This is a genomic window from Cellulomonas sp. P4_H4 (assembly GCF_056400865.1).
In genome coordinates this window covers 569,498-682,599 of sequence record NZ_JBFUKL010000002.1, presented here as the reverse complement: position 1 = coordinate 682,599, position 113,102 = coordinate 569,498, and the positions used below count along the sequence as shown (strand labels likewise).

Here is a 113,102-nt window from a genome sequence, read left to right as displayed (position 1 = left end):
TCGAGCATGCGACCGCGTGCGGGTGCCGCGCGGTCCCGGCGACCGTCGTCGCGGAGCTGGAGCGTCGGGGAGAGCCCGTCCCGGAACGCCGCAGTGACGCCTGACGACGAGGTCACGCTGCCGGGCGGGAACGTCGGCGGTGCGGTGCGCGTCGGTGACACCGTCCGGCGCCCGACCGGTCCATGGACCCCCGCGGTGCACGAGCTGCTCGAGTTCCTGGCGACCGCCGGCGTCGAGAACATCCCCCGTGTGCTCGGCATCGACGAGCGGGGTCGCGAGATCCTCACGTTCCTGCCGGGCCACGTGCTCGACATCGGCACCGAGCGCCCGAGCGCCGCCCAGACGGGGTCGGCGATGCGCTGGCTGCGCGCGTTCCACACCGCGGTGGCGGGGTTCGGCCGCGAGAGCCGGCGGTGGAGGTTCGTCGAGCGCGCGCTGGAGCCCGGCGAGATCGTCTGCCACCACGACACGGCGATCTACAACATGGTCTTCGACGGCGACGAGCTGGCGGGCGTCTTCGACTGGGACGTGGCCGGGCCCGGCGTCCCGCTGGACGACGTGGCGATGTACGCGTGGAACAGCGCTGTGCTGCATCCCGACGGGGACGGGCCCGAGATGGCCGACGACCTACGCGCGATTGCCCGCGGCTACGGGGGCATCGACCCGCACGACCTGCTCGACCACGTCCCCGTCCGGATCACGTCGGCGACCGACCGCATCCTGGCCGGCCAGCGTGCGGGCGACCCCGGGATGCTCCGGCTGGGGATGGTCGGGGAGCCTGCGTCGACCCTCGATCGGCTCGACACCCTGAGTGCCCGCCTGCAGGAGCTCCACGACCTCCTGGGCTAGCGTCGAAAATCCCCCGGAGAGGCACCGATCTGCTGGCCGGCCCAGTCGACGGTCCCGACTTACCGGGTCGCCGCCTTCTTGTCCACGTAGGGCGGGTCTGCCGTCCACGCGGACACGAGGAGCACGATGCGCGCGAGCAGGTTGATCCAGATGAGCAGCGTGACGAGCACGACCACGGACGTGAAGAGCGGGTTCTTGGACGCGCTGCCCGCGACGACGGCCGTGCCGAGCTGGCGCACCACCCCGAGTGCGAGTCCGGCGAGCGTCGCGCCCAGCAGCAGGTCCTTGCGCGGCGGGTGCTGGGCCGCGAGGACGGTCACGATGAGGACGAACACCGCGGAGTCGACCAGGAAGGCGACCAGGATCCCGACCGCCGTCAGCACCATCGTCGTCGCTCCGCTCCAGCCGAGCGCCGCAAGCAGCCACTGTGTGGCGCTCGTGACGGCGATCGTGATGATCGCCGACAGCACGAACGCGAGCGCGAAGCCGGCGAGCCCGCCGAGCTCGCGCGCCTTGCCGAGCATGCCGTTGCCGAGCACGTCGTCGTCGGCGAACATCGCGCGCACCGCCCTGCGCAGGGCCGAGACGGCCGCCATGGCGCTGAGCAGGAGGACGACGGTCGCGACGATGCTCGTCAGCGTGAGCTGAGTGTTCAGGACGAGCTGCTCAGGTTTGACCAGGCCACCGTCGCCCGTGTCGACCAGACCCGGCAGAGCGGAGTCGATGGCGTCGAGCATCTGAGCGCGAAGTCGCTCGTTGTCGCCCAGCACGGCCATGAAGATCGTGTAGCCGATGGTGAGTGCGGCGAACACCGAGAACAGGGTCGCGTACGCGATCCCACCGGTCAGCACGCCCCCGTTGCGCGCACCGAACCGGGCGTTCGCTCGCATGGGCCGTGTGTGCTTGACCCAGTCCCAGCGCTCCTTGCCACGGGCGACCAGCGACGGCTTCTCGGGTGGCGTCTCGGTCGCCAACGCATGCGCCTGCGCGGCCCCTGAACCGGCAGCCGGGTGCGCTTCCTCGGTCGTCATGCCCTGCACCCTAGGTCGAGCTCACGACCCCGGCATCTGCGGCGGCACCGGTCAGCGTGAAGTCGCGCACAGGCCGCCACACGCCGTCGTCGCCGTGTGCGTAGCTGTGGAAGCTGTCGACGAGGAATGTGGCGTCGAACTCGGCCAGGTCAGCAGTCGCTGCGTCGAGCTGCTCGTCCGCCACCTCGTGCGCGACGGTCACGTGCGGGTGGTAGTCGAACCGCACCTCCTGGTGCAGCACGCCCGACCGCACACCTCGCTCGAGGGCCGTGCAACCGGGCACCCCGTCAGCCAGGCGCACGAACACCACGGGCGACACGGGCCGGAACGTCGACGTGCCGGACAGGTGCACGACGAACGGGACATGGGTCGCGGCGACGGCCGCGAGGTGCTCGTCGACGGCACCGATCGTGTCGTGGTCGACGACGGTCGGACCCAGCAGCGTGATGTGCGGCGGGATGAACTGCGCCCACGGGTCGCCGAAGCGCGCGCGAGCCGTCTGCAGCACGGAGCCGTGGGGCTCGGGGACCGTGATCGCGACGCCGATGCGGAGCTGGTCCCCCGAGCGCTCCGGCAGCTTCACGCGCGGACCCGTGCGCGGCGCGGCAGCAGACCGGAACGGTCGTAGAGCCGCTCCAACGTCCCGGCCGCGAGCTCGCTGGCGCGGTCGGCACCGTCGGCCAGCACGTCGTCGAGCGACGCCGGGTCGTCGAGGTAGCCGTGCACCCGGGCCTGGAACGGGCGCAGGAAGTCGACGACGACCTCCGCGAGGTCCACCTTGAGGTGGCCGTAGCCCTTGCCCACGTACTCGGCCTCGAGCGACGGGATCGACCGGTCGGTGAGCGCCGAGAAGATCGTCAGCAGGTTCGAGATCCCGGGCTTGTTCTCGGGGTCGAACCGGATCTCGTTCCCGGCGTCCGTGACTGCGCTCTTGATGCGCTTGGCCACGACCTTCGGGTCGTCCAGCAGCTCGATCAGGCCGTTCGGGCTCTCCGCCGACTTGCTCATCTTGGCGGTCGGGTCCTGCAGGTCGTAGATCTTGGCGGTGGCCTTGACGATGTGCGCGTCCGGCACGACGACCGTGTCCGGGCCGAACCGCGAGTTGAGACGGTTCGCCAGGTCACGCGTCAGCTCGAGGTGCTGGCGCTGGTCCTCGCCCACCGGGACGAGCGTCGTGTCGTAGAGCAGGATGTCCGCGGCCATGAGCACCGGGTAGGTGAACAGTCCGACCGTCGTGCCCTCGGACCCGTGCTTGCCGGACTTGTCCTTGAACTGCGTCATCCGGTTGGCCTCGCCGAACGCGGTGTGGCAGGACAGCAGCCACGCCAGCTCGGCGTGCTCGGGCACGTGCGACTGCACGAACAGGATCGACCGCGCCGGGTCGACACCGGCGGCCAGGTACTGCGCCGCCGTGCGCCGGGTGCGGTCCCGCAGGACGGCCGGATCAGGGCTGACCGTCAGCGCGTGCAGGTCGACGACGCAGTAGAGGGCGTCGTGCTCCTCCTGCAGTGCGACCCACTGGGTCAGCGCCCCGAGGTAGTTGCCGAGCTGGAGGGAGTCGGACGTGGGCTGCATCCCCGAGAAGATGCGCGACGACTGCGGCGCCAAGTGCATCCGTCCATTCTGACAGGTCGACGGGGGTCGGACGGCCGCGTCGCTCAGGTGGCCTCGTCGTCGAAGGGGGGCGGCCCGACGACGGCTGCGGTCGCGGCGACCGTTCCTCCACGGACGCCGCTCACCGACGGGCTCGAGGCAGGCACGGCGCCCGGCTTGGTCACCTGCCGGACCGTGGGTGGCGGGGTGTCCGTCAGCGCCTCACGGACGATCCGACGCGGGTCGTACTGGCGGGGATCGAGCGCTGCCCAGTCCACGTCCTTGGCCTCTTCGCCCAGTTCCTCGTCGACGCGCGCCTTCGCGTCCCGCAGGAACTCGCGGCCCCGGCGGACCCAGCGGCCGAGCTGCTCGGCGTAGACCGGGATCCTCTTCGGCCCGATCACGAGGGCAGCAACGACGAAGAGGATGAGCCACTCTCCGCCGTTGATGTCGAACAACACCGAGTCAGACTACCTTTCGCGACGCAGCCGTCAGGGGGCGTCGGACTCGTCGAGCTTGACGCGCACGTCGCGCTCGGCGGAACCGGTGCGGATCCGCAGCAGGACGGTGTCCCCCGGCGTCAGCGCACGGATGGCGACGATCAGCTCGTCGGGCTGGGTGACGGGGCGGCCGTCGATCGCCAGGATGATGTCGCCGGGGTGGATGCCTGCGCGGTCGGCCGGACCGTCCGTGTTCACCGGCTCCTGCCCGTTCTGGTTCTCGCTCGAGACCTGCACGCCCTCGCCGGTGTAGCTCTGGTCCAGGAGCACGCCGATGATCGGGAACGTCGCGTGCCCGGTCTCGATGAGCTGGTCCGCCGTACGGCGCACCTGGTTGGACGGGATGGCGAACCCGAGGCCGATGCTGCCCCCGACGGTCGAGGTCGAGCCCGGAGGCTGCGCGATCGCGGAGTTGATGCCGATGACCTCGCCCGCGGCGTTGACCAGCGGACCTCCGGAGTTGCCGGGGTTGATGGCCGCATCGGTCTGGATCGCGTTGATGAACGCGGTGCTGCTCGCATCCCCGGCCGTGACAGGACGGTTGAGCGCGCTCACGATCCCGGTCGTCACCGTCCCCGCGAGCCCGAGCGGTGCGCCGATCGCGACCACGGGGTCACCCACGACGACCTCGCCGGAGTCGCCGAGCAGCAGGGGCGTGAGGCCGTCGACGTCGACCTTGAGCACCGCCAGGTCGTAGTCGGACGTGCTGCCGACGATCGACGCCGGCTTCTCGCTGCCGTCGACGAAGGTCACCGTGATGGTGGTCGACGCGGCCTCGTCGGCCTGCGCGATCACGTGGTGGTTGGTGACGAGGTAGCCATCCTGGCGGAGCACGAAGCCGGACCCGGTGGCGCTGCCCTGCGCGCCGTCCACCTGGATCGAGACGACGCTCGGCAGGACGACGCCGGCGATACCGGCGACGGAGTCGGGCGCCCGCTCGATGGTCGCCGTGCCCGTGCCCGCCGCGGGCAGCCCGGCGTCCTCGAGGTGGTCGTCGGCGGAGAGACGCCCCCCGACGACCCCGCCTGCGACGCCGGCCAGCAGCGCGAGAATCACGATCGGGACCACCCAGGCGACCGACAACGTCCTACGGTTCTTCGTCTTGGTCGTGACCGAGGGGTGCGGCGTCTGCCCCGGTGCCGGCGCGGGGTTCGGGTAGGTCGTGGCACCCCACGGCGCGGCCGGTTCGGGCTGGGTCTGCGGCGGGGACGGAGCACCCCACGGGCCCTGCGCGGACGAGGCCTGGGCGCCCCACGGGGCCGGAGCCGGCGCGGCCTGCGTACCCCACGGTGCCGGGGCCGGCGCGGGCGCCTGGGTTCCCCAGGGGTTCGCGACCTGCGGCGAGGGCGGCGCGTACGGGCTGGGCTGCGTCGACGACTGTGCCGAGGGCTGGGTGGGTGGCACGGGCCCCGGCCCCGACGGCTGCGGCGTGGCCGGGAGCGGGCGCTGACCCGACGGCGGAGCGAAGGGGCTGGCGGGTTCCGGGGCGGCCGCGCGCGTGGGGACCTCGGACGAGGGGACGTTCGGGGTACCCGGGACCGGTGTGTGGTCGTCAGGTGTGCTCATGGTCGTTCGAGAGCTCCTGTCACGGTGTCCCAGCCACGCGTGATCTGCGCGGGCACGCCGTCGTCGTAGGCGCCGCCCGGAAAGGCTCCCACAAGCTGCTCCGCGGAGCCGCTCGACTCCGAGGCGACGACCTGCACGACCGTCGAGTCGGCCTGCCACACGATGTGCCACGGCTCGTAGGACAGGACGTAGACCTCACGCCCGCCGATGTGGCTGGTCGGCGCTCCCGCGAGAGCGTCGGTGTCGAGGCGTCCCTGCTGCTCGGTCACGACGAGCGACCCCTCGGGACCCAGCACGTCGACCTCGAGGACCTGTCCGTCGTCGCCCGACCAGCGGACCGCGCTCACGGCCCAGCCGTCCGGCAGCTGCGACGGGAACGACCACTGGTGCGCCTGGAGCCAGGCGGCCGAGTCGGTACCGCCGACGACCTTGCCGGCGGACAGCGCGTCGACGTCGAACGAGGCGGGCTCACGCTCCGTGACCGCACCGCCGAGGAGCCCGAGGTCCGCGCCGGGGTGGCTCGTCGGCACGACGGCCGGCTGCTCCCCGAGGACGAAGAGCATCGTCGCGACCACACCGAGCCCGGCCATGGAGCCCGCCGCGAGCCGCACGCTCGAGCGCTTCTGCCGAAGGTCGCCGCGCACGGACGAGCGTCCGAGCCACCCACCGGGTGACGTCACGCCGTACGACGCGAGCTCGGACCGCGACCCGGGCACGGGCGGCGCGAAGGGGTCGACCGGGCACTGCGCGGCTGGCGCGCTCCCCGCGAGCGACAGCAGCCGGGCGGTCAGGTCGGGCGTCGGGCACGGCTCGTCGACGGACGTCAGTGCCGCGCGTGCGGCCCGCGCGGAGCTCAGCCCGGCGGCGCACTCGGAGCAGACCGCCACGTGCGCGAGCGCGCGCTCCGTCGCGGCGACGCTGAGCTGGCCGTCGACCAGGGCGCTGATGCGCGAACCGAGGTGGGTCATCGCTGGGCCGCCGCGGCCGTCGTCGTGGAGTCGTCCTCGTCGGCGAAGACGCTCAGGGCCTCCGGCGCACGGTGCTCGAGCGAGACGCGCAGGCGGGCCCGCGCGCGGTGGATCCGGGAACGGACCGTGCCGAGCTTGATGCCGAGCGTGACCGCGATCTCCTCGTAGGAGAGGCCCTCGATGTCGCACAGGACGACCGCGGCGCGGTACTCGGGCGGCAGCTCGTCGAGCGCACGCTGCACGTCGAGGTCGAGGTTTCCGTGCTCGAACGCCCGCTCGGGCGCACCCAGCTGGTCCCCGGAGGCGTAGCGCTCCGCGTCCTCACCCATCGCGTCCATCCGGATGCGCTGACGTCGGCGTGCCTGGTCCAGGAAGAGGTTCGTGGTGATGCGGTGCAGCCAGCCCTCGAACGTCCCGGGCTGGAAGGAGTGCAGGGACCGGAACACGCGGACGAACGTCTCCTGCGTGAGGTCCTCGGCGTCGAACCGGTTCCCGGTGAGGCGGTAGGCCAGCCGGTAGACGCGCGCCGAGTGGTCGCGGACGATCTCTTCCCACGACGGTGCCTGCCAGGTGGCGGGCTCGGTGCTCATCGTGTGCGTCTCCTCGCGCTCGACATGTCCGTCACAGTCTCCCAGGCAAACCTGTGGAGCCCGAACTCAGGGAACGCTCCGGGAGGGCGAAAGGTTTCCGCCGTGAGCGGAGGACGTGTCCCGCGACGCCTGGCGAGCGCCGTTCACCCCACGTCCCACCCTGCGCTCGGGTCCCGCACTACGCTGGCGGACGATCACCGAAGACGCCGAGGAGGCAGCCATCTCCACCGACAAGGCCCAGAGCTGGGTCTACTGCGAGGAGTTCGTCCCGGAGGACGACATCCTGCTGCGCGCACGTGAACGTGCCGGTCAGCTGGGGTGCACCCCGGTGCTGCCGGGCTCGGGTGCGGCGCTGACCGTCCTGGCCGCGACGGTCTCGGCGCGCGCGGTCGTGGAGATCGGCACCGGCGCCGGCGTCGGCTCGCTCTACCTGCTGCGCGGCATGCCCGCCGACGGCGTGCTGACGACGATCGACCTCGAGGTCGAGCACCAGCGGGCCGCCAAGGAGGCGTTCGTCGAGGAGGGCGTCAAGCCCACCCGGACGCGCACGATCCCGGGCCGCGCGCTCGACGTGCTCCCCCGCCTCACCGACGGCGCCTACGACCTCGTGTTCGTCGACGCCGACAAGGAGAGCTACCCGCAGTACGTCGAGCAGGCGGTGCGGATGCTGCGCCCCGGCGGCGTCCTGGCGGTGGACAACGCGCTCTGGCACGACCGGGTGGCCGACCCGGCGCGTCGCGACGAGACGACGACGATCATCCGTGAGGTCGGGCGCACGGTCCGCGCCGACGAGCGGCTCGTGAGCGCGCTGCTGCCCTCCGGGGACGGGCTCCTGGTCGCGGTCAAGCGATGAGCGTCGAGGCGCGCCAGGCGTCGACCGCGGGAGCGGTGATCCTCACGCTGGGCGCCGGGCAGTTCCTCATGACGCTCGACAGCTCGGTCATGAACGTCGCCATCGCGACGGTCGCCGAGGACGTCGGCACCACGATCGAGGGCATCCAGACCGCGATCACCCTGTACACGCTCGTCATGGCGATGCTCATGATCCCGGGCGGCAAGGTCGGCACGCTCATCGGCCGCAAGCGGGCGTTCGCGATCGGCTGCGTCGTCTACGGCGCCGGCTCGCTCACCACGGCGCTCGCCCCGAACCTGCCGGTGCTCCTTCTCGGCTGGTCACTGCTCGAGGGCATCGGCGCGGCGCTCATCCTGCCGGCGATCGTGGCGCTCGTGGCCAGCAACGTCCCGACGGCGGGCCGACCGCGGGCCTACGGCCTGGTCATGGCGGCCGGCGCGGTCGCCGTGGCGCTCGGACCGCTCATCGGCGGCTTCGCGACGACCTACTTCTCGTGGCGCTGGGTCTTCGCCGGTGAGGTCGTCGTCGTGCTGTTCATCCTGGCTCGGACCCGCAAGATCTCGGATCCCGTGGCCGAGAAGGGACCTCGGCTCGACGTGATCGGCGCCGTGCTGTCGGCGACGGGCCTCGGCCTGGCCGTGTTCGGGGTGCTGCGCTCGAGCTCGTGGGGCTGGGTGCTGTCCAAGACGGGCAGCCCGTCGATCCTCGGCCTCTCGCTGACCCTGGTGCTCGTGATCGTCGGGGTGCTCGTGCTCTGGGGCTTCACGCTCTGGGAGCAGCGCATGGTGCGCCGCGGGCAGGAGCCGCTCGTCCGGCTCGAGATGTTCGGCAACCGCCAGTTCACCGGCGGCCTGCTCATGTTCTTCTTCCAGTTCCTGGTCCAGGCCGGTCTGTTCTTCACGATCCCGCTCTACCTGTCGGTGGCGCTGGGCCTATCCGCGATCGACACCGGGCTGCGCATCATGCCCCTGTCGATCACGCTCCTGCTCGCGGCCGCCGGCATCCCCCGCTTCTTCCCGAACGCCTCTCCGCGGCGCGTGGTCCGCGGTGGGTTGGTCGCGATGTGCGCCGGGATCATCTCCCTCTTCATGGCGATGGACACCTCCGCCGGGCCCGAGATCGTCACCGTGCCGCTCCTGCTGGCGGGTCTGGGGATCGGCGCTCTCGCGTCGCAGCTGGGCAGCGTGACCGTCTCGGCCGTCCCCGACGACGAGAGCGACGAGGTGGGCGGCCTGCAGAACACCGCCACCAACCTGGGCGCGTCGCTCGGCACCGCGCTCGCCGGGTCGATCCTCATCGCGATGCTCACCGCGTCGTTCCTCTCCGGCATCGCCGGCAACAGCGACATCCCGACCGAGGTGTCCGACCAGGCGAGCGTGGAGCTCGCCACGGGCATCCCGTTCATCTCGGACGCGGCCCTGGAGTCGGCGCTCGAGGACGCCGGGGTCAGCGACGAGGTTGCCGCTGCCGCGATCGACGAGAACACGCAAGCCCGCCTGGACGGTCTGCGCACCGCGCTCGCCGTGCTCGCCCTCATCGCGATCGCCGGCCTGTTCTTCACCGGGCGCATCCCGAGCGAGCAGCCGGGCTCGACGAAGGCCACGGTTCAAGCAGCGGCCTAGGCAGGCAGGCTCAGCGCAGGTCGTCCAGGTAGCGCAGCAGCAGCCGCGCGCCGAAGCCGGTCGCACCCTCGCTGACCTCGTGCCTGTCCGAGGTCGAGCGCGCCGGGCCGGCGATGTCGAGGTGCGCCCACGTCCGCGACCCGACGAAGTGCCGCAGGAACAGCGCCGCCGTGATCGAGCCGCCACCGATCCGCTTGTCCAGCGGGACGTGGCGCAGGTCCGCGACGTCCGAGTGGACCGCTTCCTCGTACTCGTCGACGAGCGGCATGTGCCAGGCTCGTTCGCCCGTGGCGAGCCCGGCAGCCACGAGAGCCCCCGTGAGCACCTGGTCGGACGAGTACAGGGCCGCGTGCTGCTTGCCGAGGCCGACCGTCGCGGCGCCGGTCAGCGTCGCGACGTCGATCAGCACGTCGGGGTCGAGCGTCTCGTCCGCCCAGGCAAGGGCGTCGGCGAGCACCAGGCGTCCCTCCGCGTCGGTGTTGGCGACCTCGACGGTGGCGCCGCCGAACATCGTCAGGACGTCCCCGGGCCGGTAAGACGAGGCGCCGACGTGGTTCTCGGCCAGCGGCAGGACGGCCGTCACCCGGTGGGCGACCCCGTCCGCGGCGGCACCGAGCACGACGGCCAGAGCGACAGCCGCCCCGGTCATGTCGGTCTTCATGGGAACCATGGCGTCGCTCGGCTTGATGGACAGTCCGCCGGTGTCGTAGGTGATCCCCTTGCCGACGACGACGACGTGCTTGCCGGAACCCGGCGTGCTCGTCGCGGGGGTGTACGCGACCGTGACGAGCCGGGGAGTCGATGCGGAGCCCGCGCCGACGGCCAGGATGCCGCCGAACTCGGAGAGCTCTCGCGGGCCCCGGACGACGACCTCCAGGCCGGCGTCCTCACCGAGCCGGCGTGCCTGCTCGGCCATCCACTGCGGGTTCTTGGTGTTCGAGGGCGTCGTCGCCAGGTCGCGGACCAGCCATGTCGCGGTCGCAGCCGTGCGGGCGGCAGCGATCACGGCGGCCGCGCGGGTCCCGTCGCGCCCGAGCAGGACGAGCTCCGCTGGTGCGCTGGTCTCGTCCTTCGACGTGACCCGCAGCGGTGCGTACGCGGCCAGCAGGTAGCCCTCGGCCACCGCGCGTGCGGCCGTCGCGGCTTCTGACGCGGTCTGCTGCGCCTGCGATCCCACGGTCGTCACCACGCGGCCCAGACCGCGCGACGCCCGGGCGAGCGCCGCACCGGCCCGGCGCAGGTCGTCGGGACGCCCGGCGCCCACGCCGACCAGGACGAGCCGGGGTGGCAGGTCGGTCCACGGCAGGGCGACGGAGGAGCCGACCGGGCGCGGGAGCTGCAGGACGTAGACCTCGCCCGGGGTGCCCGCGAGGCGTGCGCGCTCGCAGATCTCGGCCAGGTCGATCCCGTAGCGGGCCGCGGCGTCGGCAGCGCCCTCGCCGGGGACGAGCGAGTCGTCCCCGGCGCGCGCGGGCGAGACGGGGATCGCGACCGCGTCGGTCGAGCCGTCACTCAGCAGCGTCGACGCGGCGATGGTTCCGCCCGCGAGCGTGACCGCCGGGGGTGTTCGCCCGATCGTCGGTCCTGCCGTGTGACCGCTGGTACGTGCCATCGTCAGCTGACGACGGACGTCAGGGCCTCACCCAGCTCAGCGGCCTCGGTCGCGTTGAGCTCGACCACCAGCCGTCCCCCGCCCTCGAGCGGCACGCGCATGACGATGCCGCGGCCTTCCTTCGTGACCTCGAGCGGGCCGTCACCGGTCCTCGGCTTCATCGCGGCCATGCGGTGTGTCTCCTTCGCTCGTGCGTCCGGGCTGCTGCGAGGCCATGTCGCGGGCACGCTCGCGCGCACCACACGAATGCCTCAGCTGCCGGTTGTCCGGGATCCATCCTAGTTGCACAGCCATGGCAGGTTGGTCACTCTGGCGACGAGCCCCACCTACGGCGGAACCGCCGGCCCGCGTGAACCGGGCGATTGCGGCACATTGCTCCGCCTCAGCCCTCGTCACACCGCCGCTCGAGCGGCCCGACGTCACGGCGGCCAGTCGGGTCCCGCGTTCGCCTGCCACATCTGGCGCACCCAGAGGATCTGGAGCGCGAGCATCAGCACGAGGACGCACGCGAACCACCAGCGTCGGCCCGCCGCCGGGCGGGTCACCACGCCGGCCGTGACCGCACCCAGCGGGTACGCCAGGAGCAGGAACCGGGCGATGCTGCTGCCGGGCTCGACGACCGCAGCGATGTAGAGGAGGTAGGCCGCCGACCAGGTGTGCAGCTCGTTGCCCAGCCGCCAGGCCGCAGGCACGACGAGCACGGCGATCACCAGGGTGAAGCCTGCGACCAGCACCGGGAGCGCGAGGTCGCCGAACCAGAAGGACGGCACGTAGGTCCACCCGTAGAACGGGGTCACGTCCGCCACGCCGCGCCATGCCTCCTGCGTCCGCACGTAGGCGTCGGGCATCCCTGTGGCCCAGCCGCTGACGGCCGGCCAGACGAGCCCGGACGCGGCGCACCAGCCCGCGAGCGCGACCAGGCCGACACCGGCACGCCACGTGAGCCCGTCTCGTCCGCCCCCTGCCTGGCGTGCCGACCTCCAGCGCACCAGGGTGTGCACCAGTACGACGGCTGCCATGGGCATGGCGACGGCACGCGTGAACCCGAGGGCCAGGACCACGGCCGCCATCCAGGCGTACTGCCGACGGATCAGCGTCAGCAGTGCGGCGGCGATCAGCGCGAGCGCGAACGCCTCGGTGTAGGCGGTCTGCAGGACGGCAGCGGTCGGGAACACGCTGACGAGCGCGACCGTGGCGAGGGGGAGCCCGGGTCGCGCGCGCACCGCGCGCGGGGCTCCTTCGGCGACCGTCCGGTAGATCAGCAGCATCGCCACCGCACCGGCCACGAGAGCGAGCGTCGGCGCGACGACCTCCCAGGGGAGCCTGGTGACCTCCATGAGCCCGCGGGCCGTCATCGGGAACAGCGGGAAGAACGCCCACGCGTTCTGCTGCACCTTCCCGTCGGCGCCCACGGGAAGTTCGGCGGGATAGCCGTTCTCGGCGATCTGGCGGTACCAGGAGCCGTCGAACATGAAGCCGACGTACGGGAAGTAGGACGGGTGCGGCCCGGTCCACGCGTTCTCGCCCTGGATCGCCGCGACCGACAGGAAGACGATCGTGGTGAACAGCCGCGCTGCGACGTAGACCGCCAGCACCTGCACCCACCACGGCCGGGTGCGCGACCAGTCCCACAGACGCGTCGCGCCGGCCTGCTCGACCACGCGCACGTCGCTCAAGCCAGTCCCCTCAACGTCCTGGCGGGTGCCCGGTCCCCGCGGATCGTGGCGACCATGTCGAGTGTGCGCCGGGTGGCGCGCACGTCGTGCGCCCGAAAGACGCGGGCACCCAACCAGGCAGCCACCGAGGTCGCGGCCAGCGTGCCCTCGAGGCGTTCCTCGGCAGGCAGGGCCAGGCTCTCGCCGACGAAGTCCTTGCGCGACAGCGCCATGAGGACGGGGTGGCCGAGCGCGACGAGCGCCTCCGTGCGCCGGACCAGGTGGAGGCTGTGCCAGGTGTTCTTGCCGAAGTCGTGCGTCGGGTCGACCAGGATGCTCGCCGGGTCGATGCCGAGCGACACGGCGCGCTGGGCCGCGGCCGAGACGGTGCGCACGACGTCGTCGAGCACGCCGTCCATCGGGTCCGAACCCGCCGCCGCCGGGTACTCGACGCGGTACGGGTCGGTACGCGGCCGCGCCCCGCCGGTGTGCGAGCAGACGATCCCGAGCCCCCGCTCGGCAGCGACCTCGACCAGCGCCGGGTCGTGGCCCGCCCACGTGTCGTTGACCAGGTCGGCTCCGGCGTCGGCCGCGGCACGGGCCACGTCGGCACGCCAGGTGTCGACGCTGACCAGGAGCTCAGGGTGTCGTCGTCGGACCCGCTCGACCAGCGGGATCACGCGCGCGATCTCCTCGTCCGCCTCGACGCGCGGTCCGCGGCCCGCACGCACGCCGCCGAGGTCGACGATGTCCGCGCCCTCGTCGACCGCCCGGGCGACGGCATCGTCGGCGGTCGCGTCGTCGTACCGCGCCGCCGCGTAGAACGAGTCGGGCGTGCGGTTCACGACGGCCATCACGACGGGGCGGTCCGGCCCGATCACGCGGCCACGCAGCCGCAGGGGCGCCCCGGCGGGGGGAACAACGCTCACTGGCGCTCCGCCGCCTGCTGGGCACGCGCCGTCTCGGCGGCAGCAGCCCGTTCCTGCTCGCGCAGCTCCTCGCCACGCCTCAGCACGGCCGCCACGGCGTCCTCGGCCGTGTCGACCAGGGTGATGAGGTTCAGGTCGGCCGGGGCGACCATGCCGCGCTCCTGCACCGAGCTGGTGACCCAGTCGAGCAGCCCCTGCCAGTACGAGCGTCCGACCAGCACGATCGGGAAGCTGACCACCTTGTGCGTCTGCACGAGGGTCAAGGCCTCGAACAGCTCGTCGAACGTGCCGAAGCCTCCCGGCAGCACGATGAAGCCCTCGGAGTACTTCACGAACATCGTCTTGCGCACGAAGAAGTACCGGAAGCTGACGCCCAGGTCGACGAACTGGTTCATGCCCTGCTCGAAGGGCAGCTCGATGCCGAGCCCGACCGACAGACCGCCGGCCTTCTTGGCCCCGCAGTTGGCGGCCTCCATGATGCCCGGGCCGCCGCCAGTGATGACCGCGTAGCCGGACTCGACGAGCAACCGCCCCACGTCGACGCCGAGCGCGAAGTCGGGGTGGTCCGTCGGAACGCGGGCCGAGCCGAACACGCTGACCGCCGGACCGACGTCGGCGAGCGCCCCGAACCCCTCGACGAACTCGCTCTGGATGCGCAGGACGCGCCAGGGGTCGGTCTGGAGCCAGTCCGTGTCGTTCGACCCGCTCAGCAGCCGCTGGTCGGAGGTCGTCGTCGGGATCTGCTGGCCGCGCAGCAGGACCGGGCCCCTGCGGTAGCCGTGGTCGGGCGCGGGCTGACCGTCGTCGCTCATGCCCACGACTCTAGGTGCGTCGACGCGAGCCGGAGGTCACGTCGCGTCTCTCACGTCGTGAGCCACTGCCGCAGCGCCGAGTGCACCAGCGTGATCTGGCCGACCGTCACGTGCTCGTCCTGCTTGTGCGCGAGCAGCGGGTCCCCTGGGCCGAAGTTCACCGCGGGAACGCCCAGCTCCGAGAACCGCGCGACGTCGGTCCAGCCGTACTTCGCCTCGGCGTGCCCGCCCGTCACGGCGAGCACCGCGGCGGCGAACTGCTGCGTCGCAGGCGCGTCCAGGCCGGGGCGCGCGCCCGAGGCCGCGTCGACGGTGACGACGTCGTAGCCGTCGAAGAGCTCGCGGACGTGCGCCTCGGCCTGCGCCACGGACGCCGACGGCGCGAACCGGTAGTTGACCGTCACGACACAAGCGTCGGGGATCACGTTCGTCGCGGTCCCTCCCGAGACGAGCACCGCGTTCAGGCTCTCGCGGTAGACGAGACCGTCGACCTCGACCGACGCGGGCTCGTAGGCCTCGAGCCTGCGCAGCACCTCGCCGGCGGCGTGCACCGCGTTCACCCCCATCCAGGCGCGCGCGGAGTGCGCGGCCACGCCGGTGAGCCGGACCTCGACGCGCAGCGTGCCGTTGCACCCGCCCTCGAGCCCGCCGTTCGTCGGCTCGCACAGGACCGCGAAGTCGCCGCGCACCCAGTCCGGGTGGTTGCGCACGAGACGCCCCAATCCGTTCAGGTCGGCCGCGACCTCCTCGTGGTCGTAGAAGACCCACGTGACGTCGTGCGTCGGCTGCGTGAGCTCCGCCGCGAGCGAGAGCTGCACGGCGACGCCGCCCAGCATGTCGACCGTCCCCCGGCCCCACAGCTCCGCCAGCGCGCCCTCGCCGACGAGCCGCGTGGGCAGGTTGTCCGCGACCGGCACGGTGTCCAGGTGCCCCGCGACCACGGCTCGCGTGGGGCGGCCGAGGTGCGTGCGCGCCACGACCGCGTCGCCGTCCCGGAGGACCTCGAGGTGCGGGTAGGCGCGCAGCGCGGTCTCGACGGCGTCGGCGATCGCGCGCTCCTCGCCACTGACCGACCCGATGTCGCACAGCACCTGCGTGAGCGCGACAGGATCTCTCGACAGGTCGAGCATGACGGGTGTCTCGGAGGTCACGACGCGACCCTAGTCGCACCCGTTGACCTAGGGTTGTCGCCATGACTTCCCGGACGGCCTGGGGCTACGGCCTGGCGACTGTGACCGATGACGGCACCACCCTCGACGTCTGGTACCCCTCCCCCGCGCTGGGCGTGCCCTCCACGGACACCACCGCACCGGCCGAGCTGATCGCGGCCGAGGGCAAGGACGACGCCCGCGCCGTGCGCATCCAGCTCGTCCGCACAGTCGTCGACCTGGACACCCCACCCGCGGACACCGCCGACGCGTACCTGCGCCTGCACCTTCTCTCGCACCGGCTCGTCGCCCCGCACGGGCAGAACCTCGACGGCATCTTCGGCGTCCTGCCGAACGTGGTGTGGACCGACCGCGGCCCGTGCGCGGTGGACGGCTTCGAGGTCACCCGCGGACGTCTGCGCGCGACCCACGGCGTCCCGGTCACGGTCCTCGGCGTCGACAAGTTCCCGCGCATGGTCGACTACGTGGTCCCCACCGGCGTCCGGGTCGCCGACGCCGACCGCGTGCGCCTCGGGGCCCACCTCGCCGCCGGGACGACCGTCATGCACGAGGGCTTCGTGAACTTCAACGCCGGGACGCTCGGCACGTCGATGGTCGAGGGACGCATCTCGGCCGGGGTCGTCGTCGGCGACGGTTCCGACATCGGCGGCGGCGCCTCGATCATGGGGACGCTGTCCGGCGGTGGCCGCGAGGTCGTCTCGATCGGCAGCCGTACCCTGCTCGGCGCGAACGCGGGCGTCGGCATCCCGCTCGGGGACGACTGCGTCGTGGAGGCCGGCCTGTACGTCACCGCGGGCACGAAGGTCACCGTGCTGGGCGCGGGCGAGCCCGTCGTCGTCAAGGCCCGCGAGCTCGCCGGCCGCAACAACATCCTGTTCCGTCGGAACTCGCTCACCGGCGGGGTCGAGGCGGTCGCACGTGCGGGTACGGGCGTCGAGCTGAACGCGTCCCTGCACGCCAACGCGTGAGCGCTCGACGTCGTCCGCGACGGCGGGCCCGGCGCGGCGGCTGCGCCGTGGTCGTCGCCCTCGTCCTCCTCGCGGCAGCTGTCGCCGGCGTGGTCTGGGTGCTCAACCGGACGCACCCGGCGGCACCGGTCGCCGAGAGGTGCGTCGTCACGGTCGACGGGACCACCTGGGCGCTGTCGACCGGTCAGGCCGAGAACGCTGCGCTCATCGCGGGCATGGGCGTCGACCGGGAGCTGCCCGCCCGCGCAGTGACGATCGCCCTGGCGACCGCGATGCAGGAGTCGAAGCTCATCAACGTCGAGCACGGCGACCGCGACTCGCTCGGCCTGTTCCAGCAGCGCCCGTCGCAGGGCTGGGGCACACCCGAGCAGGTGCAGGACCCCGTGTACGCGACGGGGACGTTCTACGACCACCTGGTCAAGGTCCCCGACTACCGCGACCTGCCGATCACCGAGGCCGCCCAGGCCGTGCAGCGGTCGGGGTTCCCCGATGCCTACGCGCAGCACGAGGGCACCTCGCGCGCGTGGGCCTCCGCCCTCACGGGCCACTCGCCCGCGGCGCTCACCTGCACCCTGCACGACGCGGCGGTCGGGTCTCCCGACGCAGTCGTCGCGCGCGTGCAGCGCGACCTCGGCGACGTGCCTGTCCAGGTCACCCCGACCGAGGAGGGCACCACGCTGACGTTCCCCACGGCCGCGGTGTCCGCGGTCGACGACGCCGGGCAGCGGGACTGGGCGCTCGCGCAGTGGGCCGTCGCCGTCGCGCAGCCCCTCGGGCTGACGTCCGTGAGCGTCGGCGACCAGACGTGGAACCGGGAGTCCGGCAGGTGGGAGCCCTCCACCACACCCGTCGCTCCCGGGACGATCAGCCTCACGATCTCTGCCTACCTGTCGCACCCGGCGAGCACACTAGGCCCATGACCCGATTCGGCATCGACGCAGCCACGGCGCTCCGGCTAGCGCGCGAGAACATCACGGTCGCCGACGAGCACCAGCTGGTCGCGCCCACCCTCCTGCGCTCCGACGTGCTGTCGATGCTGTACCGCGACGTCCGCCGCGGCGAGCTCGACCCCCGCGAGGCGCGCGTCCTGCTCGACCGCGTCACGACGACACGGATGCGCCTGCTCGGTGACCGGGTGTCGCGCGCGACGGCCTGGCGGATCGCGGAGCAGCTCGACCAGGACGACACGACGCAGGCCGAGTACGTCGCCGTCGCCCAGCTGCAGGCCGACGTCTTCGTCACCGCTGACGGCGAGCTGGCGGACGCCGTCGCGGGGATCGTCGCGATCGCGCCGTTCGACGCGCTGACCGCTCCGTCGAGGGGCGACAGCTAGCGCGTCGGCTAGCGCGCGTCGGCGCCCGTGTAGTCGCGCTCGACCGCACCGGTGTAGATCTGCCGCGGGCGGCCGATCTTCGTCTGCGGGTCCGTCATCATCTCGCGCCACTGGGCGATCCAGCCGGGCATCCGGCCGAGCGCGAACAGCGGTGTGAACATCTCCTCGGAGAAGCCCATCGCCTTGTAGATGAGGCCCGTGTAGAAGTCGACGTTGGGGTAGAGCTTGCGCGAGATGAAGTAGTCGTCGGAGAGCGCGATCTCCTCGAGGCCCATGGCCAGGTCGAGCAGCTGGTCGTGGGCGCCCAGGGCGGACAGGACCGAGTCGGCGCTCTTCTTCACGATCGCCGCGCGGGGGTCGTAGTTCTTGTAGACGCGGTGACCGAAGCCCATGAGGCGGACGCCGGGCTCCTTGTTCTTCACGCGCTTCATGAACTCGGACGCGTCGCCGCCGTTGGCCTGGATCTCCGTGAGCATCTTGAGCACGGCCTCGTTGGCGCCACCGTGCAGCGGGCCGGACAGGGCGTTGATCCCGGCCGCGACCGACGCGTACAGGTTCGCGTGGCTCGAGCCGACGATGCGGACGGTCGACGTCGAGCAGTTCTGCTCGTGGTCCGCGTGCAGGATCAGCAGCTTGTCCATCGCCGCGACGACGGTGGGGTCCGCCTCGTACTGCTGGTACGGGACCGCGAACGTCATGCGCAGGAAGTCCTCGACGTAGCCGCGCGAGTAGTCGGGGTACAGCAGCGGCTCACCCTTGCTCGCACGGTGCACGTACGACGTGATCGTGCGCGTCTTCGCGAGGATCAGGACGGTGGCCAGCTCGACGGTCTCCGGGTCGAACGGGTCGAGCGACTCGGGGTAGAACGTCGACAACGCATTGATCGCCGACGACATCACGGCCATGGGGTGCGCGTGGCGCGGGAACGTCCCCATGAACGTGCGGAAGTCCTCGTGCACGAGCGTGTGCCGGTTGACGCGCTCGACGAACGCGTCGAGCTCGGACGGCGTAGGCAGCTCGCCGTGGATCAGCAGGTACGCGACCTCGAGGAACGTCGACTTCTCGGCCAGCTGCTCGATGGGGTACCCGCGGTATCGCAGGATGCCCTCGTCACCGTCGATGTAGGTGACCTTCGACTCGCACGAGGCGGTGTTCATGAAGCCCGGGTCCACGGTCACCAGGCCGGTGTCGCGCAGGAGCGAGGAGACGACGATCCCGTCGTTGCCCTCGGTCGCGGTCACGATGGGCAGGTCCTTCGACTTGCCCTCGACGATCAGCTGGACCGGAGCGGTGACGACGTCCGACATGGTGTTCCTCTCCTGCGACGGCTCGGTGGCGAGGATGTCCGCGCGGTCGGCCGTCGTGTTGTGCAGCCGGTTCGGCCTGCCGTTGTGGCCCTCGTTGGCCTGATCGACGGTACCTGCGCGAGACGTTCCGTGACCAATCCTCGATGTGACGTTGGTCCTGTGACGACGATCACAGGAGGCTTCGGTGGTACTCGGTCAGGCTCCGGCAAGCCGCGCGGCAGCCTCGGCGATGCGCTCGTCCGGCGCCGTCAGGGCCACCCGCACGTGCCCGGGTGCACCGTAGAACGCACCGGGCGCGACGAGGATTCCGAGCGACGCCAGGTCGCCGACGGTCGCCCAGCTGTCCTGGCCGCCCGCCTCGGGGCGAACCCAGAGGTACAGCCCGGCGTGCGAGGCGTCGACGGCGTAGCCCGCCTGCTCGAGCGCCGAGCGCAGCACCGTGCGCCGGCGCCGGTACCGCGCGCGCTGCTCGACCACGTGCTCGTCGTCGGCCAGCGCCGCCGCGGTCGCGGCCTGGACCGGGCCGGGGACGATCATCCCGGCGTGCTTGCGCACCTCGAGCAAGGTCCCGACGAGCGCCGGGTCCCCGACGACGAACGCCGCGCGGTAACCGGCGAGGTTGGACTGCTTGGACAGCGAGTACACGGCGAGCAGCCCGGTCAGGTCGCCGCCGGTGACGCGCGGGTCCAGCACGCTCGGCACGCCCTGGGAGGCCCAAGGCTCGTCCCAGGCGAGCTCCGCGTAGCACTCGTCGGACGCGACCACGACGGGCCGACCGTCGCGCGCGGATGCCGCCCGGGCGGCGTCGACGACCCGCGCGAGCTCGTCGACGCCCAGGACCGACCCCGTGGGGTTGCCGGGCGAGTTCAGCCAGACGAGCCGCACGTCACCCGGACCCGACTCCAGACGTGTCGCGGGATCGTCGGTCGGCTCGGGCGTCGCACCGGCGAGCCGGGCACCCACGTCGTACGTCGGGTAGGCCGCGGACGGGTGCAGCACCACGTCGCCCGCGCCGAGTCCCAGCAGCGAGGGCAGGAACGCGACGAGCTCCTTGGAGCCGACGGTCGGCAGCACGCCGGCGGGATCGAGCCCGCGCACGCCTCGCCGACGCGCGAACCAGTCGACGACGGCCTGCCGCAGCTCGGGCGTGCCGTGCGTCGTCGGATAGCCGGGCGAGTCCGAGGCGGACGCGAGCGCCTCCCGGACCACCGAGGGCGTCGGGTCGACGGGCGTGCCCACCGACAGGTCGACGATCCCGCCGGGGTACGCGCGGGCGCGCTCCTTGAAGGGTGTGAGCGTGTCCCAGGGAAAGTCCGGCAGGGCGCCGGTCAGCAGGCCCATCGAGCAGGCGTCACTCGCCGTGCACGCGCAACGGCAGGACCGCGATGATCGGGTGGTCCTTGTCGATCTCACCCATCTTCGCGGCACCCCCGGGCGAACCCAGGTCGTCGAAGAACTCGACGTTGGCCTTGTAGTACTCGGTCCACTGCTCCGGGACGTCGTCCTCGTAGTAGATGGCCTCGACCGGGCAGACCGGCTCGCACGCACCGCAGTCCACGCACTCGTCCGGGTGAATGTACAGCGACCGCTTGCCCTCGTAGATGCAGTCCACGGGACATTCTTCGATGCACGCCTTGTCCTTGACGTCAACGCAAGGTTCGGCGATCACATACGTCACGGTCGGTCCTCCACAGTGCCGGGGGTCACCCCTAGTATCGCGCACATGCACCAGCTCGTGACCGCTTGTCCACGGAACGTGCCGTGACCCAGGCGACATGGCGCGACTGGTCGCCGGGCATCCGCGTCGTCGTGCGCAGACTCCGCGACGACCTGCCGGCGGACCCGGCGCCCGACGAGCCGCGGCACACCGACGTCCTCGGCGAGGTGCTCGCCGTGGACGAGGACGGCGTCCTCGTGCGCACGCGGCGCGGCGACGTCCAGGTGCCCGCCGCCGACATCGTCCTGACCAAGCTGGTGCCGCCGCCACCCGCGCCGCGGCACCGTCGCCCGGTCGACTAGGGCGTCGGCGCCGGTCCGCAGACGATCTTGTTCTGCGGCTTGTAGCGCCACTTGTTCGACTCGGTGTTGACCAGGACGCCGTTGAGCGACGTCTTGCGCGTCACCGTCACCGAGAACCCGGGGTTGCCGGCCGACTGCGCCCCGCAGGTGGGCGACTGCGAGTAGACGGTCGTCGGCTGGACGACGCCCGAGCGCGGGCTGGTGATCGACTCCACGGTGTAGTACTTGGTGCTCCACACCCGCACGTACACCCGGTTGTCCGCCACCCACGCCTGGACGAGAGCGCCATACGGCGTGTTGTTCTTCCACCGCATGTCGAGCGTCCCGGTGAAGATCGTCGCCTCGCGCCCCTCGGGGTAGCGCGCGAACCACTCGCTGTGGGGGCGGTGCTCGACGTCCTCGTAGCCCGCCAGGAACGCCGCGTTGTACGTCGTGGTCGAGATCTGGCTCAGGCCGCCACCCCACGCGTCGGTGTGCTCGCCGTTGATGATCGCGCCCGCCTCGACGAACCCGTGCGCCGCGTCGATCGGTCCGAGCGCGGCGGTCAGGCTGAACGTCTCGTCGGGCTTGATGAGCGTGCCGCTGATCTTGCTGGCGCCGTTGGCGATGTTCACCGTGCGACGCGGTTCGCTGGTCAGCGGCGTGGAGAACTCCGAGACGATCTCCTTGACGCCGAGCGCCTCGAGAGCCGCGGTCGACTGCGCCGGGTCGGCCGTCACCAGCTCGACCTCGGCAGTCCGGTCGTTCGACACGGCCGCCGCGCTGACGGCGGTCGCCACCGCAGCGGGGTCCAGCGTCGTCCCCGGGGTGCCCGGGACGATCACCGGAGCACCGTTCTGGAACTCGAAGTGCGCGTCCGCGGAGGCCGTCAGCAGGTCGGGCAGCTGCGCCAGGACGGCCGCGGTCAGACCGTCGCCGTTCATCTGCAGGAGCAGGTCGCCGTCGATGGGCATGTAGGCCGTGTTCTGCGCGAGCGTCTTCGCGTCGAGCAGCGCCACCTGCCCCGACACCGCGACCGAGACGGGCGCCGACGTCACCGTGGTCGCCTCGGCGAGGGCGGCCTCGGTCTTCTCCTGCGTGATCGTCGGCGGGACGGTCGTGGTGGGCAGAGCGAGCGGTCGGGGCGCGACGAGCCAGTCGCTCGCGATGACCTTCGCCGACTCGGCGGCGTCCAGCTTCCAGCCGTCGACCGCGTCCGTCGACTGTGCGGTCGCGTCGACGTAGACGATCGTGCCGTCCACGGGCACGAGCGCCAGGGCGGTCCCGAGGCCGTCGACGGACGCCGAGAGCTCCTTGATGTCGACCGCCGTCACGGGCGGCTGCTCGCCGATGCCGATGATGTGGCCCCACAGCTGCGACGGGTCGGCCAGATCGACGCCCGTCAGCTGGTCGACCGTGGCCTGCGCGTCGAACGTCAGGCCCGACGTCGTCGGGTCGAGCGTCGCCTGCTCGTCGTTGGCCTCCACCTGGATCGGCTGCGTCGTCGCGTCCGCCAGCTCGGTCTCGAGCTCGGTGACCGCGGCCTCGGACGTCATGCCGCCGATGTCCACACCGGCGACGCTCGCGCCCCGCGGCACCTTGTCGGCCACGGCGTACGACGCGACCACGTAGGCCGCAGCCAGGACGAGCACGATGCCGAGGATGATCAGCAGCCGGCGCGGCCAGCGACGGCGGCGGGCCTCGGGCTCGAACACGTCGAACGGCGAGGGCGCGCGCTCGCTGGACGGCACCCGCCCGGACTGGAGGGTGCCCGTGGCTGCGGCCGCGGCTGCCGTGACCGGGACGAACCCGCCGGGGGCTGCCGGCGCGGCGGCACGCGCCACGACGGGAGGCAGTACCGCTGTCGGCGCGGGATTCGGGCTCGGTGCAGCGGGAGCCGCCAGCGGGGCGGCGGGAGGAAGCACGGCCGTCGGGGCCGGATCCGGCACCGACGCAGCGGGAGCGGCCGCCGGGGCAGCGACCGGTGCGGCTGGAGTGGTTGCCGGCGGAGTGGCGATTGCCTGCGGACCCGACGCGGGGACCGGCTGGGCCGCGGACGCCGCGACCGACGCTGCTGCGGCTGCCACGACAGGCGGCAGAACCTCCGTGGCGTCGTCGGTGGGCGCCTCGACGGTCTCGGACGTCGAGGCGGGCGGGGGTTCGACCGACGTGGTCTCGACGGCTGGAGCAGGCTCCGGCTCCGGCGTGGACTCCGGCGCGAGGGCCTCGTCGCCGACCTGCTTCTCAGCGGCAGTCGACGCGTCGGCGGCTTCGGGCTCCGGCTCGTCGTGCGGGAGCGGCGACGCCGCGTCGGCGACCTCGGAGTCCTCGGCCACATCGGCCTCGTCGGCGACATCAGCGTCTTCAGCGTCTTCAGCGTCTTCAGCGTCTTCAGCGTCTTCAGCGTCTTCAGCGTCTTCAGCGTCTTCAGCGATGTCCGCCTCGTCGGCGACATCGGCGTCTTCAGAGACGTCCGCTTCGTCGGCGACATCGGCGTCTTCAGAGACGTCCGCCTCGACGGCTGCGACCGCGGCGGCGGCGGGCTCGGCTGCCTCGTCCGGCTCACCGGTGCCCTCCGCACCCTCGTCCGTGGCAACGCCCTGGTCGACGGCGTCGGCTCCGGGGGCGACCTCGGGAGACGACCCGGACGCGTCGGCCGGCTCGACCTCGTCGGGCACCGCGTCCGCCGGGTCACCGTCAGCCACCTCGTCCGCGGAGACAGCATCGGCGTCCGCGTCTGCTTCGGGGGCGACCTCGGGCGTCGGCTCGGAATCGGCGACCGGTTCGACCTCGGCCACCGGATCGACCTCGGCCACCGGATCGACCTCGTCGGCCGGCTCGACATCGGGCTCGACCTGCAACTCGGCAGGCGCCTTCGGCGTATCGCCCCAGACCGGCCAGACCGGATCCGTCGAAGCACCCACGACCGACTTCACACCTTCCCCGGACTGTGCCGCCTGGTCGCGCCCCGTGTCGTTGCTCATCCCGCTCCCCTGCTGTTCCTGCGCATACAACGCGCCCGCGCGAGTCTACGGGGCGCGTGGCGCGGTCCAGGCCCCGTGGACATGCGCCCGAGGTGATTCACAGGGGTTCGGTCAGCGAACCGGCCGCACGCGTCCGCGAAGGTGCACCAGTCCCCCGGCGGCGGCGTGCCCCTGCTCGACGGCGAGCACGTCGCCGACGACGATGTCGTGGTCGCCCGCGCGGTGGATCTGCGACGTGCGGCAGTCGAACCACGCTGCGGCGCCGTCCAGCCAGACACCGCCGGAGAGCGGTGCCGGGCGGTGCGGCACGCGCGCGAGCTGGTCGAAGGCGGGCCGACCCGGTGAGGCGAGCCAGTCGGCCGTGTGCGCCTGGTCGTCGGCGAGGATGCTGACGGACCAGGTCTCCACGTCGTCGAGCGCGTCACGGAACCGTGCGTCGACATGCACGCAGAACAGGAGCATCGCGGGCTCGAGCGACACCGACGCGACGGCGCTGGCGGTCATCGCGTGCACGGTTCCGCGCCAACGCAGGGTAATCACCGCGACGCCCGCGGGCAGGCGACCGATCGCGGACCGGAAGTCGTCGGTGGAGAGCTCGGGACTCACTGCGGGACGTCCGGCTCCCCGCCGACGTCAGCGGCCAGTGCGGGCTCGCGGGGTCGGGCCGGCAGTGGCGCGTCCGAGAACCACGTACGCGGAAGCAGCATCGCGATGATCGCGACGACACCCGCTCCGACCAGCCACACGAGCCCGATCCGCTGTTCCGCCGGCACGAGGACGTCTCCGCCCGGACCGGTCTGCGACAGGGTCAGGACGGCCGTTCCCAGGCCGAGCACGAATCCGATCCAGGCGACGAGACCACCGAACGCCCTCGCGGTGACCGCCGCCGTGAGCACGAGCAACAGGCACAGGACGAGACCCCAGGGCCGGAGGCTGCGATGCATGACCGTGCCCATCCCGCCGACGACGGCGCCGAGCACGAGGGTCAGGAATGCCTTGCCGATCGTCGACCAGGAGAGCGCAGAGGCGGAGTGCACGCGGTCAGGCTATCGGGCGCATGCCGGGCGGCCACGCGACGGGCGCGCCGTCGCCGGGCCGCACGGCGTGCTCGAACCGGTAGGACTCGACCGGGAGCACCGGTGCGAGGAGCTGGTTGCTCAAGGCGTAGCACCCGACGACGGCCTCGTCGCCGTCGATCTCCTCGACGGCCTGCACCTGGGTCGCGTGGGCCCGCAGCGCCGCGAGGACCTGGTCGCGGACGGGTAGCACGTCGACCTCGAGGTCCCTCTGGTCGTCGGCTACCGCGACCGACGGCAGTTGGCCGTCGACGTCGGGGACGACCAGCCCGGAGCCGTGCAGCTCGTGCACCGCGAGCGACGCGTACGCGCGCCGGAGCGCCCGCGCACCCTGGACTGCCAGCAGCAGGACCGGGCGCGGCTCGACCAGGTCGACAGCTCGCCGGGTGACCTCGTGCGAGCGCACGTGGTCCGGGTGCCCGTAGCCACCGCCGGGCTCGTAGGTCGCGACGACGTCCGCCCGGCGATCGCGCAGGATCCGGGCGAGCCGCTGCGCGGCGTCGTCGACGTCCACGCCGACGAACGCACGCGGTGGGACGTCGTCGGACAGCCCGGCCTGCTGCGCGTCCACCCAGGCCATGCCCGAGTCCTCGAACACGTCGACCGAGCCCTCCGGCACGTCGTCGAGGAACACCTGATCGGTGACCCCCAGAGCGGCCAGGGCCCTGCCCAGCTCTCCGACCCGGTGGGCGGCGAGGGCGGGGCCGTCGCCTTCGAGGTGCGCCATCGGCGCTCCGATGACCTCGCCGCGCTCACCACGCGTGCAGGTCACCACCGTCGTCGGACCTCCGGCGCGGGCCCAGGTGGCCAGGAGCGCGCCGGTGGTCAGCGACTCGTCGTCAGGGTGCGCGTGCACCACGACGAGGCGGTTCATCGGGTGGTCGAGGAGAGGAACGTCAGGCGCGCTTGGAGCGGGCTGTGATGCGCGCACGCTCGGTCTGGTCGAGCACGACCTTGCGGATGCGCACGATCTCCGGCGTCACCTCGACGCACTCGTCCTCGCGGGCGAACTCGAGGGACTCCTCCAGCGTGAGGTTGCGCGGCGGGATGAGGTTCTCGAAGTTGTCCGCGGTGGCCGACCGCATGTTGGTGAGCTTCTTCTCCTTGGTGATGTTGACGTCCATGTCCTCGTTGCGCGAGTTCTCACCGACGATCTGGCCCTCGTAGACCTCCTGCGTCGGCTGGACGAAGAAGGAGCCACGCTCCTGCAGGTTGATCATGGCGAACGGGGTGACGGGACCGGAGCGGTCGGCGACGAGCGAGCCGTTGATGCGCGTGTCGATCGCGCCGGCCCACGCCTCGTAGCCCTCGGCGATCGACGACGCGATGCCGGTGCCGCGGGTGTCGGTGAGGAACCGCGTGCGGAAGCCGATGAGGCCACGGGCGGGAACCAGGAACTCCATGCGGACCCAGCCGGTGCCGTGGTTCGACATGGTCTCCATGCGGCCCTTGCGCTGCGCGAGCAGCTGCGTCACAGCGCCGAGGTACTCCTCGGGGACGTCGATCGTCATGCGCTCGACGGGCTCGTGCACCTTGCCGTCGACCTTCTTGGTGACGACCTGCGGCTTGCCGACGGTGAGCTCGAAGCCCTCGCGACGCATCTGCTCGACCAGGATGGCCAGCGCGAGCTCACCACGGCCCTGGACCTCCCAGGCGTCGGGACGCTCGGTGGGCAGGACGCGGAGCGAGACGTTGCCGACGAGCTCCTTGTCGAGGCGGTCCTTGACCTGGCGGGCGGTGACCTTGTGGCCCTTGCCGCCGCGGCCGGCCAGCGGCGACGTGTTGATCCCGATGGTCATGGAGATCGCCGGGTCGTCGACCGTGATCATCGGCAGCGGGCGCGGGTCGTCGGGGTCGGTCAGCGTCTCCCCGATGGTGATGTTCTCGATGCCGGCGACGGCGACGATGTCGCCAGGACCCGCCGAGTCCGTGCTGACGCGCTCGAGCGCCTTGGTCTCGAGCAGCTCGGTGATCTTCACGTTCGCCAGGGTGCCGTCGGCCTTGGCCCACGCGACGGTCTGACCCTTGCGGATCGTGCCGTTGAAGACGCGGAGCAGGGCGAGGCGGCCGAGGAAGGGCGACGCGTCGAGGTTGGTGACGTGTGCCTGCAGCGGGGCACCCTCGGTGTAGGTGGGCGCCGGGATCCGCTCGAGGATCGTCTTGAACAGCGGCTCGAGGTTCTCCGCGTCCGGCAGGCCGCCGTCGGCCGGCTGGTTCATCGACGCGCGGCCGGCCTTGGCGGCGGCGTACACGACGGGCACGTCGAGGATCGCGTCGAGGTCCAGGTCCGGGACGTCCTCGTGCAGGTCGGACGCGAGGCCGAGCAGCAGGTCGGTCGCCTCGTGCACGACGTCGGTGATGCGCGCGTCGGGACGGTCGGTCTTGTTGACGACCAGGATCACGGGCAGCTTGGCGACGAGCGCCTTGCGGAGCACGAAGCGCGTCTGCGGCAGCGGGCCCTCGGAGGCGTCGACGAGCAGGACGACGCCGTCGACCATGGACAGGCCGCGCTCGACCTCACCGCCGAAGTCGGCGTGGCCGGGGGTGTCGATGACGTTGATGGTGATGCCGTCGGGCTGGCCGATCTCCGCCGCCGCGGGACCCGTGTACCGGATCGCGGTGTTCTTGGCGAGGATCGTGATGCCCTTCTCGCGCTCCAGGTCGCCGGAGTCCATCGCCCGCTCGTCCACGTGGGCGTGGGAGCCGAAGGAGCCGGACTGCCACAGCATGGCGTCGACGAGCGTGGTCTTGCCGTGGTCGACGTGCGCGACGATGGCAACGTTGCGCAGGTCGGCGCGCACGCTGGTGCCGGCAGCCAGCGTCGGCACGGTCGCAGACGAGGTCGGCGCAGACGTGGGCTCAGACATGGGGGAACTCATCTCAGAAGGTGGGGAGCGCGCCGGGTCGTCGGCTGCGCCGGTCAATCCTACCCGTCCGTACGACTGTCCGGCAGGGAAGGTGACCAGACCCACTTCCGTCGCGGCTACGTGCGCGCCCAGGCCCACCAGGAGGTCAGGTCGGCCCGGCCGAGCGCCAGCGGCTCGATCTCGGGCAGCGCCGTCCCGTCGGGGAGCGGGCGCTGGGCGACGACGACGGGCTGCTGCACGATCGAGACGACCGCGCCGCCGTCCACCAGGCTCGTCGCCACCGGTGTGAGAGCAGCGCCGACGGCAGCCGGGTCGAGCGTCGCATCGAGCTTCTTGGTCGCCGCGTCCGTCGCCGGGTCCGACCAGCTCGTGAGGTTGGCGATGCCCTTGGTCTGCCAGCGCATCACGATCGCGTCGACGGGGAGGTCGGACTGCGACACGGGCACGAGTGCCACGTCCCAGGCCTCGGGCTCGTCGCGCAGGTCGGTCGCCCACGCCTCGACCGGCGTGTAGGGCTCCACCTGGAAGCCTGCCGCGGCCGCGGAGTCCGCGATCTGGTCGAGCATCGCCTCGCGCAAGGGGTCGGTCGTGTTGGTGAGGACCCGGACGACCACCGGGTCCGTGATCTCCGCATCCTCGAGTGCCGAGGTCGCTGCGTCGATGTCGGCGGCACCGTCCGGTGCGGCAGCGCCCCCTGCGTCGGGACTGACCCGAGGCAGCACTCCTGTGGCCACCTCGGCATCCGGCCACAGGGGCACGACGAGGTCGTCGACGATCGTGTCGCGCGGGACCGTGAGCAGGAACGCCGTGCGGACGGCGGTCGCCTTCGCCGCATCGTCTCCGTACGTCGCCGGGTCGAACACCCCGCCTCCGGCCACCTGCAGCTCGAGCTGCAGCGTGCTGTCACCCCCGGTGCGAACCGTCGCGTCCTCGACGCCGCCCAGTGCGTCGAGCACGTCGGCGGTGTCGGCGGGCGCGATCACGTCGACGGTGCCGTCGGACAACGCGTCGACAGCGTCCAGGGGGCTGAGGTCGCTCCGCAGCACGACCCGGTCGTACGCGGCGGGCTCGTCGCCCGTGTACTCGTCGTTGCGGACCAGCTCCACACGCTCGCCGGGCACGATCAGGTCGATCGCGTACGGTCCGTCGCTCACGGCGAGGTCGATGTGCTGCGCGAGGGCGTCGGCGTCGAACTGCGTGCGCCACGTCTCCGAGATCGAGCTGAGCGCCTTCTTGTCCTCACCGGTGATCGCCGCGGTCACCGCTGCGGCCGCGTCCTCGGGGTCCTCGACGCCCAGCGCCACCTGTCCGACGACGTGGGCGGGGACGCCGACGTCGAGAGCGACCTGCCAGTCGGCCACGGGCTTCGTGTACGTCACTGTCACGCTCGTGCCGTCCACGACGGGCACCTGCTCGGCGTAGATCAGCGCCGGGGACGCGGCGGCGAAGGCAACCCCCGCGGCGAGCGCGTCGTCGTTGGTGACCTCACCGGCCGCGTCGAGCTCCGGCGCGACGTCGTCGAGCTGGCCGCTGCGCGCGGCCCACTCGAGGATGAGGTCGTCGGTCGTGACCGGTACGCCGTCGGACCAGGTCGCGTCCTCGGCGAGCGTGTACGTGACCGTGAGGGGCGCGTCCTTCACCTTCTCGATCGTGCCGAACGACGTGTCGAGCACGGCTCCCCCGGCCTCGTCGAGGCTCACGAAACCGGACTGCGCCAGACCACGGACCAGTGTGCTGCCCGGAGCGCGTCCCTGCGCCGTCCCCCCGTTCAGCGACGTGAAGGCCGACGAGACGGCGACAACCACGGTGCCCGGGCGGCCAGGCTGCGGCTCAGGGTCGGTGCAGCCCGCGAGAGTCGCCACCACCGCCAGCGACACCGTCGCGACGACCGTCAGACGTGTCCCTCTGTGCACCGCATGCCTCCGACAACCCTCGTACGGGACGAGCCGCCCCATGCGGAGGTATCGGTCACCACCCGCCGAACCTCAACCTTGCCGTACGAATCGGTCGAAACTCGGCAGAAGTGCGACGAGTCCCGAGAGCGGGCCGTGCTCAGAAGCCTCGGCCGGTGGTCTGCCCCGGACCCTGGTCGACGATGTCGTGCGCGTCCAGCTCGGCGTTCTCCGACGCGTCCGCGAGGCCGGCGGCACGAGCGATCTCGGCGCGCTCGAGCTCGTCGCGCTGAGCGTCGAGCAGCGCGTCGCGGGTCAGGCGACGCTCCTGCTGGGCCACCGGGTCGGGCACCGGCACGGCCGCGAGGAGCCGCTGCGTGTAGGCGTCCTTCGGGTGGTTGACGACCTGCGCCGTCTCGCCGATCTCGACCAGGCGGCCGTTGTGCATGACCGCGATCCGGTCGGAGAGCATCTCGACGACGGCGAGGTCGTGGCTGATGAACAGGCACGCAAAGCCGTGCTCGCGCTGCAGGTCCTGGAACAGCTCCAGGACGGTGGCCTGCACGGACACGTCGAGCGCGGACGTCGGCTCGTCCGCGACGAGCAGCTGCGGCTCGAGCGCGAGCGAGCGGGCGATGCCCACGCGCTGACGCTGACCACCCGAGAGCTCGTGCGGGTAGCGGTTGCGCATGGCCCGCGGGAGCTGCACCTGGTCGAGCAGGCGCTCGACCGCCCTGGACATCTCGGCGCCCTTGACGCCGCGGTGCAGGAGCAGCGGCTCGCCGATCGACTCACCGATGGGCAGGCGCGGGTTGAGCGACGAACCCGGGTCCTGGAAGACGATGCCGACCTTGCTGCGCAACGGCCTGAGGTCCTTGAGCGTCGCGCCGACCATGTTCTGGCCGACGATGTTGAGCTCACCGGACGTCACGGGAAGGAGCCCGACGACCGCGCGGCCGATGGTCGTTTTGCCGGACCCCGACTCACCGACGAGACCGACGACCTCGCCACGCCTGATCGTCAGGCTCACGCCGTCGACGGCCCGGAACGCCGGCTGGCGACGACGACCCGGGTACTCGATGACCATGTCCTTGGCCTCGAGCACCACGTCGGTGGCGGTCTCGGCGACCGGCTCGGTGGGTCGGGCGTCGGCCGTGGTCGTCGACGTCTCGGTGCCCTCGGCGGCGAGCGCGTCGGCACTGCGGCCCAGGTGGGGCACGGCGTCGAGCAGCTTGATCGTGTACGGGTGCGTCGGCGCGTTGAAGATGTCGATCGACGAGCCCTCCTCGACGACCCGCCCGTCCTTCATCACGATGATCTTGTCGGCCAGGTCGGCGACGACGCCCATGTCGTGGGTGATCAGCACGATGCCGGAGTCGATGCGCGTGCGCAGGTCGCGCATGAGCTTGAGGATCTCGGCCTGCACCGTGACGTCGAGGGCCGTCGTCGGCTCGTCGGCGATCAGCAGCTTCGGGTCGCACGCCAGCGCCTGCGCGATCATGGCGCGCTGACGCTGACCGCCCGACAGCTGGTGCGGGTACGCGTCGATCCGGCGGTCCGGGTCCGGGATCTCGACCAGGCGCAGCAGCTCGAGGGCGCGCGCGCGGGCCTCCTTGGGGCCGATGTCGAAGTGCGTGCGCAGGGTCTCGATGATCTGGAACCCGACCGTGTAGACCGGGTTGAGCGCCGTCATGGGCTCCTGGAAGATCACCGCGATCTCACGGCCGCGGACGTGCCGGAGCTTCTGAGCGGACATGCCGATCAGCTCACGGTCACCCAGCTTGGCGCTGCCGTTGGCACGCCCGTTGGGCGGGAGCAGGCCGAGCAGGGACATCGAGGACTGCGTCTTGCCCGAACCGGACTCGCCCACGATGGCGAGCACCTCGCCCGGGAAGACGTCGTAGCTCACGCCGGTCGCGGCCGGGTACCACTGTCCGTCGACGTAGAAGTCGACGCCGAGGTCACGCACGGTGAGCACCGGCGTCCGCGTCGGCGATGCTGCGGGGACGGCGTCGGAGGTGTCGATTGCCACGCTGGTTCCTTACTGGCCGAGGACGAGGTGCGCGGTGGACGGGGTCGCCGTCGTCGAGCACCGGTCTGGGAGCATGGCCGAATGGGTGCCACGCAGGAGTTCAGTTCGTCGTACGGCCGCTGGTTGACGGGCGCCGCAGCCGTTGCTGCCGTGATCGCCCTGGTCAGCGTGCTCGTCGCGGACGGTGTGAGCGAGGCCCTGGCTCTGGTTCCGCTGATGGGCCTCATCGTGCTGCTGATCTGGGCGCTCTTCTGGCGCCCGTCCGTCGAGGTGTCCGACGGCGAGGTCGTGGTCCGCAACGTGCTGGCGACCGTGCGCATCCCGTGGCCCGCCTACCGCGGCGTGACCGTGAAGTACTCGCTCGTCGTGCACAGCACCGGCCCGGACGTGACCGCCTGGGCGGCACCGCGTTCCAGCGGCACGGTGCAGCGGATGCGGCGCCGCCGTCCGCCCGAGGGTCCCCTCGGGCCTGGACGACACAACGCGAACGCCGAACGAGTCGCCGACGCGATCGTCGAGCGGCAGGCCGCTCTCAAGGACGCCGGCTTCCTCAAGGGCGCCGAGGCTGCCGTCGCAGCGGGTGTCACACCGCAGCGCCGCTGGCACTGGCTGCTGATCGGCGGGGTGCTGGTGCTCGCCGCCGCGTCGGCCGTCCTGCTCTGACCCGAGGATCACGAGGCCTCCGCCGACGCGCTCGCCGACATCGGCCGGCCGGTCGCGGGGTCCACCCGCAGGGCCTTGGCCATCTTGCGCTCCGACGGGATCCGCTTCTGGCGAGGGTCGAACGCGTCGCGCAGACCGTCGCCGATGAAGTTGATGGCCAGCGCGATGACCACGATGAACAGACCGGGCCACCAGAAGAGCCACGGACGCGTCGAGAACGCCTCCTGGTACTGGCTGATCAGCAGTCCGAGCGACGTGGCCGGCGCCTTGATGCCGACGCCCAGGTAGGACAGGGCGGTCTCCAGCAGGATCGCGGAGCTCATCAGCAGCGTCGTGTTGACGATGATCACGCCGATGGCGTTGGGCAGCATGTGCTTGAACATGATGCGGCTGTTGCTCGCGCCGGCCACCCGCGCGGCGTCGACGAACTCGCGCTCGCGCAGCGTCAGGAAGTCGCCTCGCACCAGCCGCGCGAGCGTGGTCCAGGTGATCAGCCCGAGGAACGTCCCGAAGATCAGCGGGTTGTTGCCACCGGCGAGCTGACCGAGGACGGCACCGATGACGATCACGGGCATCGTGATGACGAGGTCGGTGAGCCGCATCAGCAGGTTGTCGGTGCGACCGCGCATGAAGCCCGCGAGGGCCCCGACGATGATCCCGGTGATCGTGGCCACGAGACCGACGGTGACCGTGATGATCAGCGAGGTCTGCGTGCCCTGCATGACGCGCGCGAACACGTCGCGCCCGATCTCGTCCTGCCCGAACGGGTGCAGGCCCCAGTGGAACCAGAGGCCCGCGTCTCCGCCGAGCCACACCGGCAGCTCCATGGTCGGGTGGCCGCCGTTGATGATGACGCTGTTGGTCTGGTTGGGTCCCCAGATCCACCAACCGTCCCAGCCGAACACGCCCACCGAGGTGAAGGCGAGCAGGACGACGAACGCCAGGACGAAGATCGCGACCATGGCACCGCGGTGGCGCAGGAAGCGACGGCGGACGATCTGGCTCTGCGAGAGTCCGGCGACCTCCCGCAGCTCGATCGCGTTCTCGGTGGAGTCCTCCGGGGGGAGTTGCTCGACGGTGCTCATGCGTTCACCCGGATCCTGGGGTCGAGGCCTGCGTAGATGAGGTCGGCGACGATGTTCGCGATGATCGCGAGGGCCGCGACGATCAGCAGGTACGCCATGACCGGGTCGATCTCGGCGTGCGTCAGCGAGTAGAGGAACAGCGTGCCCATGCCCGGCCGGGCGAACACGCGCTCCGTGATGATCGCGCCACCCAGCAGGGTGATGACGTCGATCGGGACGACTGTCGCCAGCGGGATCAGCGAGTTGCGGAAGCCGTGCCGCATGATCACCGTCCGCTCGGGGAGGCCCTTGGACCTCGCCGTGCGGATGTAGTCCTGGCTCATCACCTCGAGCATGCTCGAGCGCGAGTAGCGGGTGTACGCCGCGAAGCCGATGAGCAGCAGCGCGAGCGTCGGCAGGAGCAGGTGCGTGAACGTGTCGAGCGTCTGCACCCAGAAGTTGCCGCCGAGGTTCGGCGTCTGGTTGCCGATGGTCGGGATCGGCCGCCCGCTGATGGCCGGCGCGTTGTAGTACGCGGGCCACACGCGCATGACCTGGTTGACGAAGATCATCGACGCGACGACGACCGCGGTGATCGCGGCCGTGCGTGCGGACACCGCCCGGTCAGGGCCACCCCAGGCGTAGCCCACACCGACGCCGACCGCGATCGTGACGAGCGCCAGGCCGAGGATGAGCAGCCAGCTCTCCTCGACCGACTTGAAGAAGACGTTGAGCGGCAGGAACAGGACCAGGCCGATCACCACGGTCGTCAGCGAGGCGCCCAGCGCCCGCCGGTTCTTCAGGCCGGTCGACAAGGTCGTGATGGCGAACGCGCTCGCCGTGCCGAGGAACGCCAGCAACAGCGGGTTGATGCTGGGCGTCGTCCACCAGTCGGTGATCTGCAGGAACGCGAACATCCCGAAGGTCGCGGCGAATCCGAGACCGAACGTGACCGCCCGACGCTGGACGTCGCCGCCTATCGCGAGGCTCCACAGCAGACCGGCGAGCAACCCGATGACGGTTATCGCCACCCAGGAGATCACCGGGTCCGCGAGGAAGTCGTTGAAGCCGATCGCACCCCACTGCTTGAGCAGCACCGCGACCCAGAAGGCCGGCAGCGAGTACAGGAGGAACGAGACGAAGATGATGAGGTAGTCGAACGAGCTGTACTGCCGCAGCGCGCTCACGATGCCGACGGCGACGCCGAAGACGATCGCGAGGAACGTCGCCGCGGTGACGAGCTGGATTGTCGACGCGATCGCGCCCTGCAGCAGGTTCGACACCGGCTGGCCGCTCACCCACGCGACACCGAGGTCGCCGTGCAGCACGTCACCCAGCCACTTGAAGTAGCGGATGACGACGCCCGTGTTCAGGTCGAGCAGCTGGATCCGCTCGGAGATGAGCTGCGCCTTGTTCGGCGCGTTCGACTGCCGCAGATCGTAGAACGGGTCCATCGACGCATAGACCAGGAGGTACATGACGAACGTCGAGACGAAAAGTGTCGCCAGTCCGGCAAGCAGGCGTCGCCACAGGAACGAGAGCATGAAGAGTGGTACCTCACGGTTGAGGGACGTTTACGCACCAGCCGCCAAAGTCTACGCGGCATGAGCGCAAGGGGCGGTCGAACGCCCTGGTGGGGCATCCGACCGAGTGTTCCGCTCGAGCCGTCGGCAGCTCCCGGGGTGGGACGCGGGGCATCGTTGCCCAGGCGTCAGAGCTGCTGACGGGGTTCGCGCGAGTCGTGCGGGTGTGCCGACCGGACGACCACCCGCCCGGATCATCTCCGGTGCGGGTGGTCCCGTAGTCGTGCACACACGGTGAGGGCGGCGGAACCCGTGGGTTCCCCCGCCCTCACGCTGTGCGTCAGGTCAGACGGTAACGACGGTTGTCAGCTCGTGGCCTCGGCCGAGGGCTCCGTCGCGGTGGCCTTCCAGTCCCAGAACCCGTAGAAGATCGTCGGGTTGATGGAGATCGGCGCAGGACCCTCGAGCTTGCCGCTGTTCCAGGCGTGGATGCCGGGGAACTGGAAGATCGTGGTTCCGAACGCGTCGGCCCAGAGCTGCTTCTCGACGTCCAGCTGGAGCTGCGCCTGCTCCTTCGGGTCGATGGACACGGCCAGCTGGTCGAACAGACCGTCGACCGTGGTGTTGGAGTAGTGGCCGTAGTTGTTGATGCCACCGGTCCGGTAGTTGGCCTCCGACTCCGTCACAGCGGTGGACTCGGACTGCCAGCCGAAGAGCGATGCGTCGTACTCGCTCTGCTGGCTCGACAGCTTGGTGCCCCACTCGGTGGCGGGCGCCGAGGCGTCGATCATCTGGAAGCCGGCCTGCGTGGCCGGGTCGCTGATCAGCGCGAACTCGTTGACACGGCGCGGGTTGTCACCGTTGAAGGCGAACCGGACCGGGATCGGCGTCGTGATGCCGGCGTCAGCAAGGATCTGCTTGGCCTTGGCGACGTCCGCGTCCAGCGGGTAGGCGTCCGAACCGTTGTTGGCGACCATGTCGTCGTAGTTCGGGGAGCCCGGCAGGTCGATGAACGAGTTACGAACCTCGGCGTCCGGGTTCAGCGGGACGATCAGGTTGTCGACAATCGTCTGACGCGGGATCGCGGTGAGGAACGCCGTGCGGACCGCGAGGGCCTTCGCAGCGTCGCCACCGTAGGTCGCCGGGTCGAACGGACCCTTGTTGTCGAACACGAGGTCGACGTGCTCGTAGGTGCCCTCGATCGCGTTGTCGACGGTCACGCCGTCGAGCGCCTGGAGCGCGGTCAGGACGTCAGCCGAGGCCTGCGGGCCGATGAGGTCGACCTCACCGTTCTGCAGCGCCTGGACCTGGCCCATCGGGTCGTCGATGTAGCGGACGGTGATGGTGTCCGGGCCGCCCGCGTGGTCACCCTTGTACTTCGGGTTGCGCTCGAGCGTCAGGTACTGGTTCTCGACGAACTCCGAGATGACGTACGGGCCGTTGGCGACCAGCAGCGACTTGTCGTCGGGGAGCTTGGTGAACTCGGTGCCGCTGTTCCACCACTTGGCGAGGGGCTTGAGCTTCTCGACGTCGTCGTCCTGGATCGCCTTCACGAGGGCGTCCGTGGCCTCGGTCGCGTCGGTCAACTCGAACGCGTGCATCGCGGCGACGTGCGCCGGGACGGTCGCGGCGATGAAGTTGAGCTCCCAGTCACCGAACGGCTTGTCGTAGACGTAGGTGATCGACTTGTTGTCGTCCGAGATCTCGGGGGTCTTGGTGACGAAGGCCGCGCCGGGGGTCACACCGTCGAAGTAGACACCGGTCGTGTAGTCGGTGGTGTCGTTGCCCTCTTCGTCCGTCGTGCCCTCGATCGTGTTGAGCGCACCGGAGGTGCCGGCCCAGCCGAGCAGGAGGTCCGCGGCGGTGACGGGCGTGCCGTCCGACCATGCGGCGTCGTCGTTGAGGGTGTACTTGACCGTCAGCGGGTCGTCCGACGTCTTCTCGTACGTGCCGAAGCCCTCGTTCTTCTGGAGCTTGAGGTCCGGGTCGTAGAAGTTGAACGTCTCGTTCGTGAGGTACGTGATGACAGCGTTCTGCGTCGCGTTGCCGTTGGACGAGTCGGTGTTCGTCTCGAACAGCGGCGACTCCCAGGCAACGTTGACCGCGGTCTCCTGGTTGATACCGGAGTCGTCGGTGCTGTCGTCGCTGCTACCGCTGCTGCACGCAGCAAGGGCGAGAAGGCTCAGCGAGGCGACCGCAGCGGTCGCGGCCTTCCGTGTGATCTTCAATGTTCCTCCTGAAACGGTGGTGGGCCTGCTGGATCGCTCGGGCGTCGATGGTCACGACGCACAGGGGTGCAGAGCCCTCCGGGGGTTGCGGACACGTTAGTGAAGCAACAATGGACAATTCGGACACCGGGCGGCAGAACCGATGATCGTTACGCTATTGATACTGACTGGTACGTCCACGATGTGAGATCGTCACCCCGCAGAAACACCACGGTTACCTGTCCGATGCAGAGCGGACGAGTGGCACCCGGGCAAAATCCCTGCCGATCGACCGCGCATCTGCTATGGACCTACGACAGCCGCTGGGCCCCGCTGAGAGCGCCCTGTGAGGCCGGAGTCCACTTTCACCGTACTCCCGGCAATTCGGAAACGCCCGCTGAGCAGGGACAATCGCGCCATGAGCGTCATCTCGGTACTGCATCGGCTCGGTCACAGCCGCTGGTTCGCGCGAGCAGGGCGGGCGACGTCCGCCCTCGACCGGCGGCTGCAGAAAGCCACCAGCGGGCGGCTCAGCATCCTGGGCAAGCCCACGCTCCCCCAGCTGATCCTCACCACGACGGGCCGCAAGTCCGGTGAGCCGCGCGAGGCCCTCCTGCTGTACGCCGTGGACGGCGACGGGTGGGTCCTCATCGGTTCCAACTGGGGACAGGACCACCACCCGGCCTGGTCCGGCAACCTGCTGGCCGAGCCGCGCGCGACCGTGACGATCGCCGGTGTGAGCACGCCCGTCACGGCGTCGCTGGCCACGGCCGACGAACGGGCTCGCCTGCTCCCGGCTCTCCTGGCCGTGTGGCCCGCCTATGAGACGTACGCCTCCCGCGCGTCCGACCGCGAGCTCCGCGTCTTCCGACTCGCGCCGGCTACCACCTGACCCCAGCTCTGGCTGACCCCGGTCGGACGGGACGGAGACGTCGCCGGAGCACCCGCGGGATGGAGCAAACACGAGCAGCGCTCACTTTCGCGGCGAGCTCGTCCGGGCGCGTTGGCGGTAGGCGCGGGCCTTCATCACCTCGCCGCACTCGTTCATCGAGCACCAGCGACCCGATCGGTTGCGCGAGCTGTCGTAATAGATCCACTGGCAGTCGGGGTTTGCGCAGGCTTTGAGGCGGAGCCAGTCCCCCGACGCGTGCGCGCGGTAGACGTCGGCGATCAGGGACGCCACGGTCGGGTCCGATCCAGCCGGCGCCAGCGACGCTCCGGCGCCGTCGAAAGTGACGGCGAGCGGGCTTGTCGCAGCGATACGAGCCAGCCCGTCCAGGTCGCCGCTCGTCACGTACGCGCGCAGGGCGTCGCGCAGAGCGATCAGAGGCCCCGGCCCTCCGACCATTCGTTCGACGCCATGGAACCGGTCGTCGGTGTTCAGCAGGGCGCGCACGCGCTCCAGTCCTTCGGGAGCCACGCCCGGCTCGGAGCCGAGGGCGACCCACTCCAGAAGCTCGTCGGTGTGAACGGTTCACCCCTCGTCTCGTCGAGAACGCCCTTGACGCCGGGCGCCGCTCGCCACAATAGTCATCACCAGCGTACCTCGTTTACTGGTGACGCTGCGACACCTTGGACCGACGGGACGAGAGAACTGATGACTGCCACCGCGACTGAGAAGCTGGGCTGCGACACCTCCGACATGCTGCACATCCACGCACTGTTCCGCCGCGCGTTCACTGACCTGCCCGGCCTCGTCCGGGGCGTGCCGGACGGCAATCGGGCCCGCATGCATCCCGTCGCCGGCCACGTCCGCGAGGTCGCCGCCGCGCTCCACCACCACCACGAGGGCGAGGACCTCCTCCTGTGGGACACCCTCGAGCACCGAGCGCCTGCCTGCGCGCTGCACGTCGGACTGATGAAGAGTCAGCACGCCGCGACGGCAGGACAGCTCGAGCGCCTCGACGACCTGATGCCGACGTGGGAGGTGGCGGCCGACGGAGTGGCCCGCGACCACGTCGCGGACCTGCTCAGCGAGATGCGAACCACCCTCCTCGCACACCTGGGCCAGGAGGAGGCACAGATCCTGCCGACCGCGGCGACCGTCATGTCACAGCGCGAGTGGAGCCTCCTGCACGAGCACGGGATGGCGTCGATCCCCAAGGACAAGCTGCTCCTCCAGCTCGGCTGGATCCTGGAGATAGTTCCTGCCGACGAGCGCACCGCGTGGCTGCGCACGAACCTGCCCGCCCCCGCGCGACTGCTGTGGAGGACGGTGGGCAAGCGGCAGTTCGCGGCGCACCGCGCCCGCGTCTACGGCAGCTAGCACCCGTCCAGGTACCGTCCGAAGCGTGGAGATCCTGCACCTCACCCACCGCGCGGACTGGGACGCGGCTCTGGCCGAAGGCAGCTACCGCTGGTCGACACGCGGCCGCACCTACGAGGACGTCGGGTTCATCCACGCCTCGTCCAGGGCTCAGCTGCCCGGCGTCGCTCAGCTCGTCTTCGCGGACGACCCCGCCGAGCTGTGCATCCTGCTGCTCGAGACCGACACCATCACGGCCTCCGGCACCCAGGTGATCTACGAGGACGGCGGCAACGGCGAGATCTACCCGCACGTCTACGGCCCGATCGACCCCGCCTGGGTGGTCGACGTGGTCGCCGCGCACTTCGGTCCGGACGGCGCCTTCGCGTGGGGTCCCGCGCGCTGACCAGCCCCCGGACGGGCGCCGAGCTACGGACCGCCGCGCCAGTGGTCGATCCGGTGGTGGTCGGGGACGAAGCCGTGCCCGACGCCCCACAGCACCGCCTGGGTCCGGCTCTCCGCGCCGATCTTCGCGTAGGCCGACCGGATGTACGACTTCACCGTGTTCGGGCTGAGGTAGGTGAGCGCGGCGACGTCGGCGTTGCTCAGTCCTTGCGTGATGAGCGCCAGGATCTCCGACTCGCGGTCGGTCAGACCTTCGCCGCGCCCGGGCCAGTCCAGGCCGTTGGCCGGTCGGGCGCGCCCGGGCACCTGGCTGATGACGACGTCGCCGGCGTGGACGGCCTCCAGAGCGGCGACGAACTCGCGCGCCGGCAGCGCCTTGGACAGGTAGCCCCTCACACCCTGTGCGCGAGCACTGGCGACGAGGTCCGGGTGGAAGTTCCAGGTGTAGACGACCACCCGACGCGCGTTCGGGTTCCGCACCAGGACGCCGATCTCGTGCTGGTCGGACTCCGGCTGCGCGAACGAGTCGTACAGGACGATGTCGACGACGTCGTCGACCGGCTTGTTCGTGTCGATCTCGGCCACGACGACGCGGTCGCGGTACTGGTCGAGGATCTTGGCGACGCCCAGGACCACGACGTCGTAGTCGTCGACGAGCGCAACCGTGATCGGTCCTCCAGACTGGGGCACACGTCGACCGTAGACCCCCCTAGGGGTGTACTGCACCAGCCCTAGGGGTGGTGAGGTCGAGGGAAGTACCTCCCCTCAGAAAGGCACCACCATGCTGGGACTCATCATCACCGTCATCATCGTCGGGCTCATCGCCGGGCTGCTCGCGCGCCTGCTCGTCCCCGGCAAGCAGAACCTCTCGATCCCCATGACCATCGTCATCGGGATCATCGGATCGTTCGTCGGCGGGTTCCTCGGCTACCTGCTGTTCCACAAGGACGCCGACGACGGCTTCCTGCAGCCAGCCGGCCTCATCGGGTCGATCATCGGCGCGATCATCGTGCTGCTGATCTGGATCCGCGTCGGCGGTCGCCGCTCGATCACCAACTGACCGGCCGGCCGGTCCCGATCCTCCACGACCGGGACCGGCCGCCGTCCGTCGCGTTCAAGCAGCGTCGGCGTACGCGAGCCGGGCGCCACAGTGGCGGCACCGGAACAGGTACGCGGTGTGGTCACCGAACGCGTCGAGCGACGGCAGGGCATCCTCGGCCCACCCGTCCGCGAGCAGGGCCGCGACGACGTCCGGGAGGGTCGACACCTCCGCCCAACCTGCCTTGCCCACGAACTCCGCGGCGTCGCCACAGTGGAACAGCCAACGCTCCTGCTGCCACCCGACGAAGCCAGGGGTCCGTCGGACGATCTCGTCGAGGACGTCGTCCGGGATGCCTTCGGGCGCGTCGTCCACCGTGGTGAACTCGGCATCGAACTCCTCGGCAGCAGTCCCGTCCGCGATGCACCACGGACAGATCGACTCGATCTCGTGCAGCGCGTACGTCGGGCCCGCGTACACGTAGCCCCGAGCCGACCCGCACCGCTCGCACTCGTCGGCGGACGCACGGACCGAGCCCGTACGGAGGGGATCGGGGTGGTAGCGGAAGCTCGGCAGGGCGTCGGTCACGGGAACGAGTCTGCCCGAGCCCCTCAGGCGGAGGACCTCACGCCGCGCCCACGGCGAGCCCCGCGACCTGTGAGCCGCCGACGCCGGCGCAGAGGGGGATGTCCGCGCACGGTGGGTCGGAGTAGCGTTCGGATCGCGCCGTGAGACGCCGATGTGTGGATGTCGAAGTCGATGTCGATGGTCGGGTGGAGGACGGGATGGCCAAGCGACTGCCGCCCCCTGGGCCGCTGCCCGAGGGCCAGAACCCCGGCTGCGACACGTCGGGGTTGATCCTGGTCCACCGGATCTTCCGCTGGCTGTATCGGGAGCTCCCCGAGCTGGTTCGCGAGGTCGGGCCCGGTGACACCACCCGCGCGGCCGTCGTCGGCCGCTACGCCCACCTCGACTTCTTCGCCCTGCACATGCACCACGAGACCGAGGACATGGTGCTGTGGGACAGGCTGGTCGCGCGCGCACCCGGGKGCGCGCTGCACGTCGGTCAGATGCGAGCGCAGCACGCCGAGGTCGCGGCGCGGCTCGCGACGATCGAGCCGCAGCTCGAGCCCTGGGTGGTCACTGCCGATCCCCGGCTTCGCGACGCCTTCGCCACCGACATCGAGGGTCTCCGCGACCTGCTGTCGACGCATCTCGGGCAGGAGGAGGACGACATCCTCCCTGTCGCGGGAGAGGTGATGTCCCAGCAGGAGTGGGACTTCATGGAGGAGCACACGCGCGCCACGCTCATGGCGCACCGCAAGGAGCTCGGCAAGGACGTCATGTCGCTGCAGCTCGGCCTGCTGATCGCGAGCGTCCCCGAGGCCGACCGGGAGGACTGGGTCCGCGCCAACGTGCCCGCCCCGATCCGCGTCCTGTACCTCCTCCTCATGAAGCGGAAGTACGACAGCGCGATGCGGGAGCTCTATCCGGATCGGCCCGTACCCACGATGGTGTGACGCGGCGACCCTGAGGCGGAGGAACCCATGTGGCGACGCGTGACGCTCGACGTCCACCTCGAGCACCCGCCGTCACGCGTCTACCCATACCTCGCCGATCCGGGTCGGTGGCCCGAGTTCGCGCCTGCGGTCGACTCCCGCCGCCCGTTGGACCGCGGTCCCCTGGAGGTCGGGCACCGGTGGGCCGCGGTCGACCGCATCGGGCCGTTCCGTGTCCGGTTCACCGACGTGCTCGAGGTCGTCGAGCCCGACCGGCGCGTCGTGTGGCACTCGACGTCGCCATGGAACTCCCGCGTCGAGTACGTGTGCACCCCCGACGCCGGGGGCACGCGCGTCCATGCCGACTACGGCGGCGACGTCGCCTCCTGGCTCCGGCTCTTGGCGCTCCTGCCGACATTCGTGCTGGCCCGGATCCTGCTGCGCGACTTCACCGGCCTGCGCCGGGTGCTCGAGGCGGAGGACCGGGCTCGAACCCCCCGCGCGTGACGTTCGCCTCAGCACAGATGGGGCTTCGCCCCATCCGCATCCACGCACAGATCAACCCCTGCCCCACCATCCAGGTCGTCCACCCCGGGACCGCCGAGCAGCAGGTCCTTCCCCTCGTCGCCGTCCAGCTCGTCATTCCCGAGCCCCCCGATCAACAGGTCCTTGCCATCCCCACCGATCAGGTGGTCCGCACCGGACCCGCCGATGAGCACGTCCGGACCGCCGAGGCCGCAGAGCACGTCATCCCCATGTCCACCGATCAGCACGTCCTTCCCGGGAGTTCCGGTCTGGGTGCACGCCTCCGCAACGGGTTCGGCGATCTCGACCGAGCCCGCTTCACAGTCGATCCCTCCCGGTCGGGCGACGCCGCGCTGGTCGACCGTGAAGACCGTGCACGAGGCGGCGGGAACCGCGCCCGCGGCGGGGCTGGTGCCGAGAGGCAGCAGGGTCTGGGTCGGGCCGCCGTTGTCGGTCAACGGCCCGAGCTGCGGGTCTCCGACGTTCGTCTGGTCGCCGGGACCTGCCACGAACGCGCACGAAGCATCGCCGCCGACGTTGAATCCCGACGAGATCGTCGTGCCGGCGATCGCGCAGTCGGTACCCCCGCCCGCAGCCGTCGCGACGATCGAGCCGAAGCTGTCGAGGTCCTCTCCGGTGCCGAGGTTCGCTCCGGTCGGTGCGCTGTTGCCGACCAGGGTCGCGTGCTGCAGGAAGACGTCCCCGGTGCTGGTGTAGACCCCGCCGCCGGTGACAGCCGCGGTGTTGCCCGAGAACGTGGAGTTGCCGACGTGCACCTCCCCGGTGGCGGCGTAGATCCCGCCGCCACGTCCTTCGGCGCCGGTCGCCGAGTTCGCGCTGAAGGTCGAACCCGTGAGGACGATCTGCGCCGGAGGCGGATCGTCGGACAGCTCGATGATCGAGACGACCAGTCCACCGCCCGGGCCAGTGCGCGTGTTGCCGGCGATGGTGGAGTCGGTGATCGTGGCGGTCCGCTCGTCGGTCGGCTGGTCCTGGTCGACGCTCCACTGGATGCCGCCGCCGAGGGTCGCGCCGGACGGGACGTTCCCGGTGATCGTGGAGCCCGTGACCACGAGGTCGCCGCACGCGGAGCAGACCACCCCCGGTCCGCCGTTGCCGACGGCCGCGGAGTTGAGGAACGTGAGCTCCCCATCGCCCTGGCCGGTCGTCGAGACGCCTCCCTGGCCGTTCTCGCTGATCGTCGAGTCCGCGATGCCGACCGCTCCGTCGATCGCACCGATCCCTCGGCCGGTGTTCTGTGTGATGGTCGACCCGTCGACCGAGATGCCACCGAACGAGACCCTGATGCCGGTGCCGGTGTTGGGTCCGACCATCGAGTCGACGAGCCCGATGCTCGACCCGCTGCCGAGCTCGCCGCTGTTCAGCACGGGACCGGTCGCGGCGTCGTTGCCCGACACCGTCACGCCGGTCAGGTCGACGTCGCCGTTGAAGCGCAGCGCAGCACCGTCGATGCTGTCGCCGCCGGTGATCGTGAGGTCGCCGAGGACGACCTGCGCGGCGCTGTCGAGCTGGTCGAGCACCCGTTCGTCCGGGCAGGTCTGATCGATCGTGGAGCCGTTCCCGTTCACCGTGAGCGCCAGCATCCCGGTGTAGTCGAGGTCGCCCCCGAGATTCGCGTCCTCGTCGCCGCCGCACGAGGTCAACGGGTACGTGCTCGATGCGGCGAGGTCGATGACGGTGGCCTCAGCGGCCGCGTTGGCCGTGTCGACCGCCTCGCGCAGCGAGACGAGGCCGTCGGCGCCGTCGACCACGTCGGTCGTCGTGGTCACGGTGACGGTCGCGGCCATCGCGGGAGTCGCGACGATCGCCACCGATACCGGAGCTGCGACGAGGGCGAAGAGGCTGACGACTGCGATGCGCTTCATCATTGAAGTGATCCCCCCGAGCGGGTCGGGCCGGCGGATTCGTCGGAGCTCACCCGATCACGGCTCACCCCAGCCAGGATCCACCTATGGCGTCGCGTTCGCCATCCCCTGGTGCTCTTCGCGAAGGGGTGCCCCGGGATCGGTTCGTGCCGGCCCGCCCGATGGTCGGGTCCATTGCCACCCCCAGATGACGCCGGCCTCGGGATCCTCGTGGTTGTCGGTGTGCGCGAAGCCGAGCGACTCGAGCACACCCGTCGACGGGTTTGGGCCTGGCAGCGTGTGAGCAAGGACGTGATCGACCTCGCCGCTGGAGACAGCACGATCGACCAGTGCCCAGGCAGCGGCCGTGCCGAAGCCATGACCCCGAAACTCCGGGGCGATCTCGTAGCCGATCTCGACGGTGCGCTCCGCAGGCGGGGCCACGAATCCACCGGAGCCGACGAGCCGTCCGGTAGCCCCGTCCACAAAGAACTGCATCGACCACGAGCGGTCAGCTTCGGACGAGGTCGCCAGACGCTCCAGAGTGAAGCCGATGGCCTCGGGGAACTCGGGCCATCCGTCGGGGACAGATGAGCCGATCAGCTCGCCGAACTGCGTCCGTCCTTCGTTCAGCGCGTGCAGCAACGTCTCGGTTGCCACGAGGAGGCGGACCTGCGGTCGAGACGACATGCGGCCCGCGTCACGGCCTCGGCACCGGCGCGAAGTCGGACCGGGTCAGCCAGTGCGGCAGGTTGCGGCGCACGGCTGTCGGCCCGTCGACCGTGAGCTCGCCCGATCGGAACGCGTCGTTCCACTGCACGTCCCCGCGCCACACCCGGACGAACAGCGTGAGGGGAGTGTCGATCCGTCCCGTGACCGGATGTCCCGGGTCGAAGTCGCAGAGGTCCACCTCGGCCTGGGTGCACACGAGCCACCAGTCCCGCTGGCCCGAGGGCTGGTCACGGAAGCTGAACTGCAGCACGGTCCGCCCGGGCGGAAGCGTCTCGACGTCGACGTTGCGCTGCACGTCCCACATGAGCAGGTGCGGGTCGAAGTCTTCCTCGCCGAGCTCGGGCATCCACCGGATCCCCCACTGGCCGATCGCCTCCACGACGGACTGGAGCTCGCGCCCCGCTTGGGTGAGCGTGTAGTAGACACGCTTGCCCTGCTCGTGCCGGTCGACGACGCCGGCGCGGGCCAGGCTGCGCAGCCGCGTGGACAGCAGCGTCGGCGACATCTTGGGCACACCGCGTTGCACGTCACCGAAGGTGCGGCTGCCGGCGATCAGCTCGCGGACGATCAGCATGGTCCATCGCTCGTCGAGCAGCTCCATCGCCTTCGCGACGGGACAGAACTGGCCGTACTGCGTCATGTCCCTCCCCCGGTGCTCCAGATCTTGTAGTGGATCACTACAGATGTAGCACTGACCAGGGTGGTAGGTGCGCGATGAACCTGGGTGACACGAGCCGGAACACTCCGGCACCTCACCAAGGAGTCATCATGACCACCACCGCCACCGTTGACCTCGGCGCCCTCAAGAACATCCAGCAGCAGACCTGGAGCAGCGGCGACTACGGCAGCATCGCCTGGATCACCGTGCCCCTGGCCGACGAGCTGATCGCAGCCGTCGACCTGGTCCCGGGCAGACGGGTGCTCGACGTCGCCACCGGCACCGGCCATGTCGCCATCGCCGCAGCGCGGGCGTTCTGCCCGACCGCAGCCATCGACTACGTGCCCGAGCTGATCGACACCGCGCGGCGACGGGCAGGAGCCGAGGGCCTCGACATCGACTTCGAGGTCGGGGACGCCGAGGCGCTGCCCTACGCCGACGGGCAGTTCGACTACGTCCTCTCCGCGATCGGCACCATGTTCACCGCCGACCACCAGCGGACCGCCGACGAGACCGTACGGGTGACCCGCCCCGGTGGTCGGATCGGTCTGGCCAGCTGGACGCCGACGGGATTCGTCGGCCGGATGCTCAAGACCGTCGGCAAGTACGTCGCTCCGCCGGCAGGTGCCCTGCCTCCGACGCGCTGGGGTGACCGGCAGGTGATCGTCGAGCTGTTCGGGGACAAGGTCGACGACCTGCGCACCTGGACGACCACGGTCCGCCCGCGGTTCCTCAGCACCGAGCACTACGCCGACTTCTTCCTCACCAACTACGGGCCGACGTTCAAGGCGGCGAGCAGGCTCGACACGGCCGACCGTGCCGCATTCCGCGCGGACCTCGTCGCCCTGGCGGAGGAGTTCAACCTGGCCACCGACGGCACGTTCGTCTCCGAGTGGGAGTACCTCCTGGTCTCCGCTCGGAAGCGATGACCACACCTCCGAGCCGCAGATGACCGCGCGTTCCGCGTGCACCAGCCGGCCGGGTGGAGGACGCACGGACAGAGGCCGGAGTCGCTGACGCGACTCCGGCCTCTGCGCGCGTCACCGCGTCGTGCGCTCAGACGTTGAAGCGGAACTCCACCACGTCGCCGTCGGCCATGACGTAGTCCTTGCCCTCGATGCGGGCCTTGCCGGCGGCGCGGGCGGCGGCGACGGAGCCGGCGGCCACGAGGTCGTCGAACGAGATGACCTCGGCCTTGATGAAGCCCTTCTGGAAGTCCGTGTGGATCACGCCGGCGGCCTGCGGGGCGGTCCAGCCCTGGTGGATGGTCCAGGCGCGGGACTCCTTGGGGCCGGCCGTCAGGTAGGACTGCAGGCCGAGCGTGTGGAAGCCGACGCGGGCGAGCTGGTCCAGCCCGGCCTCCTCCTGGCCGTTGTCGACGAGCATCTCGCGGGCCTCGTCGGGGTCGAGCTCGACCAGCTCGGACTCGAACTGCGCGTCGAGGAAGATGGCGTCGGCGGGGGCGACCAGGGCACGCATCTCGTCCTGGAAGGCGGTGTCGGCCAGGCCGGCGTCGTCGGTGTTGAAGACGTAGATGAACGGCTTGCTCGTCATCAGCTGGAGCTCGTCGAGGTGCTCGATCTTCTTGCCGGACTGGGCGAGGGTCTGGCCCCGCTCGAGGATCGCCTGCGCCTCCTGGGCGGCGGCGAGCAGACCGGCGTCGGCCTTCTTCGCGCGGACCTCCTTCTCGAGACGCGGGATCGCCTTCTCGAGGGTCTGCAGATCGGCGAGGATCAGCTCGGTGTTGATGACCTCGATGTCGTCCTTGGGGTCCACGACGCCCGACACGTGCACGACGTCGGGGTCCGCGAAGGCGCGGGTGACCTGGCAGATCGCGTCGGCCTCGCGGATGTTGGCCAGGAACTTGTTGCCCAGGCCCTCGCCTTCGCTCGCGCCCTTGACGATCCCGGCGATGTCCACGAACGACACCGTCGCGGGCAGGATGCGCTCGGAGCCGAACACCTCGGCGAGCGTCTGCAGACGAGGGTCGGGCAGCGGGACCACACCGACGTTCGGCTCGATCGTCGCGAACGGGTAGTTCGCAGCGAGCACCGACGCCCGGGTCAGCGCGTTGAACAGGGTGGACTTGCCGACGTTGGGCAGGCCGACGATGCCGATGGTGAGTGCCACGTCGGACGAGTCTACGGTGCCGACGAAAGCGCCTAGGCGAACGACATGATCCTGCGCAGCAGGTCGGTGCCGTTGCGGTCCAGCAGGCGCCCGCCGATGCGCACACCGAGCACCAGGAGGAGTCCTCCGAACAGCAGCCCGACGGCGAGGGTCAACCAGCCGAGGGCCGACGAGTGCTGGGTGATCGCCAGGACCGCGAGGACGGCCTCGGGCGCGCTCAGCACCACCACCGCCGCCCAGCCGAGCAGCTGCGAGGTCACCGCCGTCAACGACGCGCCCTGCCGGGTCTGGAACGGGTTCTCCCCGGGCTTCTGCACCGGGTACACGACGAGGGCCGACACGATGCTCGCCCCGCCGTACGCCGTGCAGAGCACTCCGTACGAGACACCGAGCAGCGCGGGGATCGTCCCTGTGCGGTCGGTGAGGACGGCCGACCCGACCACGTAGACCGCCACGACCGGGACCGCGAGCGCCGAGGCGCCGAGGACGCGCCCCAGCCGGTCGGTGAGTCCGGGCAGCGGTGCGGCGAGGTGGGTCCAGAAGGCCGAGCCGTCGTAGGCGACGTCCGCCGAGATCCCCCAGCCCATGAGGAACGCGGCGGTCGGACCGAGGAAGAGAAGCGAGCTGCCACCGGGGTTGAACATCCACAGGAGCACGGGCAGGAGCGGCACGATCGCGATGGCCAGCGCGTACCGCGGGTCGCGCACCCAGTAGGTGAGGCTCCGGGCCGTCACCGCTCCGAGCGGCGACGACGGCAGCCGACCGAACCAGCCGAGCCCGCGTGACCGCGTGGAAGCCGCCTCGTGGACCGGGTTCACGAGCGCCCGCGCGAGCGAGCGGTCCCAGACGACGACAGCGACCAGGAGCGTCCCTACCGCGATCGCGAACCGCGCGGCGGCGCCCGCCCAGTGACCCTCGGCGACCTCCCACGGCACGACCCACACGGCGCCGATCGGGGTCCATCCCAGGACGTCGGCAACGCGCTCCAGCGAGTCCTTCGTGAGGCTGTCGCTCGACATCGTGGCGCGGCTGATCAACGGGCCGAGGAGCAGCAGCGGGAGCAGTGCCGACGCCGCCATGAGCTCCCGGACACGCCGCTTGCTCATCAGGTGCGAGGACGCCGACGTGGTCGCCCGGCCTCCGACGATGCACGTCGCGAGCCCGACGGTCGCGCACACGACGCCCGCGAGCAGCGCCAGCGGCGTCCTCCACCACACCCCCGCCATGGACAGGGCCGTGACCGCGGTGACGATGCCGGGGATCCCGATCACCGCCCCGATCGCGAGCCCCGTGAGCATGCTCCGGCGTGGGATGGCGAACGTGACGAACCGCGCCGGGTCGACCGTCGCGTCGATCCCGAACGAGATGAGCGGGACGACCCACCAGCCGAGCACCAGGACGGATCCGACGAGGACCGAGACGAGGCCGCGGCGGTCGGGCTCCTGCACGCTGAGCACCGCCATGGACCCCACGACGACCGCGAGCGCCATCAGCCCGTACAGCGCGGCGACGACGAGGCCGACCACCTGCCACACGCTGCGGCGCAGGCCGTTGCGCAGCAGGGTCAGCTTCAGCCGGACGAGGTGCGCAACCACGCGAGTCCCTCACCACTGACCCGGCCGCCGACGAGCTGCACGAACCGGTCCTCGAGGCTCTGGTCACCGCGCACGTCGTCGACGGTCCCCGCTGCCAGGACGTGTCCCGCGGCGATCACGGCGACGTGGTCGCACATCCGCTGGACCAGGTCCATGACGTGCGAGGAGACGATGACGGTGCCCCCCGAGGCCACGTACGAGGCGAGGATGTCGCGGATGTTCGCGGCGGAGACCGGATCGACCGCCTCGAACGGCTCGTCCAGCACGAGCAGCCGCGGGGCGTGCACCATCGCGCACGCCAGCGCAACCTTCTTCGTCATGCCGGCGGAGTACTCGACGACCAGGGTCCGTGCGTCGCGCGCCAGGTCGAACGCCTGCAGCAGGTCGTACGTCCGGGCCGCGACCGTGTCCCGGTCCAGGCCGTGCAGCAACCCCGCGTACGTCACGAGCTGCTCGCCCGTGAGCCTGTCGAAGAGGCTGACGCCGTCGGGCAGGACGCCCAGCATCTTCTTGACCTCGACGGGGTTGGCCCACAGGTCCTGGCCGTGCACCAGCACGGTCCCGAAGTCGGGCTTCAGCAGCCCCGTCGCCATCGACAGCGACGTCGTCTTGCCCGCGCCGTTGGGGCCGACGAGCCCGTAGAACGACCCGGCCGGGACGACGAGGTCGATCCCCGCGACCGCGATCTTCTGGCCGAACCTGCGCCAGAGCCCGCGCAGCTCGAGCGCGGGGACGGGAGGAGCGGGCATCGCACCACCCTAGGTCCCGACCGTGTCGAAAGCCCTCCGCCGTCAGGGGGATGTCGGTGGCGGCTGGGAGGGTCCTGCTCATGGACATCTCGCTGCTCGTGGGACTGCTGGTCGGATGTGCCCTGGGTGCGGTCGTGGGAGGTGTCGTCGCGTCCCGCAAGGGTGCGGTCGAGGCTGCGCAGGCCCGCGCGTCGCTGGACGCCGAGCGCCGCATCGCCGGGGAGCGCCTGGCCGATGTCGACCGTCAGGCGGACCAGTTCCGGGCGCTCGCTGCCGACGCCCTGGCAGCGAGCACCGACCAGTTCCTCGCACTCGCGCACCAGCAGTTCGCGGCCGACCACCAGACGCAGTCGGGCGAGCTGGCCCAGCGCGAGGCCGCGGTGCGCGCGATGGTCGAGCCGCTGTCCTCGACGCTCGACGCGGTCCGGGCGCAGCTCTCGTCGGCGGAGCAGGCCCGGGCGTCCGGGCAGGCCGCCCTCGGCGAGCAGGTCCGGGCCATGCACCTGGCGTCCGAGCACCTTCGCGACGAGACGTCGCGGCTGGTCACGGCGCTGCGCTCGTCGCAGGTGCGCGGGCGGTGGGGGGAGGTCCAGCTCCGACGTGTCGTCGAGGCGGCAGGGATGCTGCCGCACGTCGACTTCGTCGAGCAGGCCCAGGTCCGCACCGACGACGGGCTCCTGCGGCCGGACATGGTGGTGCGTCTGGCGGGCGGCAAGAACATCGTGGTCGATGCCAAGGTCGCGTTCCTCGGCTTCCTCGACGCCGCGCAGGCGACCGACGACACCGTGCGCGCCGACCGGATCGCCGCACACGCCAGGCACGTACGCGCGCACGTGGACGACCTGGCGAGCAAGCGGTACTGGGACCAGTTCGCGCCTGCGCCCGAGTTCGTCGTGATGTTCGTCCCCGCCGAGTCGTTCCTCGGCGCCGCCGCCGAGCAGGACCCGGCGCTCATGGAGTACGCGTTCGAACGCAACGTCGTCATCGCCACGCCCATGACGCTGCTCGCCCTCCTGCGCACCGTCGCGTACGCCTGGCGCCAGGACGCGCTGGCCTCCAACGCGCAGGCGGTGCTCACCTTGGGCAAGGAGCTGCACGGCAGGCTCGCGACGATGGGCTCGCACCTCGCCAGGCTCGGCCGCGCGATCGACTCCGCCGCCGGCGCCTACAACCAGACCGTGTCCTCGCTCGAGACCCGCGTCCTGGTCAGCGCCCGCCGGTTCGCGGACCTCAACGTGGTGGACGGCGACCTGCCGACGCCCGAGCCTGCCAACCCGCGCCTGTCGAGCGTGAGCGCACCCGAGCTGGTCGCCTCCGTCGACGACCTCGTGGTCCTCTTCGACGGGCGGGCCGAGCGCGACGAACGAGCACTGCAGGAGGAGCGGGTCCTGCTCGCGGAACGCGCGCTCCGGGCCGAGCGAGCGACGCGCGACGACGCGCCCGGGGGGGCAGCCGAGGCTTCGAGCGCCTGAGGAGTCAGGCGGGCTGGACGTCCAGGCGACGCCGACCGTTCGGGCGGGTCGGGGACTCGCCTGCTGCCTTGAGGTCGGCGCGGAGCTCACGCGGGAGGGAGAACATCAGGTCCTCTGTCGCGGTACGGACCTCCTCGACGTCGCCAAAGCCGTGCTCGGCCAGCAGGGCCAGCACGTCACGGACCAGGATCTCGGGGACGGAGGCGCCGGAGGTGACCCCGACGGTCGTCGCCCCGTCGAGCCAGGCGGTGTCGATCTCGGCCGCGGTGTCGACGCGGTAGGAGGTGCGGGCGCCTGCGTCGAGAGCGACCTCGACCAGGCGCACCGAGTTCGACGAGTTCGCCGAGCCGACCGTGATCACGACGTCGCACTCCGGAGCCAGCTTCTTCACGGCCACCTGGCGGTTCTGCGTGGCGTAGCAGATGTCGTCGCTGGGAGGGTCCTGCAGGTTGGGGAAACGCTCACGAAGCCGTCGGACGGTCTCCATGGTCTCGTCCACCGAGAGGGTCGTCTGCGAGATCCAGATGAGCCGCTCGGGGTCGCGCACCTGGAGCGCCGCCACGGCGTCGGGCGAGTCGACGACCTGGATGTGGTCGGGAGCCTCGCCGAGCGTCCCCTCGACCTCCTCGTGGCCGTCGTGGCCGATCAGCAGGATGTCGTAGTCCTCGGCCGCGAAACGCACGGCCTCCTTGTGCACCTTGGTGACCAGCGGGCAGGTCGCGTCGATCGTCTGCAGCGACCTCGCCGCAGCCGCTGCGTGCACCGCCGGGGACACTCCGTGCGCCGAGAACACGAGGCGTGCACCCTCGGGCACCTCGTCGGTCTCGTTCACGAAGACAGCGCCGCGCGCCGCGAGCGTCTCGACCACGTGCTTGTTGTGGACGATCTCCTTGCGCACGTACACCGGGGCGCCGTAGTGCTCGAGTGCCTTCTCGACGGCCACGACCGCTCGGTCGACGCCCGCGCAATAGCCGCGAGGGGCGGCGAGGAGCACGCGCTTGCCGGTGGCGGACGTGGAGGTGGTCACCGGGCGAGTCTAGTTCGGGCGCCACGCCCGGCCTCCCGACGGCCCACGCGAGCGGCAGATCCCCACGTGACATCCATCGCACCCACACGGAGGACGCGTGCGTGGCGAGGGTGTGGGCGGGATGAGGCAGGCTGAGGCCGTGAGCATCGAGCCCGCGTCGCGCGCGCAACCCGGACCGATCGTCGCGCCCGCGAGCGCCGGTCCGCGGCCGCTGAAGGCCGCCGACACCACCCCTGAGCGCCCTTGGCCCGTGCGACACCTGGCACCCAAGATCGCGGACTACATCGCCAAGATGCCGCCCGTCTGGGTGGAGGGGCAGGTGCTCAACCTCAAGCGGTGGAACACCCTCTACTTCCTCACGCTGCGCGACACGGACCTGGACATGTCGCTGTCGGTCACGGTGCCTGCGGCATCGATGCGCCCGCTGGCCGACAAGATCGCGGACGGCGCGCACCTCGTGGTGCATGCGCGGCCGCAGTTCCACGCCAAGAAGGGGACCTTGACGTTCGCCGCGGACGACGTCCGGCTGGTCGGCCTCGGCGAGCTGCTGGCGCGGATCGAGCACCTCAAGGGCATCCTCGGCGCGGAGGGGCTGTTCGAGCCGAGCCGCAAGCGTGCTCTCCCGTTCCTGCCGACGACGGTCGGCCTGATCGTGGCGCAGCAGGGCGACGCGGAGCACGACGTCGTGTCGAACGCACGGGCCCGGTGGGCGGCGGTCGACTTCGAGATCCGACGAGTGACGGTGCAGGGTCCGCGTGCGGTGCCGGAGGTCAGCGCGGCCATCGTCGAGCTCGACGCCAACCCCACGGTCGACGTCATCGTCGTCGCGCGCGGTGGCGGTTCGTTCGAGGACCTTCTCCCGTTCAGCAACGAGGCCCTGGTCCGTGTGGCCGCCGCCTGCCGAACCCCGTTGGTGAGCGCGATCGGGCACCACATGGACACGCCCCTGCTCGACCTGGTCGCGGACTTCCGTGCCTCCACGCCGACCGACGCCGCCAAGCGGATCGTGCCGGACGTGAGCGAGGAGCGGTCGAGGATCACCCAAGCCCGGCTGCGGTCCCGGGGTGCCCTGGTGGCTCGGCTCCAACGCGAGCAGGCGGGACTCGACCAGCTGCGCAGCCGCCCTGTCCTCAGGACGCCGACCACGCTCGTCGACCAGCACGAGCACCGCCTCGACGCACTACGGGACAGCGGCCGGCGAGCCCTGAACACCGGTCTCGTGCACGGCCTCGCCGAGGTGGCCGGCCTGGCCGCCCAGGTGCGCGCCCTGTCCCCCGCGGCAACCCTGGACCGCGGATACGCCGTCGTCCAGAGGACGGACGGGCATGTCGTGCGGGACCCTGCCGAGGTGACCACCGGCGACGACCTGAGGGTCCGCGTCGCCCGCGGCGAGCTCACGGCGAGCGTCACCTCGGACTGAGTCCCGAGCACGGCGCGCTCCACGCGACGACGCAGCGCCTGCACGCGAGCGGCCCGGGTCCCACCCAGGACCCGGGCCGCACTCGTCGAGGTCGTCAGACGTCAGCCGTCACACGGTGGTGCACCTCGTACTCGCGCTCGGCGGCCTCCTCGCCCTCCTCGATCGCGGCACGCGAGGCGGCTCCCGTGTTCCGGAAGTGCCCGAGTGTCGACAGCACCAGCCCGAGGACGGCCCACGACGCGAGAGCCAGCCAGAGCTGTGTGGTGTCCGCGCGGGGGAAGTACGACTCGTCGCGGAGCAGCGCGGCGGCGGCACCAGGCGGCATCCACTGCCCGATCGCACCCCACGGCGCGGCAAGCATCTGCCACGGCTGGGCGGCTGCCGCGATCGGGTTGGCGATCAGCAGGAACAGCACCGGGCCGACGGCGATGCCACGACGACCGACCAGGGAGACGAAGCCGACGATGGTCGACGCGATGCCGAAGATCGCGAGGCCGACGATCCCGGCGTTGACGAGGTAGCTGCCCTCGATCGCACCGAACATGCCCTGCAGCACCCCGGCGACGGCGAGCCCACCGAAGACGGCGGTCGCGGCGACGGCCGTGACACGGCGCCAGACGCCGACCACGAGGATCGAGACGAGGATGCCGCCGATCATCCCGCCCATGACGAGCGGGAGGGTGATCAGGCCCAAGATCGCTCCACGAGGGTCGCCCGAACCGAGCGGCACGACGTCGGTGACGGGCACCGGCGCGCCGACCTGCTCCGCGAGGACCGGCGAGAGGGCGGCGAGCTGCTGCGCGACGAGCGCGCTGCCTGCGGTCGTGGTGAGGATCTCGGGCGAGTCGCCCAGGACGACGGCGCCGTAGACCTCACGGGTCTCGATGAGGTCGACCGCGGCGGCGCGGTCCATGACGGTCGCGACGTCGAAGACGCCCGGCGCCCGCTCGTCGAGGCCCTGCTCGAACGGAGCGGTCGCCGCGGCAGGACCGGCGACGGCGATCGGCAGGTTCTTCGCCTCGGAGGTGACGGTCGGCCAGGTGAACGCGAGCGTGATGAGCGTGACGGCGACGGCGAGACCTGCCCCGATGCCGATCAGGCGGCGCCACGGGGTGTGCGGCGGAAGGTTGTGGGGGGCAGCCATGACGAGATCCTCTCTAAACCGAATGTTCGTTCTTTTAAAGGATCGCCACTCTCGCCCGACTTGTCAAGAACGATCGTTCGTTTTTATGCTGCGCTGTGCCCAAGGTCACCGAGGAGTACCGAGAAGCCCGTCGCGACGAGATTGCGGACGCCGCCCTGCGCGCGTTCCGCCGCAAGGGCTTCCAGGCCACGTCGATGGCCGAGATCATCACCGAGTCGGGGCTCTCCGCCGGCGCGATCTACGGACACTTCCCGAGCAAGAGCGCGATCGTCGTGGACGTCGCGACCCGGATCATCGACGCGCGCATCCACGACATCGAGCGCGTCGCCGAGCTGACGCCGATGCCTCCGCCCCCCGCCCTGCCACGGACCTTGATCCGGGGGATGCTCGCGTCGATCGGCAGCCCCCGAATCATGCTGCAGCTGTGGGGTGAGGGCATGACCGACCCCGAGGTCGGGGAGCTGGCCTCCGGCGTCGTGCAGCGGTTACGCGCCGCCCTGCAGGGGTACGTCTCGCGCTGGCACCAGACCGCGCACGGCACCCCGGCCGACGAGGCCGGCGAGCTCGCGGTCGAGCAGGTGCCCCTCCTCATCGCCGCCGTGCAGGGCTACGTCATCCAGCTGTGCCTTCTCGACGACTTCGACGGCGAGGCCTACCTGGCAGCCGTCGAGAAGTACCTGCCGCAGTAGTCGCCTCGCCCAGCGCGCCCGGTTCGGGGACTGTCGTCCGGGGCTGATTGACTGTTCCCGTGCCCAAGGCCTCCCCCACTCCCCGCTCCGAAGCGACAGCAGATGTGAACGCAGACGTGAGCGCACTCGGCTACGAGCAGGCGCGCGACGAGCTCGTCTCGGTCGTCGCGCGGCTCGAGGCGGGCGCGCAGTCCCTCGAGGAGTCGCTCGCGCTCTGGGAGCGCGGCGAGGCGCTGGCCGCGCGCTGCCAGGAGTGGCTCGACGGGGCGCGGCAGCGGCTGAGCGCGGTGCGGGACAAGGCGGGCGCAGCCGAGACGCCGGCCGCGACGCAGACCGACGACGCAGACGACGTCGATGACGAGATCGCACCGGACGACATTGAGGAGCAGGGATGACCGCCGCAGCACAGGACCGCGCACTTGTCGTCGGGGAGGCCCTGATCGACGAGGTCGTGCGTCCCGACGGGAGCCGCGAGCGGCACCCCGGTGGCAGCCCGGCCAACGTCGCGATCGGTCTCGGCCGCCTGGGACGCTCGGTCGACCTTCTGACGTGGCTGGGCGACGACGCGGACGGCGACCTGGTGCGCCGGCACCTCAACGGCTCGCACGTGCACGTGCTGACCGGCGACCGTCGCGCGAGCCGCACCCCCGTCGCCACCGCGAACATCGACGCCGCGGGCGTCGCCAGCTACCAGTTCGACCTCGAGTGGGACCTCCCGAGCACGTGGGACGACGCCGAGGGCGACCCGATCGTCGTGCACACGGGCTCGATCGCCACGGTCCTGCAGCCCGGCGGCACCGCGGTCGAGCAGCTGATCGCGCGGAGCCGGCCGGCGTCGACCATCACCTACGACCCCAACCTGCGACCGGTCCTCATGGGCTCCCCCGCGAACGCCCTGCCCGTGGTGGACGCGCTCGTGCGACTGGCCGACGTGGTCAAGGTCTCCGACGAGGACCTCGCCTGGCTGCACCCGGGCGTCGCCCCGGCCGAGATCGCCGAGGAGTGGAGCCGCTCCGGTCCGTCGCTCGTCGTCGTCACGCACGGCGGCGAGGGCGCGTTCGCCAGCACGTCCGCGGGCGCCCGACTCCAGGTCGTCGCGCCGAAGGTGCAGGTCGCGGACACGGTCGGTGCGGGCGACTCGTTCATGGGCGGACTCATCGACGGCCTGTGGTCGGCCGGCCTGCTCGGTGCCGCCAACCGGCAAGCGCTCGCCGACGCCGACTCCGACGTGATCCAGCGCGTGCTCGAGCGCTGCGTGCAGATCGCCGCCATCACCGTCTCGCGCGCGGGCGCGAACCCGCCGCGCTCGGACGAGCTGGACTAGAGGTCCAGTTCGCGGGCGCGCGTCGGGGTCAGGCAGTCGCGGCCTCGCGGGCGTGCGCGCGCTCGAGCGACGCCTTCCGGTCTGCCTCGTTCTCCTGGTCGATCGTGAGGGCGGCGTCCTCGTTGAAGGTGAGGTTCTCGCCCGACTCCGGGTCGAAGATCATGGCGCGTGCAGGATCGAACCAGAGGGCCGCCTCGACGCCGTCGCGAATCTTGCTCTCGGAGTCGAGCGCGACGATGAGCTGCGTGCGCAGGCCCTCGCCGTCGAGATCGCGGTCGAGCTCCTCGAGCTTGCCCGCGACGTCGGGGTTGGTGTCGAACGGGATGTAGGCGTAGAGCTCGGACCCCAGCCACTCGGTGACATCCACCGGCGCCGTGAACTCGACACCCTGGCTGCGCTTGCTCGTCTCGAGCAGCGACGCGTCCTCGAAGTGCTCGGGGCGCAGGCCGACGATCACCAGGTTCTTGCCGCGCAGCTTGCCGGACACCTCGGGCGACAGCGGGACGTCGGCGAACGGCAACCGCAGGGCTCGTCCGTCGCCCACCACCTCGCCCGGCAGGAAGTTCATGGGAGGCGATCCGATGAAGCCGGCGACGAACAGGTTCTTCGGCTGCTCGTACAGCCCGCGCGGGCTCGCCACCTGCTGCAGCTCACCCTTGCGCAGGACTGCCACCCGGTCGCCGAGCGTCATGGCTTCGGTCTGGTCGTGGGTGACGTAGACGGTGGTCGTGCCCAGGCGACGCTGCATGCGGGCGATCTCGGTGCGCATCTGCCCGCGCAGCTTGGCATCGAGGTTGGACAGGGGCTCGTCGAACAGGAACGCCTGAGCCTCACGGACGATCGCGCGCCCCATCGCGACGCGCTGCCTCTGGCCACCGGAGAGGTTGGCGGGCTTGCGCTCCAGATGGTCCTGGAGCTCGAGCGTCTTGGCCGCGAACTCCACCTTCTCCTTGATCTGCGCCTCGGTGAACTTGCCCTTCTGCAGTCGCAGCGGGAACGCGATGTTCTCGAAGACGGTCAGGTGCGGGTAGAGGGCATAGTTCTGGAACACCATGGCCAGGTGCCGGTCGCGGGGCGCACGGTCGTTGACGCGCTTGCCGCCGATCGTCAGGTCGCCCGACGTGATGTCCTCCAGGCCGACGATCATGCGCAGCAAGGTCGACTTCCCGCAGCCGGACGGCCCGACGAGGATGACGAACTCACCGTCGGCGATGTCCAGGCTCACGCCCTTCACGGCCAGGTAGCCGTCGCCGTACTGCTTGACGATGTTGTTCAGGGTGATGGCGGCCATCGGAGCTCCTTCGTAGGACTAGCTGGGCGGGGGCTTCAGCCCTTGACGGCACCCTGGGTGAGGCCGGACACGATCTGGCGCTGGAACAGCAGGACGAGGACCACGACAGGGATGGTCACGACGATGGCCGCGGCGGAGATTGCCCCGGTCGGCTCCTCGAACTGCGAGGCGCCCGTGAAGAAAGCGAGAGCGGCGGGCACGGGCCGTGCCGCGCTCGTCGACGTGAGCGAGATGCCGTAGACGAAGTCGTTCCACGCGATGAAGAACGCGATCAGTGCGGTGGTGAAGACGCCGGGCGCGGCCAGCGGGACGATCGCCTTGCGGAAGGCCTGCCAGGTGGTCGCGCCGTCGACCTGGGCGGCCTGCTCGAGCTCCCAGGGGATCTGCCGGAAGAACGCGGCCAGGGTCCAGATCGAGATCGGCAGCGTCAGCGACAGGTACGGGATGATCAGGCCGAGCCAGGTGTCGTACAGGCCGATGTTCCGCCAGAGGTTGAACAGCGGCGTGACGATCGAGATGACCGGGAAGATCGAGACGCCGAGCGCCGTGAGCAGGACCAGGCGCTTGCCGGGAAAGTCGAGCCGGGCGATGGCGTACGCGGCCAGGGTCGCCAGGACGACGGCGATGCTGGTCGCGATGAGGCAGATGCCGATCGAGTTGCGCAGCGCCGACAGGAACAGCTCCTGCGCCGGTCCCCCGTCGGTGAGGATCTCCTGGTAGTTGGTCCACGACCACGTCTGGGGGAAGAACGTCCCCGCGTTGAGCTGGCTCGGCAGCTTGAAGGAGGTCGCGAAGATCGAGAGCACCGGCAGCATCGCGTAGACGATCACGACGACGGCGATGACCCCCCAGCCCCACTTGGCCCGCGTGGAGAGCTGCTTCATCACGAGCCCCCTCTCGAGCCGGCGAGGTCGACTTTGAACAGCTTCACCGCGACCCAGCAGATCCCGAGCACGCACAGGAACAGCAGCACGGAGATGGCCGAGCCGAGGCCGATCTCGAGGCGTCCGATCGACGTCCGGTAGGTCAGCAGCGACAGCACCTCGGTGCCGTTCGCACCGTTGGTCATGATGAACACGTTGTCGAAGATGCGGAACGCGTCCAGGGCCCGGAACAGGACGGCGACCATGATCGCGGCCTTCATGTTCGGGATCAGCACCTTCGTCAGCCGCTGCCACCAGGTCGCGCCGTCGACCTCGGCGGCCTCCTCCAGCTCGGTCGGCACCTGAGACAGGCCCGCGAGAAGCAGGAGCGAGATGAACGGCGTCGTCTTCCAGATCTCGGACGCGATGATCACGAACAGCGACGTGCCGCGCTCCGCGAACCAGTTGGTGTCCTCGGTGATGTACGGCAGCCAGCTGAACCAGTTGTTGACGTACCCGGACGTGATGTCGAACGCGTAGAACCACGCGAACGCCGAGACGACCGTGATGATGCCGTAGGGCACCAGGATCGCCGTGCGCAGCACCCCACGAAGCGACTTGATGGCGCGGTGCATCACGAGTGCGAGCGCGAACCCGAGGAGCAGCTCGATGACCACCGTGATCACGGTGATCTCGATCGTCGTCAGCATCGCCTGCCAGAAGATCGGGTCGGTGAGCACGACCGCGTAGTTGCTGAGCCCGGCGAACGACTTGTCGTCCGGCGCGGTCAGTCGGTAGTGGAACAGGGAGTCGTAGACCGCCTGCAGGATCGGGTAGAGCGTGACGGCGAGCATCACGACGAACGCCGGTCCGGCGAGCAGCCAGCCGAGCCGGGCCTCGGACTTGGCCCGGTCGCTGCGCCCCGCCTTGGCCGCCGCGTCTCGCAGGTCAGGCTTTTTGCCAGCCACCTCAGTGGTCATAGCAGCTGCTCCCCTCGAAGCACGGCGGTGATCAGGTCGGTGGACTTCTCCGGGGTCGTCTTCGGATCGACCGAGCTCGGCGGGTGCCAGGTCTGCTGCAGACCGGTCGACACCTCGTTGTAGTACGGCGTCTGCGGTCGCGGCACTGCCTGCTCGAGCGACTGACGGATGACGTCGGCCATCGGGAAGGCCGCCTTCACCGCCGGGTCGTCGTAGGCCTCGGTGTTGGACGGCGGGTTGCCGTTCGTCGCGAAGTACTGCGCCTGGTGCTCGGGCGTCACGATGCACTCGGCCGCCTGGTACGCCAGGTCGACATGGTTGCTGAATGCTCCGATGCCGAGGTTGATCCCTCCGTACGGTGGCGCCGTCTTCTGGTCCGCACTGACCTGCGGGTAGAGGGACCATCCGATGTCGTCGACGAGGGACTGCGGAAGCGTGCCGTCCTTCACGCCGGCGTTCGTGGCCGACCAGACGAACGGCCAGTTGACCATGAACGAGCCCTTGTCCCCCTGGAAGATCGTGAGCGAGACACCCTCGTCCTCCGTCGGAAGCGCGGGACCGGCGAGGTTCTCCTTGCCGATGGTGCCCATGATCGTCGCGGCCGCTTCACCGGCGGGCGTCTCGAGGCCGAGCTTGATCTCGTCGGCGGGCGCGTCCGGGTTCTCGATGATCTGGCCACCGGCGGAGGCCACGAGGGCGTTGATCCACACGGTGAGCGACTCGGCCTTGGTGCCCTGGACGGATAGGTACTTGTCCTGGTCCTTGGCCGCCTTCATGATCTGGTCCCACGTCACCGGAGCCTTCGCCGGATCGAGCCCAGCGGCCTGCGCGACCGACTTGCGGTACCAGAGCAGCTGCGTGTTCGCCCAGAACGGGACGGTGACGAGCTTGTCCTTCCACGTGGCACCGGCGAGCGCACCGGCCACGACGTTCTCGGTGACCGTCGACTCGACGTCAGCCGGCACCGGAGCCAGGAAGCCGGGCTCGGCCAGCTCCGGGATGAAGGGCGGGTCCAGGCTCATGATGTCGATCGACGAGTCCTTCGCCGCGAGGCGTCGGGCGAGCTGCTCGCGCTGAGCGCTGGCGTCGCGCGGCAGGAGCGTCGTCTCGATCGTGTACGCGCCATTCGCGGACTCGGTGCACTGCGCGGCGATCTCTGTCTGCCCGCCGTCGTCCGGGTTGATGTACCACATGAGCTTCGGCGGCCCCGATCCCTCGCTCGCGCACGCAGCGAGCGGGGCCGCAACCGCCAGACCCACGACCAGGGCGAGTGCCCGTGAACGTCGTCGCACGAGAGTCCTCCGACCCGAGGCTTCGTCGCCTCATTACCTTGGGTACTCCTTTGAGGACGGCCCCGCCACCCGAGATGTCTGATTTTTTTTCGCGTCTCGCCACCCGGACCTGCGACGATGACGCCGTGACCCGACCCACCACCCCGGCCGAAGCCTGGTCCGCACTACGCGAGGGCAACGAGCGTTTCGTCCACGGCGAGATGCTGCATCCGTCGCAGGGCGTGGACCATCGTGCAGAGCTGAGCGCCGCCCAGCATCCGTTCGCCGTGATCTTCGGCTGCTCCGACTCGCGCGTGGCCGCCGAGATCATCTTCGACCAGGGGCTCGGCGACGTGTTCGTCGTCCGGACCGCCGGCCACGTGCTCGACACCACCGTGATCGGGTCGATCGAGTACGGCGTCGACGTGCTCGGCGCCTCGCTCGTCGTGGTGCTGGGCCACGACAGCTGCGGCGCCGTCGCGGCCGCGACGACCGCCCTGACGACCGGCGAGCTGCCCACCGGATTCGTGCGAGCAATCGTCGATCGCGTCATCCCGAGCATCGTCAACCTCGCCGGCGGCGGGCCCGGAGCGCTCGGTTCGCTCGATCCTGCGGTGCTCGGGCACGAGCACGTCAAGCACACCGTCCGGATGCTGCAGGGCTACTCCCGCTCGCTCGCCGAGTCCGTCGTCGCAGGGCGGGTCGCGATCATCGGCCTGGAGTACACCCTGGCCGACGGCACGGTCCACCTCTCGGAGGCCGTCGGAGCCGTGTAGTCCGCTACGGCCACCACACGTCGTCTGGCCGAGGCAGCGCGCCCGGCTCGTCGTCGTGCGATGTCTGGCGCTCACGCCAGTAGGTCGAGCCGTCCGCGCGACGACCCAGCAGCCCGGCCTCGACAAGGTCTCGCCTGAGTCGCACCGGATCGTCGGTGAGCTCGGCGATCCGCGCGGTCACCTCGGCCTCGGTCAGCCACTCTCCCGGCGCGAGGGCTCGGGCGGCAAGGTGCTCCAGGACCAGGTCCCGGTCGGCGCTGCGCCGCGGCGAGCGCACCCAGCGGCCGTGGTGGAGGAAGCGCTCGGCGCGGCACTCGTCGTCCATACGACGATCGTGCCAAGCGACCGGCGCGCGCGCCGCCCTCGTCGTTCGTCACACCGTGCAGAGGGGGACCTGCGGGTGCGGCAGGATGGTCCGCATGACTTCCGAGTACCGCATCGAGCACGACACCATGGGTGAGGTCCGCGTCCCCGTCGACGCCCTCTACCGAGCGCAGACGCAGCGCGCCGTCGAGAACTTCCCGATCTCCGGCAACCGGATCGAGCGAGGCCACATCGAGGCCCTCGCCCGCATCAAGAAGGCTGCCGCCCGCGCCAACGCGGAGCTCGGAGTCCTCGAGCAGGACATCGCCGACGCCATCGTGGCCGCTGCGGACGACGTCGCCGGCGGTGCGTACGACGGCGACTTCCCGATCGACGTCTACCAGACCGGGTCGGGCACGAGCTCGAACATGAACACCAACGAGGTGCTCGCCACGCTGGCCACCCGCCGCCTGGGCCGCGACGTGCACCCCAACGACCACGTCAACGCGTCGCAGTCGTCCAATGACGTGTTCCCCACGTCGGTGCACGTCGCCGCGACCGCCGGCGTCGTCCGCGACCTGATCCCCGCGCTCGCGCACCTCGCGGTCGCGCTGGAGGAGAAGGCGCTCGAGTGGTCGCAGGTGGTCAAGTCCGGCCGCACGCACCTCATGGACGCGACGCCCGTGACGCTCGGGCAGGAGTTCGGCGGGTACGCGGCTGCGGTCCGCTACGGCATCGAGCGCCTGGAGTCGGCGCTCCCCCGCGCCGCCGAGGTCCCCCTCGGTGGCACCGCTGTCGGCACCGGCATCAACACGCCCGCCGGGTTCCCGCAGCGCGTGATCGAGCTGCTCCGCGAGGACACAGGCCTGCCGCTCACCGAGGCCCGCGACCACTTCGAGGCCCAGAGCGGCCGTGACGGGCTGGTCGAGCTGTCCGGCGCGCTGCGCACGATCGCGGTCAGCCTGACGAAGATCTGCAACGACCTGCGCTGGATGGGTTCGGGCCCGAACACCGGTCTCGGCGAGATCGCGATCCCGGACCTGCAGCCTGGGTCGTCGATCATGCCCGGCAAGGTCAACCCGGTGATCCCCGAGGCCGTGCTCATGGTCGCCGCGCGCGTGATCGGCAACGACGCCACGGTCGCGTGGGCCGGTGCGAGCGGGTCGTTCGAGCTCAACGTGCAGATCCCGGTGATCGCGGCCGGCGTGCTGGAGTCGATTCGGCTCCTGACCAACGCGTCGCGCCTGCTGGCGGACAAGACGGTCCTGGGCCTGGTGGCGAACGTGGACCGCGCCCGGGCGCTGGCCGAGTCGTCGCCGTCGATCGTGACCCCGCTGAACCGCGTGATCGGGTACGAGGCGGCAGCGAAGATCGCCAAGCACGCCGTGAAGCAGGGCATCACCGTGCGGCAGGCCGTGGTCGACCTGGGCTTCGTCGAGCGTGGTGAGGTCACCGAGGACCAGCTGGACTCGGCGCTCGACGTGCTGAGCATGACGCGTCCGCCCAGCTGACCAGAGCATGAGAAAGGCCCGGTCCTCGTACGTACGAGGGCCGGGCCTTTCGTTGTACGTCAGACCTCGACGGGCACCGGAGCGGCCTGCGCCGGTGCGGCGTGGTGCGTGCGGCCGCCCTTCATCGCGACACTCGCGACGAGCCCGATGACCAGGACGCCGAGCGTGAACAGGAGCGTCTGCGTGACGGCGGTGGCGAACCCGGAGTGCACGGCCGTGGTGGCTGCCGCCTGGATCTGCGCCGCGACATCCGCCGGGACGGAGTCGGGCAGCTTGATGCCGCCCGCGGAACCGTTGGCGAACGCCCCACCGGCGTTGGCGAACCCGTCGACGAAGCTCTGACGGAAGTCCTCGGGCAGGTTGGCAGCCTGGTCGCGTGCAGCGGCCGGGATGGTGACCGCGAGGCGCGAGGTCATGAGGGCGACGATGACGGCCGAGCCGATGACGCCACCGATCTGCCGCGTGGTGTTGAACGCACCCGCACCCGCGCCCGCGGTCCGCTGATCGAGGCCGGAGGTCGCCAGCGACGCCAACGGCGAGAACAGTGCGCCGGTGCCGATGCCGAACAGGCACATGGGCAGGACGAGCTGCCAGATCGGCGAGTCCGGCTGGATGACGGCGGCAAGCAGGAACACGGAGATCGACACGAGCAGGAACCCGGTGGCGACGACCCACTTCGCGGCGATCTTGTCCGAGAGGCGGCCGGCGAACGGTGCCACGATGCCCGACAGCAGCGAGCCCGGCAGTCCGACGAGCGCCGCGTGAAGCGGGCTCAGCCCGAGGACCTCCTGCAGGAACAGCGTGAACGGGAAGAAGATCCCCGTCATCGCGAAGGTCACCGACGCCCCGGCCACGTTGGACAACGAGAAGTTCCGGCTGTGGAACAGCGACAACGGCAGGAGCGCGTCTGCCTTGAGGTGACGCTGCCACAGGATGAAGCCGGTCAGGACGACAACCCCTGCCCCGATGACGCTCCACACCGTGATCGGACCGGTGATGGTGCCCCAGTCGTAGGTCGCACCCTCCTGGATGCCGAACACGAGCAGGAACATGCCGCCGACCGACAGCACGACGCCGAGGCCGTCGAACGAGCGGTTGGCCGTCGGCAGGGTGGGCAGGCGGGTGATCGCGAACCACAGGGCCACGACGGCGACGGGGATGTTGATGTAGAAGATCCACTCCCAGCCAGCCGACTGGACGAGGATGCCGCCGAGCACAGGGCCGGCGATCGTGGCGACGCCAGCGACAGCACCCCAGATGCCCAGGGCCGCCCCGCGCTTTTGCGGCGGGAAGACACGCGTGATCATCGACATCGTCTGCGGCGTCATCAGGGCGGCGCCAACACCCTGGACCGCGCGCGCGGCGATGAGCATCTCGATCGAGCCGGACAGGCCGCACCACAGCGAGGCGAGCGTGAAGATCACGAGGCCGAGGATGAACACGGGACGCGGCCCGAAACGGTCGCCTAGGCGGCCGGTCACCAGGAGCAGGGTGGCGAACGTGAGCAGGTAGGCGCTGTTGACCCAACCCACGGCCGTCAGGTCGGCGTCGAACGCCGAGATTAGCGATGGGATGGCGATGTTCACGATGGTGGTGTCCACCATGATCATGAAGAAGCCGAGGCAGAGCGCCGGCAGGATGCTCCACGGGCTGCGCCCGTGCAGGTCGACGAGTGCCTGGGGCGACTCAGAAGTCATGAGGATTCCTTGGTTCGGGGTGGTGCGGTTCGGGGTGGTGTGCGTGCGGTAGAGAGACGTTCGGGGCGCCGACGGATCGACTATGCCGTGGGGGTCTGACACCCGCGTAGCCGATGGCGGGCTTCCTTGAACTCGGACGGGAACGGCTGGGCCCAGTTGAGCGCGTCGGCACGGAGCTCCTCGAGCGTGCGGTCGAGCCACGCGACCTCTGCGTCCAGGATCGCCAGATCGTGCTCGACGTCCAGCAGATATCGGCGCGGCAGGCCCATCGTGCGCAGCTGCTCCCGGGCGGCCGCCAAGCCGGCCAGGTTCGCAGCCTCCCGCTCGCGACGCCGGACGAGCTGCTCGATCGCGCTCGCCGCCGGGATCTCGTGCGCCTCGGCGAGGCCGACCGAGAAGAGCGGGTAGGCAGGGTGGTCGTCCCCCAGGAACGACGTCAGGCGGGCGGCGAAGGCCGACCTGCCGGCATCGGTGATCCGGTACGTGGTGCGCTCGGGACGGTTCCCGGCGCGCTCGGTGCCGGCGGCCTCGACGAGGCCCTCCTTCTCGAGGCGCTCGACGCCGTGGTAGACGGCCCCGGCGTTGACCCGCACGAGCCGGGTGTCGCCGCGCTCTACGAGGTTCTGGTGCACCTGGTAGGGGTGCATCGGTTGCTCGTGCAGCAACGCCAGGATCATCACGGCCACCGCCGAGAGCTCACCGATCGCCACGACATATCCTCCCGATCAACTATTCCGGTCGGAATATAACCATGGGAATGGTCCGGATCGCAACCAGACCCGGTGGCCTGACGACGGCCAGAGACACGAACGGGCACCGACCCGCAGGTCGGTGCCCGTCGACGTTCGTCCGTGAACCGTCAGACCTCGATGCGCTCCAGCAGCTCGGTGACCAGCGCCGCGACGGGCGACCGCTCGGACCGCGTGAGCGTGACGTGCGCGAACAGCGGGTGGCCCTTGAGCGCCTCGATCACCGCGGCGACGCCGTCGTGCCGGCCGACGCGCAGGTTGTCGCGCTGCGCGACGTCGTGGGTCATCACGACACGTGAGCTCTGCCCGATGCGCGACAGGACCGTCAGGAGCACGTTCCGCTCCAGCGACTGCGCCTCGTCGACGATCACGAACGCGTCGTGCAGAGAGCGGCCGCGGATGTGCGTGAGCGGCAGCACCTCGAGGATGTCGCGGTCCATGATCTCCTCGACGACCTCCTTGCTGACGAGCGCGCCGAGGGTGTCGAACACCGCCTGCGCCCAGGGGTTCATCTTCTCGTCGGCCCCACCGGGCAGGTAGCCGAGGTCCTGCCCGCCGACCGCGTACAGCGGGCGGAACACCATGACCTTGCGGTGCTGGCGGCGCTCCAGGACGGCCTCGAGACCGGCGCACAGGGCGAGCGCCGACTTGCCGGTACCCGCGCTGCCACCGAGCGAGACGATGCCGATCTCCTCGTCGAGAAGGAGGTCGATCGCGATCCTCTGCTCCGCGCTGCGGCCGTGCAGGCCGAACACGTCGCGGTCGCCGCGGACGAGCTGGACGTGCTTGTCCGCGGTCACACGTCCGAGCGCCGAGCCGCGCGGGCTGTGCAGGACCAGACCGGTGTGGCAGGGGAGGTCGTTCGGGTTGGTGCTCGCCAACGACGTCGGCGCGAACCCGGTGGCGACGTCCGCGAGCGCGATCGACTCGTGCTCCCACAGGTCCGACATCTGGTTCTCGGCGAGGTCGAGGGCGTCCATGCCGGTCCAGCCCGAGTCGACCACCTGCTCGCCGCGGTACTCCTCGGCCCTCAGGCCGCAGGCCGACGCCTTGACGCGCATCGGCAGGTCCTTGGAGACGACCGTGACGTCGTGGCCGTCGGCGGCGAGGTTGGCCGCGACCGCGAGGATCCGGGTGTCGTTGTCGCCGAGGCGGAAGCCCGCCGGAAGGACCGTCGGATCCGTGTGGTTCAGCTCGACCGTGAGCGTTCCGCCCTCGTCGCCCAGCGGGATCGGGACGTCCAGGCGTCCGTGCTCGATCCGCAGGTCGTCGAGCATCCGCAGGGCCGAGCGGGCGAAGTAGCCGAGCTCCGCGTGGTGGCGCTTGGCCTCCAGCTCCGTGATGACGACGACGGGGAGGACCACGTCGTGCTCCGCGAACCGCAGCATCGCCCGCGGGTCCGAGAGGAGGACTGAGGTGTCGAGCACGTGCATCCTGCGGCCGTCCGTCGCTTCGACGGACTCGGGGGTCTTCTGCACCTTGTTCACCACGGCAGGCTCCCTCTGGCGCTACGTGCGCCGAGACGAGCACCGATCACCGGCGGCCTGCGGAGAGCTCGAGGCCCACAGCAGCACCACGCACCGATGTTCGGCGACGGGATGGGGGCGGTCGGCCCCTCCGGAGAGGGTGGGCCGGATCCGGCCCTCCTCCCGGAGCGAGTGCTCCATGGGCTGGCCTCCCGGGGACGGCGGTCGCTGTCCTCTACGGCGGAAACTACCCCGCGAACGACGGAGTCCAGCCCGACACGCGACAACGTCACACTGTGTTCACACAGGTTCGCCCGGCCGTTGCGCCCTAACGGCCCAGTCGACGTTCCCGTGCCGCGTACGCGCGAACCGCCCGGAGGAAGTCGACCCGACGGAAGTCGGGCCAGTACGCCTCGCAGAAGTAGAACTCCGAGTGCGCGCTCTGCCAGAGCAGGAACCCGCCGAGACGCTGCTCGCCCGACGTGCGGATCACGAGCTCGGGGTCGGGCTGGCCCTTGGTGTAGAGCCGGTCCGCGATGTGCCCCATGTCGAAGTCCTCGGCCAGCTCGTCCAGGCTCGATCCCGCCTCCGCGTGCTCGCGCAGGAACGCGCGCACGGCGTCGGCGATCTCGCGGCGACCCCCGTAGCCCACCGCGACGTTGACGTGCAGGCCGACGATGCCGGTCGTCGCATCCTGGGCCGCGACGAGCGCCTTGGCCGTGTGGTCGGGCAGCATGTCGAGCGCGCCGACCGCCTGGACGCGCCATCGCCCCGTCGCGGCAAGCTCACCGACGACGTCCTCGATGATCGCGAGCAGCGGCTCGAGCTCGTCGGGCGAACGCTCCAGGTTGTCCGTCGAGAGAAGCCAGAGCGTCACCACCTCGACGCCGATGTCCTCGCTCCACTCCAGCAGGTCGGCGATCTTGTCCCCACCCGCGCGGTGGCCGTGCGCGGTCGACCCGCCGATGCTGCGAGCCCAGCGTCGGTTCCCGTCGAGGATGACGCCGACGTGGCGCGGGATGCCCTCCGCGGGGAGGGAGGCGGCCAGCCGTCGCTCGTACAACCCGTAGAGCGGATGGGGCAGGCGCACGCGCGCTCCTTGTGTGTCGGAGTCCCGGACCCGCACACGCTACTCCTCGCGACCTCGTCGTCCGACCTGTTCCGGGGCATGATCGAGGTCGGTCGACACCATTACCTACGGTGCCGTAACCTACGCAATCGTAAGTTAGGTTCCGACGAAACGAGATCCGCTCCATGAGCACCTCCCCCGCGCCCGCACCGGGCTCGTCGGACGCGTCCCACATCTCCGAGGTCGCCGACTTGGTGGCGGAGACCGTCAAGCCCCACCTGCGCGGCTGGATCCACCTCGGCGTCACGCCGCTCGTGGTCATCGCGTCGATCGTGCTGGTCGTGCTCTCCCCGACGTCGCAGGCCAAGTGGTCGTGCGCGGTCTTCGGGCTCACCGCGATCATGCTCTTCGGCACCAGCGCGCTCTACCACCGCGGACACTGGTCGCCGACGACCGCAGCGGTCCTGCGGCGGCTCGACCACACCAACATCTTCCTGATCATCGCGGGCACCTACACGCCCTTGTCGATCCTGCTGCTGCCGGCGACGACCGCCCGCGTGCTGCTCATCGTGGTCTGGTCCGGGGCCATCGTCGGGCTGCTGGCACGCGTCTTCTGGCTCGGCGCCCCCCGCTGGTTCTACGTGCCCGTGTACGTCGCGCTCGGCTGGGTCGCCGTGTGGTTCTTCCCGTCGTTCTACCGCTCGGGCGGCCCCTGGATCGTGTTCTGGATCGCCCTCGGCGGGCTCGCCTACACGCTCGGCGCGGTCGTCTACGGCACCAAGCGACCCAACCCGAGCCCGCGTTGGTTCGGGTTCCACGAGATCTTCCACGTGCTGACCGTGGTCGGTTTCGGGTGCCACTACATCGCCGTGTCGATGGCGTCGTACTCGTCCTGAACCGTCAGGCGAGCGGCACCACGGTGTAGCGGCGGTTGGCCAGCGAGGGGTTCTGGAGGCGGACCTCGAGCAGCGCGTCACCGTCGATGTCGACCGTGCGGACGCTCGGCTCCTCGTCGCACTCGAGCCCCACCACACCGTCGGGTCCGACGACGAGCGAACGGCCCACGACACCGCGACCGGCCTGCCCGACACCGATGACCGTCGACGTGTTCTCGATGGCCCGCGCCACGGCGAGCGTCCGCCAGTGCATCGCCTTGAGGGGGCCGTCGGCCCACGCCGCCGGGACCACGATCACCTGGGCACCCGCGTCGACGAGGCGTCGCGCCGACTCGGGGAACCGCAGGTCGTAGCAGGTCATCACGCCGAACGTCAGGCCACCGACCTCGAGCACCAGCGGGGGCGCGTCCGCGGGGCCGGCGGCAAGGCGGTCGGACTCACGCTGACCGAACGCGTCGTACAGGTGGACCTTGCGGTACAGCCCGACGAGCTCGCCCGACCCGTCGATCGCCACGATCGCGTTCACACCGTGCTGCGCGTCCGGGCCGGGCAGAGTCGTGCCGGCGAGCACGGCGACCTTCGTCTTCGCCGCACGTTCGCGCAGCATCGTGACGAAGTGGCCCGAGAGCGGTTCCGCGTGCTCCGGGCCGACGCCGTGCGGGTCGAACCCGGACGAGTACTCGGGCAGCACCAGGAGGTCCGACCGGCGTCCGCCCGCGATCTTGAACGCGTCGCCGACGATGTCGCGGTTGACGCTGTGGTCCGAGCCGACCTCCAGCTGGGCGATCGTGACCCGCACGGCGGGCCGCTCCGGAGGGTTGGTCACCGGGACCGACCGGGATCGTCGTCGTCGGGCCGGTCCAGCCGGAAGTCCGCGTCGACCTCCGAGTCCGGACCCGCCGCCCCTGCGTCGATGACGCCGACGTCCAGGTGCGGCCGGTCGGCGTCGTCCGCGGCGAACGGGTCGCCCTTCGGCTCGTCCAGACCCAGCTGCTGCGCCCGGCGGTCCACGCGGCGCATCTGCTTGGTCAGCGACAGGAACAGGAACACCGCGGCGATGGCGACCAGGAACGTGAAGACGAAGCCGAGGAAGCCCGGGGAGCCGGCCTTCGTCGGGTCGATCGAGACGTCGGTCGGAGAGGGACTCGGCTCGACGAGGGTCCAGCCGCGCGCGACCAGCCGGTGGATCACGAGGCGCCGCCACGCAGGCCCGCGAACAGGTCGTCCTCCGGGAGGTTCGTCGGCACCCGCGACTGTGCGAGCTCGTACTCCTCCGTGGGCCACTTGCTGAGCTCGAGCTCGCGCGGCATGGCGAAGAAGAAGCCATCCGGGTCGATCTGCGTCGCGTGCGCGCGCAGGGCCGCATCCCGGTGCTCGAAGTACGCGCTCGCCTCGATGCGGGTGGTGACCTCGCGCTCCGGGACCTCACGTGCCTCGCGCGAGTCGATCCACTCACCGAACGGCGACTCGCGGCCGGCCTCGAGCAGCGCCTCGTGGATCGCGCGCATCCGGACCAGCGAGAAGCCACCGTTGTAGTAGAGCTTCGACACCGTCCACGGCTCACCCCGGCCCACGTAGCGCTCGGGGTCACCCGCCGCCTCGAAGGCCTCGACCGACACCTTGTGGCACATGATGTGGTCGGGGTGCGGGTAGCCGCCGTTCTCGTCGTACGTCGTCATGACGTGCGGCTTGAAGCTCCGCACGAGCTCGACCAGCGGTGCGGCCGCCTCCTCCAGCGGGACGAGCGCGAAGCAGCCTTCCGGCAGCGGCGGCAGCGGGTCGCCCTCCGGCAGACCCGAGTCGACGAAGCCCAGCCAGCGGTGCTGCACGCCGAGCGCCTCCGCCGCCGCCGCCATCTCGGCCCGTCGCAGCGCATGCATCTCGTCGGGCGCGACCTCGCCGTAGCTCGGGTTCAGCACGTCGCCGCGCTCGCCGCCCGTGCAGGACACGACCAGGACGTCGACGCCTTCGGCCGCGTACCTCGCTGTGGTCGCGGCACCCTTGCTCGACTCGTCGTCGGGGTGGGCGTGCACCGCCATCAGGCGCAGCCGCTCTCCGGTCACCTCGGGCCTCCCGTCGGTCCGTCCGGCCGACACTCGGCACGGACGGGTGTGTGGACGAGAGACAATGATTACTCACGCGGCACCCACGTCGCGCCACCACCCGCCCTCGGAGGATCGTCGTGACCGTCCTGCAGCCGCCCCCCGGCCGCTACGGTCCCGCGCCGACCCCCTCGTCGGGTCGTCGACGCCGGCTGGGGCTCGTGGCCGTCGCGGTCGTCGGGCTCGCCGTCGCCCTCTGGATCGCGCTCAACGTCGCCGGACAGCCCGTGTCCTGGAAGGACGTCGGCTTCCACGTCCAGGGTCCGCAGGCCATCGACGTGACGTTCGAGGTGACGAAGGCGAAGGACGCGACCGTGACGTGCCAGGTCAAGGCGCTGTCCGAGTCCTACGCCGAGGTGGGCGTGCGCACCGTCACGGTCGGGCCCGCGGACACGGCGTCGCAGCGCATCACGGCGACCGTGCAGACCACCGAGCTGGCCGTCAGCGGCACCGTCGACAGGTGCGACCTCGTCCCCTGATCCACCGCCACCGGGCACGTCGTCGTATCGCCGGAACGGGCGATCTTGCGCCTCCCACCCGGTCCGGGACGTGCCGGCTTGCTATCCTGTTCGTTTCTACGCCGCCCCGGTCCGGCGTCACCACTCGTCGACGCGACCGAGAGGGAACGGCGGTACCTGGAACCCATCCCCTGGAGAATCCCCCCGGGGGCATGACCAACGCATGTGTGAAAGGAGCGATCGTGACCGAAACGAATGCAGCCACCTGGCTGACGCAGGAGGCCTACGACCGGCTCACTGCCGAGCTCGCGCACCTCGAGGGCGCCGGGCGGGACGAGGTCGTCTCCCGCATCGCTGCCGCCCGCGACGAGGGCGACCTCAAGGAGAACGGCGGCTACCACGCCGCTCGCGAGGAGCAGGGCAAGCAGGAGGCCCGGATCCGCGAGCTCAAGGAGAAGCTGCGCAACGTCCACATCGGGACGCCGCCCGACAACGGGATCGTCGAGCCCGGCATGGTCGTGACGGCCGTCGTGGGCGGCGACGAGATGGTGTTCCTGCTCGGCTCGCGCGAGATCGCCGGGTCGTCGGACATCGACGTCTACTCACCGACGTCCCCGCTCGGTGCCGCGATCAACGGCACCAAGATCGGCGACTCGACGAGCTACCTGGCGCCCAACGGTCGTGAGATCGCGGTCTCGATCACCGACGCCAAGCCCTTCGTCGGCTGACGCACCGAACGTCGCAGAGGCGCCGCTCCCGTTCGCGGGGTCGGCGCCTCTGGCATGTCAGGCGCCCGTGAGGCGGTAGCCGGCGGCCGTGAGGGCCTCGACCACGTGCGCGCAGTGCTCCGGCCCCTTCGTCTCTACCTGGACCTCGATGGCCACCTCGTCGAACGCGAGGTCCACCACGGTGCGAGCGTGCGAGACGTGCATGACGTTCCCGCCGGTCGCGGCCAGGTCGTGCAGGAGGGACGCGAGGGCGCCCGGCGTGTCGTCCAGCCGGACGCGCAGCTGCAGGAACCGCCCCGCCGACGCCAGCCCGTGCCGCACGACCCGCATGAGGACCAGCGGGTCGATGTTGCCGCCGGAGAGGATCGCGACGACCGGACCGCTGAAGCCCGCCGACGACGCCATGATCGACGCGACCGACGCCGCGCCGGACGGCTCGACGATCAGCTTGGCCCGCTCGGCGAGCAGCAGCAGCGCGCGCGACAGGTCCTCCTCGGACACCGTCCGCACGGGCACGTGGTGGGACGACAGGATCTCGAACGGCACCGTGCCGGGCACACCGACCGCGATGCCGTCCGCCATCGTGCGCAGCTCGGGCGCAGGGATCGGGTGACCCGCCGCGAGGGACGCCGGGTACGAGGCGGCCCGTGCCGCCTGGACCCCGATGACCTGGACCGACGGTCGCAGCTCGGCGAGCGCGGCGACAATTCCCGCCGCGAGACCACCCCCGCCGATCGGCACGATCACGGTCCCGACGTCGGGAACCTGCTCGACGATCTCGAGCGCGAGAGTCCCCTGACCCGCCACGACGTCCGGGTGGTCGAACGGGTGGATCAGGACGGCACCGGTCCGCTCGGCGTACGCGTGGGCGTGCAGCAGCGCCTCGTCGACGCTGTCGCCCACGAGCTCGACCCGCGCGCCGTAGTCCCGGGTCGCCGCGATCTTCGGGAGCGCCGCGTCGACCGGCATGAACACGGCCGACGAGATCCCCAGCATCCGGGCGGCGAGCGCGACCCCCTGCGCGTGGTTCCCGGCGCTGGCCGCGACGACGCCCCGCGCCTGTTCCTGCGCGGAGAGGCGCGCCATGCGCACGTACGCGCCCCGGAGCTTGAACGAGCCCGTGCGCTGCAGGTTCTCGCACTTGAGCCAGACCTCGGAGCCGACGAGGTGGGACAGGGCGCGGCTGATCTGCACCGGCGTGCGGTCGGAGACACCGTCGAGCATCTCCGCCGCAGCGCGAACCTCAGCGAGACCGATCATCGGGCGTCCGGCCCAGGCTCGTCGGCGGCGTCCGGGAGGTCCGCCTCCTCGTCGGCGGCCTGCGTCGCTTCCGCCTCCATCTCGGCCTCGGCCACCTGCGCGATGGCCCGGTCGAGGACCGGATGGCCACGGCCGCGCACGGGTACGTGGTCGTCCCGGCCCAGCTGCGGGAACTTGTCGTGGCCGTGCAGGTAGAGGACCACCGTGTTCACGGTCGCGGCGATCGGCACGGCGAACAGCGCGCCGACGATGCCCGCGACGAACGAGCCCGCCGCCACCGACAGCAGCACGGCGACCGGGTGCAGCGAGACCGCGTGCCCCATGAGGAACGGCTGCAGCCCGTGGCCCTCGATCTGCTGCACGAGCACCACGACCGCGAGCATGAGCAGCGCGTTGCCGGGGCCGTTGGCGACGAGTGCGACGAGCACGGCCACCGACCCCGTCACGACGGCACCGACGATCGGCACGAACGACCCGAGGAACACCAGCACGGCGAGCGGGAGCGCGAGGGGTACCCCGAGCAGTGCTGCGCCCAGACCGATGCCGAACGCGTCGACCGCGGCCACCAGGATCTGCGTGCGCGTGTAGGCGCCCAGGGTGACCAGCCCACGTCGCCCGGCCTGGTGCACGTGCTCACGGGAGCCACGCGGCAGCAGACCGACCACCCACGACCAGATGGTCCGGCCGTCGAGCAGGAAGAAGAAGGTGCAGAACAGGGCGATGAGCGCGCCCGCCGCGACGTGCCCGACGGTCGTCGTGGCGTGCAGTGCCCCCGAGACCAGCCCGGAGTTGCTGCTGCTCATCGACTCGCGGATCGTGTCGACGTACTTCGTGATGTCGTCGGTGGTCAGCTGCAACGGACCGGTCGCGAGCCAGTCGGTGAGCTGGTCGATGCCCTTCGACGCCTGGTCCCCGAGCTCCCCGATGCCCTTGATGATCGAGCGAGCCGCAAGGGTGACCAGTCCGGCGACGAAGACGACCATCGTGACGACGCAGATCGCGACCGCGGCGACGCGGGGCAACCGGGTGTGCCGGTCGAGCCAGCCGACGAAGGGTGCGAGCAGCACGGTCAAGAGGAGCGCCACCGCGATCGGGACCACCACGACCTTGAGCTCGTTGAGCAGCCACAACAGCACCGCGAGCGCGGCCCCGATGAGCAGCAACCGCCAGGACCAGCTCGCGGCCGCCCTGATCGAGGGCGGGACCGGCGACGTGGCGGGGAGCGGCGCCTCGGTCATGCCGGACGCCCGGCAGCGAGTGCCGCCGCGAGGTCCGCGACGAGGTCGTCGACGTCCTCGATGCCGACCGACAGGCGCACGAGGTCGTCAGGAACCTCGAGGACCGTCCCGGCGACCGAGCCGTGCGTCATCTTGTGCGGGTGCTCGACCAGCGACTCGACGCCGCCCAACGACTCGGCGAGCGTGAACACGTGCGTCGCGGCGCAGACCGCGAGCGCGGATGCCTCCGACCCGGTGCGGAACGAGATCATCCCGCCGAACCCGCTCATCTGCCGCGCGGCGACCTCGTGCCCCGGGTGCGACTCGAGGCCCGGGTAGATCACGGACGTCACCGCGTCGTGGCCCTCCAGGTACGCGGCGATCGCCGTCGCGTTGGCGACGTGCCGGTCCATGCGCACGGCGAGCGTCTTGAGGCCGCGCAACGTCAACCACGCGTCGAACGGACCGGCGACCGCACCGGAGGCGTTCTGGTGGAACCGCACGGCGTCGACCAGGGGCCCGTCGAGACCCACCGGCAGCATCGCGCCGTCCCCGACCACGATCGCTCCCCCGACGACGTCCGAGTGGCCCCCGATGTACTTGGTCGTCGAGTGCACGACCACGTCGGCGCCCAGCGCGAGCGGCTGCTGGAGGTAGGGCGTCGCGAAGGTGTTGTCGACGACGAGCAGCGCGCCGACCGAGCGCGCGTGGGCGGACAGCACGGCGATGTCGGCGATGCCGAGCAGCGGGTTGGTCGGAGTCTCGACCCACACCACCTTGGTGCGTCCGGGCTGGATGGCCGCGAGGACAGCGTCCGGGTCGGAGAGGTCGACCGCCGTGTGCTCGATGCCCCACGGCCCGAACACGCGCGCGATCAGGCGGTACGTGCCGCCGTAGGCGTCGTTCGGGATGACGACGTGGTCCCCGGGCCGCAGCGTCGCGCGCAGCAGCGTGTCCTCGGCCGCGAGGCCTGAGGAGAACGCGAACCCTGCGGCTCCGCCCTCGGCGGCCGCGAGCGCGGACTCGAGCGCCGTGCGTGTCGGGTTGGCCGAACGGGAGTACTCGTACCCGCCGCGCAGGCCACCGACGCCGTCCTGCTTGTACGTCGAGGTCGCGTAGATCGGCGGCACCACCGCCCCTGTCGTCGGATCGGGGTCCTGACCTGCATGGATGGCCCTCGTCGAGAAGCCAGCCTTGGACCAGTCGCCGTCGTGGAGCTCCGCATCGTTCGTCACGGACCCAGGCTAGGCGGTCCTGCGCACCCGGCCACCCGTCACGCGGGAACACGGGCCACATCCACGCCGTTGCACACGCCGGGAGCAACCAGGTGACCACCCGGGCTCCCGGAGAGGATCAAGACCATGAACTGGCTGTTCGGATCCGCCCTCAAGACCACGATGGTGACCCCGGAGCGGGCGCTTGCGGGCCGTGACGCGTACTCGTACAAGATCCCCACGACGCACACCGTTCTCGGCACGCCGCTGCAGGGCCCGTGGCCCGAGGGCACCGAGGTCATCTACCTGGCGATGGGCTGTTTCTGGGGCGCCGAGAAGACGTTCTGGAACCTGCCCGGCGTCGTGACGACCGCCGTCGGCTACCAGGGTGGCTTCACGCCCTTCCCGACCTACGAGGAGACGTGCACCGGCCTGACCGGGCACACGGAGATCGTCCTGGTGGCGTACGACCCCGCGGTCGTCTCGGCCGGCGACGTGATCCGCACGTTCTGGGAGAACCACGACCCGACGCAGGGCTACCGGCAGGGCAACGACGCCGGCACGCAGTACCGCTCGGCGATCTACACGACGACGCCCGAGCAGGAGCTGGCCGCCCGCAGCACGCAGGCGGACTTCCAGCCCCGACTGACCGAGCGCGGCTTCGGCACGATCACGACGGAGATCCGTCCTGCCGACGAGGCCGGCCCGTTCTACTACGCCGAGGGCTACCACCAGCAGTACCTCGACAAGAACCCCGCCGGGTACTGCCCCGTGCACGCGACGGGCGCATCCTGCCCGCGTCCCACGGGCGCCTGACCCCGGCAGCTCCGCCCACGTGATCGGGCGGGTGACCGACTCGCCCCCGCTTGTCGGTCACCCGCCCGATGGTGGGGCCGGTCCTGATCCCCCGCGGTCCGTGACCGGCCGCCTTCGAGCTTGCTCTGCGGGCCGGCGGGTGGCGTCGCTGACACCTGCCGGTCCGGAAGCGACCGTACCGAGCACCCAGGCGTCGGTCCACCGCTGTCCGCACGGTGTTGGACCTGGGTCCACCTGTGCCTCTACACGTCCGAGTGCCCCAGGGGCTTGTCCGGTGCGACGACGTCCCGCACGAGCCGCTTGAGCACCGTGATCTCCGGGAAGCCGCCGCGCTCCTTGCGGTCCCAGAGCAGGACGTCGTCCACCTCGACGCGGAACACCCCGCCGGTGGACGGGCGCAGCGCGACCTCGCCCAGCTCGCGGTGGAACGTCGTCAGCAGCTCCTGCTGGAACCAGGCCGCCCGCAGCAGCCAGCGGCACTGGGTGCAGTACGTGATCGCGATCCGCGGCAGCCGGTCGGGCACCTCATCCGTCATGGACCCAGTGTCGGGCACCAGACTGTCCGGATGAGCTCGCACAGCAGGTCGCCGGCGACGGACGACCGGCCCGACGCGTCGTCGGCGCGGGCGAACGCGGCCCTGCGCCTGCTCGCGGCGGCGCTCGTGTGCGGGTCGGCGATCCTGATCTTCGCGGTGCACGTCCGGCCGGTCGGGTACGTCCCCCTGGTCGTCGGGATCGTGCTCGGTCTGCTCGTCGACCGCCGCCTCGGCCGTGACCTCGGTCTGATCGGGCTCGGCATGGCGATCATCAGCACGATCTCCCTGCACGCCGACCTGTCGAACGTCGGGATGCTGCGGTTCACCGTCGCGCTCGGGCTCGCGGTGCTCGTCCCCGTCCTCCTGTCACGGCGCGTGTTCCACGACGACGCCATCCACTTCCCGATCCGCACGGGCCGCCGCTGGGACCGGTGGCAGGCGGTCTACCTCGTCGCCGTCGCGGTGTTCGCGTACCTGATCCTGCCCGCGTACTTCATCGGCTCCGGCGTCTGGCAGAACTGGCCGCCGCTCGACGGCCCCGGCGACGTCGCCCGGCTCTTCGTCGGCGTGAACGCGGTCGGCATCTGGGACGAGCTGTTCTTCATCTGCATCGTCCTCGCGCTGCTCCGGACGCACTTCCCGTTCTGGACGGCCAACGTCCTGCAGGCCGCGGTGTTCGTGTCGTTCCTCTGGGAGCTCGGCTACCGGTCGTGGGGCCCGTTGCTGACCATCCCGTTCGCGCTGGTGCAGGGCTGGATCTTCCGACGCACCACGTCGCTCACCTACGTCGTCTGCGTGCACCTGCTGTTCGACCTGTTCGTGTTCATGGTGCTCGTGCACGCGCACGACCCCGCGCTGTTCGACATCTTCGTCACGGCGCCTACGGTGAGTCCGTGACGCTGACCAACTGGGCCGGGAACTACGCCTACCGCGCGCCTGCCGTGCAGCACCCGCGCACCGTCGAGGAGCTGCAGTCGCTCGTCGCCGACGCACCGCTCGTCCGAGCGCTCGGGACACGGCACTGCTTCAACGACCTCGCGGACGGCCCTGGGCTCCTCGTCGCACTGGACGGGCTGCCGTCGTCGGTGTCGATCGATGCCGAGGCGTCGTCCGTCACGGTCTCGTCGGGCACGCGGTACGGGACGCTCGCGCAGGACCTGCACGCCGCGGGCTGGGCGCTGGGCAACCTCGCCTCGCTGCCGCACATCTCGGTGGCCGGCGCCGTGGCGACGGCTACGCACGGCTCGGGAGACCGGTCGCAGAACCTCGCCGCCGCCGTGTCGGGGCTGACCTTCGTCGGACCCGACGGGGCCCTGCGTTCCGTGCTCCGCGGTGACGACGACTTCGCCGGGTCGGTCGTCGCACTCGGCGCGCTCGGGATCGTCGTGGACGTGACGCTGGACATCGAGCCCACCTACGACGTCGCGCAGGAGGTCCACGAGGACCTGCCCTGGGAAGCCGCACTGGGGAACCTCGACGAGATCACGTCGAGCGCGGGCTCCGTGAGCCTGTTCACCGACTGGCGCGGCTCGAGCATCCAGCAGGTCTGGCGCAAGACGCGGGTGTCGTCGTCGTTCGAGCCGCGCGCCGAGCTGTACGGGTCGACGCCGGCGACCGCCCAGCGGCACCCGCTGCCCGACATCGACCCTGTCCACACGACCGCCCAGCTCGCGTCGCCTGGGCCCTGGCACGAGCGCCTGCCGCACTTCCGCCTCGACTTCACGCCGAGCAACGGCGCCGAGCTGCAGTCGGAGTACCTCGTGCCGCGGTCCGCCGCCGTCGGGGCTCTCGAGGCCGTCCGCGCCCTGTCCGACCAGGTCGCACCGCTGCTGCAGGTCACTGAGGTCCGCACGATCGCCGGCGACGACCTCTGGCTCTCCACCGCGCACGGCGGCGACCGCGTCGGCATCCACTTCACGTGGCACCCACGCGAGAACGAGGTCACCGCGCTCCTGCCGACGCTCGAGGCCGCGCTGTCCCCCTTCGACGCCCGTCCGCACTGGGGCAAGCTCTTCGCCGACGAGGACCGCGCGCTCGCCGGGCTCTACCCCCGCTGGGACGACTTCCGGTCTCTCGTGTCACGCACCGACCCGGGCGGCGTCTTCCGCAACGCGTTCCTCGACCGTCACGTCCTCTGAGGCTCTGCCGACCTCCAGTGCGTGACGCGCGCCTCCAGGTCCGCGTCCCCGACCCGACCGACGGGCGAGAGCGTGACGACGCCCTGGGCGCGCAGACGCGGGTCGGACGCATAGCGCTCCTCGAGCGACCGCTCGGCCGACTCGTCACCGGCGTCAGCGGCGACCAGCAGGTCCGCGATCTCGTCGGCGAGCGCGTCCAGCTCCTGCGCCGGGGTGTCCGTCCACGGGAGCGTGTCGCCCCAGACGTCCCACAGGAGCATCTCGTCGCGCTGCCGGTGGGCGAGCTCGGTGACCACGTAGCCGCGTACGAACTCGGGCCCGCAGAGGTGCGGGAGCGACGGGTCGACGCCGTACGTGGCCGCGTCCGTCTCGCCGCACCGATGGGCGAGCCAGACCTCGGCGGCCGTCTCGAACGGCGCGCCGTACCCGGTCGGCAGGTCGTGCGAGTCGAAGTCGAACCAGTCGTCGTCGTGGTTCAGCTCGGGGTCGAACCGCACCCACCGGGTGCCGTCCCATCGCTCGCCCACCACGTGGTCGTGGTGGAACCCGGGCCGGAAGTAGCCCGAGAAGCCCACGCGGCTGCGTGCGGGGATGCCGTGCTGGCGCAGCAGCCCGACGGCGACGAGCGTGTGGTCCCGGCAGCAGCCGGCGACCTGCTCGTGCGGCGGGCGCGGCTGCGACAGGGCCGACGGGGACCGCTCCTGCGTCACGCGCAGGATGTCCGCGAGCCAGCGCAGGTCGATGTCCGCGTCCTGCCCCTCGTACAGCGACTCGGCGGCGCCGCGGTAGTGGATGACCGCGTTGCAGGCCGCCTGGTGCAGGGCACCCGTCTCCGTGGAGAGCGAGTCGAGCAGCCCCGCGTACGGGCCTGGGTCGCTGTACGGGCTGTGCGTGGCGTAGGCGTCGAGGTTCGGCATGGGCTCAGCCTCGTGTCTGCCCCAGGGGCAGGGTCAAGCGGCCTCAGCTGACCGGCTGCGCGACGTGCACCACGACGCCGTCGTCCGACCATGGCACGGGGTAGATCTCGCGCACGGGACCGACGACGGGACGCCCGACCAGCCACGTCTCGAGCGCCACGTACGCGCCGATGATCTCGGGGTAGCGACAGTCCGCGGCCGTGACCGGGACGTACGCGACCGCGTGCGCGGGTTCCTCGCGCAGGCTGATCGGCCCCGAGGGCGCGACGAGCCCCTCGTACGGGACGCAGACCTCGATCGGGCCGTCGCCGTCGAAGCCGACGGCTCCGTGGAACAGCACCCAGTACTCGGCGCCGTAGCGGGCGCCCGCGGCGTCGAGGAACGCGCGCAGCTCGGTCACGTCGGCCATGAGCGTGGGCACCAGGTCCTCCTGGAGGACGTGGTGCTGGATCGCCGCGACCAGGCGCGACGGCAGGTCCGCGACGACGACGTCGTCGACCCCGAAGCGGCCCGCAGGGCTCGAGACCAGCAGGCTCGGGGTCGGTGGGGCGCCGAGCCTCGTGAGGACGAGGTCGACCGCGGGGCCGTGCTCCGACAGGTCACGCTGCCGCCCGTCCCACCACGCCCGCACAGTGACGCCCACCTGCGCGGGTGGCTGGGCGAGCACGTCGGCGATCGTGGACAGGGGCATGTCCAGCCGACGCAGCAGCGAGATGGCGTGCGCGCGCTCGAGCTGCTCGGGCGCGTAGAAACGGTAGCCGCTCGCCGAGTCGACCCGGGCCGGCGGCAGGAGCCCGCGGGCGTCGTAGAGCCGCAGCGCCTTGAGCGACAGCCCCGAGCGGCGCGCGAACTCCCCGATCGTCAGCTCGGCCACGGGGCTCCCTCCACAGACGCCGACGGGCCCCCGCACCGCGAGGGCCCGTCGGTCATGCGCTCAGTTGCTGGTGCCGACGATGTCGACGACGAACACGAGCGTGTCGCCGCCCTTGATGCCGGCCTGCGGGACGCCGCGGTCGCCGTAGCCCAGGTGCGACGGGATCGAGAGCAGCACGCGCGACCCGACCTGCTGGCCGACGAGGCCCTCGTCCCAGCCGGCGATGACCTGGCCGACGCCGATGCCGAACTGGATGGAGGAGCGACGGTCGTACGAGTTGTCGAACACCCCGCCGTTCCAGGCCTGACCGAGGTAGTGCACCTCGATGGTGTCGCCGGCCTCGACGAGCGCGCCGTCGCCACGGGAGAGGACCAGGACCTCGAGGTCACCGGACGGGGCGTCCGCCGGGAACGTCAGGGCCGGCTTCTCGCCGAAGGAACCCGAAACCTCGGGCAGCGCTGCGGACATGACCACTCCTTCTCTGGATGACTGTGCCCGCCCATCTTGCCGTCCCGCCCTGACAGGCGCCGAATCGAGGGCTTGACGCCTTTGGCTAATGGCATTAGCTTTCTTCCATGAGCAGCGACGTCCAGTACATCAGCCGCCCCGAGGGGCGGATCGCCTACGACCTCGTCGGGAGCCCCGACGCTCCGCTCGTCGTCCTCGTCCCCGGGATGGGGGACCTGCGCAGCACGTGGCGCGACCTCGTCGGCCCCCTCACGGACGCCGGCTACCGGGTCGCCAGCATGGACCTGCGTGGGCACGGCGACTCCGAGACCACGTTCGCCACGCACGGCGACGTCGTGACGGGTCAGGACCTCATCGCGATCGTCGAGCACCTGGGTGGCACGCCCGCCGTGCTGGGCGGCAACTCGATGGGCGCCGCAGCCGCCGCGTGGGCCGCCGCCGAGCGACCCGACCTGGTCGCGGGCCTCGTCCTCACCGCACCCATCCTGCGCGACCCGCCGGCCTCGGCCGCGACGACCGCCGTCATGCACGGCGCCGAACGGATCGCCATCGCGGGACCGTGGGGCGCCGCACTGTGGGCACGGCTCGTGCGCACGTACTTCGGCCGCGGCCAGCAGGGGACGTGGTTCGACGAGCACGTCGCGGACATCAAGGCGGCCCTCCAGCGGCCCGGCCACCTGCGTTCCTTCCGCCACCTCGCGCTCCAGCTCACGCACGCGCCCGTCGAGGCCCGCCTGCCCGAGGTCACAGCGCCCGTCGTCGCCTTCGTCGGCACGCTCGACCCGGACTACAAGGACCCCGCCGCCGAGGCGATCTGGCTGCGGTCCGCGATCGACGCCGAGGTCACCCTCATCCCCGACGTCGGCCACTACCCGCAGCACCAGGCACCGCAGGTCGTCATCGACGACACGCTCGCCTTCCTCGCGTCGCTCCCGCGCGCGGGCGGCACGTTCGCAGCCGAAGCCCTTGCCTAGGGCGGGCCTCGACCGGGACGCCGTGACGCGACTCGCGCTGGAGGTCGTCGACGAGGGCGGTCCCCACGGGTTCGCCGACCTCACGCTCGCTGCGGTCGCGGCTCGCGCAGGCGTGGCGGTGCCGAGCCTGTACAAGCACGTCGACGGGCTGCCGGGCCTGCGCCGGGAGGTCGCGCTCGTCTGCGTGCACGAGCTCGGCGAGGCCATGCGACGCGCCGACGGCCTGTCCGCGATGGCGCACGCGGCACGCGCGTACGCCCTGGCGACCCCTGGTCGCTACGACGCGGTCCAGGGCACCGGCTGGGTCCACGACCCGGGTGCGGAGAACGTCCGTCGGGCCAGCGTCGTCGTCGTCGACGAGATGACCCGGGCGGTCGCCGCGCTCGGCGTCCCACCGGACAACCGGATCGACGCCGTCCGGGCAGTCCGCGCCGCGGTCCACGGGTTCGTGGTGCTGGAGCTGGGCGGCGGGTTCGGGATGCCCGACGACGTCGACGCCAGCTTCACGTTCCTCGTCGACGGACTGGTCGGCGGGCTGGAACGCATCAGCGTGTGACGGCGGCGCGCGCCGTCACCTCGCCAGGAAGCCCAGCAGGTCGTGCCGGGTCAGGACCCCGACCGGCGACCCGTCGTCGACGACCATCAGTGCGTCCGCCTTCTGCAGGGCGTCGCCTGCCGACTGCACGCTCTCCCCGGCCCCGATCAGCGGCAGCGGCGGGTCCATGTGCCGGTCGACCCGGTCGGCCAGCTCCGCCTCGCCCGAGAACACCGCGTCGAGCAGCCCACGCTCGCTCACCGACCCCGCGAGCTCGCCGACCTTCACGGGCGGCTCGGCACCGACCACGGGCATCTGCGAGACGCCGTACTCGTGCAGGATCGAGATGGCGTCACGCACCGTCTCGTTCGGGTGGGTGTGCACCAGGTCCGGCAGCGCCCCGGTCTTCGTGCGGAGCACGTCGGCGACCGTCGCGCCCTCGTCGGCAGCCAGGAACCCGTAGGACCGCATCCACGAGTCGTTGAAGATCTTCGACAGGTAGCCGCGGCCGCCGTCGGGAAGGATCACGACGATCACCGCCTTCGCGGCGGCCTCCGCATCCTCGTCCTCGAGCCGGCGTGCGAAGTCCAGCGCCGCGACGACCGCCATCCCGCACGAGCCGCCGACCAGCAGTCCTTCCTCGCGCGCGAGGCGCCGCGTCATGGCGAACGAGTCCGCGTCGGTGACCGCGATGATCTCGTCGGGCACCGACGGGTCGTAGGCGCCCGGCCAGAAGTCCTCACCGACGCCCTCGACTAGGTAGGGCCGACCGTCGCCGCCGGAGTACACCGACCCCGCGGGGTCCGCACCGACCACGACGACCCGCCCGTCGGACACGTCCTTGAGATAGCGCCCCGTCCCGGTGATCGTGCCACCCGTGCCGACCCCCGCCACGACGTGCGTGACGAGCCCCTCGGTGTCCGCCCAGATCTCCGGCCCGGTGGACTCGTAGTGGCTCGCCGGGCCGTTCGGGTTGGCGTACTGGTTCGGCTTCCAGGCGCCCGGGATCTCCCGCGCCAGCCGGTCGGAGACCGAGTAGTAGGAGTCGGGGTGGTCCGGTGCGACCGCGGTCGGCGTCACGACGACCTCGGCGCCGTAGGCACGCAGGACGTCTCGCTTGTCCTGGCTCACCTTGTCCGGGCAGACGAAGACGCAGCGGTAGCCCTTGCGCTGGGCCACGAGCGCGAGGCCGACGCCGGTGTTGCCGCTCGTCGGCTCGACGATGGTCCCGCCCGGCTTCAGCTCGCCCGATGCCTCGGCGGCCTCGATCATCTTCAGCGCGATCCGGTCCTTCACCGATCCGCCGGGATTCAGATACTCGACCTTGGCCAGCACGGTCGCTGCCAGACCCTCGGTCACGGTGGTGAGCTGCACGAGCGGGGTGCCGCCGACGAGCTCAGAGATGTGCTGTGCGTACTTCACGATGCTCCGTTGCGTCCGGGGATGGGCAATGAACGCACGACTGCCCGAGTGCGATCTTCGCACCCGGGCAGTCGGTCAGCCATGCAAGGTCGGGCTAGTTGCGGAAGATCGCCAGCAGGCGGAGCAGCTCGAGGTAGAGCCAGATCAGGGTCACGACGAGACCGAACGCCGCCACCCAGGCGAGCTTGGCCGGCACACCCTTGTCGACGCCGCGCTTGATCGAGTCGAAGTCGATGATCAGGCTCGCTGCGGCCAGGGCAACGGCGATCAGACCGACCGCGATGCCGAGCCAGCCGGAGCGCAGCGGACCGAACTCGCCGCCGTTGACCCCGAAGAGCATGAGCACGACGTTGAGCAGCGAGAAGACCAGGTAGCCGACGAGGCCGATGATGACCGTGCGCTGGAACTTCGGTGTCACGCGGATCTTGCCCGAGCGGAACAGGATCAGAGAGACGGCGAAGACCGAGAGCGTGGCGAGGACCGCCTGCCCGACGATCCCGTTCCACTGCTCCTCGTAGAACTTGCTGAGCCCGCCGAGGAACATGCCCTCGAACGCGGCGTAGAGCAGGATCAACGCGGGGCTCGGCTGCTTCTTGAACGCGTTGACGAGACCGAGCACGAGGCCGACGATCGCGCCGACGATCCACAAGCCGGGCGCGAGGACCCAGGTCGCTGCGCCGACGACGACGAGAACGGTGAGCAGACCGGCCGTCCTGATGATCACGTCGTCGTACGTCATGCGCGCGGTGTCGCGCGGGGTCGCCGCCGGCGAGCCGTACAGGGCCTCGAGCGATGCTGCGTCGGTCGCGGCCGTGCCGGCGGACGCGTACGTCACAGCGCCCGGCTGCGCGGGAGCCTTCTGACCCTTGCGCTGAACGGGGTCCTGGAAGACCGGACTGTTGTCGAAGATGGGGTTGGCCATGGCGTCCTCCTGGACGGATCGGGCGCAGTTGTACAAGTGTGTTCACCGTAGCGAACGCCCTGGGGCAGGGGATCGTTCCAGAAGCTCGTCAAACCGGTTCCGCATCATCCGATCGGCGCGCGACACTCCTCCCATGGGTCGATGCATCGCGTCGTCGCCCCCACCTAGGGTCGTTATCGGCAGTTCTGCAGTGCATCCCACGATGTGAGGAATCTGGACATGATCGAGGCCCAAGGCCTGACGAAGAGATACGGACCGAAGACCGCGGTCGACGGCATCACCTTCACGGTGGAGCCCGGCCGCGTCACCGGCTTCCTCGGCCCGAACGGCGCCGGCAAGTCGACCACGATGCGCATGATCATGGGCCTCGACCGCCCGACGGCCGGCACCGTGACGGTGAACGGCAAGGCGTACGTGAACCACCACTCGCCGTTCACCGAGGTCGGCGCCCTGCTCGAGGCGAAGGCGGTCCACACCGGGCGCAGCGCCCGCAACCACCTGCGCGCGCTCGCCGCGACGCACGGCATCGGTGACAAGCGCGTCAACGAGGTCATCGAGATGACCGGCCTGGCTGCGGTCGCCAAGCGGCGCGTCGGCGGCTTCTCGCTCGGCATGGGCCAGCGGCTCGGCATCGCGGCGGCGCTGATCGGCGACCCGCGGACCCTGATCCTCGACGAGCCGGTCAACGGGCTCGACCCCGAGGGCGTCCTCTGGGTCCGCAACCTCGTGCGCTACCTCGCGTCCGAGGGCCGGACCGTGTTCCTGTCCTCGCACCTCATGAGCGAGATGGCCCTGACGGCCGACCACCTGCTGGTGATCGGCCGCGGCCGGATCATCACCTCGGGTCCGACCGCGAGCGTGATCGCCCAGGCCACCCAGGCCACCGTGCGCGTCGTGTCGCCGCAGGCCACGGACCTGGCGGCAGCGCTGCAGAGCTCTGGCGCCACCGTCACGTCGGACACACCCGGCGTGCTCACGATCATCGGCCCCACCGCCGTCCAGGTCGGCGAGCTCGCTGCCGCCAACCGCGTGGTCCTGCACGAGCTGACGCCGGTCTCCGGCTCGCTCGAGGAGGCCTACATGTCCCTGACGCAGGACGCGGTCGAGTACCACTCGTCCGAGGTCCCGGCCGAGCTCACGCAGGAGGCAACCCGATGAGCACCGCAGTCGCCACACCGACGACCACCCCGGCGGTCGCCGCCCCGAAGGTCAAGCTGTCGTTCCTCCACCTGCTGCGCAGCGAGTGGATCAAGTTCTGGTCGGTGCGCTCCACCATCTGGACGCTCTCGATCTTCCTTTTCGCGGTGGTCAGCCTGACCGTCCTGATCAGCCTCGCGATCATCAACGCCCCGGAGGAGGCGGGCGCACCCGGCAACCCGCTGGATGCGTTCTCGGTCGCCGTCACGCTCGGCCAGCTCGCCGTCGCTGTTCTCGGCGCGCTGACCATCACGAGCGAGTACACGACCGGCATGATCCGCTCGAGCCTGACCGCGGCGCCCAAGCGGCTGCCCGTGCTCTGGTCCAAGGGGATCGTGCTCGCGGGCTCGGTCTTCGTGGGCGCCCTGGTCGCGCTCGCGATCGCCGGGCTCCTCCAGGGTCTGTTCTTCGACAGCAAGAACTTCTCGATCGACTGGACCGACGGGCAGACCCTGCGCGCACTCGGCGGGACGGCGCTGTACCTGGCGACGATCGCCCTGTTCTCGTTCGCGCTCGGTGCTCTCATGCGGCACTCCGCCGCGGCCGTCGCCACCGTGCTCGGTCTTCTGCTGGTCGCACCGATCCTGCTGTCCGCGATCCCGTGGAAGCCGCTGACGTACATGTTCCCGTTCCTGCCCGGCGTCGCCGGTCAGCAGGTCACGCAGACTGACGCCCAGCTCGCCGAGAGCGCCTCGTTCTCCGACATCGGCGCCGACCTGTCGGCGTGGCAGGGCTACGCCGTCCTGCTGGTGTGGGTCCTCGCGATCCTCATCCCGGCGGCGATCCTGCTCAAGAAGCGCGACGCCTGACCTCCGGTCATGGCACGGGGGCGGTCCGGACACGGGCCGCCCCCTTCGCCGTCCCCGGGTTAGCGTGGGGACCTCCACCCGCCGACGAAGGACACCGATGACCGACGCACCCGTCAAGCGCCGCCCCGCACCGTTCGTCGCGGAGGTGGTCAGGACGGAGAGTCTCTCGGCGACGATGGTCCGGGTGGTCGTCGGCGGACCAGGCCTGGCCTCGTTCGAGCCCTCGCCGCACGCCGACTCCTACGTCAAGGTCGTCTACCTGCCGCCGGGGACCGGGCGGCCGCTGCGCGCCGACGGCCGCCTGGACCTCGACGCCGTACGGTCCACCCTCCCGCCCGACGACCAGCCCCGGCAGCGTTCGTACACGGTGCGCGACTACACCCCCGGAGAGCTGACGCTGGACTTCGTGGTGCACGGCGACGAGGGCGTCGCAGGCCCGTGGGCGGCGGGCGCGCACGTCGGCGACGAGGTGCTGCTCGTCGGCCCGGGCGGCGCCTGGTCGCCGGACCCGACCGCCGCGTCGTACCTGTTCGCGGGTGACGCGAGCGCCCTGCCCGCCATCGCCGTCGCGCTCGAGCGGCTCTCCCCCGACGCCGTCGGGCACGCCGTGATCGAGGTGCACGGCCCCGAGGACGAGATCCCCCTGAGCGCCCCGGAGGGCGTGCAGGTGCACTGGGTGCACAGCGGGTTCGGCGTGTCCGGACTGGCGCTCGTCGACGCGGTCGGTGAGCTGCCGGTGTTGCCGGCGCCGGTCTGCGCGTTCGTGCACGGCGAGGCGGGTGCCGTCCGCGAGCTGCGTCGCCACCTGCGGTCCGACCGGAATCTCGAACGCGAGCAGCTCTCGGTCTCGGGCTACTGGCGTCTGGGCGCCGACGACGAGGGCTGGCGGGCGACCAAGCGTGACTGGCTCGCCACGATCGAGCAGTCGGAGGCCGCGGAGGGACTCGCCTGATGTCTTGGTCGCTCACCTTCGACTGCGCCAGCCCGGCCGCGATGGCCGCGTTCTGGGGTCCCGCTCTCGGCTATGTCGCGCCCCCACCACCGGACGACTTCGCGACGTGGGAGGACTGGCTGCGGCACCACGAGGTGCCCGAGGACGAGTGGGACGGCGGCGCGTACCTGGCCGACCCCGCCGGCGTGCTGCCGTCGATCTCGTTCCTCCAGGTGCCTGAGGGCAAGACGGCCAAGAACCGCCTGCACCTGGACGTCAGGATCTCGGGCGGCCGCACGCAGCCGCAGGAGGTCCGAGAGCCGCTGATCCGCGCGGCCGTCGACCGCTTCGTCGCGGCCGGCGCGACCGTCCTGCAGGAGCATGCGCTGCGCGGCGAGCTCGACCACGTCGTCATGGCCGACCCCGAGGGCAACGAGTTCTGCGTCGCCTGAACGTGCCCCCGCCGGGATTCGAACCCGGACTGTGCCGGGTTTAAGCCGGCTGCCTCTGCCAGTTGGGCTACGGGGGCGGACAGGCGCTCATCCTGCCAGGGAACGCGCGAGCCCCCGGTCCGCTCATGCGAAGACCGGGGGCTCGTCGTTCTACTGGCGCGGGTGGCTCAGGCGGTCGCGGCCTTCTCCGTGGGCGAGCCAGGCTCGGCCTTCTGAGGCGGCAGCGCCTCGCCCACGTCGACGGCGCGCGGCTTGGCCGGCACCGACGCGGCGCGGAACTCGGCGCGCGGGTCGTGCAGGCTGCCGAGCGCGACGACCTCGCGGCGGAGCAGGAGTGCGCCGGTCCAGCCGGCAGCGATGCGGACCTTGCGGTTGAAGGTCGGCATGGCGGCGACGTGGTACGTGCGGTGCAGCACCCAGGCGAGGAAGCCCTTGACCTTGATCCGGCCGAACATCTGCGCGACGCCCTTGTACATGCCGAGCGAGGCGACGGCACCGACGTTCTTGTGCTTGTACTCCGTCGGCGGGGCGGAACGCAGGACGCGGGCCAGGTTGTCGCCGAGGTGGTTGCCCTCGCGCAGCGCGTGCTGGGCGTTCGGCGGGCAGAACTGACCCGGGTTGTACAGGTCGGGCACCGCGGCGCAGTCGCCGGCCCCGTAGGCGTCGGGGACGACGGTCCCGTCCTCCTGGGCGACCTGCAGGTAGGCGTTGCAGATGAGGCGGCCCATCTTGTCCAGCGGCAGGTCCGAGTTCTGCAGCACCGGGTTGGCCTTCACGCCGGCGGTCCACACGACCGTCTCGGCGTCGAACTCCATCTTGTTCGACAGGACCACGTGGCCGTCGACACAGCTGCTCAGGAACGTCGAGAGGTGGATCTCGATGGCGCGCTTGCGCAGGACCTCGAGCGTGTAGCCGCCCAGCTCTTCGCTGACCTCGGGCAGGATGCGCGGCGAGCCCTCGACGAGGACGAAGCGCAGCTCCTCCTGCTCGATGGCCTTGTAGTACTTCACCGCGGCGCGGGCCATGTCCTCGACCTCACCGAGCGCCTCGACTCCGGCGAACCCGCCTCCGACGAAGACGAACGTGAGCATCTTGCGACGCAGGTCCGGGTCCCAGGTGCTGGCTGCCAGGTCGATGCGGTTGAGCACGTGGTTGCGCAGCGCGATGGCCTCTTCGACGTTCTTGAAGCCGATGCCGATCTCCGCCAGGCCCGGGATCGGCAGGGTGCGCGCGACGGCGCCGAGGCCGACGACCAGGTGGTCGTAGGTGATCCAGTAGGCGTCGCCCTCCTCGGGCGTGATCTCCACCGTGCGCTCGGCGTGGTTGATCTGGCTGACCTTGCCCTGCAGCACGTCGACGCCCTTGAGCGCACGGCGGTGCGGGGCGACGACGTTGCGGGCGTCGATCGAACCGGCCGCGGTCTCCGGCAGGAACGGTGCGTACGTCATGTACGGGCGCGGGTCGACGACGACGATCGCCGCCTCGCGCTTGCCCAGGCGCTTGCGCAGCCGACGAGCGGTGTAGAGGCCCACGGTGCCACCGCCGAGCACCACGACGCGCGGCACCTTGCGGGGCTTGCTCTGCCGGGCAGCGGCCACCGCGTCGGCGGCAGCCGGGGTGGCCACGTCGGAGGAGTTCTGAGGCATACCTCAACGGTAGCGGCGAAGGTCCCTAGTTGGCCCGCCAGAGCCGGTGACTCTGCGCACAGTGGGCCCCCAGGGACTGTGAGACGGCGCACTCCGAGCGGGGTGCGCCGCCTCAGGACGTCACGGCGTCGGGGTCGGCGTCGGTCCCGTCTCAGCCGCCACCGACGACTGCGCAGGAGCGTCCAGGGCGGGCGCCTTGGCGAACGGGCGCGGGGGCACGGAGGCCGTGCTGCCCGCGACGAGTGCGTGCGTCCCGTCGTCGGCGAACGTGAACTCGGAGGTCGGTGCACCCTCGAGCGGGTAGACGTTCCAGCGCGAGCGACCGTCCGCGTCCTGGCGGCTCACGAACGACCACGGTTCGTTGCTCTCGGGGAAGTACCACTGGTCGGCACCGTTGTCGAAGGTCGTGCGCACGGGCCGGCCGCGGTCGTCGAAGATCTGGACGTCGGTCAGCGGGTTGCCCTCGGCGTCGTACGCGAACAGGTTGCTCACCTGCACCCCGTCGACGACGACCCCGTCCATGGGCCGGTCCTGGTACACGACCTCGGTCTGCGAGGGCTGGTAGTAGCCCGACTGGTTGTAGGCCGACTCCCAGTTGTGCGTCTGACCCTGCAGGTAGACGACGACGGGGAGCAGCGCGACGACAGCGAGCACGTTCGCCGCGCGGGCGACCCACGCGAGGGCGCCGGAGCGGAACCAGACCCCACGGCCCCACTGCACGCTCAGCACGACCGCGGTGCCCAGCAGCACCCACATAAGGAGGCCGCGCGGCAGCCAGCGCAGCGTCGTGGCGCCCGCGACGTACATCGCGGCCTGGTACCCGACCCACCCGCGCGCGATCCACCAGAACGGTCGCAGCGCGACGAGGAACGACTCGACGGGCGGCCAGAACGGCTGCTCGCGCAGCTTCGCGAGACCGCGGTCGCCGCCCCTCCGCGCGGCAGCCAGCGGCGCTCCCAGCCAGTCGCGCAGCGTGCGGTGCCGTGGCTCGACGACCACCGGCGCCAATCCCGCCGCCGACCGCAGCTCGGCCGCGTACTCCTCGGGCGGGCCGAACTGCTCGAGGACCCCGCGACCGTGCGCGTTGTGCCGCTCGTCCGCCAGCGCGTCGGCCAGGTCGGCCTCGAGGTCGTCGGTCAGGTCCTCGATCTGCTCGGGTCCCAGGCCGACGAGCGCACGACGCACCGCCGCCGCGTAGCCCTCGACATCCATCACCTCTGCCGCGTCCAGCACGCTCATCGCACGACCCCCTCGGTCTGCAGCAGGCGCCCCATCGTGCCCGCGAACTCCTGCCAGTCCTTGCGCTGGGCCTCGAGCATCGCCCGGCCCTGAGCGTTGATGCCGTAGTACTTGCGGTGCGGTCCCTCGTCGCTCGGTACGACGTACGAGGTCAGCGCGCCCGACGAGTACAGACGGCGCAGCGTCCCGTACACGGACGCGTCGCCGACCTCCTCGATGCCGGCCGCCCGCAGGCGTCGCACGACGTCGTACCCGTACCCGTCCTCGTCGGAGACGACGGCGAGCACGGCCAGGTCCAGCACCCCTTTGAGCAGCTGGGTGGTGTCCATGCGACCTCCTTCGGTCGTGGCGGGACCCCCGCGACCGCGGAGCCCTCAGGAAAGCGCGTCGTTCGGAGCATGTGGTGCGGGGGTCCCCTCCGACCCCCGCAGCGGCGACGCTATTACACACTGCGCACTACCGTCCAGAGTGAACATGCGCGTGTCGCTCTCGGGTTCAGCGGGTCGCGACGCTCCACGCGATGCCGTCGAGGATGTCGTGCTCGGACGTGACGACGGACGTCAGCTCTCCCCCGGCCCGCGCCACGTCGTCGCGCACCCGGCTCACGACCTCGTGCCAGACGAGCGCGCCCGCGCCGATCACGTCGACCCGTCCGGGATGCATGAACGGCAGCCCCGCCCGCTCCGCGTGGTTCCGGGCCAGCAGGTCGTCGCACGCGGCCAGGACGTCGGCGACCGGCAGCACCGAGCCGTCGATCGCGTGCGGGTCGTACGCGGGCAGACCCAGCGCGTGCGCCGTCACGGTGGTCACGGTGCCGGCAAGCCCGACGAGCGTCACGGTCCGGTCGAGCGGCACGTAGGCGGAGGCGGTGTCCAGGGCCGCGCCGACGTCGCGTCGGGCGCGTGCGATCTCGTCGACGGTCGGCGGGTCGCCGTGCAGGTGCCGCTCGGTCATGCGGACGCAGCCGACGTCCATCGAGAACGCCGCCTCGACCGTGTCCGTGCCCAGCACCAGCTCGGTCGAGCCGCCGCCCAGGTCGACGACGAGGAACGGTCCGGGGTGCCGTCCGGCGAGGACCCCGGTCGCGCCCGTGAACGACAGCTGCGCCTCCTCGAGGCCTTCGACGACCTCCGGCTCCACGCCCAGCGCCTCGTGCACGCCGTTCACGAAGTCCGCGCGGTTCTCGGCGTCCCGCGACGCCGACGTCGCGACGAAGCGGACGGCCTCGACCCCGAGCGACATGCAGATGTCGTTGTAGCGGCGGGCGGCGTCGAGCGTCCGCTCGAGGGCCTCCGGGGCGATCCGGCCGGTGCGGTCGACGCCCTGACCGAGGCGGACCACCTCCATGCGCCGGTCCAGGTCCACCAGCGTGCCGGCGCGCGGATCGACGTCCGCCACCAGCAACCGGATCGAGTTGGTCCCACAGTCGATGGCAGCCACACGCGTCACGCCCCCATCCTCGCACCCACCCGGGTGCCGACGGACGGAGGGTCAGCAGGTGCAGCGGTCCGGGCGCCACTCGTCGCGGATGAGCTCGAGGACCTCGTCGCCGATCGGGTTGACGCCCGGGCCGGCGGCGAGCGCGTGACCGACGAGGACGTGCAGGCACTTGACCCGGTTCGGCATCCCGCCGGCGGAGATCCCCGCGATCTCGGGCACGTGACCGAGCTCCTCGCGGTCGGCCAGGTAGGCCTCGTGGGCACGGGCGTAGGCCGCCGCGAGCTCCTCGTCCTCGGCGAGGCGGGCCGTGAGCTCCTTCATGAGGCCGGTGGCCTCGCGGGTGCTGACGGCGGCGACCGCGGGCGGCGAGGTCAGGTAGTAGGTGGTCGGGAACGGGGTGCCGTCGTCGAGGCGAGGGGCCGTGCGCACGACGAGGGGGCGCCCGCAGATGCACCGGGCAGCGATGCCGACGACGCCGCGCGGCGGTCGCCCCAGCTGCTCGGCCAGGACGGCGATGTCCTCGTCGGTGACGGCGTCGAGAGGCGTGGGGGTCACGAAGTTCCGTTCCGGGTCGCGGGTGCGTCAGCCGCCCGCGGGTGGGGTCGACGACCCATTGTCGCCCGCGGCGGGGGCATCCGGCGCCTCGGACACCGGCGTCTCGCCCGCGACCTGCACCGACTCCCACACGGACGCGTACCAGGGCAGCGTCGCGCCCGTGTCGAGCGCGGCGGCCGGCCCCTCGGCGGTCACCGCGGCGTCGGGCACGGTCTCGGGGTCGATCACGTGGAAGGCCTTCTCGCCGGGCATCACGAACGACAGCCGCTCGCGCGCCTGCGCGGTCACGTAGGCGGGGTCGTCCCACCGGTCGAGCTCGGCCTGCAGGTCCTCGTTGCGCTCCTGCGCAGACGCGACCTGGGAGCGCAGCTGGTCGACGTCCGCCTTCTGCTGCAGGTACGAGCGCAGCGTCGGGTACACCAGGACGAACGCCAGCAGCAGCACGCAGCCGAACACCATCGCGCGGACCGTGAACATGCGCGGCACGCGCAGCTGCACCCGCTCGGCACGTGCGGTGCCGCGCGGAGGGGTCGGCGCTCCGCGGGTCGCCGGTCCCGTGCTGGCGGGCCGCGACGAGGACGCCGGGCGGGACGCCGTCGACGCGGGGCGCGGGGCCGCAGACCGGGTTCCTGACTCCCGCGGCGCAGCCGACCGCGCGGGTGCCGCCGACCCGGTGGCCGCGCGAGGCGTCGCACGCCGAGGCGGGGCGCTCGGGGACGCCGGGCGTCGAGGGGCGGACATGCGGTCGATTCTGCCTCGGCCCGAGCCGCGTCGGCCGGACCCCGCTCGCTACGGGCGCGCCGGGCCGCAGTTGACAGGTGCGGTACCCCGCTGGCTACGGTCAGGGCCGCCGCGCGGACGCTTCCCGTGCGAAGCCGCCCCGCGGCGGACCCCCGATGAAGGGCATCTCGTGACCTACGCCGCCGAACCCGTCGTCGCGGCCTACCTGCGCGACCTCGTGCGCTACCTCGGCGACGCCTCGCCGGCCGAGCGCGCCAACGTCCTCGGCGCCGTGGCGGACCAGATCGACGAGTCCGCCGCGATGCTGGGGCGCGCGCCGACGCAGGACGACCTGCAGTCCATCGTCACGAACCTCGGCCCGGCGCAGGACGTCGCGGCGAGCCGGTCGCGCACGGCGCTGCCGGTGGCGCCAGAGGTCGAGCAGCCCCGCAGGAGGCGCTCGCTCACCGACCAGCCCGTCGGGGTGGTCCTCGTGGTGCTCGTCGGCATCGGGCTCGGCCTGGTGCTGCCCCTGCTGGGCTGGATCGGTCCGGCCTCGATGCTGTTCCTGTCGGTCCTCGGGTTCATGCGTTCGCGCAACGACGACGAGTCGCACAAGGCCGGCTGGCGTACGTCGTACGTCGTCGCGGTGCCGGCCTTCGTCGTCTCCGCGTTCATCATGGTCGCGGCCCTCATGGCCTCGGCGTCGGACGCCTGACAGGTCCGACGACGACCGTGGGTACGACGAAGGCCGGCCACCGCGAGGTGACCGGCCTTCGTCGTCAGGACGCGAGCGTCAGCCCTTGAAGCGCGGGAACCCGGCCACCCGTCGGGGTGACCGGCCTCCGTGGCGCGTCAGCCCTTGAAGCGCGGGAAGGCGGAGCGGCCGGCGTAGACCGCAGCGTCGTCCAGCTCCTCCTCGATGCGCAGGAGCTGGTTGTACTTGTTGATGCGCTCGCCACGGGCGGGTGCACCGGTCTTGATCTGGCCGGCGTTCGTGGCCACGGACAGGTCCGCGATCGTCGTGTCCTCGGTCTCGCCGGAGCGGTGCGAGGTCATCGTCGTGAAGCCGCTGCGCTGCGCGAGCTCGACCGCGTCGAGCGTTTCGGTGAGCGTGCCGATCTGGTTGAGCTTGACCAGCAGCGAGTTGGCCGACTTGAGCTCGATGCCCTTGCGCAGGCGCTCCGGGTTGGTGACGAACAGGTCGTCGCCGACGATCTGCACCTTGTCGCCGATGGTGGAGACCAGGTGGCTCCAGCCCTCCCACTCGTCCTCGGACAGCGGGTCCTCGATGGAGACCAGCGGGTAGTCGGCCACGAGGGACTCGTAGTAGGCCGACATCTCCTCGTTGGAGAGCGCCTTGCCCTCGAACTGGTAGGCGCCGTCCTTGAAGAACTCGGTCGCGGCGACGTCGAGCGCGAGGCCCACGTCGACACCGGGCGTGAAGCCGGCCTTCTCGATGGCGACCAGGATCAGGTCCAGCGCGTCACGGTTGCTGGGCAGGTTGGGGGCGAAGCCACCCTCGTCGCCGAGGCCCGTGGACAGGCCCTTGCTCTTCAGCACGGACTTGAGCGAGTGGTAGATCTCCACGCCGGTGCGCAGGGCCTCGCGGTACGTGGTCGGGCCGAACGGCGCGACCATGAACTCCTGGATGTCGACGTTGGAGTCGGCGTGCGACCCACCGTTGAGGATGTTCATCATCGGGACCGGCAGCACGTGCGCGTTGGGTCCGCCGACGTAGCGGAACAGCGGCAGGTTGGCGGAGTCGGCGGCGGCCTTGGCCACGGCCAGGGAGACGCCGAGGATCGCGTTGGCGCCGAGCTTGCCCTTGTTGGCAGTGCCGTCCAGGTCGATCAGGGCGGCGTCGACGAGACGCTGCTCCGTGGCCTCGAAGCCGATGAGCTCGGGGGCGATCTCGTCGATGACCGCGTTCACGGCCTCCTCGACGCCCTTGCCCAGGTAGCGGGCGGAGTCGCCGTCACGGCGCTCCACGGCCTCGAACGCACCGGTCGATGCACCCGAGGGCACAGCGGCGCGAGCAATGGTGCCGTCGTCGAGAGCGACCTCGACCTCAACAGTGGGGTTGCCGCGCGAGTCCAAGATCTCGCGGGCGCCGACGGCCTCGATGCTGGCCATGGGAGAGCTCCTTCGACGAGCGGGTGGGTTTACGACCTCACCCTAGTGCCGCCCGGTGGCCGCCGAGTATGGACCTTCGGCCTTGGACAGATCGGGCCCGACCGCCAGCATGATCTGCTCGACCTGCTCCTTGGCGTCCCCGAACAGCATGGACGTGTTCTCGCGGAAGAACAGCGGGTTCTGCACGCCGGCATAGCCCGTGGCCATGGATCGCTTGAACACCACGACGTGAGCCGCCTTCCACACCTCGAGCACCGGCATCCCGGCGATCGGCGAGCTGGGGTCGTCCAGAGCAGCCGGGTTCACGGTGTCGTTGGCGCCGATGACGAGGACCACGTCCACGTCGCCCAGGTCGTCGTTGATCTCGTCCATCTCGAGCACGATGTCGTACGGCACGCGGGCCTCCGCGAGCAGCACGTTCATGTGCCCCGGCAGCCGTCCGGCGACCGGGTGCACCCCGAACTGCACGTCGATCCCCCGGGCCCGCAGCTTCTCGACGAGCTCCGCCACCGGGTACTGGGCCCGGGCCACGGCCATGCCGTAGCCGGGCGTGATGACGACCTTGCGGGCCGCCAGCAGGAGCTCGGCGGTAGCCGCCGCGGTGATCTCGTGGTGCTCGCCGAGCTCACCGTCCGACACCACCACGGTCCCTCCCTCGGTGCCGAAGCCGCCGAGGATCACGCTGATGAAGGACCGGTTCATCGCCTTGCACATGAGGTAGCTGAGGATCGCGCCGGACGACCCCACGAGCGCGCCGGTGACGATCAGCAGGTCGTTGCCGAGCATGAAGCCCGCCGCGGCGGCCGCCCACCCGGAGTACGAGTTGAGCATCGACACGACGACGGGCATGTCGCCGCCGCCGATCGAGGCGACCAGGTGCCACCCGAGGGCGAGCGCGACCGCCGTCATCAGCAGCAGCGGGAGCACGCCGTGCGTGGACAGGAACCACACCAGCAGACCGCCCGACGCCACGAGCATCGCGAGGTTGAGCCAGTTGCGGCCCGGCAGCATGAGCGGCGCCGAGCGCAGCCTGGTCGAGAGCTTGAGGTACGCGACGATCGACCCCGTGAACGTCACGGCGCCGATGAGCACGCCGAGGAACACCTCGACCAGGTGCGCCGGGTCCGCGGGCTCGGTCAGGAACGAGTTGTAGCCGACGAGCACCGCCGCGAGCCCGACGAACGAGTGCAGGATCGCGATGAGCTCGGGCATCTGCGTCATCTCGACCCGGCGTGCCTGCCACGTGCCGACGGTGGCACCCACGAGAAGCACGAGCAGGATGAGCCCACCGGTGACGGCCACCGGCCGCTCGGAGTGGCGCAGCGCGAGCCCGATCGTGGCGATCAGCGCGAGGGCCATACCGACCATGCCGGCGACGTTGCCGCGCCGGGCGGTCTCCTGCTTCGAGAGCCCCGCGAGGCTGAGCACGAACAGCAGCGCCGCGAGGAGGTAGACGGCCTGGGAAAGGGACGTGGGCATGTCAGACGTCCTTCCGGAACATGCGGATCATGCGGTTGGCGACGAGGAACCCGCCGAACACGTTGATGCTCGCGACCGATGCCGCGACGACTGCGAGCACGGTCACGAGCGCGCTGTCGTCGCCGATCTGGAGGAGCGCGCCGACCAGGATGATCCCGGAGATCGCGTTGGTCTGGGCCATCAGCGGGGTGTGCAGCGAGTGGCTCACGTTCGAGATCACGTAGTAGCCGACGATCACGGCGAGGGCGAAGACGGTGAAGTGCCCGATGAGCTCGGGCGGCGCGAACGAGATCCCGAGCAGCACGACGACGGCCACCAGCGCGAGGACGACCGAGCGCCGCTGCGAGCGACGCTGGGCCTCGGCGCGGGCCGTGGCTGCCGCGGCGGCGCGGGCCTCCGGCGTGGGCCCCGCCGTCGTGGGCGCTGCCGCCGACACCGCGATCGGAGGCGGCGGCCACAGGATCTCGCCGTCCCGGGTGACCACCATGCCCCGCTGGACCGGGTCGTCGAGGTCCAGCACGAGCTCGCCGTCCTTGCCGGGTGTCAGCAGCTCGAGCAGGTGGACGACGTTGGTGCCGAAGAGCTGCGACGTGTGCTGCGGCATCCGGCTGGTCAGGTCCGTGTAGCCGACGATCGTGACGCCGTTCTCGGTCACCACGGACTGCCCGGGGACCGTGAGCTCGCAGTTCCCCCCACCGGAGGCGGCGAGGTCCACGATCACGCTGCCTGGGCGCATCTGGTCGACCATCGCCCGCGTGATCGTCGTCGGCGCGTACCCGCGCACGAGAGCGGTCGTGATGACGATGTCGGCCTCGGCGGACTCGGCGGCGTAGAGCCGCTGAGTGAGCTCCTCCTGCTCGCGGGACAGCTCGCTGGCGTAGCCGTCGGCGCTGAGGGCCTGCTGCGCCGACGCCGCCTGGACGAACGTCGCCCCCATCGACTCGACCTGCTCACCCACCTCGGGCCGGACGTCGAACGCGCGCACCCGGGCGCCCATCGAGCCGGCAGCGCCGATGGCGGCCAGACCTGCGACGCCCGCACCGATCACGAACACCCGGGCCGGTGCCGTCTTGCCCGCCGCCGTCACCTGACCGGTGAACATGCCGCCGTACACCTGCGCCGCCTCGACGACCGCGCGGTAGCCGGCCACGTTGGACAGGGTGCTCAGGACGTCGAGCGCCTGCGCGCGCGAGACGCGCGGTACCGCGTCCAGCGCGAGGGCCGTCACGCCGCGTCCGCAGAGCTGCGCGACCAGCTCGGGGTTCGCGGCGGGCGAGAGCATCGCGACGAGCGTCGCGCCCGGCCGCAGAGCCTGCACCTCCCGCGGGGTGGGCGCCTCGACCTTGGCGACGAGGTCGCTGCCCCAGGCCTCTGCGGCGTCCCCGATCCGCGCGCCGGCGGCCTCGTAGGCCTCCGGCGAGAACGACGCGCCGTCACCGGCGCCGCGCTGCACCACCACCTCGTAGCCGAGGCCGACGAGGCGCGCCACCGTCGTCGGGGTCGCGGCCACGAGGCGCTCGCCCACCCGGTCTTCGGTCGGGATACCGATCCGCACATCTGCTCCTTCGTCGTCGGTCCGGAGGGGTGGCATCCGGTACGCACGTCACGTGCCGTTCAGGACCTGCCGGCGTCCTCCTGGGCGCGCAGCGTCAGCTCCCAGGCGGCGGCGGTCGTGCGCAGCGCACCCTCGGCGTCCACGCCCGTGGCGCGTGCCTCGAGCACGAGCGCCAGCAGGCGTTCGCCCAGGTCGCCCTCCCCGGGCGACAGCGCGCCGACCGTGAGTCCCGCACGTCCCGCACGGTCGGCGACCTTCTGCGCGCGGGCCAGCGCACCGAGTGCGAGCGGGATGCCGTCGAGCGCGGACTCCCGGGACTTCTCCGCGTTCTTCAGGGTGTCCCACTGCACGTGCAGGTCGGTCCGGACGTCGGCCGCCTCGAACACGTGCGGGTGCCGACGGACCAGCTTGGCGACGAGATCCGCGGCCACGTCGTCGACGTCGAACGGGTCGTCCGGGTCCTCCTGCGCGATGCGGGCGTGGAACACGACCTGGAGCAGCACGTCGCCGAGCTCCTCGCGCAGGGCGCCCCGGTCCCCGGACTCGATCGCCTCGACCAGCTCGTACGACTCCTCGAGCGCGTACGGGACGAGTGACTCGTGCGTCTGCTCCGCGTCCCACGGGCAGCCACCCGGCGAGCGGAGGCGGTCCATGACGCGCACGAGCTCGTGCAGCGCGTCGGTCACCGGATCAGGGGGTCGCGGACGGGCTGGGCGACGGTGCGTCGCCGGACTCGTCCGACTGGGGCGCGGCCTGGACGATCCAGGACCGCGGCGTGGCGGCGGACACGATGTTGCCGTCGCCGAGCGTGCCGAACCTCGGGTTCACCTCGACGTCGAGCTCGGCCCGTCGCTCGGCGAGCTCCTTGTCGACCGTCGCCTGGTCCGAGGCGTCGACGAGGGCGCGGTAGCCCGCGATGTACGTGCCGACGACCAGCGCCGGAGCGCTGAACGTCGGCTGGGCCTCGGGGTCGGCCGCCTGCGCGTCCGCCACCAGCGCGGCCTCCGCCTGCTCGGCCGAGGGCGCGACGCCCTGCTCCTCGGCCATCTGCGTGATCACCGGCTCGTCGATGAACGCGCCGATCACGCTGTCGGCGCCGATGCCCTGGTAGATCGGCCTCAGCTCGTCGTACGCGGTGGTGACGTCCGACACCGGGATGCCCGTTCCGTCCACGACCACGGCGGCGCCCGGCTCCCCGGCGCACGAGGACAGCACCAGTGCCGTAGCGAGCGCGACCAGCGCCCCCACCGTCGCGCGCTTCACATGCACCGTCACCGAGACCTCCTGCGTCGTCGCTCGTGGATCGGGGTCATCGTAGAGCCAGGTGCTGTCCTCGAAGACCACGGGGAGAGCACCGCCGACGCGTTCAGGCCCGCTTCGACCCCACGGTCGCCGCCGCGGAGACGTCCCCGCGCACGACGGCGTCGATGAACTGCCTGGCCCAGAGCATGACCTCGCGGCCCTGCACAGGCTTTCCCCCGATGCGTGCGGTCATCGGCCAGGGCACCAGCACCGTGCGCACCGCCGGCTTGAGGACCGCGCCCGGGTAGAGCCGCTTGAGCCGCAGCTGCGCCGACTCCGGCAGCTCGACCGGGGCGAACCGCACGAACCTGCCCTGGGCGGTGACGTCCGACAGTCCCGCCGCGCGCACGTGCAGCCGGAACTCGGCCACCTCGAACAGGTTGTCGACAGCCGCGGGCACCGGCCCGTACCGGTCGATGAGCTCTGCCCGCACCTCGCCGAGGGTCGCGCCGCTGAGCGCCGCCGCGATCTTGCGGTACGCCTCCAGGCGCAGCCGTTCGTGCGCGATGTAGTCGTGCGGGATGTGAGCGTCGACCGGCAGCTCGATGGTGACGTCCGGAACCTCTTCCTCCACGTCGCCTCGGAAGTTCGCCACCGCCTCGCCGACCATGCGGATGTACAGGTCGAAGCCGACGCCCTCGATGTGACCCGACTGCTCGCCGCCCAGCAGGTTGCCGGCGCCGCGGATCTCGAGGTCCTTCATGGCGACGGCCATCCCGGCGCCGAGGTCCGTGTTCGCGGCGATCGTCTGCAAGCGGTCGTGGGCCGTCTCCGTCAGCGGCTTCTCGGGCGGGTACAGGAAGTACGAGTACGCGCGCTCGCGCCCGCGGCCCACACGACCGCGCAGCTGGTGGAGCTGCGACAGGCCCAGCAGGTCGGCACGCTCGAGTATCAGGGTGTTGGCGTTCGAGATGTCGAGGCCCGTCTCGACGATCGTCGTGCAGACCAGCACGTCGAACCGCTTCTCCCAGAAGTCGACGATGACCTGCTCGAGCTGGTGCTCGTTCATCTTCCCGTGCGCGACCGCGACCCGGGCCTCCGGGACGAGCTCCATGAGCCGCGACGCCGTGCGCTCGATCGAGTCGACCTTGTTGTGCACGTAGAACACCTGGCCCTCGCGCAGCAGCTCACGCCGGATCGCGGCGGTGATCTGCTTCTCGTCGTACGCGCCGACGAACGTGAGCACCGGGTGACGCTCCTCGGGAGGCGTGGCGAGCGTCGACATCTCGCGGATGCCCGTGACCGCCATCTCGAGCGTGCGAGGGATCGGGGTCGCGCTCATGGCGAGCACGTCGACGTTGGTGCGCAGCGCCTTGAGGGTCTCCTTGTGCTCGACGCCGAACCGCTGCTCCTCGTCGATGACGACCAGGCCGAGGTCCTTGAAGCGGACCTCCCCCGTGATGAGCCGGTGCGTGCCGATCACGACGTCGACCGACCCGTCACCCAGGCCGGCCACGACCTCCTTCGACTCCTTGGCGCTCTGGAACCGGCTCAACGCCTTGACCGTCACCGGGAACGCGCTGTACCGCTCCTGGAACGTGTCGAGGTGCTGCTGCACCAGGAGGGTCGTCGGGACGAGCACGGCCACCTGCTTGCCGTCCTGGACGGCCTTGAACGCCGCACGCACCGCGATCTCGGTCTTGCCGTAGCCGACGTCACCGCAGACGAGCCGGTCCATCGGGATCGGCTTCTCCATGTCGGCCTTGACCTCGTCGATCGTCGCGGCCTGGTCCGGCGTCTCCACGTACGCGAACGCGTCCTCGAGCTCGCGCTGCCACGGGGTGTCGGGCGAGAACGCGTGACCCGAGGTCGCCATGCGTGCGCTGTACAGCCGGATGAGCTCCGCGGCGATCTCCTTGACCGCCTTCTTCGCGCGCCCCTTGGTCTTGGCCCAGTCGCCGCCGCCCATCTTCGACAGGCTCGGCGCCTCGCCGCCCACGTACTTGGTCACCTGGTCGAGCTGGTCGCTGGGCACGAAGAGACGGTCTCCGGGCTGGCCGCGCTTGCTGCTCGCGTACTCGATCACCAGGTACTCGCGGGTCGTCGCGTTCGGACCCGTCCCGATGGTGCGCTGCACGAGCTCGACGAACCGGCCGACGCCGTGCTGCTCGTGCACCACGTAGTCGCCGGGGCGCAGCTGCAGCGGGTCGACGACGTTGCGCCGACGGCTCGGCATCCTGCGCATGTCGCGCGTGCTGGTGCCCGCGCGACCGGTCAGGTCGGACTCGGAGAGCACCGCCAGGTGCAGCGGCTCGGCCACGAACCCGGGCCCCACGGGGGCGGGCACGACGAGAACCACTCCCCCCTCGGGCTCGTCCTGGATCGTCGCGACGAGCCGGGCCGGGACCTCGGCGGCCTTCAGCTGCTCGACCATCCGCTGGGCGGGACCATGCCCCTCGGTGGCCAGCACGAGCCGCCAGCCCGCCTGCTGCAGGGCGCGGACGTCCGCCACGGCGCGGTCGACCTCGCCGCGGTAGCGGTCGACGTCGCGCGCGGTGATCACGACGGTGCGCGCGGTCGCCGCCAGGTCGTCGGCCATGCCCGCCAGGTCCGCGGGCGCCCGGTTGCGGGCCGTCGTCCGGCCGTCCGCGGTCGCGGCGGCGTCGACCGCCTCCGCCGCCGCGTCCGCGTCCAGCGTGAACGGGCTCAACGTCCACCAGCCCAGGCCGCGCACCGCCGCGAGACCGCGCACCTCGGCGAACGACGCGAAGCTCGCAGCCGACAGGTCGAGCGGGGTCGCGGCGCCTGCCGCCGCGGACGTCCACGCAGCCTCGAGGAACTCGTGCGTCGTGGCGACGAGGTCGTGCGCGCGACGCCGGACCCGCTCGGGGTCGACGAGCACCAGCAGGCTGTCGTCGCGCACGAGGTCCAGCACGGGCACCATGCGGTCCACGAGCACCGGGGCGAGCGACTCCATGCCCTCGACCGCCATGCCCTGGCCGAGGCGGTCGAGCATGTCCGTGGCGCCGGGTAGCTGCGGGATGAGCTCGACCGCACGTGCGCGCACCGCGTCCGTCAGCAGGATCTCCCGGCACGGCGGCGCCCAGACCCCGTGCTCGGCCACCTCGAGGCTGCGCTGGTCAGCGACCGAGAACCAGCGGATCTCCTCGACGTCCTCGCCCCAGAGCTCGATGCGCAGCGGGTGGTCCTCCGTGGGCGGGAACACGTCGATGATCCCGCCGCGCACCGCGAACTCGCCGCGTCGCTCGACCATGTCCACGCGCGTGTACGCAGCACCGGCCAGCTGCTCGGCCAGGACGGCCAGGTCGACCCGGTCGCCCGTGCGGACCGACACCGGCTCGAGGTCGCCCAGCCCGGCGACCACCGGCTGCAGCAGGGCACGGACCGGGACGACGAGCACGCGGATCGGCCCCGCGTAGCCCTGGCCCTCCGGGTGCGCGAGCCGCCGGAACACCGCGAGCCTGCGTGCCACCGTGTCGCTGCGCGGCGAGAGCCGCTCGTGCGGCAGCGTCTCCCACGCCGGCAGGACGGCGACGTCGTCCGCGGGCACGTAGCAGCGGATCGCGGCCGCCAGCTCGTCAGCGTCCCGGCCGGTCGCCGTGACGACGACCAGGGGCCTGCGCTGCGCCAGGGCGGCCAGCAGCGGCGGGCGGACGCCGGCGGGTCCGACGACGTCGAGCTCGCCACGGGCACGCACCGAGTCGACCGCCTCGGACGCGGCGGGATCGGCAAGGAGGGCAGGAAGCAGACCGGTAAGGTCCATGGGGTCCTCGGGGTACGGGCTGGAGGGCAGCAGAATCGCCCCAGATCCGTCGGATCCGGGGTGCTCGAACAGTCTACGAGGCACCACCGACGGGCTAACCTCGGACGACCTCTGCCGGCCGCGGACCGCCCCTGGAGAAGACGCATCGTGGAACCTCTCACCGTCGTGACCGTCTGCTTCGAGGCGGAGCTCCAGATGGTCGAGCTGCAGGCCCGCTCGCTCGGCCGGTACCTGGACCCGGAGCACGTCACGTCCGTGCTGCTGCTCGACAACACCCGCTCGGGGCTCCCGGCGGCGTTCGTCGACCGGCTGCTGCCCACCTACGGCCCGCTGGCCGACCGAGTCCGGGTGCTCCGGGCGCAGGACGTGGCGACGCTGCCCTCCGCGGCCGGGTGGCGCACGCAGCAGATCCTCAAGCTCGAGATCGCTCGACAGATCACCTCGCCGCGGTACGTGACGCTCGACGCGAAGAACCACCTGGTCGCGCCCGCCCGCCCGGACTTCTTCGAGGCCGCCGACGGGCGGGTTCTCGTCGCGTCGTACAGCTACGCGACGCACCCGCTGCAGCCCTCGCTCCGGCACGTCCTGACCTACCTGGGCCTGGACCCCGCGCCGTACGTCGACCACTTCCCCGCGACGGTCACGCCCTACGTGCTCGAGACGGACGCCGTGCTCTCGCTCCTGGACGGCCTCGCCCCCGGGCGGTCGTTCGCCGACGAGTTCGCCCGCAACGACCTGACCGAGTTCTTCCTGTACGCCGGGTGGTTGCTCAAGCAGGGGACGCTCGAGGAGCGCTACGACCTGTCCGGCGCCGCGTCACCGGTCGTCTGGCCGGGAGGCGCGACCGCGGAGGGGATCGAGCGCACCCTGGCCGTCGCCCGAGAGGGCCGGTCGCCCTTCTTCTCGGTGCACCGCAACGCACTGCCACGTCTCGACGCTGCGGCGTCGTCCGCGCTGGTCGCCTTCTGGGTGGAGCGCGGCCTGGTCGGCAGCGCCGACGAGGGCGCGACAGTGCTCAGGACCATGGCCGAGCAGCAGCACGCCCACACCCCCAGGCGGACCCTGCGGGACGTGCCGCGCCTCGCACGCGTGGCGACGCGACGAGCGCTCCGCCGGTTCGGTCACTGACCCCGGAGGGTCAGACCATCTCGCTCGCGTAGTCGTGCGTCGCACCGTCGACACCGTCGAGCGTCAGCAGGGCGCGGCGCAGGGCGGTGCTCGACGTGTGCACCGTGTACGGGAAGTAGACGACCTCGACGCCGACCTCGGCGAAACGCTTCTCGAGGTCGATCCCCTTGGCCGTGCCGCGCCAGTCGTCGCCCTTGAAGAAGACGTCGAACGGGAGCACCCGCCAGGTGTCGAGCTTGTCCAGGAGTGTCTCGGCGTGGACCTGGTCGACGTAGGAGATGTGGCTGACGATCTCCATGCGCTCGTGCAGCGGGACGACGGGACGGCGCCCCTTCGTCACCTCGAGCACCGCATCGTCGACGACGCCCGCGATGAGGTAGTCGCAGTGCGCCTTCGCGTGCCTCAGGATGTTCAGGTGTCCGACGTGGAACAGGTCGTATGCACCAGGCGCGTAGCCGACGATCCGCGACACGTGACCTCCAAGGTTTCGCAGTCCAGTGCCCGCGCCTTTGGGGACCGCAGGTGCGCCAGGACGCGCACCTCGCTCAATGTAGGACAGAACCGTGCACATCGGACATCGGCGAACGGGCGAAAGGTCCGGACAGCAGCGGATTCACCCGCTCGAGGCCGAGAGAGCAGTCTTGTCACCGCTCGGCCGGCGGCGTCCCTTCAGCCGTAGGGCCGGGCGCTCCACGAGAAACCAGCTCGCTGCCGCGACCGGGAGCGTGACGACGATTGCCAGACCCGCGAAGAGCGCCATCGGTAGCACCGCGAGACCGACGCACGCGAGGAGCTGTTGCAGCGGGAAAGCGTACACGTAGGTGCCGTAAGAGATGTCCTGTGTGAAGCGCCACCGCGGAGCCGTCATCATCGACCCGACTCCAATCGCGCAGTACGCCACTAGAGGCGCGGCGACCAGCCGGTAGTCGGCCAGGAACGCCGCCGGGACGAGCAACAGCGCCGCCCACATGACGTATCGCCACCGGACACGGATCCTGTCCGCGAGCACCAACAGCAGCGCGCCCGCGGTGAACATGAGCCCGAAACGCGCCGCCATCCGGAACTCGTACCGCTCTACCAGGTCGAGCGTGACAGCCAACTCGGCGCACCAGAACAGGGCGAACAAGGCGACAATCGTCGCGCGACTGCGCCGTAGGAGACCAACTAGGCCGACCGCGGCGATCCCCAGATAGCAGAGCGCCTCCCACCACAGCGTCCAGATGGATCCGTTCCACACCCCAGGAAACGGTACGTCGGTCGGGGTCCCGGCGATCCCGTACTCCTGGACACGCAGCAGCGAGTTCACCAGCACGTAGTGCAACGAGTCGGCCACGGCGATCGTCTGCCCCTGGGCCCGGACGGCGAGCGGGGCGATGACGAAGGCCGTGACGGCAAGACACACGTAGAACGCCGGCAGGATCCGCAGTACCCGCGCCCGCAGGTACGAGCCGAGCCGAGGGTTGCGCAGCCAGCTTCGAGTGATTAGGAAGCCTGAGATGGCGAAGAAGGCGTCGACCCACAGACTGCCGCCCACCTGGCGCACCGGCGCCCAGGGGACATCCGTGCCTGTGAGCGGTGCCGAGTGCCAGACGATGACGGCGACCGCGAGGCCGAGTCGGACCGCGTTGAGACCGTTGCGTCGGGGTTCGAACTGCTCAGCCAGTGTCGGAGCGGCGGCACGCCGTGCGCTCGGTGACGGGTCATCGACGAGCAGCGCCTCGGGCTGGAGCGCCGCATCCTGATCGGCAGCCATGGCGGTCCCAACGGGCGCGTCACCGCCAGGTCCGGACACGTGACCTCCCAGGTTCGTGAGATGTATGCCCACGCCTACGCGGACCGGAACGTCGCGCGACGTGCGCAGCGCCCGATCAATGTAGGACAGAACGGTCTACATCGGACATCGCGGTGTGGGCGAAACCTGCCATCTCGACCCCGGATTCACCCGGTGGGCGCCGTTTCCCAGCCTCCTTCAGCCGACGTGCTCGCTGGTCGGAAGCGAGCGCGACGATTCGGACCCTTCGTAACTCTCAAGGCCGTCAACGGATGTCGCGGGGGTGCGCTGCTCGTCGACTCCGATGTTCGTGTCGACGGGAGGTTCTGTGCCTGCGGGCGGCTTCGTGTCGAGGGGAAACTCCGTGTCGGCATTCCCCTTCGTGTCGACGGGAGGCTTCGTGTCAGCAGGAACGTCCGCGTCTCCTGGAACTGCTGCATCGATGGGAGCCCCCACGTCTACAGGAAGAGCCGACGGCACACCATCCGCAGCAGGAGCAGCGGAGATGCTCGTCGGCTCCTCCACCGGTGGCCACGCGATCCACGCAGTCTCAGGCGTAACCTCGCGGACCGCGGCTTGACGTGCAGCCTTGCGGTGCCGCTTGGGCCGGGCGGCAGCATGACGCTCGTACGAGTAGCTGTCTGCGGCCGCGACCTTGGCCCGGTTCAGGACGGAGCCAACAATCTTGCCACCGCCGAGTCGGACCGAGTCCACGGCCTTGCGCAGCTGCGCGCGGCGGACCCTCGAGGCATCGACGACAAGTAGAAGGCCGGTCGCCATGCGCGAGATGACGACGGCGTCCGCCACCGGCAGGAGCGGCGGGGCGTCGATGATCACCGTGTCGAAGTTCTCGGCAGACCACTCCAGCAGCTCCTCGAACTCCCGCGAGGTCAGGAGCTCGCTCGGATTGGGCGGGATGGCGCCCGACGCGAGGACGACGAGCCCGGAGACGACGGGCTGGGAGACCTCGTCGAAGGTCGCGCGTCCGACCAGAATCTCGGTCAGTCCGACCGCTTCCTCGATCCCCAGCTGACCGGCTACCGTCGGGCGCCGCAGGTCGGCGTCGATGAGGAGCACCTTGTCACCTGCGGCCGCGAAGGACGCGGCAACCCGGATTGACGTGTATGACTTGCCCTCGCCCGCGAGCGCGGAAGAGAACACGAAGGCCTTGGGGACGCCGACCCGACCGATCATCTGAAGGTTGGTGCGGATCCGCCGGATCTCCTCCGCCTGCGGCCCACCGGACAGCACGGACTCAATGGGGCCACCGGGACTCGCTCGGCGATCCGATCGGAGTGTGCCAATAACCGGGACCCCGACTGCCTGGACGACGTCCTCGGGCCGGCGGACGCGGGTGTCGAGCACCTCTCGCAGGTACGCGGCGATGAGGCCGAGGAGCAGACCTGCGAAGAGGGCGGCCACGACATTGCGCTTGGTGTTCGGCGCGATTGGGTACACGGGGGGCTGCGCCTCGTCGACGATGGTCGCCTGAACCGTCGCCTCACCTTTGTCGCTCGCCGGGGCAAGGCTCTCGATGACCTTGGCCGTGCTCTGCGCGACCGAGTTCGCCAAGGCAGCCGTGGCCTCGGGGTTCGTGCCCGTCGCCGACACCGTGAGGATCGAGGTGGTCTGCGGCGTGGACGCCGCGATCCGTCGACCCAGCTGCTTGGCGTTTGTGTCTAGCTCGAGGTCGTCGATCACTGGGTTCAGGACGATGGGCAGGGTCGTCAGCCGGGCGAACGAGAGCATCTGTCCCTGGGTGTAGCTAGATCCCTGGTTCAGGTCCGAGGCCGTGTCGCCGGTCGTGAGCGCGACGTAGAGGCTCGCGGACGCTCGGTACACCGGCGTCGCGCTCAACGACAGGTACCCGACTGCGCCCGACAGGAGCAGGGCCGGGAGCAAGACCCAGACCCAGTGCTTACGCGCGGCCGCCAGGAAGTCGACCAGTGACACCTGAACTCCTCTCGACGCGCGGCAGACCATCGATTGAATCATCCCGATGTGTCCGTACGCGCCCAACTGTCACCCGATCAGCGGGTGGTTCTTTCTCAGCCGTCGAGTCAGGAGCTCGCACCAGCAGAACCGTCTGCGCCACAGCGAGCCCGACGACAAACCAGAAGAACGTCGTGAACTGGGTGATGAATGCCACGCTCGTCAGCCCTGGGATCACGGCAATTACGCTGATCAGCGCCGCACTGCGGTAGCCGCGGACAAGGGCGACGATCGCCCCGATCGCTCCGCCGAGCAGGACAAGCAGAGGGAGGATCCCTATGTTGAGCCCGACCAGGATCATTGCGCTGTCGATCGACTCGAACGACCCATAAGTCGTGGTGCCGCTGGCATCGCGCGACGACGATGCCGACTGCCCGATCCAGCTCATCGCGGGGATCAGCGCGGTGATCCTGCCCCGGTACTCGGCGCTGCCCTCCGCCTCCTGACCGGCATCGGAGAACACCCCACTTGTGAACGGGACGGCGAAGGCCACGCCCACGACGAGGAACGCGACGGTCCACGCCCAGAAGCGTTTGGAGACCGAGTTCCGCAGCGCCGTCAGGCACAGCGCGATCGCGAGCGCGCTGCACCCCATCCCGATCCTGCTGATCGTGAGCACGGACGCCGTTCCCACCAGCAGCAGGATGACCGCCTTCAGAGCCTCCGGCACCTTGCTGGTCCACACGAACGGCACAGCGAGAGCGAGCGAACCGCCCAGCGCGATCGAGTGGCCGAACGCTCCTTCGGCGCGCACGACTCCGCCGCGGACCTGCTCGCCGCTCCAGCGCGCGTAGGAGTCGTTGCCCGCGTGCAGCACGGAGAAGAGGTTCTCGGAGGTCACGAACTCGACGATCGCGAGCACGGCCACCACGCCAAAGAACAGCGCGATGCACGTCGCCACGAAATCCGCATCGATGCGCGCCCCGGCAATCCGCCCGGCGAGGTATGGGATTCCCCAGCCAACGACAACCGCGAAGGTCTGGACGAGGTCGATATAGCCCGCGATGAAGCAAATGACCACCGCGCCGACCACCAACGTCATTGCGCCGTCGAAGGTCCGCAGCGGAATGTGGTCACCGCGCCAGAGCGCCACAACCATCACCACCGCGACGAGCGTGAGGGGCGTGAGGAAGACCTTGAGGGTGACGCCGAGCCATGGCGGAACGAAGCACAGCATCACGACCAGTGCGACGAGCCCCCACTGCGGACGTGCCCGCACGGCAACCGCCAGCGCCAGGCCGAGGGCGGCAAGAAGCAGCAAGAACGTCATCGAGTCGATCTCACCCGCCGCTGGCATCTGGGCTCCTCACGGCAGGGACAAGTTGCGTCAGTGTACGTTCGGCAGGGCGTCTAGTACCCAAGTCGAGCGTCGACCGCGCTTCTGCCTATGCA

112 protein-coding genes and 1 tRNA gene (2 of these 113 running past the window's edge) are annotated in these 113,102 nt (G+C 70.9%); 37 read left to right on the top strand and 76 right to left on the bottom strand.

Annotation, left to right across the window (positions count from 1 at the left end; genetic code table 11):
• Positions 1-104: the 3' portion of a hypothetical protein gene (locus AC1DPN_RS09380; protein WP_477084459.1), read on the top strand. Its footprint begins 73 nt before the window's first position; only the last 104 of its 177 coding nucleotides appear in the window; the start codon falls outside the window, past its left edge; its stop codon occupies positions 102-104.
• Positions 94-849, top strand: a complete 756-nt coding sequence (locus AC1DPN_RS09375; protein WP_477084458.1) for a phosphotransferase enzyme family protein — start codon at positions 94-96, stop codon at positions 847-849. Before AC1DPN_RS09380 ends, AC1DPN_RS09375 begins: the two co-directional genes overlap by 11 nt.
• Positions 850-908: 59 nt before the next feature.
• On the opposite strand, the gene AC1DPN_RS09370 is transcribed toward AC1DPN_RS09375, so the two are convergent.
• Genes AC1DPN_RS09370 through sigE form a run of 7 tightly spaced genes read right to left on the bottom strand, consistent with a single transcriptional unit; the run spans position 909 to position 7,142 of the window.
• The gene (locus tag AC1DPN_RS09370) at positions 909-1,880 is read right to left on the bottom strand and encodes a YihY/virulence factor BrkB family protein (protein ID WP_477084457.1); all 972 of its coding nucleotides are present in this window, start codon (positions 1,878-1,880) and stop codon (positions 909-911) included.
• Between the two features lie 10 nt (positions 1,881-1,890).
• Positions 1,891-2,463, bottom strand: a complete 573-nt coding sequence (locus AC1DPN_RS09365) for a 2'-5' RNA ligase family protein (protein ID WP_477084456.1) — start codon at positions 2,461-2,463, stop codon at positions 1,891-1,893.
• Complete coding sequence (gene trpS, locus AC1DPN_RS09360; protein ID WP_477084455.1) at positions 2,460-3,494, bottom strand: tryptophan--tRNA ligase; 1,035 nt, start codon at positions 3,492-3,494, stop codon at positions 2,460-2,462. The genes AC1DPN_RS09365 and trpS overlap by 4 nt, the downstream gene beginning before the upstream one ends.
• A gap of 44 nt (positions 3,495-3,538) precedes the next feature.
• Positions 3,539-3,934, bottom strand: coding sequence for a twin-arginine translocase TatA/TatE family subunit (locus AC1DPN_RS09355; RefSeq protein WP_477084454.1), 396 nt, complete (start codon positions 3,932-3,934; stop codon positions 3,539-3,541).
• Positions 3,935-3,964: 30 nt separating this feature from the next.
• Positions 3,965-5,539, bottom strand: a complete 1,575-nt coding sequence (locus AC1DPN_RS09350; protein WP_477084453.1) for a S1C family serine protease — start codon at positions 5,537-5,539, stop codon at positions 3,965-3,967.
• Positions 5,536-6,507 carry a zf-HC2 domain-containing protein gene (locus AC1DPN_RS09345; RefSeq protein WP_477084452.1) on the bottom strand — a complete coding sequence of 324 codons (972 nt, stop codon included), beginning with the start codon at positions 6,505-6,507 and terminating at the stop codon, positions 5,536-5,538. Before AC1DPN_RS09345 ends, AC1DPN_RS09350 begins: the two co-directional genes overlap by 4 nt.
• Positions 6,504-7,142, bottom strand: a complete 639-nt coding sequence (gene sigE / locus AC1DPN_RS09340; RefSeq protein ID WP_477084600.1) for an RNA polymerase sigma factor SigE — start codon at positions 7,140-7,142, stop codon at positions 6,504-6,506. The genes AC1DPN_RS09345 and sigE overlap by 4 nt, the downstream gene beginning before the upstream one ends.
• A gap of 175 nt (positions 7,143-7,317) precedes the next feature.
• Here sigE and AC1DPN_RS09335 point away from each other — a divergent pair, with 175 nt between their 5' ends.
• Together AC1DPN_RS09335 and AC1DPN_RS09330 are read left to right on the top strand one after the other, a co-directional pair.
• Complete coding sequence (locus tag AC1DPN_RS09335; protein ID WP_477084599.1) at positions 7,318-7,950, top strand: O-methyltransferase; 633 nt, start codon at positions 7,318-7,320, stop codon at positions 7,948-7,950.
• A complete protein-coding gene (locus AC1DPN_RS09330; protein WP_477084451.1) occupies positions 7,947-9,572 on the top strand; it encodes an MFS transporter in 1,626 nt (541 codons plus the stop codon). The genes AC1DPN_RS09335 and AC1DPN_RS09330 overlap by 4 nt, the downstream gene beginning before the upstream one ends.
• 10 nt (positions 9,573-9,582) lie before the next feature.
• Here AC1DPN_RS09330 and AC1DPN_RS09325 read toward each other — a convergent pair whose 3' ends face one another.
• The 6 genes from AC1DPN_RS09325 to dapE form a co-directional block, all read right to left on the bottom strand.
• The gene (locus AC1DPN_RS09325) at positions 9,583-11,184 is read right to left on the bottom strand and encodes a leucyl aminopeptidase family protein (RefSeq protein ID WP_477084450.1); all 1,602 of its coding nucleotides are present in this window, start codon (positions 11,182-11,184) and stop codon (positions 9,583-9,585) included.
• A 2-nt stretch (positions 11,185-11,186) separates the two neighbouring features.
• Positions 11,187-11,354, bottom strand: coding sequence for a DUF3117 domain-containing protein (locus tag AC1DPN_RS09320; protein ID WP_013772033.1), 168 nt, complete (start codon positions 11,352-11,354; stop codon positions 11,187-11,189).
• Between the two features lie 249 nt (positions 11,355-11,603).
• Positions 11,604-12,851 carry a hypothetical protein gene (locus AC1DPN_RS09315; protein WP_477084598.1) on the bottom strand — a complete coding sequence of 416 codons (1,248 nt, stop codon included), beginning with the start codon at positions 12,849-12,851 and terminating at the stop codon, positions 11,604-11,606.
• Between the two features lie 5 nt (positions 12,852-12,856).
• The gene (folP, locus tag AC1DPN_RS09310) at positions 12,857-13,768 is read right to left on the bottom strand and encodes a dihydropteroate synthase (RefSeq protein ID WP_477084449.1); all 912 of its coding nucleotides are present in this window, start codon (positions 13,766-13,768) and stop codon (positions 12,857-12,859) included.
• Positions 13,765-14,580: an LOG family protein gene (locus AC1DPN_RS09305; protein WP_477084448.1), complete on the bottom strand. Its 816-nt coding sequence runs from the start codon at positions 14,578-14,580 to the stop codon at positions 13,765-13,767. The genes folP and AC1DPN_RS09305 overlap by 4 nt, the downstream gene beginning before the upstream one ends.
• Before the next feature lie 50 nt (positions 14,581-14,630).
• Complete coding sequence (gene dapE, locus AC1DPN_RS09300) at positions 14,631-15,710, bottom strand: succinyl-diaminopimelate desuccinylase (RefSeq protein WP_477084597.1); 1,080 nt, start codon at positions 15,708-15,710, stop codon at positions 14,631-14,633.
• A 62-nt stretch (positions 15,711-15,772) separates the two neighbouring features.
• Between dapE and dapD the strand changes: the two genes are divergently transcribed.
• The 3 genes from dapD to AC1DPN_RS09285 are packed head-to-tail and all read left to right on the top strand — an operon-like array spanning position 15,773 to position 18,050.
• Positions 15,773-16,717 carry a 2,3,4,5-tetrahydropyridine-2,6-dicarboxylate N-succinyltransferase gene (gene dapD, locus AC1DPN_RS09295; RefSeq protein WP_477084447.1) on the top strand — a complete coding sequence of 315 codons (945 nt, stop codon included), beginning with the start codon at positions 15,773-15,775 and terminating at the stop codon, positions 16,715-16,717.
• Positions 16,714-17,637 carry a hypothetical protein gene (locus tag AC1DPN_RS09290; protein ID WP_477084446.1) on the top strand — a complete coding sequence of 308 codons (924 nt, stop codon included), beginning with the start codon at positions 16,714-16,716 and terminating at the stop codon, positions 17,635-17,637. Before dapD ends, AC1DPN_RS09290 begins: the two co-directional genes overlap by 4 nt.
• Positions 17,634-18,050, top strand: a complete 417-nt coding sequence (locus AC1DPN_RS09285) for a type II toxin-antitoxin system VapC family toxin (RefSeq protein WP_477084445.1) — start codon at positions 17,634-17,636, stop codon at positions 18,048-18,050. The genes AC1DPN_RS09290 and AC1DPN_RS09285 overlap by 4 nt, the downstream gene beginning before the upstream one ends.
• An 8-nt stretch (positions 18,051-18,058) precedes the next feature.
• On the opposite strand, the gene AC1DPN_RS09280 is transcribed toward AC1DPN_RS09285, so the two are convergent.
• The 3 genes from AC1DPN_RS09280 to fdxA form a co-directional block, all read right to left on the bottom strand.
• Positions 18,059-19,357, bottom strand: a complete 1,299-nt coding sequence (locus AC1DPN_RS09280) for a citrate synthase (protein ID WP_477084444.1) — start codon at positions 19,355-19,357, stop codon at positions 18,059-18,061.
• 195 nt (positions 19,358-19,552) lie between these two features.
• Positions 19,553-20,698, bottom strand: a complete 1,146-nt coding sequence (dapC, locus tag AC1DPN_RS09275) for a succinyldiaminopimelate transaminase (protein WP_477084443.1) — start codon at positions 20,696-20,698, stop codon at positions 19,553-19,555.
• 10 nt (positions 20,699-20,708) lie between these two features.
• On the bottom strand, positions 20,709-21,035 hold the full coding sequence (fdxA, locus tag AC1DPN_RS09270; RefSeq protein ID WP_028047410.1) for a ferredoxin: 327 nt from the start codon (positions 21,033-21,035) through the stop codon (positions 20,709-20,711).
• Between the two features lie 83 nt (positions 21,036-21,118).
• On the opposite strand from fdxA, the gene AC1DPN_RS09265 reads away from it, so the two are divergent.
• Entirely contained in the window at positions 21,119-21,376 is a 258-nt protein-coding gene (locus AC1DPN_RS09265; protein ID WP_477084442.1) for a putative acetyltransferase, read from the top strand.
• Here the strand turns inward: AC1DPN_RS09265 and AC1DPN_RS09260 are convergent.
• From AC1DPN_RS09260 to AC1DPN_RS09230, 7 genes are all read right to left on the bottom strand, one after another.
• Entirely contained in the window at positions 21,373-24,339 is a 2,967-nt protein-coding gene (locus AC1DPN_RS09260; RefSeq protein WP_477084441.1) for a VanW family protein, read from the bottom strand. The genes AC1DPN_RS09265 and AC1DPN_RS09260 overlap by 4 nt on opposite strands.
• Before the next feature lie 111 nt (positions 24,340-24,450).
• Positions 24,451-24,945 carry a flavin reductase family protein gene (locus tag AC1DPN_RS09255; protein WP_477084440.1) on the bottom strand — a complete coding sequence of 165 codons (495 nt, stop codon included), beginning with the start codon at positions 24,943-24,945 and terminating at the stop codon, positions 24,451-24,453.
• Positions 24,942-25,376 carry a hypothetical protein gene (locus tag AC1DPN_RS09250; protein WP_477084439.1) on the bottom strand — a complete coding sequence of 145 codons (435 nt, stop codon included), beginning with the start codon at positions 25,374-25,376 and terminating at the stop codon, positions 24,942-24,944. The genes AC1DPN_RS09255 and AC1DPN_RS09250 overlap by 4 nt, the downstream gene beginning before the upstream one ends.
• Before the next feature lie 4 nt (positions 25,377-25,380).
• Positions 25,381-26,289: a PIG-L family deacetylase gene (locus tag AC1DPN_RS09245; protein ID WP_477084438.1), complete on the bottom strand. Its 909-nt coding sequence runs from the start codon at positions 26,287-26,289 to the stop codon at positions 25,381-25,383.
• Positions 26,290-26,311: 22 nt separating this feature from the next.
• Positions 26,312-28,282, bottom strand: a complete 1,971-nt coding sequence (gene typA / locus AC1DPN_RS09240) for a translational GTPase TypA (protein ID WP_477084437.1) — start codon at positions 28,280-28,282, stop codon at positions 26,312-26,314.
• A gap of 116 nt (positions 28,283-28,398) precedes the next feature.
• Positions 28,399-30,195: an ABC transporter substrate-binding protein gene (locus AC1DPN_RS09235; protein ID WP_477084436.1), complete on the bottom strand. Its 1,797-nt coding sequence runs from the start codon at positions 30,193-30,195 to the stop codon at positions 28,399-28,401.
• A 139-nt stretch (positions 30,196-30,334) separates the two neighbouring features.
• Positions 30,335-32,206, bottom strand: a complete 1,872-nt coding sequence (locus tag AC1DPN_RS09230; RefSeq protein ID WP_477084435.1) for an ABC transporter ATP-binding protein — start codon at positions 32,204-32,206, stop codon at positions 30,335-30,337.
• A gap of 81 nt (positions 32,207-32,287) precedes the next feature.
• Between AC1DPN_RS09230 and AC1DPN_RS09225 the strand changes: the two genes are divergently transcribed.
• Positions 32,288-32,869, top strand: coding sequence for a PH domain-containing protein (locus tag AC1DPN_RS09225; protein ID WP_477084434.1), 582 nt, complete (start codon positions 32,288-32,290; stop codon positions 32,867-32,869).
• 8 nt (positions 32,870-32,877) lie between these two features.
• On the opposite strand, the gene AC1DPN_RS09220 is transcribed toward AC1DPN_RS09225, so the two are convergent.
• From AC1DPN_RS09220 to AC1DPN_RS09210, 3 genes are all read right to left on the bottom strand, one after another.
• Entirely contained in the window at positions 32,878-33,954 is a 1,077-nt protein-coding gene (locus tag AC1DPN_RS09220; RefSeq protein ID WP_477084433.1) for an ABC transporter permease, read from the bottom strand.
• Positions 33,951-35,477 carry an ABC transporter permease gene (locus tag AC1DPN_RS09215; protein WP_477084432.1) on the bottom strand — a complete coding sequence of 509 codons (1,527 nt, stop codon included), beginning with the start codon at positions 35,475-35,477 and terminating at the stop codon, positions 33,951-33,953. Before AC1DPN_RS09215 ends, AC1DPN_RS09220 begins: the two co-directional genes overlap by 4 nt.
• Before the next feature lie 344 nt (positions 35,478-35,821).
• Positions 35,822-37,684, bottom strand: a complete 1,863-nt coding sequence (locus AC1DPN_RS09210; RefSeq protein ID WP_477084431.1) for an ABC transporter family substrate-binding protein — start codon at positions 37,682-37,684, stop codon at positions 35,822-35,824.
• Between the two features lie 397 nt (positions 37,685-38,081).
• On the opposite strand from AC1DPN_RS09210, the gene AC1DPN_RS09205 reads away from it, so the two are divergent.
• Positions 38,082-38,555, top strand: a complete 474-nt coding sequence (locus AC1DPN_RS09205) for a nitroreductase family deazaflavin-dependent oxidoreductase (protein WP_477084430.1) — start codon at positions 38,082-38,084, stop codon at positions 38,553-38,555.
• A gap of 81 nt (positions 38,556-38,636) precedes the next feature.
• On the opposite strand, the gene AC1DPN_RS09200 is transcribed toward AC1DPN_RS09205, so the two are convergent.
• Positions 38,637-39,059: a CGNR zinc finger domain-containing protein gene (locus AC1DPN_RS09200; protein ID WP_477084429.1), complete on the bottom strand. Its 423-nt coding sequence runs from the start codon at positions 39,057-39,059 to the stop codon at positions 38,637-38,639.
• 201 nt (positions 39,060-39,260) lie between these two features.
• Here AC1DPN_RS09200 and AC1DPN_RS09195 point away from each other — a divergent pair, with 201 nt between their 5' ends.
• Positions 39,261-39,929: a hemerythrin domain-containing protein gene (locus AC1DPN_RS09195; protein WP_477084428.1), complete on the top strand. Its 669-nt coding sequence runs from the start codon at positions 39,261-39,263 to the stop codon at positions 39,927-39,929.
• A gap of 25 nt (positions 39,930-39,954) precedes the next feature.
• On the top strand, positions 39,955-40,314 hold the full coding sequence (locus AC1DPN_RS09190; protein WP_477084427.1) for a DUF952 domain-containing protein: 360 nt from the start codon (positions 39,955-39,957) through the stop codon (positions 40,312-40,314).
• Between the two features lie 23 nt (positions 40,315-40,337).
• On the opposite strand, the gene AC1DPN_RS09185 is transcribed toward AC1DPN_RS09190, so the two are convergent.
• The gene (locus AC1DPN_RS09185; RefSeq protein ID WP_477084426.1) at positions 40,338-41,003 is read right to left on the bottom strand and encodes a response regulator transcription factor; all 666 of its coding nucleotides are present in this window, start codon (positions 41,001-41,003) and stop codon (positions 40,338-40,340) included.
• A gap of 91 nt (positions 41,004-41,094) precedes the next feature.
• Between AC1DPN_RS09185 and AC1DPN_RS09180 the strand changes: the two genes are divergently transcribed.
• Positions 41,095-41,373 carry a GlsB/YeaQ/YmgE family stress response membrane protein gene (locus AC1DPN_RS09180; protein ID WP_477084425.1) on the top strand — a complete coding sequence of 93 codons (279 nt, stop codon included), beginning with the start codon at positions 41,095-41,097 and terminating at the stop codon, positions 41,371-41,373.
• Positions 41,374-41,427: 54 nt separating this feature from the next.
• Here AC1DPN_RS09180 and AC1DPN_RS09175 read toward each other — a convergent pair whose 3' ends face one another.
• A complete protein-coding gene (locus tag AC1DPN_RS09175; RefSeq protein ID WP_477084424.1) occupies positions 41,428-41,940 on the bottom strand; it encodes a CbrC family protein in 513 nt (170 codons plus the stop codon).
• A 197-nt stretch (positions 41,941-42,137) separates the two neighbouring features.
• On the opposite strand from AC1DPN_RS09175, the gene AC1DPN_RS09170 reads away from it, so the two are divergent.
• Together AC1DPN_RS09170 and AC1DPN_RS09165 are read left to right on the top strand one after the other, a co-directional pair.
• Positions 42,138-42,872 carry a hemerythrin domain-containing protein gene (locus tag AC1DPN_RS09170; RefSeq protein WP_477084423.1) on the top strand — a complete coding sequence of 245 codons (735 nt, stop codon included), beginning with the start codon at positions 42,138-42,140 and terminating at the stop codon, positions 42,870-42,872.
• Positions 42,873-42,899: 27 nt separating this feature from the next.
• Entirely contained in the window at positions 42,900-43,358 is a 459-nt protein-coding gene (locus AC1DPN_RS09165) for an SRPBCC family protein (protein ID WP_477084422.1), read from the top strand.
• Positions 43,359-43,366: 8 nt separating this feature from the next.
• Here the strand turns inward: AC1DPN_RS09165 and AC1DPN_RS09160 are convergent, their stop codons facing one another.
• From AC1DPN_RS09160 to AC1DPN_RS09150, 3 genes are all read right to left on the bottom strand, one after another.
• Positions 43,367-45,262: a choice-of-anchor Q domain-containing protein gene (locus AC1DPN_RS09160; protein WP_477084421.1), complete on the bottom strand. Its 1,896-nt coding sequence runs from the start codon at positions 45,260-45,262 to the stop codon at positions 43,367-43,369.
• An 84-nt stretch (positions 45,263-45,346) separates the two neighbouring features.
• Positions 45,347-45,901: a GNAT family N-acetyltransferase gene (locus AC1DPN_RS09155; RefSeq protein WP_477084420.1), complete on the bottom strand. Its 555-nt coding sequence runs from the start codon at positions 45,899-45,901 to the stop codon at positions 45,347-45,349.
• 40 nt (positions 45,902-45,941) lie between these two features.
• Positions 45,942-46,613 (bottom strand): winged helix-turn-helix transcriptional regulator, encoded by a 672-nt coding sequence (locus AC1DPN_RS09150; protein ID WP_477084419.1) that lies wholly within the window; start codon positions 46,611-46,613, stop codon positions 45,942-45,944.
• 128 nt (positions 46,614-46,741) lie between these two features.
• Here AC1DPN_RS09150 and AC1DPN_RS09145 point away from each other — a divergent pair, with 128 nt between their 5' ends.
• A complete protein-coding gene (locus AC1DPN_RS09145) occupies positions 46,742-47,560 on the top strand; it encodes a class I SAM-dependent methyltransferase (RefSeq protein WP_477084418.1) in 819 nt (272 codons plus the stop codon).
• Positions 47,561-47,687: 127 nt separating this feature from the next.
• Here the strand turns inward: AC1DPN_RS09145 and ychF are convergent, their stop codons facing one another.
• The 3 genes from ychF to AC1DPN_RS09130 are packed head-to-tail and all read right to left on the bottom strand — an operon-like array spanning position 47,688 to position 51,105.
• Positions 47,688-48,761, bottom strand: coding sequence for a redox-regulated ATPase YchF (ychF, locus tag AC1DPN_RS09140; protein ID WP_477084417.1), 1,074 nt, complete (start codon positions 48,759-48,761; stop codon positions 47,688-47,690).
• 32 nt (positions 48,762-48,793) lie between these two features.
• Positions 48,794-50,356 (bottom strand): hypothetical protein, encoded by a 1,563-nt coding sequence (locus AC1DPN_RS09135; protein ID WP_477084416.1) that lies wholly within the window; start codon positions 50,354-50,356, stop codon positions 48,794-48,796.
• Positions 50,332-51,105, bottom strand: a complete 774-nt coding sequence (locus AC1DPN_RS09130; RefSeq protein ID WP_477084415.1) for an ABC transporter ATP-binding protein — start codon at positions 51,103-51,105, stop codon at positions 50,332-50,334. Before AC1DPN_RS09130 ends, AC1DPN_RS09135 begins: the two co-directional genes overlap by 25 nt.
• An 80-nt stretch (positions 51,106-51,185) precedes the next feature.
• Between AC1DPN_RS09130 and AC1DPN_RS09125 the strand changes: the two genes are divergently transcribed.
• Positions 51,186-52,577 carry a DNA recombination protein RmuC gene (locus AC1DPN_RS09125; RefSeq protein WP_477084414.1) on the top strand — a complete coding sequence of 464 codons (1,392 nt, stop codon included), beginning with the start codon at positions 51,186-51,188 and terminating at the stop codon, positions 52,575-52,577.
• A 4-nt stretch (positions 52,578-52,581) separates the two neighbouring features.
• Here AC1DPN_RS09125 and AC1DPN_RS09120 read toward each other — a convergent pair whose 3' ends face one another.
• Positions 52,582-53,604, bottom strand: a complete 1,023-nt coding sequence (locus AC1DPN_RS09120) for a 4-hydroxy-3-methylbut-2-enyl diphosphate reductase (protein ID WP_477084413.1) — start codon at positions 53,602-53,604, stop codon at positions 52,582-52,584.
• A gap of 139 nt (positions 53,605-53,743) precedes the next feature.
• On the opposite strand from AC1DPN_RS09120, the gene xseA reads away from it, so the two are divergent.
• Positions 53,744-55,024, top strand: a complete 1,281-nt coding sequence (xseA, locus tag AC1DPN_RS09115) for an exodeoxyribonuclease VII large subunit (protein WP_477084412.1) — start codon at positions 53,744-53,746, stop codon at positions 55,022-55,024.
• A 94-nt stretch (positions 55,025-55,118) separates the two neighbouring features.
• Here the strand turns inward: xseA and AC1DPN_RS09110 are convergent, their stop codons facing one another.
• Positions 55,119-56,168, bottom strand: coding sequence for an ABC transporter permease (locus AC1DPN_RS09110; RefSeq protein WP_477084411.1), 1,050 nt, complete (start codon positions 56,166-56,168; stop codon positions 55,119-55,121).
• Between the two features lie 95 nt (positions 56,169-56,263).
• Between AC1DPN_RS09110 and AC1DPN_RS09105 the strand changes: the two genes are divergently transcribed.
• The 3 genes from AC1DPN_RS09105 to AC1DPN_RS09095 are packed head-to-tail and all read left to right on the top strand — an operon-like array spanning position 56,264 to position 58,181.
• Positions 56,264-56,857 (top strand): TetR/AcrR family transcriptional regulator, encoded by a 594-nt coding sequence (locus tag AC1DPN_RS09105; protein WP_477084410.1) that lies wholly within the window; start codon positions 56,264-56,266, stop codon positions 56,855-56,857.
• Between the two features lie 59 nt (positions 56,858-56,916).
• Complete coding sequence (locus tag AC1DPN_RS09100) at positions 56,917-57,252, top strand: exodeoxyribonuclease VII small subunit (RefSeq protein ID WP_477084409.1); 336 nt, start codon at positions 56,917-56,919, stop codon at positions 57,250-57,252.
• Positions 57,249-58,181, top strand: coding sequence for a carbohydrate kinase family protein (locus tag AC1DPN_RS09095; protein WP_477084408.1), 933 nt, complete (start codon positions 57,249-57,251; stop codon positions 58,179-58,181). Before AC1DPN_RS09100 ends, AC1DPN_RS09095 begins: the two co-directional genes overlap by 4 nt.
• 28 nt (positions 58,182-58,209) lie before the next feature.
• On the opposite strand, the gene AC1DPN_RS09090 is transcribed toward AC1DPN_RS09095, so the two are convergent.
• The 4 genes from AC1DPN_RS09090 to AC1DPN_RS09075 are packed head-to-tail and all read right to left on the bottom strand — an operon-like array spanning position 58,210 to position 62,607.
• Positions 58,210-59,472 carry an ABC transporter ATP-binding protein gene (locus tag AC1DPN_RS09090; protein WP_477084407.1) on the bottom strand — a complete coding sequence of 421 codons (1,263 nt, stop codon included), beginning with the start codon at positions 59,470-59,472 and terminating at the stop codon, positions 58,210-58,212.
• A gap of 35 nt (positions 59,473-59,507) precedes the next feature.
• On the bottom strand, positions 59,508-60,356 hold the full coding sequence (locus AC1DPN_RS09085) for a carbohydrate ABC transporter permease (protein ID WP_477084406.1): 849 nt from the start codon (positions 60,354-60,356) through the stop codon (positions 59,508-59,510).
• The gene (locus AC1DPN_RS09080) at positions 60,356-61,315 is read right to left on the bottom strand and encodes a carbohydrate ABC transporter permease (RefSeq protein ID WP_477084405.1); all 960 of its coding nucleotides are present in this window, start codon (positions 61,313-61,315) and stop codon (positions 60,356-60,358) included. Before AC1DPN_RS09080 ends, AC1DPN_RS09085 begins: the two co-directional genes overlap by 1 nt.
• On the bottom strand, positions 61,312-62,607 hold the full coding sequence (locus tag AC1DPN_RS09075; protein WP_477084404.1) for an extracellular solute-binding protein: 1,296 nt from the start codon (positions 62,605-62,607) through the stop codon (positions 61,312-61,314). Before AC1DPN_RS09075 ends, AC1DPN_RS09080 begins: the two co-directional genes overlap by 4 nt.
• 74 nt (positions 62,608-62,681) lie before the next feature.
• Here AC1DPN_RS09075 and AC1DPN_RS09070 point away from each other — a divergent pair, with 74 nt between their 5' ends.
• Complete coding sequence (locus AC1DPN_RS09070; protein ID WP_477084403.1) at positions 62,682-63,362, top strand: carbonic anhydrase; 681 nt, start codon at positions 62,682-62,684, stop codon at positions 63,360-63,362.
• Between the two features lie 4 nt (positions 63,363-63,366).
• Here the strand turns inward: AC1DPN_RS09070 and AC1DPN_RS09065 are convergent, their stop codons facing one another.
• Complete coding sequence (locus AC1DPN_RS09065) at positions 63,367-63,687, bottom strand: DUF2087 domain-containing protein (protein WP_477084402.1); 321 nt, start codon at positions 63,685-63,687, stop codon at positions 63,367-63,369.
• A 94-nt stretch (positions 63,688-63,781) separates the two neighbouring features.
• Between AC1DPN_RS09065 and AC1DPN_RS09060 the strand changes: the two genes are divergently transcribed.
• The gene (locus AC1DPN_RS09060; RefSeq protein WP_477084401.1) at positions 63,782-65,176 is read left to right on the top strand and encodes a class II fumarate hydratase; all 1,395 of its coding nucleotides are present in this window, start codon (positions 63,782-63,784) and stop codon (positions 65,174-65,176) included.
• A gap of 59 nt (positions 65,177-65,235) precedes the next feature.
• On the opposite strand, the gene AC1DPN_RS09055 is transcribed toward AC1DPN_RS09060, so the two are convergent.
• The 4 genes from AC1DPN_RS09055 to AC1DPN_RS09040 all read right to left on the bottom strand — a co-directional run bounded on the left by AC1DPN_RS09055 (position 65,236) and on the right by AC1DPN_RS09040 (position 70,178).
• The gene (locus AC1DPN_RS09055) at positions 65,236-66,873 is read right to left on the bottom strand and encodes a DHA2 family efflux MFS transporter permease subunit (RefSeq protein ID WP_477084400.1); all 1,638 of its coding nucleotides are present in this window, start codon (positions 66,871-66,873) and stop codon (positions 65,236-65,238) included.
• An 80-nt stretch (positions 66,874-66,953) separates the two neighbouring features.
• Entirely contained in the window at positions 66,954-67,583 is a 630-nt protein-coding gene (locus AC1DPN_RS09050) for a PadR family transcriptional regulator (RefSeq protein WP_477084399.1), read from the bottom strand.
• Positions 67,584-67,732: 149 nt separating this feature from the next.
• On the bottom strand, positions 67,733-69,055 hold the full coding sequence (locus AC1DPN_RS09045; protein ID WP_477084596.1) for a PhoH family protein: 1,323 nt from the start codon (positions 69,053-69,055) through the stop codon (positions 67,733-67,735).
• A gap of 361 nt (positions 69,056-69,416) precedes the next feature.
• On the bottom strand, positions 69,417-70,178 hold the full coding sequence (locus AC1DPN_RS09040; protein WP_477084398.1) for an isoprenyl transferase: 762 nt from the start codon (positions 70,176-70,178) through the stop codon (positions 69,417-69,419).
• Positions 70,179-70,342: 164 nt separating this feature from the next.
• On the opposite strand from AC1DPN_RS09040, the gene trhA reads away from it, so the two are divergent.
• Complete coding sequence (gene trhA, locus AC1DPN_RS09035; RefSeq protein WP_477084397.1) at positions 70,343-71,053, top strand: PAQR family membrane homeostasis protein TrhA; 711 nt, start codon at positions 70,343-70,345, stop codon at positions 71,051-71,053.
• A 4-nt stretch (positions 71,054-71,057) separates the two neighbouring features.
• Here the strand turns inward: trhA and AC1DPN_RS09030 are convergent, their stop codons facing one another.
• The 3 genes from AC1DPN_RS09030 to mca are packed head-to-tail and all read right to left on the bottom strand — an operon-like array spanning position 71,058 to position 73,092.
• The gene (locus AC1DPN_RS09030) at positions 71,058-71,879 is read right to left on the bottom strand and encodes a carbon-nitrogen hydrolase family protein (protein WP_477084396.1); all 822 of its coding nucleotides are present in this window, start codon (positions 71,877-71,879) and stop codon (positions 71,058-71,060) included.
• Positions 71,876-72,244, bottom strand: a complete 369-nt coding sequence (locus tag AC1DPN_RS09025; RefSeq protein ID WP_477084395.1) for a hypothetical protein — start codon at positions 72,242-72,244, stop codon at positions 71,876-71,878. The genes AC1DPN_RS09030 and AC1DPN_RS09025 overlap by 4 nt, the downstream gene beginning before the upstream one ends.
• Positions 72,241-73,092, bottom strand: coding sequence for a mycothiol conjugate amidase Mca (gene mca / locus AC1DPN_RS09020; protein ID WP_477084595.1), 852 nt, complete (start codon positions 73,090-73,092; stop codon positions 72,241-72,243). The genes AC1DPN_RS09025 and mca overlap by 4 nt, the downstream gene beginning before the upstream one ends.
• A 143-nt stretch (positions 73,093-73,235) precedes the next feature.
• On the opposite strand from mca, the gene AC1DPN_RS09015 reads away from it, so the two are divergent.
• Positions 73,236-73,634, top strand: a complete 399-nt coding sequence (locus AC1DPN_RS09015) for a DUF4307 domain-containing protein (RefSeq protein WP_477084394.1) — start codon at positions 73,236-73,238, stop codon at positions 73,632-73,634.
• Positions 73,635-73,855: 221 nt separating this feature from the next.
• The gene (greA, locus tag AC1DPN_RS09010) at positions 73,856-74,341 is read left to right on the top strand and encodes a transcription elongation factor GreA (protein WP_477084393.1); all 486 of its coding nucleotides are present in this window, start codon (positions 73,856-73,858) and stop codon (positions 74,339-74,341) included.
• 57 nt (positions 74,342-74,398) lie between these two features.
• Here the strand turns inward: greA and ilvA are convergent, their stop codons facing one another.
• Genes ilvA through AC1DPN_RS08995 form a run of 3 tightly spaced genes read right to left on the bottom strand, consistent with a single transcriptional unit; the run spans position 74,399 to position 78,053 of the window.
• Entirely contained in the window at positions 74,399-75,601 is a 1,203-nt protein-coding gene (gene ilvA, locus AC1DPN_RS09005; RefSeq protein ID WP_477084392.1) for a threonine ammonia-lyase, read from the bottom strand.
• Positions 75,598-76,839 (bottom strand): AI-2E family transporter, encoded by a 1,242-nt coding sequence (locus tag AC1DPN_RS09000; protein WP_477084391.1) that lies wholly within the window; start codon positions 76,837-76,839, stop codon positions 75,598-75,600. The genes ilvA and AC1DPN_RS09000 overlap by 4 nt, the downstream gene beginning before the upstream one ends.
• The gene (locus tag AC1DPN_RS08995; protein ID WP_477084390.1) at positions 76,836-78,053 is read right to left on the bottom strand and encodes a cystathionine gamma-synthase; all 1,218 of its coding nucleotides are present in this window, start codon (positions 78,051-78,053) and stop codon (positions 76,836-76,838) included. The genes AC1DPN_RS09000 and AC1DPN_RS08995 overlap by 4 nt, the downstream gene beginning before the upstream one ends.
• A 126-nt stretch (positions 78,054-78,179) precedes the next feature.
• Here AC1DPN_RS08995 and msrA point away from each other — a divergent pair, with 126 nt between their 5' ends.
• Positions 78,180-78,848: a peptide-methionine (S)-S-oxide reductase MsrA gene (gene msrA / locus AC1DPN_RS08990; protein ID WP_477084389.1), complete on the top strand. Its 669-nt coding sequence runs from the start codon at positions 78,180-78,182 to the stop codon at positions 78,846-78,848.
• Positions 78,849-79,090: 242 nt separating this feature from the next.
• On the opposite strand, the gene AC1DPN_RS08985 is transcribed toward msrA, so the two are convergent.
• A complete protein-coding gene (locus tag AC1DPN_RS08985) occupies positions 79,091-79,384 on the bottom strand; it encodes an Rdx family protein (RefSeq protein ID WP_477084388.1) in 294 nt (97 codons plus the stop codon).
• Positions 79,385-79,414: 30 nt separating this feature from the next.
• Between AC1DPN_RS08985 and AC1DPN_RS08980 the strand changes: the two genes are divergently transcribed.
• Positions 79,415-80,281 carry a CPBP family glutamic-type intramembrane protease gene (locus AC1DPN_RS08980; RefSeq protein WP_477084387.1) on the top strand — a complete coding sequence of 289 codons (867 nt, stop codon included), beginning with the start codon at positions 79,415-79,417 and terminating at the stop codon, positions 80,279-80,281.
• Positions 80,278-81,522 (top strand): D-arabinono-1,4-lactone oxidase, encoded by a 1,245-nt coding sequence (locus AC1DPN_RS08975; RefSeq protein ID WP_477084386.1) that lies wholly within the window; start codon positions 80,278-80,280, stop codon positions 81,520-81,522. Before AC1DPN_RS08980 ends, AC1DPN_RS08975 begins: the two co-directional genes overlap by 4 nt.
• Here AC1DPN_RS08975 and AC1DPN_RS08970 read toward each other — a convergent pair.
• The 3 genes from AC1DPN_RS08970 to AC1DPN_RS08960 are packed head-to-tail and all read right to left on the bottom strand — an operon-like array spanning position 81,510 to position 83,781.
• Positions 81,510-82,439, bottom strand: a complete 930-nt coding sequence (locus AC1DPN_RS08970; RefSeq protein ID WP_477084385.1) for a transglutaminase-like domain-containing protein — start codon at positions 82,437-82,439, stop codon at positions 81,510-81,512. The genes AC1DPN_RS08975 and AC1DPN_RS08970 overlap by 13 nt on opposite strands.
• Positions 82,440-82,482: 43 nt before the next feature.
• The gene (locus AC1DPN_RS08965; RefSeq protein ID WP_477084384.1) at positions 82,483-83,313 is read right to left on the bottom strand and encodes a MerR family transcriptional regulator; all 831 of its coding nucleotides are present in this window, start codon (positions 83,311-83,313) and stop codon (positions 82,483-82,485) included.
• Between the two features lie 60 nt (positions 83,314-83,373).
• Complete coding sequence (locus tag AC1DPN_RS08960) at positions 83,374-83,781, bottom strand: FKBP-type peptidyl-prolyl cis-trans isomerase (protein WP_477084383.1); 408 nt, start codon at positions 83,779-83,781, stop codon at positions 83,374-83,376.
• Between the two features lie 107 nt (positions 83,782-83,888).
• Between AC1DPN_RS08960 and AC1DPN_RS08955 the strand changes: the two genes are divergently transcribed.
• Positions 83,889-84,755 carry an alpha/beta fold hydrolase gene (locus AC1DPN_RS08955; RefSeq protein WP_477084382.1) on the top strand — a complete coding sequence of 289 codons (867 nt, stop codon included), beginning with the start codon at positions 83,889-83,891 and terminating at the stop codon, positions 84,753-84,755.
• 22 nt (positions 84,756-84,777) lie between these two features.
• Entirely contained in the window at positions 84,778-85,311 is a 534-nt protein-coding gene (locus AC1DPN_RS08950) for a TetR-like C-terminal domain-containing protein (RefSeq protein ID WP_477084381.1), read from the top strand.
• Between the two features lie 15 nt (positions 85,312-85,326).
• On the opposite strand, the gene AC1DPN_RS08945 is transcribed toward AC1DPN_RS08950, so the two are convergent.
• Both AC1DPN_RS08945 and AC1DPN_RS08940 read right to left on the bottom strand, forming a co-directional pair.
• Complete coding sequence (locus tag AC1DPN_RS08945) at positions 85,327-86,712, bottom strand: cystathionine beta-synthase (RefSeq protein WP_477084380.1); 1,386 nt, start codon at positions 86,710-86,712, stop codon at positions 85,327-85,329.
• A 94-nt stretch (positions 86,713-86,806) separates the two neighbouring features.
• Positions 86,807-87,634 (bottom strand): Bax inhibitor-1/YccA family protein, encoded by an 828-nt coding sequence (locus AC1DPN_RS08940; protein ID WP_477084379.1) that lies wholly within the window; start codon positions 87,632-87,634, stop codon positions 86,807-86,809.
• A gap of 219 nt (positions 87,635-87,853) precedes the next feature.
• On the opposite strand from AC1DPN_RS08940, the gene AC1DPN_RS08935 reads away from it, so the two are divergent.
• The 4 genes from AC1DPN_RS08935 (at position 87,854) to AC1DPN_RS08920 (ending at position 91,023) form a co-directional block, all read left to right on the top strand.
• A complete protein-coding gene (locus AC1DPN_RS08935) occupies positions 87,854-88,792 on the top strand; it encodes an ABC transporter ATP-binding protein (protein ID WP_477084378.1) in 939 nt (312 codons plus the stop codon).
• Positions 88,789-89,640, top strand: coding sequence for an ABC transporter permease subunit (locus tag AC1DPN_RS08930; protein ID WP_477084377.1), 852 nt, complete (start codon positions 88,789-88,791; stop codon positions 89,638-89,640). Before AC1DPN_RS08935 ends, AC1DPN_RS08930 begins: the two co-directional genes overlap by 4 nt.
• Positions 89,641-89,737: 97 nt before the next feature.
• Positions 89,738-90,592, top strand: a complete 855-nt coding sequence (locus AC1DPN_RS08925; RefSeq protein ID WP_477084376.1) for a siderophore-interacting protein — start codon at positions 89,738-89,740, stop codon at positions 90,590-90,592.
• Positions 90,592-91,023 (top strand): VOC family protein, encoded by a 432-nt coding sequence (locus AC1DPN_RS08920; protein ID WP_477084375.1) that lies wholly within the window; start codon positions 90,592-90,594, stop codon positions 91,021-91,023. Before AC1DPN_RS08925 ends, AC1DPN_RS08920 begins: the two co-directional genes overlap by 1 nt.
• A 3-nt stretch (positions 91,024-91,026) precedes the next feature.
• Here the strand turns inward: AC1DPN_RS08920 and AC1DPN_RS08915 are convergent.
• From AC1DPN_RS08915 to AC1DPN_RS08885, 7 genes are all read right to left on the bottom strand, one after another.
• Positions 91,027-91,100: transfer RNA gene (locus AC1DPN_RS08915), tRNA-Leu, on the bottom strand.
• Between the two features lie 90 nt (positions 91,101-91,190).
• Positions 91,191-92,669, bottom strand: coding sequence for an NAD(P)/FAD-dependent oxidoreductase (locus AC1DPN_RS08910; protein WP_477084374.1), 1,479 nt, complete (start codon positions 92,667-92,669; stop codon positions 91,191-91,193).
• Positions 92,670-92,789: 120 nt separating this feature from the next.
• Positions 92,790-93,908, bottom strand: a complete 1,119-nt coding sequence (locus tag AC1DPN_RS08905) for an HAAS signaling domain-containing protein (RefSeq protein WP_477084373.1) — start codon at positions 93,906-93,908, stop codon at positions 92,790-92,792.
• The gene (locus AC1DPN_RS08900; RefSeq protein ID WP_477084372.1) at positions 93,905-94,237 is read right to left on the bottom strand and encodes a PadR family transcriptional regulator; all 333 of its coding nucleotides are present in this window, start codon (positions 94,235-94,237) and stop codon (positions 93,905-93,907) included. Before AC1DPN_RS08900 ends, AC1DPN_RS08905 begins: the two co-directional genes overlap by 4 nt.
• Before the next feature lie 166 nt (positions 94,238-94,403).
• The gene (locus tag AC1DPN_RS08895; RefSeq protein WP_477084371.1) at positions 94,404-95,357 is read right to left on the bottom strand and encodes a Ppx/GppA phosphatase family protein; all 954 of its coding nucleotides are present in this window, start codon (positions 95,355-95,357) and stop codon (positions 94,404-94,406) included.
• 42 nt (positions 95,358-95,399) lie between these two features.
• Positions 95,400-95,903 (bottom strand): DUF501 domain-containing protein, encoded by a 504-nt coding sequence (locus tag AC1DPN_RS08890; protein ID WP_477084370.1) that lies wholly within the window; start codon positions 95,901-95,903, stop codon positions 95,400-95,402.
• A 27-nt stretch (positions 95,904-95,930) separates the two neighbouring features.
• Positions 95,931-96,380, bottom strand: a complete 450-nt coding sequence (locus AC1DPN_RS08885; protein WP_477084594.1) for an FtsB family cell division protein — start codon at positions 96,378-96,380, stop codon at positions 95,931-95,933.
• 433 nt (positions 96,381-96,813) lie between these two features.
• Between AC1DPN_RS08885 and AC1DPN_RS08880 the strand changes: the two genes are divergently transcribed.
• Positions 96,814-97,341 carry a hypothetical protein gene (locus AC1DPN_RS08880; protein ID WP_477084369.1) on the top strand — a complete coding sequence of 176 codons (528 nt, stop codon included), beginning with the start codon at positions 96,814-96,816 and terminating at the stop codon, positions 97,339-97,341.
• Between the two features lie 137 nt (positions 97,342-97,478).
• On the opposite strand, the gene eno is transcribed toward AC1DPN_RS08880, so the two are convergent.
• The 6 genes from eno to mfd form a co-directional block, all read right to left on the bottom strand.
• Complete coding sequence (gene eno / locus AC1DPN_RS08875) at positions 97,479-98,759, bottom strand: phosphopyruvate hydratase (RefSeq protein WP_477039879.1); 1,281 nt, start codon at positions 98,757-98,759, stop codon at positions 97,479-97,481.
• Between the two features lie 42 nt (positions 98,760-98,801).
• Positions 98,802-100,238 (bottom strand): Re/Si-specific NAD(P)(+) transhydrogenase subunit beta, encoded by a 1,437-nt coding sequence (pntB, locus tag AC1DPN_RS08870; protein WP_477084368.1) that lies wholly within the window; start codon positions 100,236-100,238, stop codon positions 98,802-98,804.
• Between the two features lies 1 nt (position 100,239).
• Positions 100,240-101,793, bottom strand: coding sequence for a Re/Si-specific NAD(P)(+) transhydrogenase subunit alpha (locus AC1DPN_RS08865; protein WP_477084367.1), 1,554 nt, complete (start codon positions 101,791-101,793; stop codon positions 100,240-100,242).
• Positions 101,794-101,852: 59 nt separating this feature from the next.
• On the bottom strand, positions 101,853-102,479 hold the full coding sequence (locus AC1DPN_RS08860) for a nucleoside triphosphate pyrophosphohydrolase (protein ID WP_477084366.1): 627 nt from the start codon (positions 102,477-102,479) through the stop codon (positions 101,853-101,855).
• Between the two features lie 4 nt (positions 102,480-102,483).
• Entirely contained in the window at positions 102,484-103,068 is a 585-nt protein-coding gene (locus AC1DPN_RS08855; protein ID WP_477084365.1) for a hypothetical protein, read from the bottom strand.
• 91 nt (positions 103,069-103,159) lie between these two features.
• Positions 103,160-106,819 (bottom strand): transcription-repair coupling factor, encoded by a 3,660-nt coding sequence (gene mfd / locus AC1DPN_RS08850; RefSeq protein WP_477084364.1) that lies wholly within the window; start codon positions 106,817-106,819, stop codon positions 103,160-103,162.
• A 147-nt stretch (positions 106,820-106,966) separates the two neighbouring features.
• On the opposite strand from mfd, the gene AC1DPN_RS08845 reads away from it, so the two are divergent.
• Positions 106,967-107,947: a DUF6492 family protein gene (locus tag AC1DPN_RS08845; RefSeq protein WP_477084363.1), complete on the top strand. Its 981-nt coding sequence runs from the start codon at positions 106,967-106,969 to the stop codon at positions 107,945-107,947.
• Between the two features lie 10 nt (positions 107,948-107,957).
• Here AC1DPN_RS08845 and AC1DPN_RS08840 read toward each other — a convergent pair whose 3' ends face one another.
• The 5 genes from AC1DPN_RS08840 to AC1DPN_RS08820 form a co-directional block, all read right to left on the bottom strand.
• On the bottom strand, positions 107,958-108,419 hold the full coding sequence (locus tag AC1DPN_RS08840; RefSeq protein ID WP_477084362.1) for an FAD synthase family protein: 462 nt from the start codon (positions 108,417-108,419) through the stop codon (positions 107,958-107,960).
• A gap of 141 nt (positions 108,420-108,560) precedes the next feature.
• Entirely contained in the window at positions 108,561-109,481 is a 921-nt protein-coding gene (locus tag AC1DPN_RS08835; protein WP_477084361.1) for an acyltransferase family protein, read from the bottom strand.
• 435 nt (positions 109,482-109,916) lie between these two features.
• Positions 109,917-111,671 carry a tyrosine-protein kinase domain-containing protein gene (locus tag AC1DPN_RS08830; protein ID WP_477084360.1) on the bottom strand — a complete coding sequence of 585 codons (1,755 nt, stop codon included), beginning with the start codon at positions 111,669-111,671 and terminating at the stop codon, positions 109,917-109,919.
• Positions 111,637-113,007: a hypothetical protein gene (locus tag AC1DPN_RS08825; protein WP_477084359.1), complete on the bottom strand. Its 1,371-nt coding sequence runs from the start codon at positions 113,005-113,007 to the stop codon at positions 111,637-111,639. The genes AC1DPN_RS08830 and AC1DPN_RS08825 overlap by 35 nt, the downstream gene beginning before the upstream one ends.
• Positions 113,008-113,095: 88 nt before the next feature.
• Positions 113,096-113,102: the end of a LamG-like jellyroll fold domain-containing protein gene (locus tag AC1DPN_RS08820; protein ID WP_477084358.1), read on the bottom strand. 4,136 nt of this gene lie beyond the right edge of the window; 7 of the gene's 4,143 nt are visible here — the last part of the coding sequence; its start codon lies beyond the right edge, outside the window; the stop codon is at positions 113,096-113,098.

Coding starts and splice junctions, on each gene's coding strand:
- AC1DPN_RS08905 (WP_477084373.1), bottom strand. CDS start 93,908: ATGAGCGTGCTGGACGCGGCAGAGGTGATGGATGTCGAGGGCTACGCG.
- AC1DPN_RS09160 (WP_477084421.1), bottom strand. CDS start 45,262: ATGAAGCGCATCGCAGTCGTCAGCCTCTTCGCCCTCGTCGCAGCTCCG.
- trhA (WP_477084397.1), top strand. CDS start 70,343: ATGAGCACCTCCCCCGCGCCCGCACCGGGCTCGTCGGACGCGTCCCAC.
- AC1DPN_RS08925 (WP_477084376.1), top strand. CDS start 89,738: ATGACCGACGCACCCGTCAAGCGCCGCCCCGCACCGTTCGTCGCGGAG.
- AC1DPN_RS09195 (WP_477084428.1), top strand. CDS start 39,261: ATGACTGCCACCGCGACTGAGAAGCTGGGCTGCGACACCTCCGACATG.
- AC1DPN_RS08930 (WP_477084377.1), top strand. CDS start 88,789: ATGAGCACCGCAGTCGCCACACCGACGACCACCCCGGCGGTCGCCGCC.
- dapE (WP_477084597.1), bottom strand. CDS start 15,710: ATGCTCGACCTGTCGAGAGATCCTGTCGCGCTCACGCAGGTGCTGTGC.
- AC1DPN_RS09130 (WP_477084415.1), bottom strand. CDS start 51,105: ATGCCCGCTCCTCCCGTCCCCGCGCTCGAGCTGCGCGGGCTCTGGCGC.
- trpS (WP_477084455.1), bottom strand. CDS start 3,494: ATGCACTTGGCGCCGCAGTCGTCGCGCATCTTCTCGGGGATGCAGCCC.
- AC1DPN_RS09000 (WP_477084391.1), bottom strand. CDS start 76,839: ATGACCGAGGCGCCGCTCCCCGCCACGTCGCCGGTCCCGCCCTCGATC.
- AC1DPN_RS09150 (WP_477084419.1), bottom strand. CDS start 46,613: ATGACGCAGTACGGCCAGTTCTGTCCCGTCGCGAAGGCGATGGAGCTG.
- AC1DPN_RS09145 (WP_477084418.1), top strand. CDS start 46,742: ATGACCACCACCGCCACCGTTGACCTCGGCGCCCTCAAGAACATCCAG.
- AC1DPN_RS08955 (WP_477084382.1), top strand. CDS start 83,889: ATGAGCAGCGACGTCCAGTACATCAGCCGCCCCGAGGGGCGGATCGCC.
- AC1DPN_RS09090 (WP_477084407.1), bottom strand. CDS start 59,472: ATGGCCGCCATCACCCTGAACAACATCGTCAAGCAGTACGGCGACGGC.
- AC1DPN_RS09085 (WP_477084406.1), bottom strand. CDS start 60,356: ATGAAGCAGCTCTCCACGCGGGCCAAGTGGGGCTGGGGGGTCATCGCC.
- AC1DPN_RS09125 (WP_477084414.1), top strand. CDS start 51,186: ATGGACATCTCGCTGCTCGTGGGACTGCTGGTCGGATGTGCCCTGGGT.
- msrA (WP_477084389.1), top strand. CDS start 78,180: ATGAACTGGCTGTTCGGATCCGCCCTCAAGACCACGATGGTGACCCCG.
- ilvA (WP_477084392.1), bottom strand. CDS start 75,601: ATGATCGGTCTCGCTGAGGTTCGCGCTGCGGCGGAGATGCTCGACGGT.
- AC1DPN_RS08910 (WP_477084374.1), bottom strand. CDS start 92,669: ATGCCTCAGAACTCCTCCGACGTGGCCACCCCGGCTGCCGCCGACGCG.
- AC1DPN_RS09070 (WP_477084403.1), top strand. CDS start 62,682: ATGTCTGATTTTTTTTCGCGTCTCGCCACCCGGACCTGCGACGATGAC.
- AC1DPN_RS09110 (WP_477084411.1), bottom strand. CDS start 56,168: ATGGCTGCCCCCCACAACCTTCCGCCGCACACCCCGTGGCGCCGCCTG.
- mfd (WP_477084364.1), bottom strand. CDS start 106,819: ATGGACCTTACCGGTCTGCTTCCTGCCCTCCTTGCCGATCCCGCCGCG.
- AC1DPN_RS09045 (WP_477084596.1), bottom strand. CDS start 69,055: ATGCACGTGCTCGACACCTCAGTCCTCCTCTCGGACCCGCGGGCGATG.
- dapC (WP_477084443.1), bottom strand. CDS start 20,698: ATGGGCCTGCTGACCGGCGCCCTGCCGGACTTTCCCTGGGACACGCTC.
- AC1DPN_RS08985 (WP_477084388.1), bottom strand. CDS start 79,384: ATGACGGATGAGGTGCCCGACCGGCTGCCGCGGATCGCGATCACGTAC.
- AC1DPN_RS08920 (WP_477084375.1), top strand. CDS start 90,592: ATGTCTTGGTCGCTCACCTTCGACTGCGCCAGCCCGGCCGCGATGGCC.
- AC1DPN_RS08825 (WP_477084359.1), bottom strand. CDS start 113,007: ATGCCAGCGGCGGGTGAGATCGACTCGATGACGTTCTTGCTGCTTCTT.
- AC1DPN_RS09055 (WP_477084400.1), bottom strand. CDS start 66,873: ATGACTTCTGAGTCGCCCCAGGCACTCGTCGACCTGCACGGGCGCAGC.
- AC1DPN_RS08980 (WP_477084387.1), top strand. CDS start 79,415: ATGAGCTCGCACAGCAGGTCGCCGGCGACGGACGACCGGCCCGACGCG.
- AC1DPN_RS09095 (WP_477084408.1), top strand. CDS start 57,249: ATGACCGCCGCAGCACAGGACCGCGCACTTGTCGTCGGGGAGGCCCTG.
- AC1DPN_RS08935 (WP_477084378.1), top strand. CDS start 87,854: ATGATCGAGGCCCAAGGCCTGACGAAGAGATACGGACCGAAGACCGCG.
- AC1DPN_RS08885 (WP_477084594.1), bottom strand. CDS start 96,380: ATGTTCACGGTCCGCGCGATGGTGTTCGGCTGCGTGCTGCTGCTGGCG.
- AC1DPN_RS08970 (WP_477084385.1), bottom strand. CDS start 82,439: ATGCCGAACCTCGACGCCTACGCCACGCACAGCCCGTACAGCGACCCA.
- AC1DPN_RS09280 (WP_477084444.1), bottom strand. CDS start 19,357: ATGTCGGACGTCGTCACCGCTCCGGTCCAGCTGATCGTCGAGGGCAAG.
- AC1DPN_RS09180 (WP_477084425.1), top strand. CDS start 41,095: ATGCTGGGACTCATCATCACCGTCATCATCGTCGGGCTCATCGCCGGG.
- AC1DPN_RS09350 (WP_477084453.1), bottom strand. CDS start 5,539: ATGAGCACACCTGACGACCACACACCGGTCCCGGGTACCCCGAACGTC.
- AC1DPN_RS09165 (WP_477084422.1), top strand. CDS start 42,900: ATGTGGCGACGCGTGACGCTCGACGTCCACCTCGAGCACCCGCCGTCA.
- AC1DPN_RS09320 (WP_013772033.1), bottom strand. CDS start 11,354: ATGGCCGCGATGAAGCCGAGGACCGGTGACGGCCCGCTCGAGGTCACG.
- AC1DPN_RS09305 (WP_477084448.1), bottom strand. CDS start 14,580: ATGAGCGACGACGGTCAGCCCGCGCCCGACCACGGCTACCGCAGGGGC.
- AC1DPN_RS09285 (WP_477084445.1), top strand. CDS start 17,634: ATGACCCGATTCGGCATCGACGCAGCCACGGCGCTCCGGCTAGCGCGC.
- eno (WP_477039879.1), bottom strand. CDS start 98,759: ATGGCCAGCATCGAGGCCGTCGGCGCCCGCGAGATCTTGGACTCGCGC.
- dapD (WP_477084447.1), top strand. CDS start 15,773: ATGACTTCCCGGACGGCCTGGGGCTACGGCCTGGCGACTGTGACCGAT.
- AC1DPN_RS09345 (WP_477084452.1), bottom strand. CDS start 6,507: ATGACCCACCTCGGTTCGCGCATCAGCGCCCTGGTCGACGGCCAGCTC.
- AC1DPN_RS09220 (WP_477084433.1), bottom strand. CDS start 33,954: ATGAGCACCGTCGAGCAACTCCCCCCGGAGGACTCCACCGAGAACGCG.
- AC1DPN_RS08940 (WP_477084379.1), bottom strand. CDS start 87,634: ATGGCCAACCCCATCTTCGACAACAGTCCGGTCTTCCAGGACCCCGTT.
- AC1DPN_RS09080 (WP_477084405.1), bottom strand. CDS start 61,315: ATGACCACTGAGGTGGCTGGCAAAAAGCCTGACCTGCGAGACGCGGCG.
- AC1DPN_RS09330 (WP_477084451.1), top strand. CDS start 7,947: ATGAGCGTCGAGGCGCGCCAGGCGTCGACCGCGGGAGCGGTGATCCTC.
- AC1DPN_RS09260 (WP_477084441.1), bottom strand. CDS start 24,339: ATGAGCAACGACACGGGGCGCGACCAGGCGGCACAGTCCGGGGAAGGT.
- mca (WP_477084595.1), bottom strand. CDS start 73,092: ATGGCGGTGCACGCCCACCCCGACGACGAGTCGAGCAAGGGTGCCGCG.
- AC1DPN_RS09205 (WP_477084430.1), top strand. CDS start 38,082: ATGAGCGTCATCTCGGTACTGCATCGGCTCGGTCACAGCCGCTGGTTC.
- AC1DPN_RS09065 (WP_477084402.1), bottom strand. CDS start 63,687: ATGGACGACGAGTGCCGCGCCGAGCGCTTCCTCCACCACGGCCGCTGG.
- AC1DPN_RS08900 (WP_477084372.1), bottom strand. CDS start 94,237: ATGGACACCACCCAGCTGCTCAAAGGGGTGCTGGACCTGGCCGTGCTC.
- AC1DPN_RS09215 (WP_477084432.1), bottom strand. CDS start 35,477: ATGCTCTCGTTCCTGTGGCGACGCCTGCTTGCCGGACTGGCGACACTT.
- AC1DPN_RS09225 (WP_477084434.1), top strand. CDS start 32,288: ATGGGTGCCACGCAGGAGTTCAGTTCGTCGTACGGCCGCTGGTTGACG.
- typA (WP_477084437.1), bottom strand. CDS start 28,282: ATGTCTGAGCCCACGTCTGCGCCGACCTCGTCTGCGACCGTGCCGACG.
- AC1DPN_RS08960 (WP_477084383.1), bottom strand. CDS start 83,781: ATGTCCGCAGCGCTGCCCGAGGTTTCGGGTTCCTTCGGCGAGAAGCCG.
- AC1DPN_RS09245 (WP_477084438.1), bottom strand. CDS start 26,289: ATGAACCGCCTCGTCGTGGTGCACGCGCACCCTGACGACGAGTCGCTG.
- pntB (WP_477084368.1), bottom strand. CDS start 100,238: ATGCCCACGTCCCTTTCCCAGGCCGTCTACCTCCTCGCGGCGCTGCTG.
- AC1DPN_RS09325 (WP_477084450.1), bottom strand. CDS start 11,184: ATGGCACGTACCAGCGGTCACACGGCAGGACCGACGATCGGGCGAACA.
- AC1DPN_RS09370 (WP_477084457.1), bottom strand. CDS start 1,880: ATGACGACCGAGGAAGCGCACCCGGCTGCCGGTTCAGGGGCCGCGCAG.
- AC1DPN_RS09060 (WP_477084401.1), top strand. CDS start 63,782: ATGACTTCCGAGTACCGCATCGAGCACGACACCATGGGTGAGGTCCGC.